A 114,308-nucleotide genomic window follows, 5' to 3' on the forward strand; every position below is an offset into this window, starting at 1 on the left:
AGCCTGTCCAGCAACCCAGTGCCTGAAGTGCCTTGCGATCGAGCAATTCTGCCTCCTGACCTCCATAAAGTCAGGCATCAGGTTACGCAATCGCTCTCCAAGGCTCCACGGTTTCCTGCGATGAACCTTTTTTTTGACGGGTGTGAACGGGCATGAAATGCATCCGGTCGGTGCCGACCGCCTGGCCGCCGTCCCGGGGCCATCGCCGGCAACGGCAATGCAATGGTATTGACCATTGCCGTCTATAGACGCTAGCATCGTCCCCATGCTTGATCGCGCTAATTCCCTCTCCTCGCTGCTCCGTGCATGTTGTCAGAACGTGCCAGGGGGAATTTGCGTCTAGCGAACTCGCTAAACATTCAAGCAATCGCCTTCCGGCCGCCTGTGATGCAAAACAGGCGGCCTTTTTGTTTTTGGGCCGACACCTTCGGGACGGAGAAACTCGATGCCGCTTGCGCTGTATGACACCTGGTCGCGTACCGTGCGCCCGTTCACGCCAATCCATGCCGGACAGGTCGGCCTGTACTGCTGCGGCCCGACGGTCTACGACGATGCCCACATCGGCAACCTGAGAACCTACGTGTTCGAGGATATCCTGCGCCGCATACTGATGCGCAACGGATACGAGGTCCGGCACGTCGTCAATATCACCGATGTCGGCCACCTGACTTCGGATGCGGACGAAGGCGAAGACAAGATGGAAAAGGGCAGTCGCCGGACCGGCGAATCGGCGTGGGCCATCGCCCGGCGCTACACCGAGGCGTTCGTCCGGGACTGGCGCGCGCTTCACCTGCTCGAGCCGACGGTGTGGTGCCGCGCGACGGATCACATCGCCGAGCAGATCGCGTTCATCGATACGCTCGACCGGGCCGGCTACGTCTATCGGACGGACGACGGCCTCTACTTCGACACCAGTCGGCAGGACGACTACGGTTATCTCGCGCGGCTCGACCGCGCGGGGTTGCAGGCGGGCAAGCGGGTTGCGCTGGGCGAGAAACGGAACATTACGGATTTTGCGTTGTGGAAGTTCAGCCCGGCCGGCGTCAAGCGGCAGATGGAATGGGACAGCCCGTGGGGTCGCGGCTTTCCGGGCTGGCATATCGAATGCTCGGCGATGTCGGCGAAGTATCTCGGGACGTTGTTCGATATCCATTGCGGCGGCGAGGATCATATCGCCGTGCATCACAGCAACGAGATCGCGCAGACTCGCGCGGCCCACGGCACGCAACTCGCGAATTACTGGATGCACGGGCACTTTCTGACGCTCGACGCCGATACGAAGATGTCGAAGTCGAGCGGCGATTTCGTTCGTCTGCAGACCTTGCAGAGCCGGAATGTCGATCCGCTCGCGTACCGTTACCTGTGCCTGACGGCCCATTACCGGAGCAAGCTGCATTTCACGTGGGCGTCGCTCGATGCGGCACACACCGCGCTGAATCGGCTTCGGCATCTCTATGCCGGCTGGCCGGACGGAGGGCGCGTCGATACGGAGTTCGCCGCGCGTTTCGACGCCGAAGTGAACGAGGACCTGAATCTGCCCAGGGCGCTCGCGGTGCTCTGGGATCTGGTCAGGAGCGACCTGCCACCCGCGACGCTGAAAGCGACCGTGGACAGCTTCGACGCGGTGCTTGGCCTCGGTTTGCGCGAATGGAGGCCGGTTGCGTTCGACATTCCGGAACACGTTAGCGTGTTGCTCGGCGATCGCGAGCGCGCGAGGGCGGCCAGGGACTGGGCGCAGGCCGACCGGATTCGGGAAGCGTTGAGCGTCGAGGGCTGGCGAGTCGAGGACACCCCGGAAGGTCAACGCGTGTTCGGCATCGCCGGCGACTCGACCGAAGCGGGCGTCCCGCCGCGGTGAAGTCCATGGCCGCCTGCATCAGAAGATCCGGTGCCCGAGCCACCATCCGCCGGCCGCGAACAGCGCGGAGGCCGGCAGCGTGAGCACCCACGCCCACACGATGTTGCCGGCCACACCCCAGCGCACGGCCGACAGCTTCTGCGTCGCGCCGACGCCGACGATCGCGCCGGTGATCGTGTGCGTGGTCGACACCGGAATGCCGAGGAACGACGCGAGGAACAGCGTCATCGCGCCGCCGGTTTCCGCACAGAAACCACCGACCGGCTTGAGCTTCGTGATCTTCTGGCCCATCGTGCGCACGATGCGCCAGCCGCCGAACAGCGTGCCGAGGCCCATCGACAGGTAGCACGCGCCGATCACCCATGCCGGCGGCGCATCGGCGGTCGCCGACGCATAGCCCGACGCGATCAGCAGCATCCAGATGATGCCGATCGTCTTCTGCGCGTCGTTGCCGCCGTGGCCGAGGCTGTACAGCCCGGCCGACAGCAGCTGCAGCCGGCGGAAGCGCCGGTCGACCTTGCTGGGCGCGGTGCGGAAATACAGCCACGACACGCCGAGCATGAACAGCGAACCGAGGATGAAGCCGAGCAGCGGCGAAATGAAGATGAACGCGACGGTCTTCAGCAGCCCGTCGATGTTCAGCGAACCCCAGCCCGACTTGGCGAGCGCTGCGCCGACGAGGCCGCCGATCAGCGCATGCGACGAGCTCGACGGAATCCCGTAGTACCACGTGATCACGTTCCAGCCGATCGCACCGACCAGCGCGCCGAACACGACGTAGTGGTCGACGATCTCGGGATCGATCGTGCCTTTACCGACGGTCTGCGCGACTTTCAGGTGGAAGATGAAATACGCGATGACGTTGAACGCCGCCGCGAACACCACGGCTTGCTGGGGCTTCAGCACCCCGGTGGACACGACGGTGGCGATCGAGTTCGCCGCGTCGTGAAAGCCGTTCATGAAATCGAATACGAGCGCGACGAGTACCAGCGTCGCGACCATCCAGAGGGCGAGTTGTATCGAATGCATCTTGTTGATTCGCTCAGGCGTTTTCCAGCACGATGCCTTCGATGATGTTCGCGACATCCTCGAACTTGTCGGTAATGCGTTCGAGCAGGTCGTAGACGCCCTTCAGCTTGATGAGCGTCTTCACGTCGATGTCGTCGCGAAAGAGTTTCGATATCGCCGATCGCAGCACGCGGTCGGCGCGGGTTTCGAGCGCGTCGATCTCTTCGCATGCCTCGAGGATCTGCAAGGACTGCTTCATGTCGGACAGCCGGTTGACCGCGATTTGCGTCTGCAGCGCCGACTGCACGACGATGTCCGCGAGTTCGCTGGCCTCCCCGGTTACCGACTTCAGGCCGTAGACCACGACGGTGGTCACGACGTCCTCCATCAGGTCGAGGATGTCGTCCATCGTCGTGATCAGTTTGTGGATTTCGTCGCGATCGAGCGGCGTGATGAAAGTCTTGTGCAGCAGGTCGATCGCCTCGTGCGCGAGCTTGTCGCCGGTTCGTTCGGTGGTCTGGACGTTGGCCATGGCCAGCTCGGCGTCGTCGAGATTGTCGAGGAGCATCTGAAGCTCGCATGCGGCCAGGACGATGTGCTGCGCATGCGTATCGAAGAGGTCGAAAAACCGGGTTTCGACGGGGAGGAAGCGTCCAAGCATGGATTCTCCGGGGAAAAGGTGGGCGGGATGAGCCGGGTCAGGCTGCGCACGGGCCGCACAGCGTGCGGTTGCCGAACGCGACGTGCCGGCGCTGGGCGAGCGAGCGCAAGTCGAGCGGCCGCCGGTTGACGATCGTGCTGGCGTGCCCGGCCGACAGGTCGGGATTGACGAAGTACATCAGGGACGTGCGCCGTGCGCGCGTGCGCGGGCGTTCGACGGCGTGCTGCATCGCCGCCACTTCGCCGTCGGTGAGCGCCTCGAGGAGCGAGCCGGCCAGCACGATCATTTCGTCGGGCCGAGGCCGAGCGGAAACCGGCGATGCGTCGGGCAGCAGGACCAGGCCGGGTGCGCTCGGCCGGATGAACGACAGCAGGTGGCCGTCTTCGTGCGGATCCTGCAGGTACGCGCGGTCGTGGCTGTCGTGATGCGGCTCGTACGCGCAGAACTGCAGGTAGGAGCTGTGCCGGACCGGCGGCTGCGGCGAGCCGCCGAGGTTGTCGCATACCGCATCGAGCAGGTCCTGCGCGATTGCGTTGATGCAGGCTTCGTAGGCTGCCATCTCGCGATAGAACGTGGACCTGGCCAGCGGGAAGCCGTGATGTACGTCGCGCCGTGCGACCCAGTAGCAGAATCGGTCGCACAGATCCGGCTGCTCGGGCGTATGCGAGTATTCGAGCCCGAACGGCAGGAAACCGTCGGTCTGGTCCGGAAACGAGAACGCGTGCTTTTGCTTGCGATCGAGCTGGTCATAGGCGGCCGCGAGCCGGTCGAAATGCATGAGCAGTGCGTACGGCATCTTGAAGTAGACGTAGCTGTCGCGGATCAGCCGGCTGGCATGGAGTTTCATGAGGTTTTGCATGGTGTTCTCCCGGTACATCGGTCATGGCGTGGTGCCGAACGGCGGGTATTGCCGCGTTGCCGGCGCATGAGAAGGCGGGGCGCGGAGTGCGCGATCCAGGTGGCGTCACCGCGCAGCGCGTGACGCAGCCGCGGCGGCTCGACGCAAATGACGTGTGCAGTGGCGACGCGGGGGAGCGTCCTTGCGGCTGTCGTGGACGAGCCGGTGTGGCCGGTGCGGCCGAATGGAAATATCGAGTCGTGTCATGGGTGCTCCAGGCGCCGGACTGCACACGGCGGGAGCGTCATGACGTCAACGACGGACGAGCGCTTCCCGCCGCGCCGCGTCGGGCGCGATCGGCTGATAAGAGGCTGGGAATCGGGTATTCGCCGGCATGGCGTGCGAACGCGCGCCGGCGCAGCTTAATCGGCTACTGTCGTCGTCCATTCGAACTCCTGTCTATTTGAACGGCACGTGCGTGCACACGGGCTGCACACGCGCGGGCATGCGGCCGGACACACGCACGCGACGCGGGTCACGTACGGACGCCGCCCGGGTGTCGAGCGGCCACTGAATTGTCGAGTACGGGAACTTCGGATCGACGGTACGCCGATCCTGAAAGACACCGCATCCTGCTATCCCGGGATGCGGCAGAAGACAAGGCTCTGCGAAGCTTCCTCAGGCGGCAGTCAGGTTGGTACAGGACCAACTACAACTCGCATCGGTAGGCACAGAAGCCTCCATGAATGAAAACGAGTGCGATGTTAAGAGGGAACCGCGCGGCGCGTCAATCGAAAACTTCGCACGTGTTTCGCACGTGTATCGCGCGGGTTCGCCGGCATGTCGGGCGGGTGCGCCCCGGTGCTGCCGGCGCCGTGCGGGAACCATTCCGGGACAGTGGGCGGAACGGCTCCACGCGGCTTGCCGGCATCGGGCATCATGCTGGTTTGACGATGACGGCCGTGCCGTAGCAAATGACTTCGGTCACACCCGAACCGATCTCGGTCGAGTCGTAGCGCATCGCGACGATCGCATTCGCGCCGAGCTTGCGCGCATCGGCGAGCATCTTGTCGAAGGCTTGCTGGCGCGCTTTTTCGCACAGCGATGTATAGAGCGTGATGTTGCCGCCGAAGATCGTCTGCAGCGATGCGCCGAACGAGCCGACGATCGAGCGCGAGCGCACGATGATGCCTTGCGCGACGCCGAGCGAGCGGACGGTCGTGTGGCCGGGCAGGTCGAAAGCTGTCGTGACGCGAGTGGGCGACAGGTCGTCGAGGGAGCGGGGGGTATCGGTCATGGCGGGACGTGGGTAGCGGAGTGGTCGAACGACGATTCTATCCGGACGCGTGCAAGCAGTCGGCGCTGAGCGTTGCGCCGCTTTGCGATGCTGTCGGTCACACAATCGAGAGGTGGGTATTGTTTAACGAATGTATCAGCGAGTTCTGGCATCAGAAGTTTTCGGGCGACCGGTGCCTTTACGACGGCGACGATCTGCAGATCGCCGTCAGTTCCGCGCTGGGCGACGAGCACGGCATGATCCTCGTGCCGACCGACGGAAGAAGCCGGATCGTCGTGCAGGAGAAGGTTGCGCGCACGTTGCGCCTGAACGAAGCGGGTGCGTGGACGATGGGCGCGTTCATCGATCGCCTGTCGGCCTCCGGTGGCGACCTGTGCGGCGCGGACAATCTTTTTTACTATTCCGCGCCGGCGCTGGCCGATCTGCCGAATCACGCGATTCCCGCGACGGTCAGGGCGCTGAGCCCGGCGGATCGACCGGCATTCGACGCATTCGCCGCCGCGATGCCGGCCGAGGATTTCGATACGGCCAGCGTCGAGCTGGACCATTGGCGCGTCTTCGGCGCATTCGAGCAGGATCGTCTGGTCTGCGCGGGCAGCGTGTACGCGTGGTGGGATTCGTGCCTGGCCGACATGGGGGTGCTGACGCTGCCTGAAGCCAGAGGCGCCGGCCACGCGCGTGGCGTCGTGCGCGCGATGAGTATGGCGGCCTGCCGCGAGGGGCTGGCGCCGCAGTACCGGTGCCAGCTCGACAATCCGGCTTCCGCGGCGGTCGCGCGGGCGGTGGGTATGCGCCTTTACGGGACGCTGGACGAGATCGTCTGATCGAGGCGGCCGGGAAGGCAGCCCTTGCCGCCGCCTTCCCGGCCGTACGCCGTCAGGGCTTCGCCGCCGCCCCGCCGTTGCCGCCGAGATCGACCGCGTAGGCCAGCGCCAGCTTGCCGAACTTCAGCGCATGATTCGCCTGGCGATCCGAATTCTCCAGCGTGTCGTTCACGGTATGGATATACGGACTGTCGTTCTGGTCGGCCTCGAACGGGAACGACGCCGGATACCCTTGCGCATTCCAGGATGCGTGATCCGAGCACGCATACCCGCACTGCGACGTGCCGATCGCGAGTTCCGGCAGGTAGGTCTTCGCCAGATTCGTCAGGTAGGTGTTCTGCGACGCGTTCGTGTAGTCGGTGATCAGGTAGATGTCCTTCGGATCGCCCTTGTAGTTCGTCATGTCGAGCTGCAGCACGCCGACCACGTTCGCATTCTGCGCACGGAACTGCTTAGCGATCGCTTTCGAGCCGAGCAGGCCGGCTTCCTCTGCTGCGTATCCGACGAACTTGATCGTCCGCTTCGGCCGGTAATTGTTCGCCAGCAGCACGCGCAGCGCTTCGGTCAGGCTCGCGATACCCGATGCATCGTCGTCCGCGCCGGGCGAGCGCGTGTTCTCCGTCGTGCGGCCGACCGTCGAATCGAGGTGGCCGCCCAGCACGATGGTGCCCGCGGCCGGATCGCTGCCGTTGATCGTCAGGATCACGGATTTCTGCGGAAAGCCCGTGTGCGCAAACTGCTCGACGGTGATGTCGGCGCGCGAACCGGCCAGCTGCTTCCATTGCAACGCGAGCCAGTCCGACGCCGCGACGCCGTGCGACGTCGTGTAGTAGCGGTTCGTGAAGCCGGACAGCGACGTGATCGTGCCGACGATGTTGCTGGCCTGCAGCTGCTGGATCCACGTGCCGATCTGCGGCGCGTTCGATACCTGGTACGTGGAAGCGGCGGCCTGCTTCGCCAGCGTCGGCGGCAACGGTTGCAGTGCCTGGCGCGCTTCGTCGAACGAGTCGTGCACGACATAGCCGGGCCCGTGGCCGCGCGTATGGTGGACGGCGTGGGCCAGCTCGCCGAGCCGTGAATCGTCGATCTCGACGACGTGGACGGTTTCGCGGCGCGACGCGCCGTCGGCCGTCTTGCCGGCGTCGAGCGTCGTACTGTATTGCGCGGTGGCGCTTGCGTCGATCCGTTGCAACTGGCGGAACGCCGCGTCGCCGAGTGTGATCCACACCGGCGTCGCGTGCGCGGCGGCGGTCAGCAGCATACCGCCCAGCGCGGCGCTCAGGCGGGTGAGTGTCAGAGTAGGCATGTTCGATCTCGTGAGGATGGCGATGTCGAGGAAGAGGGCGTGCCGCAGGTCGTGCGGTACGCCCCCGCCTGCTGCGGAATTACGACTTCTTCGGTACGGTCACGCCGTACGTGCAACTCTGGTTGTACGCATTGCCGATCGCGGTGAGCTGCGCGTTGCTGTAGCCGAGCGCGGACGCGGCCGTCAGCACGGCCTGCGCGGCGGCCTTCTGGTTGGTCGAGCTGTTGGTCATCGACAAGCCCTTCAGGAACGCCTTGTCCATTGCCTGCGCACCGATCGCGTCGCGCGCGACGAGGTTGCACGAGGCCCAGTACTGGCCGGCCGTATGGATCTCCGCGCCGCGTGCCTGCGCATAGGTGCGCCCGACGTTCCAGTTGGTCACGCGGCCGCCCCAGAACTCGTTGTGGCCGTCCCAGTTGTAGACCCAGTGGTACTGCGCATCCGACGGGCTCCACTGGTTGAAGTCGCGGCTGTACGCGGCGGCGAGATAGTCGCCGGTGCCTTCCGACAACCCTTCCTGCTGAGACAGGCCGCCGTTCGTCACCCAGTCGTGGATGCCATGGCCGAGCTCGTGGATCACGACGTCCGCATCCTCCGCGTCGTCGACGCCGCCTTGCCCGAAGGTCAGCCGGCCGCTGCTCGACGAGTACGACGAGTTGTCGTCGCCCGATTCGCCGTGCGGGTCGTACTGCACGCCGCCGGTGTACTGGTACGGCAGCGCCTTGATGCCGAGCGTCTGGTTCACGTAACGCAGGAACGTGTCGATGTGGTAGTACGCGTTCACGGCCTCGAAGTACAGGTTGCCGCGCGTGAACTCGAACGCGGGCGTCGACTGCACGGGGCACGCCTTGTCGAGCGGCGCATCGAAATCGATGCATACCGCATACGGACCCGACAGCGAATAACGCCCGCCCGACTGCGCGAGATCCTTCAGCGTCACGCGCACGCGCGCGGCGGTCAGTTGCGACGAATCGGCGTCGTTGTTGTCCTTGTAGCCCGTGCTGCCGTAGCTGCTTTTGGTCGGCGACAGCGGGTCGGGCCGGAACACGAAGCCCGTGCCGTCCGTTGCATAGAACGCCTTGTCCTCGGCGCGCAGCACTTCGCCGCTGCCCGAGTCGATCAGCAGTTCCCAGTCGCCTTTCGGGCCGTCGTTCGGGCGGCCGCGCACTTTCCACGCGGCATGCGTGCCGGCCTTGTCGACGAACGCGACGAGCTGCGCATCCAGGTTCGTGAAGCCGCTCACGCCGAGATACGCGCGCGCACGGTCGAGTGCCTGCTGCTGGTCGACGGCCTGCGCCTTGCTCGACTTCGCGACCACGCCGTTGATCGTGTTGCTCGCGACGTACAGGATGCGGCCGTCCTTCGCGACCGTCACCGCGATATCGCTGCCGTACACAGGCAATCCGGCCGCCTGCTGCTGCAGGCGCACGACGGTGAAGTCGGCGTCGCTGCGCTCCGACGTGACGACGAGGCTTGCGAGTGCGCTCGCGTCGAGCCCGAGCTGCGTGGCCTGCGACGCGACGAAGTCGCGCGCGCTGGCGGCGGGCGTGGTGGCGGCCTTCTTCGCGCGATACGCGGGGTTGTACAGCGTGACGGCGATGCCGTCCGCGCGGAACTGCCCGGCGGCCGTATCGGCCTTGGCGGCCGGCGGCGCGACGCCGCGTGTCAGGCTTTCGCGCAGGCTCGTTGCTTGCGGATTCGAGACTTTCGTATCGGCCGCGGTGCCGCCGACGATGCCGAAACCGAGCGCGAGACCCAGGGCGAGCGGTAGTGCTTTGCGTGATGTCTGCATACGTGATCCTCATCTCAACGGTTGGACACGCCCGCGCGCTCGTGGCGTGCAGGCACGACACGGCCCGCGCGCCGGCTCGATGGAGCCGGTGCGGCGAAGCGGTGTTGGGGGTGTCGACTGACTAAGGAACCCTAAATGTCAGGTCGAAAAGAAACAGGCGGGAATAGAGGGGGAGAAGCAGGGTGAAAAGCAGGGGGAGGAGCGCGCGAAGAAGCGAACGGCAGGCAGGTGCGGCGACGGCGAATCGAGCATCGTCATGTCATACCCCTCGGATCGAATCGATATCGGTTGGCAGCCTGCATGGCCAGACATGTGTCGAGCCGACGTGTGCATCTCGTTAGGCTGCCTATCTAATTTCGAGGTATGTTACAGAATATTTTCAACGACATTCCAATTTATTTTCGATGACCGCTTCGGTTCGTCGATCAATCGTCGGCATTGTTCAGCGAACGGCGGGAACCGCTGCCGGAACGCGCAATACCGTGCCGTATTGTGCGTGTAAATCGCGATGATCAGCGCGTCGCGCGCCGGTCGCTGCGCGGGCTGAGACCGAATCGCGCGCGATACGTGCGCGAGAAATGCGATGGCGATTCGAACCCGCATGCGACGCATACGGACGTGATGCTCATGTCGGTCTGCTGCAGCAGTTCACGCGCCCGATCGAGCCGCAGGTTCAGGTAGAAATGCGTCGGCGTGTCGTTCAGCGTCGCGCTGAACAGCCGTTCGAGCTGGCGCCGCGTGATCGAGACCTCCTGCGCGAGCGCATCGGAGCCGAGCGGGTTTTCCATGTGCCGCTGCATCGTGCCGATCACCTGGATCAGCTTGCGGTTGTGCACGCCGTAGCGCGCGGCGATCTCGAGCCGCTGGCTGTCCGAGCGCTGCCGGATCCGGCTGACGACGAACTGCTCGGAGATTGCCGCCGCGAGATCCGCGCCGTGCCGCCGCCCGATCAGGTCGAGCATCATGTCGATCGACGCGGTGCCGCCCGCACACGTGATGCGCCGGTCGTCGATCTCGAACAGCTCCTGCGTCGCGTTCAGGCCGGGATAGCGTTCACGGAACGCGGCAAGCGCTTCCCAGTGCAGCGTGAGCGGCTGCGACGCGTCGAACAGCCCGGCTTCCGCGAGCACGAAGCTGCCCGTGTCGATGCCGCCGAGCGTTGCACCATGACGGTGCTGGCGACGCAGCCAGTCGCCGATCGCGCGCGTGTAGCACACGAGCGGATCGAAGCCGGCGACGACGAACACCGTGTCGACCTTGTCGACATCCGCGCACGCGGCTTCGGCGGCGACCGGAATGCCGTTGCTCGCGGCGACGGGCGCGCCGTCGGCGCTGATCACGTGCCAGCGATAGAGCTCGGTGCGAAAGCGGTTCGCGACGCGCAGCGGTTCGACCGCGGACATGAAGCCGAGCGCGGAGAAGCCGGGCAGCAGCAGGAAGTGGAAATCCTCGGGCATCGGGGCAGGGGATGGAATCCGGTGGTCGTCGCGCGTCGCACGGGGCGTCGCGCGCACGGGCATGTGCCGCGGCCGGCTCGCGCGCGCCGAACGGTCAGCGGGAGATTATCGCGGGTTTTGCGCGGCTTCAGCGCGTTTTTGCGCCGCGCGCGGAACGGCGCGCGGTGGTCGACGGCAACTCGCCGAATTGCGCCTTGTAGGCGTTCGCGAAATGCCCGAGATGGATGAAGCCCCAGCGCGCGGCCGCGTCGCTGATCGGCAGGTCGGCGTGCCGCGTGTCGAGCAGCATCCGCCGCACTTGCGACAGGCGCAGCGAGCGCACGTAATGCAACGGGCTGGTCTGTACGACCGACTGGAAACTGTTCTGCATCGTGCGCCGGCTCACGCGCAATTGCGCGCACAGGCTCAGCACGTCGACCGGTGCTTCGGGATGACCGATCACGTAGTCGTGCACGCGACGCACGATGTCGGCGCGGCAGGCGTGCGTGAGACGGTTCGACGGTTCGGGAATCCGGTACGTGAGGAGATCGACGAGCACGTTGCCGATCTCGCCGCGCAGTTCGCGCTGCGCGCGAGCGTCGTGGAATGGATCGGGTGCCGACAGGACACGTTCGAGTTGCGTGGCGATCTGCAAGCTCGCGCGCATCAGCACGGCGGTGGGCATGTCGACGACACCGCGCCGCAACGTGGCTTCGTCGAGGTGGACATCGGCCGCATCCTCGACCTGCTGCATCAGTTCGCCATTGGCGACGACACCGATCAGCGACATGTCGTCGGGCGAATGCAGCTCGAACGGGGCGCCGCCGCGCGCGATCACCATCGTGCCGCGTTCGATGCGCGCACCACCGAATGCGAATGCACCCGAGCCGGTGAGCGGCATGCCGAACACCGTATGGTCGTGCGGCAATTTTCCGCGCTGGATGATCCGGACGTTGGCGGCTTCCTGGAACAGCTGCACGCCGTCCAGCACCGCATGCTTGACCGCGCTGCGATACGTGCCGGAGCCGATCTGGTCGTAGCGCTGGTTCCAGCCGCGCAGCGCCTCGGCATGCCGGTCCGCGTTGTCGAACCTCTCGTGAAACACGAACACAGCGCCTCCAGGTGTGTCGATCAGGACCGCGCAAGATTAAACCGACCGCGCGGTCGGCGCAATAAGGGGGAGCGCTATTCCGGGCGCATTTGTCAGAGGGTCGGAAGCCTCCGGCCGACGCGCCTTTCAGGCGGTTTTCCAATATCCCGAATCGGCACGCACGCGGTGCCGGTCCGGGTGCTGACCGGATTTATTGTCGAACTACAGTCGCCCCACATTACGTGAATCCCCAACTGGAGGCGACATGAGGACAAGGCGACGAACCGCGGTGCTCGCGGCGACGCTGGCGTTCGCGGCGGCGTGGGCCGGCAACGCGAACGCGACGGAAAAGCCGGAGGAACTGGTCGTGCAGAAGATGCCGCCGTGGCATCCGCACGAGGTCTATATCGTCGACATCTCGATGCCGTCGATGACCGACGGACGCATCTACGTGTACGACGCCGATGCGAAGAAGCTGCTCGGCCAGATCGACGGCGGCTTTGGCCCGGGCCTCGCGATTTCGCCGGACCACAAGACTAGCTTCGTCGCGACGACGTACTTCTCGCGCGGCTCGCACGGCACGCGCACCGACGTCGTCGAGATGACCGACAACACGACACTCGATCACGCGGGCGAAATCGCGATTCCGGCGAAGCATGCGCAGCACGTGCCGTCGCCGTACAACACCGCGTTCAGCGCGGACGGCACGCGGCTGTACGTCGCGAACATCACGCCGGCCGCGTCGGTGACGGTGATCGACGCGGTCTCGAAGAAGGTGCTGTCGGAGATCGACACGGCGGCCTGCGTGCTCGCGTATCCGTCGGGCAACGACCGCTTCACGGCGCTGTGCGAGAGCGGCAAGGCGCTGACCGTCACGCTCGACGCGAACGGCAAGGAAACGAAGCGCACGATGTCGGATGCGTTCATCGACGTCGACAAGGATCCGGCGTTCGTGAACGCGTCGCGCTACAAGGGCGACTATCTGTTCACGACGTACGGCGGCAACGTGCGCAGCGCGGATTTCAGCGGCGACAAGCCGGTGTTCGGCAAGTCGTGGCCGCTGCTGACGGACGCCGAGCGCGCCGAAGGCTGGCGTCCGGGCGGCATGCAGCAGACAGCCGTGCAGGCACGGCAGAACCGCTACTACGTGCTGATGCACAAGGGCGGCGACGGCTCGCACAAGGATCCCGGCACGCAGGTGTGGGTGTTCGACCTGAAATCGAAGCAGCGTGTCGCGCGCTGGGATCTCGCGCAGCAGAAGGTCGATCCGCTCGTGTCGATCCAGGTCAGCGAGGACGACAAGCCGCTGTTCTACGGGCTGACGGCGACGTCCGACCTCGTCGTGATGGATGCGCGCACGGGCAAGCTGCAGAACGTCGAAAAGCAGATCGGCAATACGTCGTCGCTGCTCGTCAACCCGTGAGGCCGCGATGACGCTCGATCCCGTACTTGCCACCAGCGCGCAGGCCGGCGCTGCCGTCGTCGTGCTGCTCGGCGCCTTCGCGAAGATGCGCCGGCCCACCGCGTTCGGCCAGGCGCTCGCCGGCTACCGGCTGCTGCCCGATGCGTTGACCGCGCCCGTTGCGTTCGCGATTCCGCTCGCGGAAGCCGTCGGCGCTGCGGCGCTGCTGTTTCCCGATACGCGCACGGCCGGCGCGATCGGCCTGATCGCGCTGCTCCTGGCCTTTGCAGCGGCGATTGCGATCAATCTCGTGCGCGGCCATACCGACATCGACTGCGGCTGTTCCGGCTTCGCGGCGGCGCGCGCGGATGCGCCGCGCGGCATCGGCTGGCTGCACGTCGGGCGCGCGCTGCTGCTCGCCGCGCTGGCCGCGACCGCGTTCGTCGAGCCGGGCGCACGCGCGGTCGTGTGGTTCGACTACCTGACGCTGTTCTTCTCCGTGCTGCTGATCGTCTGCGCGCTGCTCACCGTCGACGTGCTGCTCGCCAACGTACCGCGCCTTTCCCATCTGAGGAATTCATGATGCAAACCGCTCTCACCGTTTCCACCGCCCTGCTGTGGGTGGCCGTCCTCGCGCTCGGCGCGATCTGCCTCGCGCTGGTGCGCCAGATCGGCATCCTGTACGAACGCATCATGCCGGCCGGCGCGTTGATGATCGACAAGGGGCCGGCGGTCGGCGCGATCGCGCCGGCGTTCGAACTGACCGACATTCGCGGCTCGCAGGTGAAGGTCGGCGGCATCGATGCATCGGGCAAGGCCACGCTGCTGTTCTTCCTGTCGCCGACCTGCCCCGTCTGCAAGAAGCTGCTGCCGCTGCTGCCTTCGCTGCAGGCGAGCGAAGCGACGCCGGTGAACATCGTGCTCGCGAGCGACGGCGAGATCGACGAACACACGCGCTTCGCGCGCAAGCACGACCTCGGGCGCTTTCCGTACGTGCTGTCGCAGGAGCTCGGCCTCGCATACCAGATCGGCAAGCTGCCGTACGCGGTGCTGCTCGACGAAACCGGCACGGTGCGTGCGAAGGGGCTCGTCAATACGCGCGAGCATCTCGAGAGCCTGTTCGAAGCGAAGGAGCGCGGCGTCGCATCGCTGCAGCAGTTCGTGCACGGCGATCACAGCCACGACGCGCACGCGCAGCACGCATGACCGGCCGACCCTCTTTCAACGTCAAGGGAGAACAACGACATGGGCCTGTTTGATTCATGGTTCGAGCGGTCGGCGCGCGGCGTCGCGCAGCACAGTTCGCGGCGCAGCGCGATGGCGAAGCTCGGCAAGGTGCTGGTGGGATCGGCGATGCTGCCGCTGCTGCCCGTCGATCGCACCGCCTATGCGGCCGATGCGGCATCGGGCGCATCCGGTGCCGCCGCCTCGGGGGCGAGCGACGACCCGATGAGCTGCGACTACTGGAAATACTGTGCGATCGACGGCTGGCTGTGCAGTTGCTGCGGCGGCACGTCGAGCAGTTGCCCGCCGGGCACCACGCCTTCGCCGATCACGTGGATCGGCACCTGCCGCAATCCACACGACGGTTCGGACTACATCGTGTCGTACAACGATTGCTGCGGCAAGACGTCATGCGGCAAGTGCTTCTGCAACCGCAACGAGCGCGAGAAGCCGTTGTACAAGCTGTCGTTGAACAACGACATCAACTGGTGCATGGCGAACGGCAATTCGAATTACCACTGTTCGGTTTCGGTTCTGTTGGGAGCAGCGAAGCAATGAAAGTGAAGCAGGCAGGAAGGATTGGAATCGCGTGCATGACGGCCGTGGCAGCCTTCGCGCTGGCGGGCGCCGCCGGCGCGCAGGAAGCCGTGCATTACCCGGCCGGCAAGAGCCTGTTCGACGCGCAGTGCGCGGTGTGCCACCAGGCGGGCGGAAAAGGGCAGGACGGCCTCGCGCCGCCGCTGACCGAGTATCCGGGCAAGTACGCGGCGGCCGAGCCGGGGCGTGCGCAACTGGTCGCGACGCTGCTGCACGGGATGTTCGGCGAGATCACGGTGCACGACAAGAGTTATAACTTCAAGATGCCGTCATTCGCGAGCGCGAGCGACGACGACATCGCGCACGTGCTCAACTACGTCGTGTTCGATCTCAACGCGCAGCACGGCGATGCGAAGCCGTTCACGGCGGCCGATATCCGCGCGGCGCGCGCGAAGGAGATGGACGGCACGGCCGTGCATGCGCAACGCGCGGTGGTGATCAAGGGGCTCGGCCTGTGAACGGGGCTTGCGCGTCCGCGCGGGGCATGCGGTGCGCGTCGTCGTCCTGGCTCGGCGGCCTGTCGCGCCGCCTGTCGTTGCTGTTGCTGGCGGCGGGCGCGGCGGCATGCATGGCCGCGACGCCCGCGCATGCCGAAGGCACGGCCGACGCGGCGCTCGCGCGACAGCACTGGGTGCTCAACTGCATGGGCTGCCATACGGCGACGGGCGGCGGCATTCCCGGCAAGGTGCCGCCGCTCGCGAATTCGCTCGGCTATTTCACGCATCTGCCGGCCGGGCGCGAGTATGTGATGCGCGTGCCCGGTGCGTCGAACTCGGCGCTGTCTGACCAGGATCTGGCCGACGTGCTCAACTGGGTACTCACGACGATGAACCGCGATGCGCTGCCGCGCGACTTCAAGCCTTATACGGCCGCCGAAGTCGCCGCGCACCGCCGTCCTGCTTTTGCCGACGTCGCGACCGTGCGCGCCGGGCTGGTCCGCGCGTTGCAGGCGCGCGGGATCGACGGCGTCACGGATCGCTACTGACCGACTCATTCAACGAACCAAGGAAACGTGGACATGGAGACGAACGAAACCTTTCCGTTGCTCGACGCAACGCGCGCGTTTCTCGCGAAGCCGAAGAAGATGCTGATCGGCGCCGAGTGGAGCGACGCCGCGTCGGGCCGCCGGCTCGACGTCGTGAATCCGGCCGACGGCACTGTGCTCACGCGTGTGCCCGAAGCGGACGAGCACGACGTGCAGCAGGCCGTTGCCGCCGCGCGGCGCGCATTCGACGCGGGGCCATGGCGCACCGCGAAGACCACCGACCGCGAGCGTCTGCTGCTCGCGCTCGCCGACCTGATCGAAGCGAATGCACGCGAGCTGGCCGAAATCGAGTCGCTCGACAACGGCAAGCCCGTGATGGTGGCGCAGGGGCTCGATGTCGCGATGGCCGCGCAGTGCTTCCGCTACATGGCCGGCTGGGCGACGAAGATCGAAGGCAGCGTGATCGAAGCGGGCATGCCGTACATGCCGGACAGCGAGATCTTCACCTACACGCGCAAGGAGCCCGTCGGCGTGGTCGGCGCGATCATTCCGTGGAATTTCCCGCTGCTGATGGCGGCCTGGAAGCTTGCGCCCGCGCTGGCAACGGGGTGCACCGTGGTGTTGAAACCCGCGGAAGATACGCCGCTGAGTGCGTTGCGACTGGGCGAACTGATCCAGGCGGCCGGTTTCCCGGACGGCGTCGTCAATATCGTCACCGGCTACGGTCACACGGCCGGCGCCGCGCTGTCTCGCGACCCGCGCATCGACAAGATCGCGTTCACGGGCTCGACGCAGACGGGCAAGACGATCGGCCACGCGGCGCTCGACAACATGACGCGGATGTCGCTCGAACTCGGCGGCAAGTCGCCGGTGATCGTGCTGCCCGACGTCGATCCGGACAAGGCCGCACTGGGTGTGGCGAACGCGATCTTCTTCAACCAGGGGCAGGTGTGCACGGCCGGGTCGCGCGCGTACATCCATGCGAAGGTGTTCGACGACGTAATCGCGCGCGTCGCGAAGATCGCCGCGGGCCTGAAGATCGGCCCGGGGATGGACCCGTCGACGCAGATCGGCCCGCTCGTGTCGGCAAAGCAGCGCGAGCGCGTGTGCGGCTATATCGACTCGGGATTCGGAGAGGGCGCGCGCGCTGCCGCTGGCGGCCGCGCGATCGACGGCCCCGGTTTCTTCGTCGAGCCGACCGTGTTGGTCGATACGACGCAGGCGATGCGCGTCGTGCGTGAGGAGATCTTCGGGCCGGTGCTCGTCGCGATGCCGTTCGACGACGTCGACACGGCCGTGCAGCTCGCCAACGACACGCCGTACGGCCTCGGCGCAAGCATCTGGTCGAACGACCTTGCCGCGATTCACAAGCTGATCCCGCGTATCGCGGCCGGCACGGTGTGGGTCAACTGCCACTCGCTGCTCGACAACGCGATACCGTTCGGCGGGATGAAGCAGTCGGGTTTCGGTCGCGAACTCGGTCGCGCGGTGATCGATCAGTACACGGAAAGCAAGTCGGTGATGATGAACTACGCATGAGCGTAGCGGCGGGTGCGTGCGTTGCCGCTACGTCGGCCGCGCACGCATGCCGCGGGTCGGCACGTTCGGGTCGCGGCAACGCGGCTGAGCGCTGACGGCGAGCTGCAACCACGCGCCGTTCTCGTTCGGCGTCGGCGTGCTCGACCTGCATCCTCCGCTCGATGCGGCGCCGGGCGGTGCGCAAGGCCGGCCGTCGGCAACTGGCGATGGCGCACAACCTCAGATCGCACGCGCGGCCGCCGCAAACACCACGAACGCATCACGCGCGAACCAGCACCACCCCGAGAATGAGGCACGCCGCACCGGCCATGCGGATCGGGCTGGCCGAATGCTGCTGGATGCCGAGCACACCGAAGTGGTCGAACACGAGCGCACCGGTCATCTGCCCGACGACGATCAGCGCGAGCGTCGTCGCCGCGCCCAGTCGCGGCACCATCAGGATCGCGATGGCGATGAACACCGCGCCGAAGAACCCGCCGGTCCAGCTGAACCACGACCCGACGCCGGCGACAGTGCCGCTCAGGCGCGGATGCGGGGCTAGCAGCGCGACGGCGAGCATCGCGGCCAGGCCGACGAGGTAGCTGACCGACCCGGCCCACCACGGCGAGCCGAGCTGCGCACGGAGGTTGGCGTTGAGCACCTGTTGCAACGCCACGCTGATGCCGGCGGCGACGGTGAGCAGATACGACAGGAGAGTAGTCACGAAGAGGGATGCTCCGGCGATGTGCCCGTGACGGCGATTCCGGCACGGCAGGCTTCCATTCTGGGAAGCGCGGCGGTATAACACAAATATCAAATCTGGCGCGTATCCATCTCTTTTCAGCATGCCATCCCTGAGGCAAATCCAGTATTTCCTGACCGTGGCCGATCTCGGCGGCTTCACGCCGGCCGCGAGCGCGCTCCACGTCGCGCAGTCGGCGCTCAGCCGGCAGATCGGTCAACTGGAAGACGAGCTGGGGTTCCTGCTGTTCGACCGGGAGCCGAGGGGCGTGCGGCTCACGCCGGCCGGCGCGATCTATCGCGATCGCGTGGCGTCGATTCCGGCGACCCTGACTGCCGCGGCGGAGGAGGGTGCACGGTTGTCGCGCGGTGAAGCGGGCGTATTGCGGCTCCTGCATTCGAGTACCGTTCCCGTCGGCAGCCTGATGCCGGTGCTCGAGCGCTTCATGAGCGCGTGTCCGGGCGCGCGGATCGATCTCGACCGCGCCTCGTCCGAGGATCAGGTCCTGGAGATCGCGAACGGCAACGCCGATATCGGGATCGTTCGTGTGCCGGTGCTGCGCCGCGATCCGCGCGTTCGCTTCGTCGAGCTCGCGGCCGAGCGCTTGTGCGTGGCGGTGCCGGCCGATCATCCGCTGGCGCCCGCCAGGCGTACGGCGATCTCGCGGCTGCGGCACGAGCCGTTCGTATCGGCCGTGCATCGGGAGCGGGGCGGGCTGGCGCGCGTCGTGATCGATCTTTGCCTGAAGCGGGGATTCGTGCCCGCTACCGCCCGGATCGTGTCGCCGAAGACGTCGATGCTGAATCTTGTCGCGGCCGGGCAAGGTATTGCGATCGTGCCGGAACGGATGGCGAGCCTCGGTATCGACGGGGTCGTCTTCGTGCCGATTTCGGATGAAGACGCAAAATCGGTTTGCGCGCTGGTGTTGCCGATCGAGCCGACGATGCTGGCGGACGCGTTCGTACGGGTGATCGCAGCGGGAAGCGCACGGGACAATGCCTGACAGGCACCGCGCGAGTCATCCCGCCGGATAAAAAAAACGCCAACCCGTCGAAACGGGTTGGCGTCGTGCTTCGGGTATGACGATGATCAGAACTGGTTCATCGTGTTGTCCTTGCCTGCCGCCTTCAGCGCTGCGTCGCCGCTGAAGTATTCCTTGTGGTCGTCGCCGATGTCCGAGCCGGACATGTTCTGGTGCTTCACGCAGGCGATGCCCTGACGGATTTCCTTGCGCTGCACGCCGGCCACGTAGCCCAGCATGCCCTGGTCGCCGAAGTATTCCTTGGCCAGGTTGTCGGTCGACAGTGCGGCGGTGTGGTACGTCGGCAGCGTGATCAGGTGGTGGAAGATACCTGCTTCGCGCGATGCATCAGCCTGGAACGTGCGGATCTTCTCGTCGGCCAGCGCGGCCAGTTCCGTCTCGTCGTATTCCACGCTCATCAGCTGCGCACGGTCGTATGCCGACACGTCCTTGCCTGCTGCCTTCAGCGCGTCGTACGCCTGCTGACGGAAGTTCAGCGTCCAGTTGAACGACGGGCTGTTGTTGTACACCAGCTTCGCGTTCGGGATGACCTTGCGGATCTCGTTGACCATGCCGCCGATCTGCGCGATATGCGGTTTTTCGGTTTCGATCCACAGCAGGTCGGCGCCGTTTTGCAGCGACGTGATGCAGTCGAGCACGCAGCGCGCTTCGCCCGTGCCGGCGCGGAACTGGAACAGGTTGCTCGGCAGGCGCTTCGGACGCAGCAGCTTGCCGTCGCGCTTGATCACCACGTCACCGTTGCCCAGCTGGTCGGCCGACAGTTCTTCGCAATCGAGGAACGCGTTGTACTGGTCGCCCAGGTCGCCCGGCGTCGCCGTCACGGCGATCTGCTTGGTCAGGCCGGCGCCCAGCGAGTCGGTACGGGCGACGATGATGCCGTCGTCCACGCCCAGTTCCAGGAACGCGTAGCGGATCGCGCGGATCTTGGCCAGGAAGTCCTCGTGCGGCACGGTGACCTTGCCGTCCTGGTGGCCGCACTGCTTCTCGTCGGACACCTGGTTTTCGATCTGGATACAGCATGCGCCCGCTTCGATGAACTGCTTGGCCAGCAGGTACGTCGCTTCCGCGTTGCCGAAGCCGGCGTCGATGTCGGCGATGATCGGCACGACGTGCGTGACGTGGTTGTCGATCTTGTCCTGGATCGCGGCCTTCGCAGCAGCGTCCTTGGCGGCATCGAGCTCGCGGAACAGGCCGCCCAGTTCACGGGCGTCGGCCTGGCGCAGGAACGTGTACAGCTCGCGAATCAGCGCGCTGACCGAGGTCTTTTCGTGCATCGACTGGTCCGGCAGCGGGCCGAACTCGGAGCGCAGCGCGGCGACCATCCAGCCGGACAGGTACAGGTAGCGGCGTTCGGTGCTGTTGAAGTGCTTCTTGATCGAGATCATCTTCTGCTGGCCGATGAAGCCGTGCCAGCAACCCAGCGACTGCGTGTACTTGGACGGGTCGGCGTCGTAGGCGGCCATGTCGGCACGCATGATCTTCGCGGTGTACTTGGCGATGTCCAGGCCCGTCTTGAACTTGTTCTGGGCACGCATGCGGGCGGCGTACTCGGGGCTGATCGCATTCCACGCGCTGCCGTGGTTTTCCTTCAAACCGGCAACTGCCTTGATGTCGTCTTGATACTGGGCCATGTCAATCTCCTGGGAGCAAAGCGCGTTTGAGTAACTGGTTGAGCGTGCCCGCTACGTCTGTCGCAGCGAACGGCATGGACAAATAGTAACGCCGCCCGTCGGGCTTTTGTCGATGTCTTATATAAGACATAAGACAATATTTTTTCTTGTTTTTCAATGGGTTACGTTGCCGTTTTTGCGATGCAAAACAAGTTTTCAAGCGGCGAAAACGCGACGGCGCGGGAATTCGACGTAGATTCCGCAATACGAAACGCTCTTTCGGCTGCTGGAGGCACGGCCAGCTTCACACGTGCCCATGACACCCGTTCGTCGGTGCGGTGCGAGCGCCCCGGGCCCGAAGCCGCACCGGCGCTCCGCTTCGTCCCGACAGACTCCTCAGCATCGCGCCGCATGCGGACAAGCCGAATTCGCCTGGAATACGCGCAAGAACCCCGCCCAACAAGCCTCTCAAGAAACCTAGTGGTTTCCACTCATAGTCGCAAATAGTCAAGAACAGGTCGCCGCCGGTCTTCTCGCGGCCAATATGGCTCGTTACTTTTACTCCCACGATGCAGGCCGGGCACACCCCGCGCACCGGCTGCCGCGAGTCCCCCCGGGAGGAACCGAACCATGAAGTCGACGAAGATCGCCGCGCTTGCCGCGGCCGTGCTGGCGACCGGCGCGTTCACGCATGCGGCATTGGCCGAAACGGATGCCGCGACCTGCCGCACCGTGCGTTTCGCGGATATCGGCTGGACCGACATCACGTCGACCACGGCGCTCGCGTCGACCGTGTTCGAGGCGCTCGGCTACAAGCCGACCACGACGATCGCGTCGGTGCCGATCTCGTTCGCCGGCCTGAAGAGCAAGCAGCTCGACGTGTCGCTCGGCTACTGGTGGCCCGTGCAGCAGAAGCAGCTCCAGCCGTTCCTCGACAGCAAGTCGATCAACGTCGTCGAAACGCCGAACCTGTCCGGCGCGAAGGCGACGCTCGCGGTGCCGAGCTACGAATACCAGGCCGGCCTGAAGACTTTCGAGGACATCGCGAAGCACCGCGCGGAACTCGACGGCAAGATCTACGGGATCGAGCCGGGCAGCAGCGCGAACGCGACGATCCAGAAGATGATCGACACGAACCAGTACGGGCTCGGCGGCTTCAAGCTCGTCGAATCGAGCGAGGCCGGGATGCTGGTGACGGTCGAGCGCGCGGTCCGCGAGAAGAAGTGGGTCGTGTTCCTCGGCTGGGAGCCGCATCCGATGAACATCCAGCTGAGCATGAACTACCTGTCCGGCGGCGACGCGTCGTTCGGGCCGAATTACGGCGAAGCGCGCGTGTACACGCTGACCGCGCCCGACTTCATCGCGCGCTGCCCGAACGCGGGCAAGCTCGTCACGAACCTGCGCTTCTCGACCCAGCTCGAGAACCAGCTGATGCAGTCGGTGATGAACAAGACGAAGCCGGCAGACGCCGCGAAGGCGTACCTGAAGAAGAACCCGCAAGTGCTCGATCCGTGGCTCGCGGGCGTCAAGACGTTCGACGGCAAGGACGGGCTGCCGGCCGTGAAGGCATATCTCGGCCTGTGACGGCTTGCGCGCCACACGCGGCGCGCCCCGACGAAACATCCGCATTGCGACACAACCTGATTCAAGCGAGGCAACCAGCATGAACCATGAAGTCATCATCACCTGCGCCGTCACCGGCGCGGGCGATACGGTCGGCAAGCATCCGGCGATTCCGGTCACGCCGAAGGAGATCGCGGCCGCCGCGATCGAGGCCGCGAAGGCCGGCGCGACGGTGGCGCACTGCCACGTACGCGATCCGCAGACGGGGCGCGGCAGCCGCGACCCGAACCTGTACCGCGAAGTGGTCGACCGCATCCGCTCGGCCGACGTCGACGTGATCATCAACCTGACGGCCGGCATGGGCGGCGATCTCGAGATCGGCCCGGGCGAGGACCCGATGCGTTTCGGCAAAGGCACCGACCTGGTCGGCGGCCTCACGCGCCTCGCGCACGTCGAGGAACTGCTGCCTGAAATCTGCACGCTCGACTGCGGCACGCTGAATTTCGGCGACGGCGACTACATCTACGTGTCGACGCCCGCGCAACTGCGTGCCGGCGCGAAGCGCATCCAGGAGCTCGGCGTGAAGCCGGAGCTGGAAATCTTCGACACGGGCCATCTGTGGTTCGCGAAGCAGTTGCTGAAGGAAGGGCTGCTCGACGATCCGCCGCTGTTCCAGCTGTGCCTCGGCATTCCGTGGGGCGCACCGGCCGATACGGGCACGATGAAGGCGATGGTCGACAACCTGCCGCCGGGTGCGCACTGGGCCGGCTTCGGGATCGGCCGCATGCAGATGCCGATGGTCGCGCAGGCGATGCTGCTCGGCGGCCACGTGCGCGTCGGCCTCGAAGACAACATCTGGCTCGATCGCGGCGTGCACGCGACCAACGGCACGCTTGTCGAGCGCGCGAGAGAGATCGTCGAACGGCTCGGCGGCCGCGTGCTGACGCCGGCCGAAGGCCGCCGCAAGCTCGGCTTGCCCGCACGTGGCGAGCGTCCGCTCGAACGACGTGCGGTTGCCGAGTTCGCGTGAGCGGTTGCGCTGACCGACCGATATGACGGGGCGGCACGCACAGGCGCCGCCGCCCATCGATTTCCCCTGATTTGAAGGATGCGTTGACATGGCTGTGAAGACCGACATCAAGACGTTCGCCGCCATCGGCACCGGCGTGATCGGCAGCGGATGGATTTCCCGCGCGCTCGCGCACGGTCTCGACGTGGTCGTATGGGACCCCGCGCCGGGCGCGGAAGCGCGGCTGCGCGCGAACGTCGCGAACGCGTGGCCCGCGCTCGAACGCGTCGGCCTCGCGCCGGGCGCCGATCCCGCGCGGCTGCGTTTCGTGGCGACGATCGAAGCGTGCGTCGCCGATGCCGATTTCATCCAGGAAAGCGCGCCCGAGCGCGAGGCGCTGAAGCTCGAACTGCACGAGCAGATCAGCCGCGCGGCGAAACCCGACGCGATCATCGCGTCGTCGACTTCCGGGCTGCTGCCGACCGACTTCTATGCACGCGCGACGCATCCGGAGCGCTGCGTGGTCGGCCATCCGTTCAATCCGGTCTACCTGCTGCCGCTCGTCGAGGTGCTCGGCGGCGCGCGCACGTCGCCGGAAGCGGTCGAAGGCGCGATGGAGATCTATCGCAAGCTCGGCATGCGGCCGCTGCACGTGCGCAAGGAGGTACCGGGCTTCATCGCCGATCGCCTGCTCGAAGCGTTGTGGCGCGAGGCGCTGCACCTCGTCAACGAAGGCGTCGCGACGACCGGCGAGATCGACGATGCGATCCGCTTCGGCGCGGGCATCCGCTGGTCGTTCATGGGCACGTTCCTGACCTACACGCTGGCCGGTGGCGACGCGGGCATGCGACACTTCATGCAGCAGTTCGGCCCTGCGCTCGAACTGCCGTGGACGAAGCTGGTCGCGCCCACGTTGACCGATGCATTGATCGACAGCGTCGTCGAAGGCACGACCGAACAGCAGGGCACGCGCAGCATCAAGGAACTCGAGCGTTATCGCGACGAGTGCATCACCGAGGTGCTGAAGTCGATCGCCGCGGTGAAGGCGCGGCACGGGATGCGATTCGAGGACTAAAGGACTGAAGGCGATGACCGGCGATACCCCGCTGACGATATACCGCGACGTGGTGCGGCCCGAATGGGTCGACTATAACGGCCACTTGCGCGATGCGTTCTACCTGCTGATCTTCAGCTTCGCGACCGATGCGCTGCTGGATCGTATCGGCCTCGACGACGCCGCGCGTCGCGAGCGGGGCCGCTCGGTCTACACGCTCGAAGCACACGTGAACTACCTGCACGAGATCAAGGAAGGTACGCAGGTGCGCGTCGATGCGCGCGTGCTGGCGCATGACGCGAAGCGGCTGCACCTGTATCTCGAGCTGTTCGCCGACGGGCATGACGATGCGGTATCGGCGAGCGAGCAGATGCTGCTGCACGTCGATACGCGCGACGGCGTGAAATCGGCGCCGTTCGACGATGACGTCGCCGCACGCGTGGCCGGGTTGCATGCATTGCAGCGCGATTGCGCAGCGCCTGCGTATGCGGGCCGCGTGATCGGCCTGCCGCCGCGTCGCTAGCAGGCGCGAACCTTCAAACCACGGAGCGCACACGATGCTCGAACCGGAAATCGCGGCATTCGTCGCAGCCGTCGACGCGTGGTATCCGGCCGACGCGGCTGCACGCTCGCCCGCCGAGCAGCGCCGCCTCTACGACCGCTTCGCGGCCGAGTGGACGCCGGCCGCGCTGCCGCCCGGCATCGTGCAGCAGGACGCCGTCTGGCATGCGCCCGACGGCCGCGCGATCGCGCTGCGGCGCTACACGTCCGCGCAGGGTACGCCGCGCGGCACGGTGCTGTTCTTTCATGGCGGCGGCTTCGTCGTCGGCTCGCTCGACAGTCATGCGCTGATCACCGCGCAACTGGCGGCCGATACAGGGCTCGACGTGATCGCGGCGGACTACCGGCTGGCGCCCGAGCATCGTGCGCCGGCCGCGCTTGAAGATTGCCTGGCCGTCACGCGCGCTGCGCGCGATGCGCGCTGGCCGTTCGGGCCGTGCGCGCGTCCGCTGACGCTCGCGGGCGACAGCGCGGGCGGCATGCTCGCGGCGGCCGTGGCCACCGCGTTGCGCGATGCGGGCGAAGGCGGTGTCGACGGCATCGCGCTCGTCTATCCGATGCTCGGGTTCGAACCGCAATCGCCCGCGCGCGAAACGGAAGCGCACGCGCCGATGCTGACGCTCGACGACGTCCATCGCTATCGCGCGCTGTACTGGGACGGTGGCTTGTCCGAAGCGCTGGGAGACGGCAATCCGCTGTTGCGCGCGTCGGTGCCGCTCGCGGCTGCGCGTTTCGACGGCCTCCCGCCCGTCCTCGCGATCGGCGCGGAACACGATCCGCTGCGCGACGATGCGCGCGTGTACGTCGAACGGATTCACGCGGCCGGCGGAGCCGCGCACTACTGGATGGGAGAGGGGCTGGTGCACGGCTGCTGGCGCGCGCTCGGAACGAGCCCGCAGGCGGCGCGGATGCACCGGACGGTCGGCGGGTTTCTGCTCGCACCACACGCGTAGCGGGCGTTTCCGGGAGGCAACGATGCAGGCAGCAGTGCAACACCGTATCGAGGACTGGCGGACGTTTTCGGCTGACGCAGCCATCGCGGCGGCGACGATCGGCAATGGAGCGGTGGACGTCGAGTGGAGTGACGCGCGACGATCTCCGTTCCATTTCGACTGGCTGCGCGACAACTGCTCGTGTTCCGCATGCGTGCATGCGGTCACGCGAGAGCAAGTGTTCGAGATTGCCGATGCGCGCGAGGATCTGTCGGCGCTCACCGTGCATGTCGAAACCGACGGTGCGCTGCATGTCGAGTGGAACGACGGACATCGCAGCGCGTGGTCGCCGGGCTGGTTGCGCGCGCATGCATACGACGACGCGTCGCGCGCCGAGCGTCTGGCCGCGCACGGGCGGCACGTATGGGCCGGCGACGATGTGACGGCCATCGGCGTGTTCGCGTGGCGCGACGTGATGGAGGACGACGGCGCATTGCTCGCGTGGCTCGCCGCGTTGCAGCGCACGGGGCTGACGCTCGTCGAAGGCGTACCGACCGAGCGCGGCAGCGTCGACGAGATCGCGCGGCGCATCGGCCTGATCCGCGAGAGCAATTTCGGCGTGCTGTTCGACGTCGAATCGAAGCCGCGCCCGGACAGCAATGCGTATACGTCGCTGAACCTGCCGCCGCATACCGATCTGCCGACCCGCGAGCTGCAGCCGGGCGTGCAGTTCCTGCACTGCCTCGCGAACGACGCGACCGGCGGCGACAGCGTATTCCTCGACGGCTTCGCGCTGGCGGATGCGCTGCGGCGCGAGCACCCCGCCGATTTTGAACAACTCGCGTCGACGCCGTTCGAGTTCTGGAACAAGAGTGCGAACAGCGACTACCGCTGCTCGGCGCCGGTGATCGGGCTCGATGCGCGCGGCAATGTTACCGAGGTGCGCGTCGCGAACTTTCTGCGCGGGCCGCTCGATGCGCCGGCCGGCTCGGTCGCGGCCGTTTATCGTGCGTACCGGCGGTTCCTCACGCTTGCGCGCGAGCCGCGCCTTCGTGTGCAGCGCCGGCTGCGGGCGGGCGACATGTGGGCGTTCGACAACCGGCGCGTGCTGCATGCACGCACCGAATTCGACCCGTCCACCGGCCGCCGGCACCTGCAGGGCTGCTACGTCGATCGCGACGAATTGCTGTCGCGGTGGCGGGTGTTGTCGCGCTCGGCGCCTGCCGCGGCGGTGCGGCGCTGAAGGCCGCGCCCGCTTTCATCATGCCCGCACACCTCCCTCGCTGATGAAAAAGCGCCCGGACGCACAGCGCCCGGGCGAAGCCACCCGCTGCCGGGCGGCGGAGGTATGGGTTTCATAAAAAAGGACGAGCCCGCAAAGGGGCTCGTCCTGATGTTTCTTCATCGCGCGACGCGCGGCGCCCGCCGAGGGCGCATCGGCTTACTGGCCGAAGAAGATCGAGTCGCGAGCGTTCGACGACGCTGCAGCCGGGGCGCCCGAGTGGACGAGCGGAGCCGGTTGCGCGCCGTAGCCGCTGGTGTCGGCACCATGAACACGCGCTTCGGCGCTCTGGATGTCGTTCGGGTAGTACGGGCTCGACAGGCCCGGCTTGTAGCCGGCCTTTTCGAGCTGAACCAGTTCGTTCTTCACTTGTGCGCGGGTCACGGTGCTTTGGGCGAATGCGCCAAACGAAGCGGACAGGGCGGCAGCGGCAACGACTGCGGAAATAAGCGATTTCATGATGACCTCCGGTGTTTTATTGAGTTCGCTCTCGACACCATGTCTTAAGCGATTGATCAAATCTTAGTCATCGGAAGGTTCAGGGTAAACGCTGATTTTGACGATAGATTGTTTCCTGGGCGGTAACAGTAGCGCGTCGACTCTGGCTTTCAACCGGCTTTCTTGTCGGTTAATGCAACAAGCATGAAGAATATTGCGGAGGGCGACATGCGTTTCAACGTACCTCGGCCGTCGTGTCGAACGGCCGGCCCGGCGAGCGTCCGGCCGGCGCGCCCGAGCTGAGGAAGCGCACGCCCGTCGCGGCTTCCGACGCCTCCCATAGCAACGCTGCCGATGCCACGTCGCGGGCCGCCCGTGGCACGCTCGCGGGCGCCGGCAGCCCGCGCGATTCGAACCAGCCTGACGGCCCGATATACGCGCCGCCTGCGAGATCAGGCGCGGTCGCCGCATGAATCGCGGGCAGCGCCCCCTGGTCGGCCGGCTGTGCGAGATAACGGTTCGCGGCGCGCATCAGCGCGGCACGGGCGGGCGAGCTGTCCATCGCCGGGCCGGCGAACTGCAGGTTGGTCGCCGCGTAGCCCGGGTGCGCGGCCACGCTGATCCCGGCGAACGCCGCGCGCTCGAAACGGCGCTGCAGTTCGATCGCGAACACGAGGTTCGCGAGCTTGCTGTCGCAGTAGGCGAGATAACGGTTGTAGCGGTGCTCGGCGCGCAGGTCGTCGACGCGGATCCGGCCGCCGCGGTTGAAGCCACTCGACATCGTCACGACCCGCGCACGCCGCGCGGCGCGCAGCGCGGGCAGCAGTTGGCCGGTCAGCGCGAAATGGCCGAGGTGGTTGGTGCCGAACTGCATCTCGAAGCCGTCGTGCGTATGGCGCAGCGGCAGGAACATCACGCCGGCGTTGTTGCAGAGGATGTCGACGCGGCCATGGCGTTCGGCCACATCGGCCGCGAAGCGTGCGATCGACGCGAGATCGGCGAGGTCGAGCGCGTCGACTTCGACGCGGGCATCGGGGTGGAGCCGGCGAATCGCGTCGGCCGCCTGCGCGGCGCGGGCCGCGTCGCGGCAGCCCATCACGACCGTCGCGCCTTTCGCAGCCAGCGTTTCCGCGAGCTGCCAGCCGAGCCCGCTGTTGGCGCCGGTCACAACCGCGACCTTGCCGCCCTGCGCCGGGACGTGGCGCGCGCTCCATGCGTGCATGTCTGCCTCCATCGGCGCGACCGACCGGCCGCGGCACGTAATCATTACATTGAGTGGTGTAACGATAGTGCGCGCGGGCGTGGCAGACAAGCGGGGGAATTAGACCGGCGCTTCTAGGGCCGGCGCAGCGTGTGGCGCCGCGTGCCGTGACGTGTGGCCGGCAGGATTTACCTGCCGCCGGCCAGCGCGAGCACTTCGGCGGCGGAGATCATCGCGGCCGCGTTCGCGGGCGCGGGGCGTTCGGCCGGGCGGAACACTTCGTCGCCGCGCTGGATGACCTGGCGCGACAGCGCGCAGGTGCCGGTGCGTTGCGCGAAGCGGCGGCGCCAGCGCTGCTCACCGTAGTGACAGCGGCCGGGTTCGACCCAGCGGACGACGAGCAGCGTATCGGAACGTTCGAGGATTTCGACGTGGACGTCGGCGGGATCGAGCGCAGGCAGGGATTTGGAGGCCTTCATTTTGCCGTTTCCTAAAGCTCGTGCGGTTCGGCCGTGGCAGTGGATGTCACTACCCGATGGCGAATCCGTAGCGGTTTCCATGAGTGGTGCGCTAAATGTAAGCGTCTGTGACCGGAAAAAACATCCTGTCTGGCTCAAATTACCTTTTGCCGATTTAGAAACAATCCATGCTTACTTTCTTGGAATCCACAGACAAAAACGCCCCGGACACGAAGTCCGGGGCGGGAAATCGGCCCGCGCGCCGTGTCTGCTCGCCCAGTCACGGAGTCCATCGCCGGGGGACGGAGGTGCCCGCAGGGATCGAACGCGGGCGGGGAGGCGATGGTTGAAAAGCGCGGTCCGGCGACGCCATGATGGCGCACCCATCCCGTTGAGACCCTGACGCGAACATGACTTTTTCGTCAGTTTGGCGTGGAAGCGGCGTCGGGCGAATGCACCAAATCGGCCGGGAGGCCCGCCGGTATTGGGTTTGTGCGGCCCGCGGGCATTCTTCCAGCGCCCATCGAGCACCGGATTTTTCTTCGCCAGCCCGATTTCCCTGCCCGGGTAAATACTGAATCCCGATTTCGTGACAAACGAGAAATCACTTCCTATGATTGGTTGGACCTTTGGTCCTTTGTGCCAATCGGCCGACGGGTGGCCGGCTTTTTCGGGAGACGTGCTCATGAGATTGCAGGGCAAACGCGCGCTGGTGACGGCGGCCGGGCAGGGCATCGGCCGCGCGACCGCGCTGCGGTTCGCGAGCGAGGGCGCCGACGTGCTGGCGACCGATATCAACGAAGCCGCGCTCGTGCGGCTCGAGGCCGACACCGAACGCGCGGGCGGCCGGCTGGCCACGCGGCGGCTCGACGTCACCGATGCGCAGGACGTTGCGGCGCTTGCCGCGGACGGGCGCGCGTTCGACGTGCTGTTCAACTGCGCGGGTTATGTCCACCACGGTTCGATCCTCGATTGCGACGATGAAGCATGGGCGTTCTCGCTGAACCTGAACGTCACGTCGATGTACCGGCTGATTCGCGCGCTGCTGCCCGCGATGCTCGAAGCAGGCGGCGCGTCGATCATCAACATGGCGTCGGCTGCATCGAGCGTGAAGGGCGTGCCGAACCGCTTCGTCTACGGCACGACCAAGGCAGCCGTGATCGGCCTGACCAAGGCGGTGGCCGCCGATTTCGTCGAGCGCGGCATTCGCTGCAACGCGATCTGTCCGGGCACGATCGAATCGCCGTCGCTGGAGCAGCGGATCGCGGACCAGGCGCGCATGCGCCACGTGTCGACCGACGAGGTGCGCCAGGCGTTCGTCGCGCGCCAGCCGATCGGCCGCATCGGCAGCGCGGACGAAGTGGCCGCGCTCGCGCTGTACCTCGCGTCCGACGAAGCGTCGTTCACGACCGGCGCGATCCACCTGATCGACGGCGGCTGGTCAAACTGACCGCGCCTTTCCCTCCACTTTCCGTTTCCGCTCAAGACGACATGAAACTGCTGAGATTTGGCGACAAGCACCATGAAAAGCCGGGCCTGCTCGATGCGCAGGGCCACATCCGCGACCTGTCGGGCGTGATCGACGATATCGCCGGCGATGTGCTGGCACCGGCCTCGCTCGCGCGGTTGCGCGACCTTGCGCCGTCGTCGCTGCCGCTGGTCGAAGGCTCGCCGCGGCTCGGCGCGTGCGTCGGCCGCGTCGGCAAGTTCATCTGCATCGGGCTCAACTATTCCGACCACGCGGCCGAATCGGGGATGGACGTGCCGAAGGAGCCCGTCGTGTTCGGCAAGTGGACGAGCGCGATCTCGGGGCCGAACGACGACGTCGAGATTCCGCGCGGCTCTGAGAAGACCGACTGGGAGGTCGAGCTCGGCGTGGTGATCGGCCAGGGCGGTCGTTATATCGCGGAAGCCGATGCGCTGTCGCACGTGGCGGGCTACTGCGTCGTGAACGACGTGTCGGAGCGTGAATTCCAGCTCGAACGCGGCGGCACGTGGGACAAAGGCAAGGGCAACGACACGTTCGGGCCGCTCGGCCCGTGGCTCGTGACGGCCGATGAAGTGCCCGATCCGCATGCGCTGCGGCTGTGGCTCGACGTCGATGGCCATCGCTACCAGAACGGCACGACCGCGACGATGGTGTTCCGTGTGCCGCACCTGATCAGCTACCTGAGCCGCTTCATGAGCCTGCAGCCGGGCGACGTGATCTCGACCGGCACGCCGCCGGGTGTCGGCCTCGGGCAGAAGCCGCCTGTCTATCTGCGCGCCGGGCAGGTGATCACGCTCGGCATCGACGGGCTCGGCGAGCAACGCCAGCGCACCGTGCAGGCCTGATTTCCTTTCGCGGACGATTCGTCATGCCTATCATTCGATCGATGCGCGTCCTCGACGTGCGCTTCCCGACCTCGCGCCAGCTCGACGGCTCCGATGCGATGAACCCGGACCCCGATTATTCGGCCGCGTACGTCGTGCTCGAAACCGACCGCGACGGGCTCGAAGGTCACGGGCTCACGTTCACCATCGGGCGCGGCAACGAGATCTGCTGCGCGGCGATCGACGCGATGCGTCACCTCGTCGTCGGCCTCGACCTCGACTGGATTCGCGCGGACATGGGCCGCTTCTGGCGGCACGTGACGTCGGACAGCCAGCTGCGCTGGATCGGCCCCGACAAGGGGGCGATTCATCTGGCGACGGGGGCCGTCGTCAACGCGGTATGGGATCTGTGGGCGAAAGCCGAACGCAAGCCGTTATGGCGGCTCGTTGCCGACCTGAGCCCCGAAGAACTGGTGCGCGCGATCGACTTCCGCTACCTGACCGATTGCCTGAGCCCGGACGAAGCGCTCGACCTGCTGCGCCGGCAGGCGTCCGGCAAGGCCGAACGGATCGCGACGCTGGAGCGCGACGGCTACCCGTGCTACACGACGTCGGCCGGCTGGCTTGGCTACAGCGACGACAAGCTGCGGCGGCTGTGCCGCGAGGCTGTCGACGCCGGGTTCGAGCACGTGAAGCTGAAAGTCGGCGCGAACCTGGAAGACGATATCCGCCGCGTGACGATCGCGCGCGAAGTGATCGGTCCCGACCGTAAGCTGATGATCGACGCGAACCAGGTGTGGGAAGTGGACGAGGCGATCGACTGGGTGCGCGAGCTGGCGTTCGCGCGGCCGTGGTTCATCGAGGAGCCGACGAGCCCCGACGATGTCGAAGGGCATCGCAAGATTCGCGACGCGATCGCGCCCGTGCAGGTCGCGACCGGCGAGATGTGCCAGAACCGCGTACTGTTCAAGCAGTTCATCGCGCGCGGCGCGATCGACGTCGTGCAGATCGATGCGTGCCGCCTCGGCGGCGTGAACGAGATTCTCGCGGTGATGCTGATGGCCGCGAAGTACGGGCTGCCCGTATGCCCGCATGCGGGCGGCGTCGGGTTGTGCGAGTACGTGCAGCATTTGTCGATGATCGACTACGTCTGCATTTCCGGCACGATGGACGGGCGCGTGACGGAGTACGTCGATCACCTGCACGAGCATTTCGTCGAACCGTGCGTCGTGCGCGGCGCAGCGTACATGCCGCCGACGGCGCCCGGCTTCTCGATCGAGATGAAGCCCGAATCGCTGGAGCAATACCGGTTCCGAGGCTGAAGCACGGCCGCGCGCGACGCGCGGCGTGCGCGCCGACAACATGAACGACGGAGACGCGAAGTGGATTTGAATCTGCAACACAAGGTCGTGATCGTGACCGGCGGCGCATCGGGCATCGGTGCCGCGATCTCGATGCGGCTGGCCGAAGAAGGCGCGATTCCGGTGGTGTTCGCGCGCCACGCGCCCGACGATGCATTCTGGCGCGCACTCGTGCAGAAACAGTCGCAGGCCACGTGCGTGTCCGTCGAGTTGCAGGACGATGCACAGTGCCGCGATGCGGTTGCGCAGACCGTCGCGCGCTTCGGTCGTCTCGACGGCCTCGTCAACAACGCGGGCGTCAACGACAGCATCGGGCTCGATGCCGGCCGCGATGCGTTCGTCGCGTCGCTCGAACGCAACCTGATCCACTACTACGTGATGGCGCACTACTGCGTGCCGCACCTGAAGGCGACGCGCGGCGCGATCGTCAACGTCTCGTCGAAGACGGCCGTGACCGGGCAGGGCAACACGAGCGGCTATTGCGCATCGAAGGGCGCGCAGCTCGCATTGACGCGCGAATGGGCCGTCGCGTTGCGCGACGACGGCGTGCGTGTGAATGCGGTGATTCCCGCGGAGGTCATGACGCCGCTTTACCGGAAATGGCTCGACAGCTTCGACGATCCCGATACGAGGCTCGCCGCGATCGCCGACAAGGTGCCGCTCGGCAAGCGCTTCACGACGGCCGACGAGATTGCCGACACGGCCGTCTTCCTGCTGTCGGCACGCGCCTCGCACACGACGGGCCAGTGGCTGTTCGTCGACGGCGGCTATACGCATCTCGACCGTGCGATCAGCTAAGGGCAGCGATTCATGCAACCGGAACCGAACCTGAATGCCGCGCCGCCGCTGATTGCAATGACCGGCATCGGCAAGCGCTTTCCGGGCGTGCAGGCGCTCGACGATTGCCGTTTCGACCTGCGCGCCGGCGAAGTGCATGCGCTGATGGGCGAGAACGGCGCCGGCAAGTCGACGCTGATGAAGATCCTGGCGGGCGTCTACCCGCGCGACGACGGCGAGATCCGGATGGACGGCCGCGCGGTGGAGATCGCCGATCCACGCGCCGCGCAGGCGCTCGGGATCGGCATCATCCATCAGGAGCTGAACCTGATGAACCACCTGAGCGTCGCGCAGAACATCTTCATCGGCCGCGAGCCGCGCGGCCGCTTCGGCGTGTTCGTCGACGAAGAGACACTCAACCGCGACACGGCCGCGATCTTCGCGCGGATGCGGCTCGATCTCGACCCGCGCACGCCGGTCGGCCGGCTCACGGTCGCGAAGCAGCAGATGGTCGAGATCGCGAAGGCGCTGTCATTCGACTCGCGCGTGCTGATCATGGACGAACCGACCGCCGCGCTCAACAACGCGGAGATCGCCGAGCTGTTCCGCATCATCGGCGACCTGCGCACACATGGTGTCGGCATCGTCTACATCTCGCACAAGATGGACGAGCTGCGCCAGATCGCCGATCGCGTGACCGTGATGCGCGACGGCAAGTACGTCGCGACCGTGCCGATGGCCGGCACGTCGATGGATACGATCATTTCGATGATGGTCGGCCGCCAGCTCGCGACGGAATCCCGCACGCCGCCCGATACGTCCGCGAACGACGTCGCGCTCGAAGTGCGCGGGCTGTCGCGCGGCCGCGCGATCCGCGATGTCGGCTTCACGCTGCGGCGCGGCGAGATACTCGGCTTCGCGGGGCTGATGGGCGCGGGACGCACCGAGGTCGCGCGCGCGGTGTTCGGCGCGGACCCGGTCGATGCGGGCGAGATCCGCGTGCATGGCAGGACCGTGACGATCCGCACGCCGGCCGACGCGGTGAAGCACGGCATCGGCTACCTGTCCGAGGATCGCAAGCACTTCGGGCTCGCGGTCGGGATGGATGTGCAGAACAACATCGCACTGTCGAGCATGCGCCGCTTCATTCGGCGCGGCGTGTTCCTCGATGCGCGCGCGATGCGCGACACCGCGCAGGGCTACGTGCGGCAGCTCGCGATCCGCACGCCATCGGTCGCGCAGCCCGCGCGGCTCCTGTCGGGCGGCAACCAGCAGAAGATCGTGATCGCGAAGTGGTTGCTGCGCGACTGCGACATCCTGTTCTTCGACGAGCCGACGCGCGGCATCGACGTCGGCGCGAAAAGCGAGATCTACAAGCTGCTCGATGCGCTCGCGGCCGACGGCAAGGCGATCGTGATGATCTCGTCGGAACTGCCCGAAGTGTTGCGCATGAGCCACCGGATTCTCGTGATGTGCGAAGGGCGCGTCACCGGCGAATTGCGCGCGGCCGACGCCACGCAGGAAAAGATCATGCAGCTCGCGACGCAGCGCGAGTCGACCGTGTTGTCCTGATTTCCTGATACAGACGCTGATCCGATCATGTCCAACGATACGCATCCCGTTCCGCCCCTCGCTTCCGGCGATACGCCGGCCGGCGCGTCGAGCCTGAAGTCGCGCTTCTTCAACCCGGCCGCGCGGCAGAAACTGCTCGCGTTCGCGAGCCTTGTGCTGCTGATCGTGTTCTTCAGCATCGCGTCGCCGAACTTCCTCGAAGTCGACAACCTCGTCACGATCCTGCAGGCCACCGCCGTGAACGGCGTGCTGGCGGTCGCGTGTACGTACGTGATCATCACGTCGGGCATCGACCTGTCGGTCGGCACGCTGATGACGTTCTGCGCGGTGATGGCCGGCGTCGTGCTGACGAAGTGGGGCATGCCGCTGCCACTCGGGATCCTGGCCGCGCTGTTTTTCGGCGCGCTGTCGGGCTGCGTGTCGGGCTTTGTGATCGCGAAGATGAAGGTGCCGCCGTTCATCGCGACGCTCGGCATGATGATGCTGCTCAAGGGGCTGTCGCTCGTGATCTCGGGCACGCGGCCGATCTACTTCAACGACACGCCGGGCTTCACGTCGATCGCGCAGGATTCGCTGATCGGCAACCTGATTCCCGCGCTGCCGATCCCGAACGCGGTGCTGATCCTGTTCCTCGTCGCGATCGGTGCGTCGATCGTGCTGAACCGCACGATCTTCGGCCGCTACACGTTCGCGCTCGGCAGCAACGAGGAAGCGCTGCGGCTGTCCGGCGTGAACGTCGACGCGTGGAAGATCGCGGTCTATACGTTCAGCGGCGCGGTGTGCGGGATCGCCGGGCTGTTGATCGCATCGCGGCTGAATTCCGCGCAGCCCGCGCTCGGGCAGGGCTACGAGCTCGATGCGATCGCGGCCGTCGTGATCGGCGGCACGTCGCTGTCGGGCGGCGCGGGCAGCATCGTCGGCACCATCATCGGCGCGTTCATCATGAGCGTGCTGACGAACGGCCTGCGCATCATGTCGGTCGCGCAGGAATGGCAGACGGTCGTGACGGGCGTGATCATCATCCTGGCCGTCTACGTCGACATCCTGCGCCGGCGGCGCCGCTGACGCACGCATCTACGCACGCATGTGCTTCACCGCCGGCTCCGGCCGGCGTTCCAGTCGTTCCAGTCGATACGAAAAAAGGAGACGCGAAGTGATCAGGAGCAAGGTGTTGAACGCGATCGTCGGGCTGACGTTCGCCGTCGGCGTCACGGCCGGCGCGCACGCGCAGGAAACCTATATCCCGCTGATCTCGAAGGGCTTCCAGCATCAGTTCTGGCAGGCCGTGAAATCGGGCGCGATGCAGGCCGCGAAGGACTACAAGGTGAAGGTGACGTTCGAAGGCCCCGAAACCGAGGCGATGGTCGACAAGCAGATCGACATGCTGTCCGCCGCGATCGCGAAGAAGCCGGCCGCGCTCGGCTTCGCGGCGCTCGACAGCAAGGCCGCGCTGCCGCTGCTGAAGAAGGCGCAGGCCGAGAAAATCCCCGTGATCGCGTTCGACTCGGGCGTCGACAGCGACATCCCGGTGACGACGGCCGCGACCAACAACAAGGCGGCCGCGTCGCTCGCCGCCGACAAGCTCGCCGCGCTGATCGGCGACGAAGGCGAAGTGGCCGTGGTTGCGCACGACCAGACGAGCCGCACCGGCATCGACCGCCGCGACGGTTTTCTCGAACGGATGAAAGCGGCGCACCCGAAGGTGCAGGTCGTGACCGTGCAGTACGGCGAAGGCGATCAGCTGAAGTCGACCGAGGTGACGAAGTCGATCCTGCAGGCGTATCCGAAGCTCAAGGGGCTGTTCGGCACCAACGAAGGCTCGGCGATCGGCGTGGTCAACGGCGTGAGAGAAATGAAGCGCAAGGTCGTGATCGTCGGCTACGATTCGGGCAAGCAGCAGAAGGACGCGATCCGCAGCGGGCTGATGGCCGGCGCGATCACGCAGAACCCGATCGGGATCGGCTACAAGACGGTCGAGGCGGCCGTGAAGGCGATCAAGGGCGAGAAGCTGCCGAAGGTCATCGATACCGGTTTCTATTGGTACGACAAGACCAATATCGACGATCCGAAGATCGCGGCCGTGTTGTACGACTGACCGCCGTGGCGCAGCGCCGCTGCGCGCGGCGTGTGCGGCGGCGCGGGCGGTTGGCGGAAGCGGAACACGAGGACACCATGGGCGCAGTGCGTATCGATTCCCATCAGCACTTCTGGCGCTATCGCGCGGCCGACTATCCGTGGATCGGCCCCGGCATGGACGTGCTCGCGCGCGACTATCTGCCCGACGCGTTGTGGCCGCTGATGCATGCGCAGGCGCTCGGCGCATCGATCGCGGTGCAGGCGCGCGCCGGGCGCGACGAGACGGCGTTCCTGCTCGATCTTGCCCGTGACGATGCGCACATCGCGGCAGTGGTCGGCTGGGAGGATCTCGGTGCGCCGCAGCTCGCCGAGCGGGTCGCCGAATGGCGCAGCCCGAAGCTGCGCGGCTTCCGTCACCAGGTGCAGGACGAAGCCGACGCCGGCGCGTTCGTTGCCGATCTCGGCTTCAACCGCGGTGTCGCGTGGCTGCAGGCGAACGGTTACGTGTACGACGTGCTCGTGTTCGAGCGCCAGTTGCCGGACGTGCAGGCGTTCTGCGCACGGCACGACGCGCACTGGCTCGTGCTCGATCACGTCGGCAAGCCCGCGCTGGCCGAATTCGAGCGCGACGAATCGGCGCTCGCGCGCTGGCGCGCCGCGTTGCACGAGCTGGGCGCGCTGCCGCATGTCGCGTGCAAGCTGTCGGGGCTCGTGACCGAGGCGGACTGGAAGCGCGGCCTGCGCGGGAAGGACGTCCGGCAGATCGAACAGTGTCTCGACGTGGCGCTCGACGCGTTCGGCCCGCAGCGGCTGATGTTCGGATCGGACTGGCCCGTGTGCCTGCTGGCCGCGTCATATGACGAAGTCGCATCGATCGTCGAGCGCTGGGCCGAATCGCGGCTGTCGGCGGCCGAGCGCAACGCGCTGTGGGGCGGCACGGCCGCGCGGTGTTATGCGGTGCCGGGCGACGTGAAGCGCGGCATATAAAATAGGCGCGAACGGCCCGTGCGTTTCGCCGGGCCGTCCGCAATGCAACCGATTACCAGCATCAACGTATGTCCATCCAGCCGATCCAGAACCGCCGCCTGTACCAGCAGATCGCCGACAAGCTCAGTGCGATGATCGAGTCCGGCGATTTTCCGCCGGGCAGCTATCTGCCGCCCGAGCGTGAACTCGCCGAACGGTTCGGCGTGTCGCGCACGTCGGTGCGCGAGGCGCTGATCGCGCTCGAAGTGAGCGGGCTCGTCAGCGTGCGCGTCGGCGACGGCGTGAAGGTGCGCCACCCCGAAACGGCCGCCGCACCCGAACCCACGCCTGTCCTTGCAGAAAAGGCCACGCCGTTCACGATCATCGAGATCGATCCCGAACTCGGCATCGCGCTCGATCTCGATACCGAAATCCCGCCGTTCGCGCTGTTGCAGGCGCGTCGGCTGATCGAGCCGGAAGCCGCGGCGCTTGCCGCGAAGCACGGCTCGGACGAGCAGATCGAAGGCATCCACGCGGCGTTCCTGCGCAACCAGGAAGACAATCGCAGCGGCTCGCTCACCCATCCGGGCGACCGGCTGTTTCATATCCGCATCGCGGAAGCGAGCGACAACGCCGCGTATGCGCTGATGATCAAGCAGTTGCTCGCGCACAAGTACGACCTGATGTTCCAGCGACTGCAGTCGCTGTACATGCCGAACGACATGCCGCACCGCTCGGAACTGGAACACCGCGCGATCCTCGATGCGATCCGCGCACGCGACCCGGAGGCCGCGCGCCGCGCGATGGCCGAGCATCTCGACGAAGTGATCCGCATCTTCGGCCGCGCGCTCGACTGAGCGCGCCTTGATGCGCTACTTGGTCAGAAACGATCCGCGCGATACGGCGCCGGATCGGTGAACGGCGCTTCGCCCGTCATCATCTCGGCCAGCAGGCGGCCCGTGACGGGGCCGAGCGTCAGCCCGTGATGGTTGTGCCCGAAGGCGAACCACAGCCCGCGATGCGCGGGCGCGGGGCCGATCACCGGGCGCATGTCGGGTGTGCACGGCCGGAAGCCGAGCCACGGCTGCGGGTCGAGCCGCTCGCCGAAACCGAACATGGGGCGCGCGACGCGTTCCGCCCGTTCGAGCTGCACGCCGGTCGGCGGCACGCGGCGGCGCGCGATCTCGACGCCGGTCGTCAGCCGCAGCCCGCGCTTCATCGGTGCGATCACGTAACCGTATTCGCGATCGACGATCGGCGCCGACGGCACGCCGCGCGCGGACGGCGCGTAGTGCATGTGATAACCGCGCTTCTCGCGCAGCGGGATCTTGTAGCCGAACTTGCCGAACACCGTGTCGGACCACGGGCCGAGCGCGACGACGACAGCCGGCGCGGCGGCCGGGCCGTCCTGTGTGTTCACTTGCCAGCCGGGCGACAGCGCGTCGAGGCTCGCGGCGTCGCCGGTCAGCAGCGTGCCGCCGCCTTGCACGAACAGATGCGCATACGCTTTGACGAGCGCGGCCGGATCGACGACGCTTTTCGGATCGAGCCAGTGCAGCGCGCCGCAGAAGCCGGGGGCGAGGCTCGGTTCGTGCGCGAGCAGCGCGGCGGCATCGAGCGGCGTGATGCCGAGCCCGTGGCGGCGCGCGGTGAGCCCGGCCTCGGCCACGCCGCGTTCGAACGCGGCGGGCGTGCGGAATGCTTCCAGCCAGCCGTTCGCGCGAATCAGTTCGCCGGCACCGGCCCGCGCGATCAGCGCGTCGTGTTCGACGAGGCAGCGCTCGATCAGCGGCAGCATGTCGCGCGAAGCCGCCGCGTGGCGCAGCGGCGCCGATTCCCACCAGAAGCGCGCGAGCCACGGCGCGAACGCGGGCAGCGACGCACTGTGCCAGTAGAGATCGGTCGAGCGGTTCAGCGCGTAGCGCATCAGCGTGAACGGGCTGCGCGGGAACGGATACGGCTCGACCGACGAGCGCTCGATCAGCCCTGCATTGCCGAAGCTCGTGCCTTCGCCGGGCGCGCCGCGATCGACGAGGGCGACCTTGCGGCCGCGATCCTGCAGGTGCAGCGCGACGGAGACGCCGACGATGCCGGCGCCGAGAACGATGACGTCGAAGTCCATCTGGGGTGGTGAGTGACGGTTAGCCGGGCCAGCGCGAGATCGTGGCTGTTGCTTCGCCCGAATGGGAAGTCGTTCGAACTGCAAGCATACTCGCGACGGCGCGGGGCGTGTTGCGGGCTGTCAGTTGCCAGCCGTTCACGCATCAGATCTCGATGCCGTGTTCCAGAAGCCGGCTGCGCAGTTCGTCGCGATGATCGCGTGCAACTGTCGCCAGCAGGCGTGTGGCTTCCGGCGTGTCGAGCATCGCGCGCTGTGCTGCGCCGGGGCGCGTCCACATCGCGACGGGATTGCGCAGCCATGTTTGCACGTCGCGCGTCAGCGCGTCGTCCGGAACGTCCGGTTGCTCATTGCGCGCGGCAATCAGCACGATGCACACGAGACTGTCCCACTGATCCCGTGAGCAGATCGCACGTGCGGCATGGCGATCGCCGTGCCGCTCGAGCACCTGTTCGATCTGCGCGAGCGAGACGAATGCGCCTTGCTCGCACAGGCGCACTGCGGTTTTGCGAATCCTGCGGGCGGGGTCCAGCAATGCGCGTGCGGCAACCTCGTCCCGGATGGATGGCGACAGCCGTGCCAGCAGCACGAGTGCGTGCGCGCGGACGGGGCTGCGGACATCCGTCGAGAACCGCTCCATCGTTGCTATTGCGGCAGGCGCACGCAGTTCGGCGAGCAACGACAACGCCGCGCGAACCCGAGTGGCAGGCAACGTGCCTGCATCGAGCAGCGCAACGCAGCGGTCCGCGACATCTCGGCCGAGTTCGGCGAGCAACCGGGCCGCAGTAGCGCGCACGCTGCCTTGCGGATCGAGCGTTGCCCGCCACAGGAATTGCTCGGTGCCGTCGTCGATGCCTTCGTCGATCATATGAACGAGCGCCGCGTGGCGAACCGGGCCGAATGGAGAGTCGGCCGCGAGATCGATACAGCGCAGGCGATCGCTTGCCGGTACGTCGTCGAGCATCGCCGCTGCCCGCCGCGCGAGCACGATGTCGCCGGAGGTCAGGCCGTGCGTGACCAGTTCGGCAGCCGGCAGGATCCGATGGTCGAATGCGACGAGGCAGGCGATGCGCCGGAGCCGGAAGTCCGGGGCGTGCATCGCGTCGACGATCGAATCGACGCCGCCTGCCTGCACCAGCCGCTGTTCGAATGCGTGCAGCCATGGGCCGTGATCTTCGCGCGTGGCCGACGTGAGCTGGCGCAACGAGGGAAGCAGGGCGGCGAAGTACGCGGGCGGCACGGTCGCGAGCAGTGTGACGAGTGCGTTCGTCGCGGCGCGCCGGACTTCGGGCACCCAGTCGTTGATGCGTGCGGCAATCGGTTCGAGCAGGGCGCTGTCGCCAAGCTCGACCGCGCGGGCGATCCCCGCTTCGCGAACATAGCCCGAGTAATGATCGATCGCCTGCGCGAGCAGCGTGACGTCACGGCTCGACGCGACCATTTGCAGCGCGGCGGCGAGCGGCATCGGTTGGCCTTGCGGCAAGTAGACCGTATGCGCGGGCGCCGTGGACGGCGACCGTGCTCCGAAAATCTTGGCGATCAGGTTCATCGGAATCAGCGAGACGAAATGGCGTGCAGTTTCATCGGAAGAATCATGGGTGCCGGCCATTCTACGCGAGCGGATTTCTCGGCAGTGGTCGCTTCACCGGATGCGACGGTCCGCGTTCAAGGGAATGCTCAGCCGCGTGCGTCGAGTGGTTGCGATGCTATTGCCAACGGCACGCCGACTGCGATCCCGTTGCGGCCAATCCAATCCTACCCAGGCAGACCACGATGCAACCGGCGCGCCAATCCGCCGATCAATGCTTCGACGTCGACGCTGAACCGAAGACGATGATCGAATTCACACGCAGCGTCGCGAGCAAACTGGATTCAGCCTGCTTTTTCGCGCTTCCCAGCGGGTGTTTCCCACTGGTGGATCACGCGGATTTTTACCTAAGATGAAGCAATCGTGCGCGTGATACGGTGCCTGCTCGCGCACGGAGGGAGGCGGGAGGCAGCGCCGGAGCAACGCCAGCGGATGTTGCCATCATGGATGCGAAAGTGTGCGCGGCGGCTGCCGGTTTTACGACGGCAACGACGCCAATGTGCGCGGCGGCAATCGCCGCGCGGAAGACGGGCCGGCCCGGCCGTACCGCTTCGCTGCGCCACGCGTTTCTCGCAATCGTTTGCGTTCTGGGTGCGGCGCCGGCCGTGCTCGCGGGGGTACCTGCCGACGCGGACGATCCCGTCGACACCACGCGTATCGTCGCCGCCGCAAACCCTGCCGATCCCGCGGCGTCTCCCGATTCCGCCGTTTCGTCACACGACTCCGCCGTGCGTCAGGTCGTGCTCGGCATCGTCAGCTTCACGCGCTGGCCGACCACGCCCGTTCGCCTGCACCTGTGCGTCACGGGCCGGCCCGACTACGCGCGCGGCCTGACCGATACGCTGCAGGCGGGCTCCACGCTGCTCGACGTGCAGCGTGTCCGCTTCGACGATCCGTCGCTCGGCATCGCGTGCGACGTCGTGTATCTCGGCACCTTGAACAACGACGAGAGAACGCGCGTGAGAACCGCACTGGCCGGCCATCCGGTCCTGACGATCGCGGAACACGATCCGTCCTGCACCGCGGGCGGCATGTTCTGTCTCAATGTCGATGGCGATCGCGTGTCGTTCGACATCAATCTCGACGCGGTGGCGCGCAGCGGCGTGCGCGTGCATCCGAACGTGCTCAATCTCGCGCGACGGCCGGGGGCACCATGATGCGGCCCTTGCTCCACGTGCCTCCTTCGCGCATGTCGCGCCCCACGCTGCAAAGCGTGCTGCGCCGTGCGCACCTGCGCCTCGCGTTCGTCGCCGTTGCGATGGCCGCCGTGTCGTTGATCGTGGTCGCCGTGATCGCGTTGCGTGCGTATGCGGGCAACAACCTGAACCTGCTGGCCCGCTCGCTCGGTTATACGGTCGAGGCGGCGCTCGTGTTCGGCGATCGCGTCGCGGCGAGCGAGGCGATCGGCATGATCGCGAGCGAGGAAGACGTCGCGCAGGTCGTGGTGACCGACAGCAAGGGCCAGCCGTTCGCGACGTGGCAGCTGCCTGCCGGAAACGGGATCGCGCGGCTCGAGCGCGTCGTTGCCGATCTCGCGCTGCCCGGGCCCGTGACGGTGCCGGTCGTGCACGACGGCATCGTCGTCGGGCAGGTCGTCGTGCGCGGCCGCGGACACCAGTTCTTCGGGTTCCTGCTCGGCGGCGTCGGCGGCATTCTCGGCTGCCTGGCCGTCAGCGTGTTCGGCGCGTATGTGAGCTCGAAGCGCCTGCTGCGCAACATCGTCGCGCCGTTGCGCGCGCTCGCCGGCGTCGCGCATGCGGTGCGGCGCGAACGGGTATTCGCACGGCGCGTCGAGCCGGCGGCGATCGCGGAACTGAACGAGCTCGGCGACGACTTCAATGCGCTGCTCGACGAATTCGAAGACTGGCAAAACACGCTGCGCGACGAAAACGCGTCGCTCGAACACAAGGCGACGCACGATGCGCTCACCGGGCTGCCCAATCGCGTGCAGTTCGAGTCGCGTCTCGCGCGTGCGCTCGTCGATGCCGACGGGACGGGCCAGCGGGTCGCGATCCTGTATCTGGACTGCGACCGCTTCAAGGAGATCAACGATTGTCTGGGTCACGATGCCGGCGACGCGGTGCTGGTCGGCATCGCGTCGCGGCTGCGCACGCAGGTGCGCGAGACCGATCTGGTCGCGCGCCTCGGCGGCGACGAATTTGCGGTGATGCTGGCGACGGTGCGCGAAGCGGGCAGCGTGTTCCGGATCGCCGACGAGATATTGTCCGGCATGGCGCCGTCGATCGAGCTGTCCGACGGCCGCATGGTGGCCACCATGATGAGTGCCGGCGTTGCGCTGTATCCCGACCACGCATCGGACGCGAGCGGTTTGCTGCGCGCGGCGGATGCAGCGATGTACCGGGCCAAGCGCGCCCGGCCAGGCTCGTGGCAGCTGGCCGAAAGCGTTGCGGGACCGGTTTGATCGATTGTTTCGCGCTGCGGGCGAGGCCGCAGCCGCGGATGACAACAAGCGCGCCCGGCGCGGGCGCACTCGAAGGGGATGCGAAATGAACCACTCGTTTCCTGTGGGCATCGGGCGGACGTGCGTCTGGAGCGCGCTGCTGCTGTGCATGCTGCTGGGCGGCTGCAAGACACCGCCGCTTCATCGCGGGCTGACGCAGACGCAGGTCACGGCGCTCAAGTCGGCCGGTTTCCAGGAAACCGAACAGGGTTTCGAATTCGGCTCGACCGGACCGATCCTGTTCGATTTCGACCGCTACAACCTCAAGCCCGACGTGCGGCGGATCGTCGAGCGGATCGGGCGCACGCTCCACTCGGCCGGGATCAACGGGGTGCGGGTCTATGGCTACTCGGACGAAGAGGGCGTGGACGACTACGACGTCGAGTTGTCGCGGCGGCGCGCCGAGGTGGTGGCGATCGAGCTCGTCGATCTCGGGCTGGATGCGAAGCGCATCGCGGTCGTCGGGAAAGGGAAGCTCGACCCGGTGGGTGACAACCGGACACCGGCGGGTCGCGCGCAGAACCGGCGGGCGGCGATCGTGGTGTCGCCGCGGTGAGGTTTTGTTTCCGCGGGGCAGCGGCGCCCGCCGATGCGCATCGTGCATGGGCGCGTGGCGTTGGATGCAGCCTGAAGGAGACGCAACGGAACGCGTTTGCCGTACCGATCTGATGTTTCCGGCCGCGGCGCCATAGGCGGCGCGGCGCGTGCCGCGGACTTCCGGGTGTTCGCCCGGCGCAAGCAGCCGATCGTCATGCCCTTGTCATGTCGACGTGGCGCATTACCGGGTGAAGCAGTCTTCGACGACCGGATGGTGTCGTTCGACGCATTCGAGCCGGTGCTGTCACTTGCCCGGACGAAATCGCTCCGCCGGCTCTTTGAATACTTCCTCTCCATTTGTTTGCCGAGGGCGATCCTGCCCCGGAATCCCGCTGCCAGCCTGGGTTCCCGGTTTTCAGGGCTCGAATGGAAACGTTTGCGAGTGACTTTCGCGCTGTCGGAATTTGTCCTACATTATCGGGGCTTTGGGGCCGGCCCGCCGGCCTACGGAACCTGAGATCATACGCAAGGAACAAGAATGAGTTTCGCTCCGAACGGGGGTATTCCCAATGGTTTGGGCGGCGGCGGGCTGGGCTCTTTGAGCGCGCTCGGCGGCCTGGCTGGCCCGGTTGCGTCGAGTGTCGCCGGCAGCCTCGGGCCGCTCGCGGGCCTGGCCGGGCACGTCGACACCGTCCAGCGCGCGATGCAGCTCGCGCAGACCGGCTTCTCGCTGATGGACAAGACGCCCGGCGCGATCGCCGAGGCGATCAACGGCGCCGCCAACCCCGCGCGCCTGACCCAGCTCAACCGCTACGTGACGCTCGATACGCCGCTCGGCCCGGACGTGCTGCTGGTCAGCGCCGCCGTCGTCGACGAGTACGTGAACCGGTTGCCCGAGATCCACCTCGACCTGCTGTCCCATCGCCACGATCTTCGCCCCGAGGACCTGATCGGCCAGCAGGTCAAGATCCGGTTCGACCAGCAGGCGCGCCTCTCGACGCTCGAGCGCGTCGTCGCATCGGGTGCCGCCGACAACGACCGTTACTTCGACGGCTACGTGGCGTCGTTCGACCGGGCCGGCAATCCCGGCAACGTCACGCAGTATCACCTGACGGCGGTGCCGTGGTTCTGGTTCCTGACGCGCTCGACCGACTGCCGGATCTTCCAGAACAAGACCGCGCAGGACATCCTCACCGAGATTTTCCAGGAGCACGGGTTTTCCGACTTCGTGTTCGATATCCGGACGAGCCAGAAGCCGCTCGAGTATGTCGTGATGTACCAGGAGAGCTACTACAACTTCTGCGCGCGGCTGATGGAGCAGGAGGGGCTCGTGTGGACGCACCGCTACGAGAAGGACAAGCACATTCTGGTGATCGGCGATTCGAACCTGCTGTTCCGCCCGATCGACGGGCTCGCAACGGTGCCGTTCGCGGCCACCGAGGCAAGTGAGGACAGCGGGATCGACCAACTGCACGAAGGCCGGCGCTTTGGCGTCGGCAAGGTCACGTTCCGCGACTTCAACCACCAGAACCCGTCGTCGCCGCTGATGCTGGTGGAGGCCGGGCCGCAGAACCTCAAGCACGCGCGGCTCGACGCGACCGAGCGGTTCGAGCACCAGTCGCTGTACGACCACGGCGACGACGGCAACCGCTACGCCCGTTTCGCGATGGAGGCCGAGGAGGCGCAGGCCCACCGCTATACCGGCGGCGGCTACGCGTGGCGCATGACCACGGCGGGCGCCGTCACCGTGGCGAATCACCCGGTGCTCGAGAACAACCAGGAATACGTGATCCTGCAGGTGCGTCACGAGGCGGTGAACGACTACACGCAGCACAGCGCGAAGCTGCCGTACCGCAACAGCTTCGCGCTGCTGCCGAAGAAGGTGCCGTATCGCGCGACGCGCGGCACGCCGAAGCCGGTGATTCATGGCACGCAGTCGGCGATCGTCGTCGGGCCGAAGGGCGAGGAAATCTATACCAACGGCAGCGCGGTGAAGGTGCACTTTCCTTGGGACCGGCGCGGCAAGAAGGACGGATCCGACTCGATGTGGGTGCGCGTGTCGCAACCGTGGGCGGGCGACGGCTGGGGCGCGGCCGCGATTCCGCGGATCAAGCAGGAAGTGCTCGTCGCGTTCAACCAGGGCGATCCGGACAACCCGGTGATCGTCGGCCGCGTGTTCAACGGCGAGCAAGGCAACCCGTATCATGGTGCGGCCGGCCAGACGATGGGGATCAAGAGCCAGACGCACAAGGGGCAGGGGTCGAACGAGATCCGCATGACCGACACGAACGGCATGCAGGAATTCTTCATGCACGCGCAGAAGGACATGAACACCGTCGTCGAGAACAACGAGACGCACAAGGTGCTGGGGCCGATGCGTACCGTGCTGGTGGCCACCGGCAGCGAAGAGAAGCAGATTCCGCAGGGCAACCTGACCGAGACGATTTCCGAGAAGCGCAGTACGACCGCGACCACCGTCGAGGTGATGACGCCGGCCAAGGATGGGGGCGGCGGCACGCAGGTGCACATCGCCGAGCGCGGCATCCTGCTGAAGGTGATGGACAGCTCGATTTCGCTTGCGCCGGAAGGCATTCGCCTCGAGCACAAGGGCTCCGTGATCCTGATGACCGACGACGGCGTGATGGTCAACGGCCAGCGCATCGATCTCAACAAATAATACGAACGAAACCAGCCATGCACTACGCAATCCACGAAGGCACCTTCGAACTGCCGGACGCGGCGCTCGACCGTACGGTCAACATTCTCGTGATGAACGCCGGCCCCGGCGGCCTCAATCTCGTGATCGCCCGCGGGCGGTTGCGCGACGGGGAGAATCTCGACGCGTTCGTCGCGCGCGAATGGGATGTGGCGTCGCGCGATGCCAGGATGCTCACCGAGAAGGCGCGCCGGCCCGTGACCGTCGCCGGGCGCGCGGGCGTCCAGATCGACTCCACGCACGAGCGGGACGGCCGGCTCTGGCATCAGATGCAGACCATGTTTCCGTCGGACGACGCCGGCCGCGTGCTGGTGATGACGTTGACCAGCGCGGCGCCGCTGACCGACGAGCAGCAGGCGATCGCCGACCGCATGCTGGCCAGCTTCCAGCCGCGCGTGGCGCGACCGACCCTGCTCGGGCCGGGTGACGCGTCGTGAGCGCGGAGAACTTCGCGGCCGCTCGCTTCAAAGATCCGATCCAGCACACGTCGTTATTGGGTGAGCTGGTCGGCACGGTCGGGTCGGTGGTCGGTGGCGCCGTCGTGGGCATGTTGGTGGCGGAGGCCATGGAGGGGCTGGTGTTCGCCGGCCTGGCATTGCTCGAGATCGGCACGGCCGGGTTGGCGACGCCGCTCGTCATTGCGATCGGTGTCGGCGTGGCCGTTGGCTCGGGCGCGCTGATGGAAGCGAGCGGGATGAACGACGCCATCGACGACGGCGCGAAGGCACTGGCCAATTCGATGGTGCCGCCCGTGATCAAAGGCAAGATCGCGAGCGGATCGGGGAACGTTTACGTCAACAACGAGCCGGCGGCGCGGGCGGCGAAGCCGGGCGATCTCGATACCGTTGCGTGTACCGATCATCCCGGGCCGCAGATGATTGCCGATGGGTCGGGGAGCGTTTATATCAACGATCAGCCGGCTGCGCGGGTCGGGGACAAGACGACTTGCGACGGGACGATTGCCGAGGGTTCGGATAACGTTTTTATCGGCGGCGGGACGCAGCGGGTGCGGGACGTGAAGTCGGCTACCCGGCTCGGGTGGCTGGGGGCGGCGCTCGGCATTGCGCTCGCGGTTTGCGGGCGCGGGAAGATGAGTTGGGGGCAGTTCCTGAAGAGCAAGGTGCCGTGTCTTGCGGTGAATTTTGCGGCGAGTGTGTTCGGTACCTGGCTGGGTAGTCTGGCGAAGCCGTCGGCAGGGCATCCGGTCAACGTCATTACCGGCAGCAAGGTTCTCGACGGCACGGACGACACCGATTTTGCGTTGCCCGGGCCGCTGCCGATCGTGTGGCAGCGTTTCTATAGCAGCCTCGATGATCGTGCCGACAGCCTGTTCGGGACGGGATGGAGCGTGCCGATCAGCGTTGAGCTGTGGCTTGCGCGTGAACGCGGCGAGGTTGAGTCGATCACTTACTGGGACGAGCAGGGACGCGATATCGTGTTCCCGGCTGTGTCGCCGGGTGAGAGCCATTTCAGCGTGCCTGAAGGCATTTACCTGATCTGCACCGCGGGTGGCCACTATGTGGTCGAGACGGTCGATGGTGTGTATCGCGATTTCGGTCGTGCTCGTAGCGATGCGGACAGCGAGGCGCTCAAGCTGTGGCGTATCGAGGATCGCAACGGTAACTGGATCGAGGTGGAGCAGGAAGCGGCCGGTGAGGTTGTGCGGCCTGCTCGGCTGCATGACAGCGCTGGTCGCATGCTGACGCTCGTCTACGATAAATCGCACGCTCGACGCATTGCCGCGATCGAGCTGACCCGTGGTGTGGACGGTGAGCAACCCGATACGCTGGTGCGTTACGCGTACAACGATGCTGGCGAGCTGGTTGCTGTTACCGACCGCAGCGGCCACACCGCGCGGCGCTTTGCGTACGAGCGTGGATTGATGGTTCAGCACACGTTGCGCGGCGGCTTGCAGTGTTTTTATGCGTGGGATGGCGTTGGTCGCAACGCGCGTGTCGTGCGCCACTGGACCAACGACGGCGAAGCGTACACGTTCAATGCGGACCTCGCCGGGCGCACGGTGACGATTACCGACCAGATCGGTCGCGTGACGCAGTGGACGTGGAACGAGGATCAGCAGCCGACGAGTCATACGGATGCCGAAGGCCACGTGTGGCAGCTCGAATGGAACGCGATGCGGCAGTTGGTCAGTACGACCGACCCGGCAGGGAACACGACCCGCTTCGAATATGACGAGCGCGGGCGGCAGACGCAGCGTATCGATGCATTGGGCCAGGTCGAGCGCACCGAGTGGAACGGGCACTACGATCTGCCTGTCGCGGAAACCGATCCGGCCAACTCGCGCTGGATCTACCGCTACGACGATCGCGGCAACCTCACGATGACGCGCGATCCTGCGGGCTTTGCGACCGAGTATTACCGGGATGAGCGCGGGTTGGTGCATACGATCCGCGATGCGCGGGGCGGTTACAAGTTCCTCGAATGGAATGGCCGTGCGCAACTGACCTCGTACACGGATTGTTCAGGCAAGGTCACGCGGTTTGCATACGATGCGCGAGGTACGCTTGCGCGCGTGACCGACGCGATGGGCCAGTCTACCGTCTATGAAACGGATGCGATGGGGCGCGTCACGGGGATCGGAACGGCTGATGGCGCGCGTCAGATGTTTCGATACGATGCGGCCGGACGGCTCGTCGAAGTTGTCGATGCGAATCAGCGCAGCACGCGCTATGAACTCAATCCGCGTGGATTGCTGGTATCACGGACGGATGCGGCTGATCGAGTTGTGCGGTTCGGGTACGACGATGCGTTCCGGTTGGCGAGTTTGACCAACGAGAATCGCGAGACTTATCGCTTTCAGTATGACCGTCGCGATCTGGTTGCTGCGCAGATCGGCCTCGATGGTCACAAGCGTACGTACGAATATGACGTGTGCGGCCAAGGCACGAGCGTCCGGGATGGACAGATCGAGACACGATACGAGCGCGACGCGATCGGTCGACTGACGGCGAAGCAAGCTACGCACGAGCGTTGTGAATACCTGTACGACAAGGCGAGCCGAATCGCATCTGCCGAGTTGTACACGCTGGCTGCTCGTGGCCCGTCGCTGAAGAATCGGGTCAGTTTGAAATACGACGCTCGTGGGGCGGTTCTCGAGGAATACACGCCGACCGGCTGGCTCGCGCATACCTACGATGAACTCGGCAATCGCGTCAGCACCACGATCTCCGGCGAGCGCACGATCGACTGGCTGCATTACGGGTCGGGACATGTGCACCAGATTCGCGTTGACGGTGCTGCGGTCGCCGACATGGAACGCGATGATTTGCATCGGGAGGTGCTGCGAACGCAGGGCAAGCTGACCAGTCATTTTGGATACGACGCGGTAGGCCGTCGCGCGCGGCACGCTGCGCAGCGTGGCCATGCGGCTGATGATCTGCTTGCGAAGCAGTGGCAATACGATGCAGCGGGCGATGTGATCCAGAAGCGCGATCAGCGTTATGGCACGACGAACTATCGGTATGACCCGACTGGTCGGATTGAACAGGCGGTGGGGCCGGGATTGCCGTCGGAGGTGTTTCGCTGGGATGCGGCAGCTAACCTGGTGTCGAGCGATCACCCGGGCGGGTACGTCGAACACAACCGGCTCAAGATGTTCGAGGACAAGCGCTTCGAGTATGACGCGTATGGGCGGCTTGTTCGCAAGCTGAGTGGGCACGGGCCTGCCAAAGAACTGGTTCTTGGATACGACGATTGGAGTCAACTGAAGACCGTCGTGACTAAGGATCGTCTTGGCATCGCGACGACACATTTCGAATACGACGCGTTTGGTCGGCGGATTCGCAAGCTCAATGGCAGTTACGCGAGTACGGACTTCCTGTGGGACGGTATGCGGCTCGTGCAGGAGACGTATCACGACCGTCAGGGTGAGGAAGCGCTGACGTACTTGTACGAGGCCAACAGCTATGTGCCGCTTGCGCGGATCGACCAAGGCCTGCCGGCTGCTAACGATGCCAATGCACGTGATGCGGTCTACTATTTCCACAACGACGTTTCGGGGCTGCCGGAGGAACTGACCGACGCCGACGGCGAATTGATATGGCAGGCCCGCTACAAGGTTTGGGGCAACGCCGTGCAAGAGGAGTGGATCGCGCGGGCTCCGCAGCGCTCCATACCGGCTTGGGGCGCGGTGCAGGAAGCAACGCCGACGTCTGCCCATGTGCCAAAACCACAGAACCTGCGTTTCCAGGGCGAGTATCTGGACCGGGAGACAGGGCTGCACTACAACCTGTTTCGGTACTACGATCCCGATATCGGACGGTTCATTAGTCCAGACCCGATTGGTTTGGTCGGCGGGATCAATCTCTATCAATACGCACCGAATCCCATCTCATGGGTCGATCCTTGGGGATTGTCATGCGGACCCACAAAGGCTGCGCGTCCGCAGAAAGTCGTCAACGATTTGAAAGATTTCCGAGGCCGTAATTTCCGTTTTGGCTCCGAGACTTTCAAGTTGGAGAAGAGCGGAATGAAACACATACTGGAGCGTCATCACCCAGAGTATTGGGATGGATCGGTTAAAGCCAAGCAAAGTTTCTTCGATTCGAAGATGTCTATTGATGATGTCAGTGATGCTATTGGCAGTGTCATGAAGCAAAATAGCGGCGTGCTAGAGGCGAAGGGTGCTCAGGGCATGTATCAGATAAAAGGCACATACGATGGTGCTGATTATGTGCTTGGCTTGAATAACGGCAGAGTTGGCCAATTCTATAAAGAGTAGATGGAATGATAGTTGCAAAGACTTATCTCAGGGTTAAGAAGAAATTTGTAAATTTTTACGATTTCAATGGAAAAATTCCAGATCCTGATTACATTGAGGGGGCTATTGAGCTTTCTATAAATGGGGTTGAGATTCTTAATAAGGAAATGTGGGATTATGTGGATCAATTGTGGGCGTATTTGGCAGAAGGTGTAATGTGTGTTGCTAGAGGGGAGGGGTTTAAAACTTACTTTCCAGATCAGCCTATTGAAATAAGCTTTGGTGTTCAGGGGAGTAAGGTGGTTGTTGCCGTGACCGTTTATGAAACTGTGAAGGTGGTTGTGGATCGGTCAGAGTTTGTCTCTGAAATGAGGCGGCTTGCAGTTGAATTTTTTGAAGGTATGAAGGGTAAGGGTGATAGGTATAAGGATAATTCGGATATTTATTTGAATAAGTTGAATTTAATATAAATTAATGGATGAAAAGTGTGGTCTGCCATTCCCAGTTCCCTTGTCGGATCACAATTCAAGGCATCGTGAATATCACGCGAAGGGGTGCGGCGGGCGAAAAGCGGGGGGTGTTGCTGCTGTAGATGGCCAAGGTGGAGGAGGTTGTGAAAATTTATAATTCTCTCGTTGAGTTGCTTGAACACATTCCATCGTTTCCGGGAAAAGACTGGATTTATGCAAACCTGGATTCTTGGAAAGACAGTCCGGAAGAGACAAAATTTTTCTACATTCCATGGAATTACATCCAAGATCTGGATGATGATGAAATTTATCTCGATGCCGAGGATGTGGAGATGCCGAAGTCGGTTGAACAGTACGGCTTGAGATGCTGGATGTTGGTGAATCAATTGGACTGCATTTTAAAGAATAAGGTCGATAGGGGTGAGGGTGTAAAGTGGTTTGTTGATGAAATAAATTATTATCGTGAAAATGATGAATTTAGGAATTGAATTTTAAACCTTTAATCTTTTTTGCAATGCTCGCCGATTCTATGACTCGGATGCTATGTGTCGCTCGCACAGATTGACCAGGGTGTGGCGGCGGCGAACTATGCTGATGCACGAGACGTTGTCTACTATTTCCGTAACGGCGCTCGGGCTTGCCACTGGTACTGACGGCGAACTGGTCTGGCTGGCCCGCTATAAAGTATGAGGCAATGCAGTACAGGAGGAGTGGATCGCATGGGCACCGCAAAGGTGGACCCAGTCTTGGGGCGAAGTGATGGTGGTTGCGCCAACGCCGACCCACGAACCGCAGCCACAGGGTCTGCGCTTCCAGGGGGGGGCGGTATCTAGATCGCGAGACCGGGCTCCACTACAACACTTTCCGGTTTTACAATTCTGATATTGGGCGCTTCATCAATCAAGATCCGATCGGATTGATACCGGTTCATCGGCAAACACATCAAGAAATTTTCAATTCATTCTGGAGAGATATTGGCGGACTATGAGAAATTTAGATGCCGTTATCGAGGAAATGAAGGTGGATTGGTCTGCTGCGCGAAAGGCCATCCATTTCTCGCGGGAATGTCCGTTTCTATTGAGGTCTTGTTTTTCTGACGGAGTTGCTAGTGATGTGGTGATTGACGGCATTCCGGATTCTGCGCATGAACTTATGCAGTTTTGGATAGTCTCTGAGCGGGCAGATTTGTTCAAGGATGATGAGTGCGCGCAATGGGGAGTTGAAATATTTTCGCCTCAGAAAGCAGTTGACGAGACTGGAAAGAAAAGAAAAATAAGGGGTCGAGAATTTGTAGATGGTGATATTGTCTTTGCTCGATTTTATGGGGATTCGGATCTGTTGTTGATGGATTTCACGGGTTCCGTCTACGTAAGTTTGCCTCTGGATAATAGATGTGATTGGCCACGAGTAGCGGATTCGTTGGGAGATTTTTTGGAGAGGCTAACGAGTGCTCAGGGGGCGAAATATTGGGAACCGCCAAAGAGTAGCCGCTAATAAAGAGATGATTCGCCGCGGCGAGTGCCGTGGTCAAGCGGCGAGATCGGCATTACGGAACGGTGAGCAGTATGACTCGATCGATCTCATTGACCATCGAGCGGGCGGAGTTTTATGTCGCCTCGACTACCTCGCAAAGAGTGTTGACAGTTGGAATGCCTGCACGGTGAAACGGGTTGTCGTTGATTTGAGAGATTTTCACGAAAACTTATAATTTAATCCGGGGCTTGATTAATGAGCTGGATGGTCTAAATTGGAATTCGGCTGTGTTTATTAATTAAAATGCTTGGGCGGCTGATCCTCGGCATGCGGAAATTCTCTTTCTGGAAGGAAGTGATGAACTCGAAGATGTCGTTCCGGGGACATATTTGCCAAAGATCGCAAGAAATAGGGATGTGCGGCAGCTATTTGATATGGAAACGTTTTGAGATATAGTTAATTCCGATCGGAAGCGAAATCCGGTGACGACTGTTTCGGATGTTTTCTTTGCTATTAATTGCTATCGCGAAAAAGATGATTTCTGCGACCCTCGGCGATAACTTGCGATCGAGATTTAAGATTATTTGTTGATGGTCGATACTCAAAGAAGCCAGGTTCTCCGATCCGGGTATCCGATGCAACGCCAATCCGAACCGGGATAATGAGTGGAGGGGGGTATCAATGCGGAGTAAACCAGATTTCGTGGATCGATTCGTGAGGCTGACGTTCGAGTCGACCGCAGTGTAGGTGATTTTTGGTCGCTTGATATTTTGGATGCTACAAAAATAAGTGAATGGAATTGCTCATGAAAAAAGAGTATTTTCACTCTGTGACAGAGTTTCCGTGCGGCTCCGGAGAGATTTTTACGGAATTTATCGACGGTGTCGCTACGCGTCAGATTAATTGTCCTGCTAATGGAGTGGCGCGCGCATCTTCATCTATACAGGATTGGAGTGCTGATATAGGATTTTTGCTTTTTGATGGGGTGAGGGGTGATCTTGAGATTTCGTTAAAAGACGAAATTAAACAAGAAGATTTTGAGCGGGCCTGGAACGCTGTCATAGGCAACCAGTAGGTTATGTTTGAGGTAGGCGACGGTGGTGCATTGGGATTTCATGTGGCTTGAAATGTAACTGTAGGAGAGTGCTCGTCGAATACTCAAGGAGCGAGCATGCCGACTGTTGACTCACTGACTTCCCGTAGCCAAACGTTGGTTTGGTCTAGGTCGTACGATGAAGGGGTGAGTCAATGACGAGCCGAAAACGTCGATCGGGGTGCCGTGCCGTATACAAATTACCTCATTTTTGATCCGCTTCCAGACGATGCCTTCGGCGCAAGGGTCTACTTGCAGGTGGTGGACAAATTTGAGATGAACGAACTTGCCACACGGTGTGCCGGCAAGCGATGTATCTTCGAGATGATCCTTGGGGATGTGCGAAAGACAAACCGCTCGTAGCGGGGAAGTACGACAGCTAATTCGGATTCGATTCTTCCTCGGAACTACTGGGCCAGATGCATCAGAGCCTCAAGAGCCGGAATTTTCCAACTAAGACCTGGACGAAAATTGTTCTAGCCTCAGTATCAGGAGTCTGAGAAGAGATGAGCACTGGAATCGCAATTTACGGAACCGATCCGACTCAGGCGGCGTCCGCTCTGTCAACGGCTGAAAACCTCTTTCTTCAATTTGGTGGAGAGGCGAATAAGGCATCTTTATTGGAATTCGTTGTCCGGAACGGAGAGAGATTTGTCGATGATCGTGAGGTGTCTCTCGCTGACTTAAGAGGCAGGATTTCGACTGGAGAGGTCGCTGCATTCCAGGTATATAACGACGAGGAAAAAGGTGGCGTCCCAGTTATTTCATTTGGTCACAATGTTCCGGAATTTGAGGGGCTATCATTTGTGGATGTCCAGATAGGGAAGTCAATTGACGAGGTAAGTGGGGAGGTAGAGGAGTTTATAAAAAATATTGCGACTCATGTGAGCTTTAAATACGCGATCGCTTACGGTGCGGAAAATTCGTCGATTGCATACAAATATTCGACTGGTGTTAATCTGGTTAGAATTTTTCCTTTTGAAAATACGTCTCTATTCACCAGGGAGCTTCCTAATAGGTTTCCCGGTTCGGCGAGCTACGAAGGAGCAAAACTCAGGATGGTTTATCCCCTGAATGTTCTCAATGGGGAGCACCTGGAGATTCGTATCAATGATCTTTCGTTGAAGGAATGGATCGGATCTAATTCTTCTCGCGGATCGTTGGGAAGTATTTCAAATGGCATGTGGCTTTGGTCGGTCGATGCGACGGCTTTGCCCGAAGTCAACAACGCTTGCGGAGAGGCGGGAATATTGCTCGCCTGGCAAAAAGCGTCCACGAATAAGCCGGCGCGAAAACTACCGTGAGCGCGTTTCTGGATTGGCGCGGATCGTAATCGATTCGACTGATTCGGAATCGCACACGCGAAGGATGCGGTGGACGACTACACGCGGTACAGCGGCCATCTGCTTACCGCAACAATTGCGCGCTGTTGCCGAAGAAGATTCCGTACCGCGCGGCGACTGGCACACCGAGTATGGAGCTTTCTTACCGCTACGATACGGGTGGACGACTGGTATCGACGCAGATCCAAGACATCGAGAGCAACTACACATGCACTCACATGCGGGAGGCTGAGCCAGCCAGAATTGCGATGGTGGAGTGCCGTGCCGCCGGCGCGTGATCTCGAGGATGACGATCTAATCTCTTTTGGGGGTGCTCTGTTGATTCGGCTCGAACAGCACTATGCTGGCGATGATGTCTGGAAAAAATTCTCCGATCTCTTCGCGAAATACAAGGATTTGCCGGAGATCCGAGATCTCGCCAAGGATCTAAATGAGCAGCTTGATCTTGCTTATACGATCTACTGGGTTGCCGGTCCGAAGTCGGCCCAGAAGTGGATAAGTTCGAACGTCCCGGCACTCGACAACACCCGGCCTATCGATTGCACCGACAACCCGGAGTTGATTAAGCGTCTGCACGAATGTCTAATGCGGATGCCATCGTAATGACCACGGCAACCGCTAGGCGCGTTCGCGTTAGAGGAAGCGCAGGCTCACCGCCATACCGGTAGCGGCTATACGCCGCGTGTGGCCAAGGTCGAACCGTTTCAAATCGTCACGTTCTGATCAGTCGTGTCAGGGCCGGATCGCGCTAGCGTCGATTCGCTCCCCATTGGCATCGAAGCGCGCAATAAACCGAGAACTGACCAAGTCGCTTGCCTATACCCAATGGCTAACGTGCAGCCCAATATGCGTCGGTAATGGTCTAATAGGCAATGTCCAACTGATGATGATTGCGTGCACGCCGTGCGCGCGAATGGATGTGCCACACGCGCCGATTCTCTATCGAGGCATCGTATCCACCGATTGTCATAAAAGGAGGAATCCGAACCATCAAAACGCCGCAGTAAACAAGCGCGGGCCGCAAGTGCTACCAACACTCACGACCCGCTAACCACAGCCAACTTTCAAGGAGTTGCCCATGGCTAAGCCGAATCATAAAGCACGACCACCGAAGACGGAACGTTTCGTCGCGATCCAGGAAATGTGGGGTTCCCCGAAAAGGATGGAACCCAGGCCGGAAAAGTTCTTTCCGTACATGAAGATTGGTGGAATGTGGCTGGTCACCGATGCGTGTTTCGTACCGGGCCGCAAGGCACAGATCCTGATTGAGCCCGGCAGGCTGATCATCACGCAGTTGTAAAAGGCAACGCAGCAAGACGCGGCCGCGCTGCGCGAACTCGCGCAGCGCGTTGGGCAGGGCTGCCGCTACCACCCGCCCCGACGCATCACCACGCGATATTGCAGGACGACCGCGACGTCCCCGCACCGCCAGTAGCCGTGCAATGCGTGCCCGCGCCGTTGTCATAGAACGTCCGCGTCTCCGGCTGCGGCACGGACGGATCGAACGGATTCGGCGCACCGTGCGGACCGCGCGGCGCATCGTACGGTCGCTGCGCCGCATACGATCCGCCACTACCCGCCGGCCGCGAGCCGTTAGCCCGCAGGTATTCATTCCAGTTCTGCTCGCGTTGCTCATATCCGGGCAACGCACGGCCAAAACTATCGCTACCACCCGCGCCGAGCGCGACGCGATTCGCGGGCAATACCAATTCGGGTTCGTGCTCCGACGAAGGCGGCGGTGCCACAAGCGTATCGCCTGCCACACGCAATGGCCGCGTATCCGGCGTATCGAACGGACTACGCTCCACGGGCGCGGCGTACTGCATGCGGCGGCGGTTCATACGTGCCGTGTGCCCATCATCGCGAGTGGCAGCACGCCGCTCGGAACGAAAGACATTCGCACCAGCCGACCGATCGGTCAGCGTATCGCGGCCGGACGCATTGGCGGTGGAAACAGAAAGCGCGCACGCGATCGCGGCGGCGGAAGAAAAGCGAAACGGATGATTCATCAGCGATCCCAATCAGGTGATGTGCAATGAAAAAAACGGCAGATCACTGGCTGGCGACTAGGCGACGAGCGGGCGTTGAACTGACCCTGAAGCGACTGCGAAGCGCGGCGAACGCGACTCACAGGAAGGCTGGCTGGATTGCAGAGGCGAATTCGTATTATTTCATATTAATAACGACCACCTTTCCGAGTGACGAAAACCGTCGGCGAACAGAAGGCTTGAGCGACTCCACCCAACGCACTGCAATGGTGCCCACCAAATCAATCATCAACTGATTGAAGAGCGGCGATGCGACCCTTTGCCGATCCGCCACAGGCCGCGCAAGATCGCCTATCACCCAATTCCAACCCCGGCAAGGCACAGCACCCCCAAACCCCCACCAATAGCAACCAGATTGCACTCCCGGCAAGCACCCCACAGCCCCCAAGGTTGCGCCGTCATTGCTACCGACTGTCACCCCATCCCTACGTGTTTTCCCTCAGTCGACCGGCATTTTTGACAGACGATTTAAAAACGCCCATATAATTTCGACTGCCTTGCCAACGGCTGTCGGACCATCCCTCCGATCAAGCGGTTTGGCAAGCGGGGCAGGCGAAACGCTTGCGCAATGCAAGACGCATCACGATGTCTTTCCGAACCAGACGTCCCCTTCGGGGACTGCAAGAGCCGGGCCCCGCTACGCAACATTCCGCCGGAGTTCCGTCTTCTATGTGTCTCGGGCGTGTCCCATGTCCTCGCCCCGGGTGCTGTTCGATTGCGCAAGTCATGCCGCCTTTGCCCGTATGACTAAACAACATCGAGGAGCTCCCAGATGACGCTGTCCCGTCTTACGTCCATTTCCGTCGCCGCCGTGCTGTTCGCCGCCGGCGCCGCCACCGCGCAAGCGGAAACCGTGAAGATCGCCATCGCTGGTCCGATGAGCGGCTCGGTCGCCCAATACGGCGACATGGTGAAGGCCGGCGCGCTGACCGCGATCGAGCAGGTCAACGCAGCAGGCGGTGCGGGCGGCAACAAGTTCGAAGTCGTGATGATGGACGACGCATGCGAACCGAAGCAGGCCGTCGCCGTCGCCAACAAGATCGTCAGCCAGAAGATCAAGTACGTGATCGGCCACGTGTGCTCGGGTTCGACGATTCCCGCCTCCGACATCTACGAGAACGAAGGCATCGTGATGGTCACGCCGTCGGCCACCGCGCCGCAGCTGACGGAAGGCAAGAAGCGTCACTTCATCTTCCGCACGATCGGCCGTGACGACCAGCAAGGCCCGGCTGCCGCACACTTCATCATCAACAACGTGAAGCCGAAGAAGGTCGCGGTGCTGCACGACAAGCAGTCGTACGGCCAGGGCATCGCGTCGTCGGTGAAGAAGGACCTCGAAGCCGCGAAGATCCCGGTCGTGCTGTTCGAAGGCATCAACGCCGGCGATTCGGACTACTCGGCGATCATCACGAAGCTGAAGTCGCAAGGCGTCGATTTCGTCTACTTCGGCGGCTACCACCCGGAAATGGGCCTGCTGCTGCGCCAGGCGCGCGAGCAGGGCGTGAAGGCCACGTTCATGGGGCCTGAAGGCGTGGGCAACAAGGACGTGACGGCGATCGCCGGCCCGGCCTCGGAAGGCATGCTCGTCACGCTGCCGGCCGACTTCTCGGCCGATCCGGCCAACGCGGCGCTCGTGAAGGCATTCGCGGACAAGAAGCGCGATCCGAACGGCCCGTTCCAGATGCCGTCGTACGCCGCGGTGAAGATCATCGCCGACGCGATCGCCGGCGCGAAGTCGACCGACCCGACCAAGGTCGCCGCGTACATGCACAAGACGACGTTCGACACGCCGATCGGCAAGGTCGCGTATGACGCCCAGGGCGACCTGAAGGCGTTCAAGTTCGTCGTCTACACGTGGCACAAGGACGCGACGAAGACCGCCGCCAAGTAATACGGAGTACCCGCCCACGCATCCGCCCTGTCCGAGACCCGGACGGGGCGGGTGTGCATTCGCGCCGCGCATGTCCCCAGTGCGCGGCCGGCAGGCGGCCCGAGACGACACCGTGCGTTGCGCGCGGCCGAATGCCGTGATCCGGCGCGGTACGTGACACAGCGCCAACGGGAGCTTCCCGCACATGACTGACTTCTTTCCTCAATTCGCCCAGCAGCTGGTCAACGGCCTGACGCTGGGTGCGATCTATGCGCTGATCGCCATCGGCTATTCGATGGTCTACGGCATCATCGGCATGATCAACTTCGCCCACGGCGAGATCTACATGATCGGCGCGTACGTGGGCCTCGTGACCCTCACGGCCATCGGCATCTCCGCCGGCTATCCGCTGCCGCTCGTGCTCGGCGCCGCACTGATCGTGTCGGTGATCGTCACCGGGCTGTACGGCTTCGCGGTCGAGCGGGTCGCGTATCGGCCGCTGCGCGGCGGCCCGCGCCTCGTGCCGCTGATCTCCGCGATCGGCATGTCGATCTTCCTGCAGAACTACGTGCAGATCGGCCAGGGCGCGCGCGACGTGTCGGTGCCGGTGCTGATCTCCGGCGCGTTCGACATCCATCTCGGCGGCGACTTCGACGTGACCATCCCGTATTCGCGGCTGATGATCGTCTGCGTGACGGTCGTGCTGATGATCGCGCTCACGCTGTTCATCGGGCATTCGCGGATGGGCCGTGCGTGCCGCGCATGCGCCGAGGACATGAAGATGGCGAACCTGCTCGGCATCGACACGAACCGCGTGATCTCGTTCACGTTCGTGCTCGGCGCGATGCTGGCCGCCGTCGGCGGCGTGCTGATCGGGCTGACGATCGGCAAGCTGAACCCGTATATCGGCTTCGTCGCGGGCATCAAGGCGTTTACCGCCGCGGTGCTCGGCGGGATCGGCAGCATCCCGGGCGCGATGCTCGGCGGTGTGCTGCTCGGCCTCGCGGAAACCTTCGCCGCAGGCTACATGCCGGCCGAGTACAAGGACGTCGTCGCGTTCGGCCTGCTCGTGCTGATCCTGCTCTTCCGCCCGACCGGCCTGCTCGGCAAGTCGGACATCGAAAAGGTTTGAGGGAGACGCAGATGAGTACAGTCATTTCCGTTCGCCGCCCGGCCGCCGACGCATCGATCGGCCAGGCGCTGAAAAATGCCGTGGCCGCCGCGTTCCTGACGGCGATTCTCACGATCCCCGTGCTCGGCCTGCAGCTGCAGCTCGACGGCTATCAGGTGGTGCTTACGCCGCACTGGCGGCCGGTGTGGATCGCGGTCGCGGCCGTGTTCCTGTTCCAGCTGTTCAAGCCGTGGCTCGTGCGCGCGAAATCGGCGGTGAAGCTGCCGGCGATGCCCGCGATGGGCGCGCAGCAGCAGCGCGTGATCGTATGGGTGCTGCTCGCGGTCGGGCTCGTGTGGCCGTTCTTCGGCTCGCGCGGCGCGGTGGACATCGCGACGCTAGCGCTGATCTACGTGATCCTTGGCCTCGGGCTGAACATCGTGGTCGGTTTCGCGGGGTTGCTGGATCTCGGCTATGTCGGGTTCTACGCGGTCGGCGGCTATACGTATGCGATGCTGAACCAGTACTTCGGGCTGTCGTTCTGGGAATGTCTGCCGCTCGCCGCGATCGCGGCCGCGACGTTCGGCTTCCTGCTCGGCTTCCCGGTGCTGCGGCTGCGCGGCGACTATCTCGCGATCGTCACGCTCGGCTTCGGCGAAATCATCCGCCTGCTCGCGAACAACCTGACGAGCCTCACGGGCGGCCCGGACGGCATCTCGGGCATCCCGAAGCCGACCGTGTTCGGCTACGAGATGGCGCGCAGCGCGAGCGTCGAAGGGGCGAAGACGTTCCACGAACTGATCGGGCTGGAATACAGCGGCGACCACGTGGTGATCTTCCTGTACCTGCTCGCGCTCGTGCTGGTCGGCTTCACGCTGTTCGTCACGAGCCGCCTGATCCGCATGCCGATGGGCCGTGCGTGGGAAGCGCTGCGCGACGACGAGATCGCGTGCCGGTCGCTGGGCCTGAACCCGACGCGCATCAAGCTGTCGGCGTTCACGCTCGGCGCGGCGTTCGCGGGCATCGGCGGCGCGTTCTTCGCGGCGCGCCAGGGCCTCGTGAATCCTGAATCGTTCACCTTCATCGAATCGGCGCTGATCCTCGCGATCGTCGTGCTCGGCGGGATGGGTTCGCAGCTCGGCGTGATCCTCGCGGCGATCCTGCTGACCGTGCTGCCGGAAGTCGCGCGCGGCTTCGCCGAATACCGGATGCTGATCTTCGGTCTGGTGATGGTGTTGATGATGATGTGGCGTCCGCAGGGCCTGTTGCCCGCGAGCCGTCCCCACGTGGAGCTCCCCCAATGAGTGCGAATGCAGAACTGTTGAAGGTCGCCGGGCTGCAGATGCGCTTCGGCGGGTTGCTCGCGGTGGACGGGATCGATTTCGACGTGCGCCGCGATGAAGTGTTCGCGATCATCGGGCCGAACGGCGCGGGCAAGACCACGGTGTTCAACTGCGTCGGCGGCTTCTACAAGCCGACCGGCGGCGACGTCGTGCTCGACGGCCACGCGATCGGCGGGCTGCCGAGCCACAAGATCGCGTTGAAGGGCCTCGTGCGGACGTTCCAGAACATCCGCCTGTTCAAGTCGCTGACGGTCGTCGAGAACCTGCTGGTCGCGCAGCACCGCAAGGTGAAGGCGGGGTTGCTGCCGGGCCTGTTCTCGACGCCCGCGTATCGCCGTGCCGAGCAGGAAGCGCTCGAACGCGCGGCCGTGTGGCTCGACCGGATGGGGCTGACGTCGGTCGCCAACCGGCCGGCGGGCACGCTGTCGTACGGGCACCAGCGGCGTCTGGAAATCGCGCGCTGCATGATCACCGAGCCGCGTCTGCTGATGCTCGACGAGCCGGCGGCCGGCCTCAACCCGCAGGAGAAGGTCGAACTGCAGCACCTGATCGACAAGCTGCGTCGCGAGTTCGGCGTATCGGTGCTGCTGATCGAACACGACATGAGCCTCGTGATGGGCGTGTCCGACCGCATCCTCGTGATGGAGCACGGTCGGCCGATCGTGATCGGCACGCCGGAAGCGGTCCGTAACGACCCGCGCGTGATCAAGGCGTATCTGGGGGAAGAGTGATGCTGAAGCTGGAACAGGTCCATACGCACTACGGCGCGGTCGAGGCGCTCGCGGGCGTGTCGATCGAGGTGAACAAGGGCGAGATCGTCACGCTGATCGGCAGCAACGGCGCCGGCAAGACGACGCTGATGATGACCGTGTGCGGCACGCCGCGCGCCTCGTCGGGCCGCGTGCTGTTCGAGGGCAAGGACATCACCGCGATGTCGACGCACCAGATCATGCGGCAGGGGATGGCGATCTCGCCGGAAGGGCGGCGCGTGTTCCCGAGCCTGACGGTGCTCGAGAACCTGAAGATGGGCGGCTTCTTCGCGAGCCGTCACGAGATCGACGACGGGATCGAACACGTGTTCAAGCTGTTTCCGCGCCTGAAGGAGCGCGCGACGCAGCGGGCCGGCACGATGTCGGGCGGCGAGCAGCAGATGCTGGCGATCGGCCGCGCGCTGATGAGCAAGCCGCGTTTGCTGCTGCTCGACGAGCCGACGCTCGGCCTCGCGCCGCTCGTGATCGCGCAGATCTTCGACATCATCCGCACGATCCGCGAAGAAGGCGTCACGGTGTTCCTGGTCGAGCAGAACGCGAACAAGGCGCTCGGTGTGGCCGATCGCGGCTACGTGCTCGAAACGGGGCGCGTGGTGCTCGCCGATACGGGCGCGAACCTGCTCGCGAACGACCGGATCAAGCAGGCGTACCTCGGCGGTTGATGCCGAAAGCCGCCGGCCTGCAACGGGCCGGCGGCGTCTTGATCTTCGTTTTCTCATGCAAGGCCGGTTCCGGCCTTGTCTTCACAGGCCGATCCTGAACGTGCTTTTCAGTACGTCGCGCAGATGCAGCGCGGCGCGATTGCTGTCGTCCGTCAGGATTGTGATCAGGTGCGGCGGGAGATCGGGCAGCACGATCCCGGCGACGTGGCTCGTCAGGTTGCCGGACACGCGATCGTGTTCGATGAGGCCGACCGCGAGGCCGTTGGCGATACACGCTTCGACCGCGGGCGAGCTGGCGCTCTCGAGCAGCATCCGGTGCGGGATCTTCGCCTTCTTCAGCGCGTTCAGCGCGGTGTCGCGGTACGGGCAGCCCTGCAATTGCACGGCGATCGGCAGCGGCGCGTCGGGATTGAACTTGAAGGTCCGCGCGGCCACCCATACCGGATGCGTCTTGCTGAGCAGCTCGCCGTGCGGCGGCGTTTTCGGCACGACGGCGATCGTGATGTCCAGTTGGCCGCGGGAGAACAGCGATTGCAGCTCTTCGCTGGAGCGCGCTTCGACCGTCAGTTCGAGCAACGGCCGATCGGCGGCGAAGCGCGGCAGGAATTCCGCCATAAAGTGCGCGGCGTACGAATCGGGGATGCCGAGCCGCAACTTGCCGGTCAGCATCTGCGGCGACAGCGATTCGACGAGCCGGTCGTGGCTCAGCAGAAACTCGGTGGTATCGCTCAGCAGCTTGTGGCCGAACTGCGTGAGTTCGACGGCCTGGTTGTTTCGCGTAAACAGGCGCTGCGCGACCATTTCCTCGAGCTTTTGAATCTGCGCCGTGACCGACGACGGGCTGCGATTCACATGAGCGGCCGCATCCTTGAAGCGGCCGAGCTTCGCGACGGCGTGGAAGGTTCGCAGCAGGTCGACGTCCAGGGTGCGCGGCATGATTTGGTTTTTCCGAATCAGTGATTCAGGTAATGTCGATTGACGGAATTATTGGGCACCCCATATTCTCGGTCAACAGGCAGACAACGGCAGGCAGCCGATCAGGCGCCGCACCTATCCGGGGAATGATTCATGTCGATCAATGATTTCGTTGTAGATGTATTGGTGCGGGACAAAAAGTTGAAGGCCGAGTCGGTATGGACGGTCGAGAATCACGAAAAATATTCGACGCTCAAGCGCAGCGACGATGACGCGAGGAGGAAGGACGCAGGGCGCGAGGTGTTTTCGCTGAAAAGCCATTCATCTCCGCCTTGTTCGTGGCACCGCCCTTCCATGGCGCGGGCATCGGCCGCGAGCTGCTTGCCCGTGCGCTGACGTGGATGAAGGACAAGGGCGTGGATCAGGTCACGCTCGTGACCGGTCCCGGCTCGCGCGCCGATGGCTTTTACCAGCGTCTGGGCTGGAAGCGTGGCGATCTGGACGAGTACGGGTGTCAGGTCGTGTTTACGAAGTTGCTGGGGAACTAGGAATCCAAGGGATCGAATGAAGCCGGTAGCCGACGCGGTTCGCCGCACTGCTGCACAATGTCCAGCGCCACTGCACACCATCTTCATCACGCTCGACTTGATGAAGCGCATGGGCGTTTCGGTCGACGTCCTGCTGAAAGGCACCGGCATTTCTCCGTCAGACATCGAACGACCCGGCGCGATGGTGACGCATGCACAGGAAATGGTTCTGTTTGCGAATGCGCTCGAGGCGACCGGCAACAGCGCGATCGGACTGCATATCGGCCATGCGATCCCGGTGACGTCGTACGGCCTGCGTGGCCACGCGATGCTGGTGAGCCCGACGTTGGGCGCCGCGCTGCGCCTGGGCTTCGAGCACCCGCTGCTCGGTATCAGCTATTTCAGGATACGGGTGACCACGGCAGGCGAGACCGCGAGAATCACGGTGGGCGGCTATACCTATCGCACCGATCTGCTCGTCGTCAATACCGACATGGTATTTACGGCGGTACGCCGACAGATACGCGACCTGATCGGATGCAATCCCGATTTCTCGAAAATCGGGTTTGTCTATCCCGAGCCGCCACACGCGGAGTCTTACTCGGAATATTTCGACTGCCCGATCGAGTTCGACGCCGACGAGAACTACCTCGAATTGAGTGCATTGACGCTGGAAATCCCGCTTCCGCTCGCACATCCACTCGAACTCGAAACGGCGAAAACAGCGTGCTCCAAGCGTGAATTCGAACTGGCGCACTGGGTTCCCTCAGACCTCATCGGGAGGTTGCTCGGCCTGATGTATGAGGACCCCACGTGCCAGGACGTCGCGGAACTGTCTCAGAAACTCGGCATTTCGATGCGGAGCCTGCAGCGAAAGCTTCAGGAAATGGGCACGTCGTTCAGTGCCTTGTACGATATCGTCCGCCAGGACCTGACGTCGCGATATCTGTCGGAAAAGGAATACACGGTGAAGGAGATAGCCGCGAGACTGGGGTACAAGAATACCTCCGCGTTCAGCCGGGCGATGAAGCGCTGGTCGAAATGAACCGGCTCGCGTTCAACGCGGTGGGCGGTGGGCGGACGGTCCGGTGCCGGCATGCGCTCGCCTGCCGGCACCGGCGCTACGCGCAATTACCGTTGTCCGGCCGGCGACTTCATGTCGAAGGTCGGTTCGCCGTCGCCCGCATATTTCGACCACGCATTGATTGCGGAGACGCGTCGCGTCAGGCGCGGATGCGTTCTGCAAATCTCGACGATAAACCCGGAAATCTCGGGCACGCTGCGCTCTTGCGCGGCGAACGCCTCGGGGTTCATGGAGTCGCTCAGCCGCTGACAGCCACACCCAAGCATCTGCAATGCGGTTCGAGATGCGCGGGCATCTTTCGACAGATACGCGCCGATAGGAACAGCTGGGCATGTGGCACACCGATGGCACCAGTTTCGTGCTGAACATCGTGCTGTCGGATCGATCCGACTACGAGGGCGGAAACTTTCTGTTCTACGAATCGACTGCGGAGACGTTCGATCGCCACGATCGCGAACGCCGGCATGTGAAGACCGCGAATCTGGACAACGCGGGCGACGCGCTGCTCATCTACGGCAGCAAGCTGTTTCATGGCGTCGAACCGGTCGAGTCGGGGCGCCGCATGTCGCTGGTGCTGTCGTTTCATTGCCCGTACACGCGGGAGGATGACAACGGGTTCTGGCATCTCGCGTCGGACGACGGCATCCCGCGCACGATCTTCAACTGGCTGGCGCTGCAGCGCGCCCTCAGGGAAGACGCCGAACTGCAGTACCGGCGCCTCGGGCTCGAACCGATTCGCCCGGAGGATCTGGAAGACCAGCGCCTGTCCCCTGCACCTTTCTGAGAGCCGTCGCCCCATGCAGCTATTCCTGCTCCAGCTCGTATTCGTGTTGTCGTGGAGTTCCGGTTTCATCGGCGCCAAGCTCGGCGCGGAGACGGCCGGCGCGTTCAACCTGCTGTTCTGGCGGTTCCTGCTCGTCACGCTGTGCCTGGCGATCGTCCTCAACCGGCAGCTCGGGCGCCTGACGTGGGAGAAGCTCCGCTATCACGCGGTGATCGGCTTCCTGTCGCAGTTTCTCTATCTGGCCTGCGTCTATGTCGCGATTCAGCACGGCCTGCCGCCCGGCATCGCCGCGATCGTCGCCGCGTTGCAGCCGCTCATTACGGCCGCGATGACGGCGCTGGAAGGCAGCGAGCGCAGCGGGGCGCGCCAGTGGGCCGGGCTCATCGTCGGGTTCGTCGGCGTCGGGATCGTGATCGGCGGGCAATATGCGCTGCCGGCCGGGTCGGTCGGGCTCGTCATGTACCTGCTGCCGCTGGTGTCCGCGCTGGGGCTGTCGATCGCGACGATCTATCAGCGGCGGCGCGCGCTGACGGCCGCGCGCAGCAACGAGGACGGGCTGTTCCTGCCGCTGTTCGTGCAGGGCTGCGTGAGCCTGATCCTGTTCGCGGTGTGCGGGGTCGCCACCGGCAGCCTGCACGTGCCGACCCAGCCGAATGTCTGGGTGTCCGTCGTGTGGCTGACGGTGTTCTCGACCTTCATTGCCTACCTATCGTTGTGGGCGCTGCTCAAGCGCATGCCCGCGACGCGCGTGGCGACGCTCGTGTATCTCGAACCGCCGGTGACGCTGACCTGGGCCGCGTGGATGTTCGGCGACAGCATCGCGGTGTCGACTTATCTCGGCATCGTCGTCGTCGCGATCGGCGTGTGGCTGGCCAGCAGGCCGGGCGAGCGGGCCACCCGGGCCCGGCGTGCGGAGATGGAGGCGGCCGGGCGCTGATGCGCTGGTTGCGCGCGGGATTCCGGTGTAGCGTCGCGGTACTGTCCGACCTGCGAAGGAAACCGATGAAAGTCAAACGGATCGTCGCCAATATCGACACACGATCAGTCGACGACGCAAAGCGCTTCTACCAACGGATCTTCGGCCTCGACTTGTTGATGGACCATGGCTGGATCGCAACCTACGGCAATGCCGAGCAGATGGACGTGCAGATCAGCTTCGCGTCCCAGGGCGGGGCGGGTACGCCGACGCCCGATCTGTCGATCGAGGTCGACGACGTCGATGAAGCGCTTGCACGCGTGCATGCCGCCGGGATTCCCGTCGAATACGGCCCGGCCGACGAGCCTTGGGGCGTGCGGCGGTTTTACGTGCGCGATCCGTTCGGCAAGCTCGTCAACGTGCTGGCGCATCGCTGATCCGGCAGGCGGGGCCGGCTGTGGCGTTTAGGTATGCAACGCCAGTTCCTTTGCTGCCTTTTCCACCGTTTTTTTCGGCCCATGCATCGCTGGGCCGACGAGGTCGGGATTCTCCGCATCGCCGGTACGAAAGACGTCGCGGTTGGCCGCGTCGTGCCCGGTAGCGCTTTGACGTGGCGGGCTGCGTGCTGATCGCAGTATGGATGTAGCCAAGTCTGCTTCGATCGTAGTCAAATTGGCTACATCCGGATAATCGGGCCGAATCGATACAAAGTTGGCGACTCGGACTATGCCTTGTAGCCAATTGAGCTACAATCGTAGCCAATCATGCTACGATCCATTGCCTCGACCCTGTTTAGCGACTATCGGCGCCGCGCGCTGGGCCTGCTCCTGTTGCGGCCCGATCAGGCGTTGCATGTCCGCGAAATCGCCCGTTTGACGGGCACGACGCCCGGCACGCTGCACAAGGAGCTGAGCAAGCTGGCCGAAGCCGGCATCCTGAGCCGGGATCGGCAAGGTAATCAGGTGCTCTATCGCGCCAATCGAAGTTGTCCGATCTACGAGGAACTGGCTTCGATCATGCGAAAGACATCGGGTATGGCGGACGTGCTGTCCGAAGCGCTGTTGCCTTGCGCCGAGGAAATCAGTGTGGCGTTCGTGTTCGGTTCCGTCGCGCGCGGCCACGAGACGGCGGACAGTGATATCGACGTGATGGTGATCGGCTCGGTTGGCTTTGCGACGGTGGTTCGGCTGCTTTACGACGCACAGGCTACATTGGGGCGGGACATCAATCCGAAGGTGCTGTCGCCGGACGAGTTTCGTGATGGCGTTGCCGGGCAGGACGCATTTTTGCGGGACGTGCTTGGAAAACCCAAGATTTTCTTGATTGGTAGCGACCATGACCTTGCAGAACTTGCTCGGCGTTAGTCTCGATGCGGTCCAGCCGGACCGAGAACAAGTGACGCGCCTGCTGGCCGCGGCGGAACGAAATCTGGCGGATGCGCAAATCGCGGCATTGAGCAACGAAAACCGCTTTGATGCGGCATACAAGGCGGTCATGCAACTTGCCATGCTGGCGCTGCACGCGAACGGCTTTCGCACCCTGACGAGTCGGCCGGGGCACCACCAGACGGCGATCCAGACGCTTCCACAGACAATCGGGTTGCCGGTCGAGCGCATGATCGTACTGGACGCGCTGCGCAAGCAGCGCAATCTGTCCGATTACTCCGGGGATGTGGTTCACGCGTCTGCGGTTCGGGAGTGTTTCGATAGTGCGGCGGCGCTCCTGATTGACGTAAAGGCGTGGATGGGCGCGAACAAGCCGGAGTTGTTGGGCGCGCAGTAGCCGTTACCGTGTCGAATCGCCGACTCGAAACACCGGTGCGTCACGCATGCAACGCCAGCCCCTTCACAGCTTTGTCGACCGCCTTCTTCGGCCCGCGTAACGCGAGCCCGACGAAGTCGAGATTCTCCGCATCGCCGGCGCGAAACACTTCACGGTTGGCCGCGTCGTGCCCGGTCGAAAACATCGCGTGCACGTAGGGCACGATCGTGAGTTCGCGTGACAGCGCCTGCCGATGCGCGGCCTGCAGGCCGTCGAGGTCGGACGCGAACACCAGCATCGGCTGGCCCAGCATGCGGCCGTAGCGGCGCCCCGCCGCATCCTCGTAAGGCTCGCCGAGCGCTTCCGGCGCTTCAGCCGCGACGCCCGTCGCGAGAAACGCGACGACATTGAGTTTCTGCCACGCCGCGAGATCGTCGCGCACGATCAGCGCCACCTTCGTATCGAACATGCTTGCTCCTCGTTGAAGCGCACATGATCGAATCCCGCGTGCGATCAGTCTGGAACGTTTGTGCACATTTGCCGGTACACGGCCGGCGTGATCCGGTATGCGCGGCGAAACCAGCGGCCCAGGTGGCTCTGGTCGGCGAAGCCAACGTCGGCCGCGACCTGCGCGGGCGTGCGGCCGGCGGCCAGCAGGCGGCGCGCGGCACGCAGCCGCAAGCGCACCAGGTACGCGTGCGGCGACGTGCCGAACGCACGCTGGAACAGCCGCGTCAGCCGGAACCGGTCGATCCCGGTGAGATCGACGAGTGCGTCGAGGCCGATATCGTCGCTCATGCGTGCATGCAGCAGATCGCGTGCGCGGGCAATCGCGGGCGCGACGGCATTGCCGTGCGTCGCGGGCGGGGCGCGCAACTCGCCGCCGAGCCGCATCAGCAGGCGGTCGAGCGCCTGGTCGCGTGCGAGCTTGCCCTCGTTGCCGTACAGCGCGACGAACGCGTGCCGGATCGTGTCGACGAGGCCGCGATCGTCGACGAGCGTATGCCCGAACGCGGCTTCGACGCCACCGAGGCCCGGCAGATCCAGCCGGCGCGCCGCGCGCTCGACCCATGCCTGCGGCAGGTACAGCATTCCGTACGTGAAGCCGCCCGCTTCGGGCGCGTGGCCGTCGTGCAACGCGCCCGGCTCGATCAGGATCGCGCGGCCCGGCACGCTCGTATGCACCGACCGGTGGCACTGGAATTGCTGCACGCCCTGTTCGGTGAAGCCGACCAGCATGTCGTCGTGATCGTGCGAGTCGTATGCATGGCCCTTGAAATGTGCGTGCAGGCTTTCGATGCCGGTGTCCGCATCGCGCCGCGCGACGAGCCAGTGGTCGGGTGCGTCGCTGCGGTTCGTCGCTGTGTCCATCTCCATCGCTCGTTTCGTGCCGCGTCGTGACGTGTCCGGCAGTGTACGCCGATGCCGCGCGCTCACGCGCCGCCGGACGCGGCCACGTTACGGATCGCCGCGACGAGCGCATCGGTCGACAGGATCTCGTGCGCGAAGGTCGGCCCGTTGATCTCGTGCGCGGCATGCAGCGCGTCGTGCGTGATGTCCGACGACGAACTGCTCGTCGCATTCGCGGCGATGGTCGGCGCGAACCTGCTCGCGCGCGACCGGCGACAGGACATGGGCGACCGAAGTCGAACGCGCGTTGGTCGACAGGCTGCGCGACGCGTGATCCGGCAGCACGGGCTGCCGGGCTCAGCCGTTCACGCGTCGTTCGCCGCGATCCGTTCGTCGCGCGCGTATTGCGCCGGCGGCCGCCCGACGTGGCGCGTGAAGGCGACGCTGAACGTGCTCGCTGAACTGTAGCCGACGCGCCCGGCGATCTCGGCGATGCGGCCTTCGTTGCGACGGAGCAGGTTCTTCGCGAGCGCCATGCGCCACGTGAGCAGGTATTCCATCGGCGCGACGCCGACCGCACGGCTGAAGCGCTCGAAAAACGTCGAGCGCGACAGTGCCGCTTCCTTGGCGAGTTCGGCGACCGTCCACGGGTGCGCGGGGCGTGCGTGCATCCCGCGGATCGCGGCCGCGAGCCGGTTGTCGGCAAGCCCGCGCATGAGGCCGGGCGACGCGTTCGTGTCGGTCGTGAACCGCAATGCCTCGATCAGCAGCACCTCCAGCAACCGCGCCAGCACGATCTCGCGCGCGGGCCGTTGCGCGCGCGTTTCGTCACGCACCAGTTGCACGAGCGTGGTCAGCCGCGGTTCGCCGCGCACGTGCACGAACTGCGGCAGCAGCGACACCAGCAGCGCCGCGTCGGGCGAACCGAAGCTGCAGTTGCCGGCCATCATCCGCATGTCGACCGGGCGGCCCGGATCGCCGATCCGGTATTCGCCGTTGTCGAGCGCGACCGGCGGCGCGGTGTCGACGCCCGGCGGCGGCGGTGCGAGGCTCGACATCGCGACGCCGTAGGCGGCCGGAATCAGCACGAAATCGCCGGGCAGCAGTTCGATCGGCGCATGCCCGTCGATCGCGATCCGGCACCCGCCGTCGAGGATCGCGCAATAGAACGGCTCGCCGGCGACCGTGCGGTGGATCGCCCACGGGCTCGCGCCCTGAATGGACTTGGAAAACTGCGCGCCCGGTTGCAGCAGCGTCACGACTTCGGTGAGCGGGTCGATCATCGCCGGACTCTCGCAAAAGAAAATCGGATCTTTGATTGTAGCGAATACGGATCCGGCCATCTATCGTACGGACACATGCCCACCACACGTCAGGAGTTCGCATGAAGACCGTACTGATCACCGGCTGTTCCTCCGGCTTCGGCCTCGAGATTGCCCGCCATTTCCTCGCACGCGACTGGCAGGTCGTCGCGACGATGCGCACGCCGAACGCGGAGGTGCTGCCGCCGTCGGCGCACCTGCGCGTGCTGGCGCTCGACGTGACGAACGCGGACAGCATCCGCGCCGCGATCGACGCGGCGGGCCCGATCGACGTGCTCGTCAACAACGCGGGTTTCGGCGCGGCCGCGCCGGCCGAACTCACGCCGCCCGATACGGTGCGGGCACTGTTCGAGACCAACACGATCGGCACGATCGCGGTCACGCAGGCTGTGCTGCCGCAGTTTCGCGAGCGTGGGGCCGGCGTGGTCGTGAACGTCACGTCGAGCGTCACGCTGAAGGTGTTGCCGTTGCTCAGCGCGTATCGCGCGAGCAAGGCGGCAGTCAATGCGTACACCGAATCAATGGCTGTGGAACTCGAACCGTTCGGCGTGCGCGCGCATCTCGTGCTGCCGGGCCGGGCGCCCGATACGCGGTTCAGCGAGAACGCGCGCGCGAACATCCACGGCTTCGAGCACGTGGCCTATGCGGCGTTTGTCGAAAAGACCATCGCGCGGATGCTCGATGCATCGGGGCCGATCACCCATGCGCAGGACGTCGCCGAAGCCGTGTGGCGCGCGGCGACCGATCCGTCGAGCCCGACGCGCATCCCGGCCGGCGCCGATGCCTTGGCGTGGGCGGCCGAAGCGCGCTGATCGGCCGGGAAACCGTCGCGCCGGCCGGTCGGACCGGCGCGACGGATCGCGAGAGGCAGAGCAGGGCGCAGCCCCCCACCGTTACAACGCGCGCTCGATCGCCTGCCCCAGCAGCGACACGCCGAGGTCGATCTCTTCCTCGCTGACGGTCAGCGGCGGCGCGATCCGGAACACGCCGCCCATGCCGGGCAATTGCACGATGTTCATGCTGAGCCCGAGATTCATGCATTCGCGCGTGATCTTCGCGCCGAGCCCGTCCGCCGGTTCCTTCGTCCGGCGATCCTTGACGATCTCGACACCGAGCAGCAGCCCGCGTCCGCGCACGTCGCCGATGCAGTCGAAGCGTTCCATCAGGTCGAGCAGGCCGCGCCGGAGCCGGTCGCCCATCACGTTCGCCCGCTCGACGAGCCCGTCGCGCTGAACGACGTCCAGCACGCGCAGGCCGACGGCCGCCGGCAGCGGGTCCGACACGTGCGTCGTGTAGAACAGGTAGCCCAGTTCATGCGCGCGTTCCTCGATCCGTGCGGACGTCACGATCGCCGCGAGCGGCAGCCCGGCGCCGAGCGTCTTCGACAACGTCAGGATGTCGGGCGTCACGCCGTCGCGCTGGCACGCGAACATCGTGCCGGTGCGCCCGACGCCCGTTTGCGCCTCATCGAGGATCAGCAGCATCCCGCGCTCCTCGCACTTGCGCTTGAGCGCCGCCATATAGCCTTCCGGCAGCTCGATGATCCCGCCCGAACTGAGGATCGGCTCCGCGATGAACGCGGCAAGGTTGCCGCTCGACTGGCGATCGATCAGGTCGAACGCGTAGTCGAGTTCGGCGAGGAAGTCGTAGGTGCCGTTGCGCTCGAAGCGCGGCCGGTACGTGAACGGTGCCGGAATCGCGAACGAGCCGACGGCGGCCGGGCCGACGCCCTTGCGGCCGGCGCTGTACGTGGCCGATGCGGCCGCGCCCGTCATCCCGTGCCACGACTGCGCGAAGCCGACAATCTCGTACTTGCCGGTGACGAGCTTCGCCATCCGGATCGCCGCTTCGTTCGATTCCGCGCCGGTGCTGAGCAGCAGCGCGCGATCGAGCCCGTCGGGCGTGATGTCGGCGAGGCGCGTCGCGAGGTCGACGACCGGCCGCGACAGCATCCCGCTGAACAGGTGGTCGAGCTTGCCCGCGTATTCGCCGATCACGGAGACGATCTCCGGATGGCTGTGGCCGAGCACTGCGCTCATCTGGCCTGACGTGAAATCGAGGATCGCGCGGCCGTCGGCGTCGTACACGAAGCAGCCTTTCGCGCGCTCGATGATCATCGGCTCGAACGTGCCGCCGTAGCGGACCAGGTGCTGCCTGGCGTTGCGCCAGAAGGTCGGGTCGTCGTTCAGGGACATCGGGCGTCTCCAGACAAGGGGGCAGGGGTCGCTTGCAGTCTAGGCGCGGGTCTGGTTTGATGGAAACGAATAGTTCTTATGCAAGGTAGAAAAGGAGCTAATACCTTGGGACTTTCACTTGAAATCGACCTGCTGCGCTCGTTCGTCGTGATCGCGGAGGTGCGCGCGCTCAGCCGCGCGGCTGCGCGTGTCGGCCGCACCCAGTCCGCCCTCAGCCAGCAGATGAAGCGGCTCGAAGAGGTGGTCGACCAGCCGCTGTTCCAGCGCACCGGGCGCGGCGTGGTGCTGACCCATCCGGGCGAGCGGCTGCTCGTGCATGCGCAGCGCATCCTGCGGCTGCACGACGAGGCGATGGCCGACCTGTGCGGCACGGGGCTGTCGGGGACGATCCGCTTCGGGTGCCCGGACGATTACGCGGAGGTCTGGCTGCCTTCGCTGCTGCGGCAGTTTTCGAGCCAGCATCCGCAGGCGATCGTCGAAGTGGTGTGCGGGCCGACGCCGCGGCTCATCGAACAGCTGGAGAAGCGGGCGGTCGATCTGGCGATGATTTCATTGCCGGACGACGGCGCGAACGACGACGTCATTCGCCGCGAGCAACTGGTCTGGATCGGTTATCCGGGGCTGGAACCCGGGCATTTCGATCCGTTGCCGCTGGCACTGTCCGATCGCGACACGCTCGATCACATCGCGGCCTGCGAGGCGCTGGATCGCGCCGGTCGCGACTACCGCGTCGCGTATGCGAGCAGCAGTCTCGCGGGGCTGATCGCACTGGTGCGTTCGGGGCAGGCGTTCGCGGTGATGACGCAGACGGCGGTACCGGCCGACCTGACGATCGTCACCGGCGATCCGCGCTTGCCGCCATTGCCGGCCGTGGGCATTGCGCTGAAGTTCGACCGCAAGCGGCCGTCGCACCTGACGGCGGCGTTCGCCGAGCACATCCGGCTCACGCTGCCGTTGTTGTGATGCGCGCGGCCGCCGTGCCTCAGCATCACTCGACCGTCGACGAAGCCGACACCCGTGCCGGGCCATGCGCTTCCGCGGCAGCCTCCGTCACATCACGCACGCGGATGGCCGCCTGCATGCCCGACAACTTGAGTTCGGTCTCCTGATATTCGTTGACCGGCTCCGAATCGGCGACGATGCCGCAGCCCGCGAACAGCCGGCAGGCCCCGCCGTCGACCAGCGCGGAGCGCAGCGCGACGATGAAGTCGCCGTTGCCGTGTGCGTCGATCCAGCCGACGGGCGCTGCATACCAGCCGCGATCGAATCCTTCATGCGCGCGGATGTGGTCGAGCGCCGCATCGCGTGGATGTCCGGCCACCGCCGGCGTCGGGTGCAGCGCCGCGATGACCTGCAGCAGCGTCGCGTCCGCCTTCAGCGTCGCGCGGATCGGTGTGCTCAGGTGCTGCAGCCTCGGCAGCCGGTGCAGCGAGGGTTCCGAGGGCACGTCGAGCGCGCGCGACAGCGGTGTCAAGGCGGCACGGATCGCGTCGACGACGAGCGCGTGTTCGAGCCGTTCCTTCGCGGAATCCATCAAGGCCGCGCCGAGTGCGCGATCGTCGTCGGGCGTGGCGCCGCGCCGGATCGTCCCGGCCAGCGCATGCGTGCGCACGTCGCCGGCCGCGACACGCGCGAGCCGTTCCGGCGTGGCGCCGACGAAGCAGGCCCCTTCACGGCGGACCGCGAACAGGTGCGCATGCGCGTCGCGTTTGCGCAGCCGGCGCAGCAGCGACGCGACGCCAACGGGCCGCGCGTACTGTTCGAGCACGTCGCGCGCGAGCACGACCTTGCCGAACGCGCCGCCGTGGATCGCGTCCACCGCGCGCCGGACTTCGTGCTGCCATTCGCTCGCCTGCAGCGCCTGCGTGTGCAGCAGATGCGGTGCAGCGTCGTCGTGCGCGGCGGCGAGCGTGCCGAGCGATTCGATGCGCGCGAGGCACGCATGCGCGAGCGCGGCCGGATCGTCGTGCGCGGCGACGATGTGCTGGCAGACAGCCCAGTGTGCATCGCCTTCGCGCACGATCAGCAGTTTCGCCACTGTCATGCTCGCGTCGGGAAACGGTGCCCAGTGTGCGCTGCGCGCACCATGCGAATCGAACCGGAAGCCGCCGACAAGGCGCGGCGGTTGCGGGCCGGCCGTCACGGCATCGCGAACGAGCGTGCGCCAGCGCGCATCGATCTGCGCGAAGCGCGTGTCACCGGTGGCGGTCAGTTCGAGCGCGCAGTCCCAGCCGAACAGCGTGACGGATGCATCGCCGGCTTCGTGGAAGAACCACGGCGTGGCGCCGTCGTCCCACGCGGCGATCAGGTCGAAGAAATCGAGCGCGCGCAGCGGCACCGACACCGACGCGAGTGTCGGCGTGCCGGTGTCGGCGGCGCGGCGGGCCGCACGGGCGAACGTGTCGTGCAGCAGCGGGAGGCCGGCGTTCATGCGCGCCCCCGTTGCAGGCGCCAGTGCTGCGTCTGTTGCGCGATGTACCACGCGATCAGGCCCGAGAACAGCGTCTCGACGTAGTCGGCATCGAGGCCGGCCTGTTCGGCCCAGCGGCGCCGATCGGGCAGCATCGCGGCCACCCGTTCCGGCGCGGCGATGCTCGCTTCGTCGGGTTTGAAACGCGCGGCAGCCTTCACGTATTGCATGCGCAGGCCGAGCGCCTCGATGATGTCGGCGTCCAGGCGATCGATGGCTTCGCGAATGTCGGGCAGCCCCGTGCAGGCGTCCGGTGTCTTCATGTGTACTCCTTTCCGTAACGAAGGGAATGGTCGATCCGTTCGACCAGATGCGCGATCACCGCCGGGTATTGGTGGCGCAGGTAGAAGTGGTCGCCGCTGAACGTCTCGATGCGGATCGGGCGCGACGCGACGTCCTGCCATGCCTGTGCTTCGTCGTTGTCGAGTTCGGAATCGGCAAGCGGCAGCATCACGCCGAGCGGCGTGTCGAGCCGTGGCGGCCGGTCGCGGCGATACGTCTCGATCGCGCGGTAGTCGCTGCGGATCATCGGCAGGTAGATCGCGCGCATTTCCGGATCGGCGAGCAGCGCGGCGTGCTCGCCGGACAGCCGCGCGACATCGGCCACGAGCGCATCGTCGGATTGCAGGTGCAGATCCGACAGGCGCTGACGATGCGGCGGCGGCAACGCGGACACGGCCAGGTAAAGCGGTGCCGTGCCGCGCGCCTCGAGCCGCGCCGCCACCTCGTACGCGAGCGCCGCGCCGAGGCTGTGCCCGAACAGCACGAGCGGCGCATGGGCATAGCGTTGCAGCGCGGCGGCGGCGGGGCCGGCGAGTGCGTCGATCGACGCCAGGCACGCCTCGCCGAAGCGTTCCTCGCGGCCCGGATACTGCAGCGCGAGCAGGTCGACGTCCCACGGCAGCGCGCGGCTCCAGCCGCGAAAGAAATTCGCGGTGCCGCCGGCGTGCGGGAAGCAGACGAGCTGCGCGCGCGGGCAGGGCGACAGGCGCAGTTCGCGGATCCAGTTCGAATCGGCCGGTCGCGCGGTCATGCGGCCGCCGCCTGCAACTGGCGGCGCAGCAGGTCGCGCAGCGATTTCTTGCTGGTCTTGCCGATGCCGGTTTCCGGGAAGCGCGGCATGAACTCGATGCGATCGGGAATCTTGAAGGCGGCGAGCCCGCAGTCGCGCAGGTAGCGTTTCAGCACCAGCCTGGACGGCGCGGGCGCGCGGGCGACGACGAACGCGCACGTGCGCTCGCCGAGCAGCGGGTCGGGCATCGCGACCACCGCCGCGTCGTGCACCTGCGGATGCGCGAGCAACAGGTTTTCCACTTCCTCAGCGGAGACTTTCTCGCCGCCGCGATTGATCTGGTCCTTGTCGCGGCCTTCGACGACGAGGTCGCCGTCCGCGGTGCGCCGCACGCGGTCGCCGCTGCGATAGAAGCCGTCGGCCGTGAACGCGGTCGCGTTGTGCTCGGCGAGCCGGTAGTAGCCGCGTATCGTGTACGGGCCGCGCACCTGCAACTCGCCGATTTCACCGGGCGCGACCGGTTCGCCGGCATCGTCGACGATGCGCACTTCGTCGCCGTCCGACACGGGGCGGCCCTGCGTATGCGCGATCCGTTCGGGCGAATCGTCGAGCCGTGTACAGCAGATGAGTCCTTCCGCCATCCCGAACACCTGTTGCAGCCGGCATCCGAGCACGGGCGTCACGCGCGCTGCCGCGTGGTCCATCAATCGGGCGCCACCGACCTGCAGCACGCGCAGGCTCGACAGGTCGGCCTGCCGTTGCGGCTGTTCGTCGAGCCACAGCAGCGCGAGCGGCGGCACGAGCGCGGTATGCGTGACGCGTTCCTGCGCGATCAGCGCGAAGCTCTGTTCGGGCTCGGGCCGCCCGGTCGTGACCACGCGGCCGCCCGCGAGCAGCGCACCGATTGTGCCGGGGCAGCACAGCGTGAAGTTGTGCGCCATCGGCAGCGCGGCGAGATACACGGTGCCGGCGTCGAATCCGCTTGCGGCGCTGCACGCGCGCACGTTGTACAGGTATTCGCGATGGCGGCGTGGAATCAGCTTCGGCGTGCCGGTCGTGCCGCCCGACAGCTGGAAGCATGCGATGTCGTCGGCGCGTGCCGCGCATTCGCGCAGCGGCGGCGCGTCGTATAGCGCGTCGAACGGGGTGAACGCGTGATCGTCGCCGGTCATCACGACATGCTCGAGCGTCGGGCAGTCGGCTTGCAGCACGGCCGCAAGCGGCCGGCAGTCGAATTCGCCGAGTTGTGCCGCGCCCAGATACGCGCGCGCGCCGGCGAAGCGGCAGAACGCGCCGATCTCGTAGTGGCGGTGAGCGGGCAACGCGAGCACCGGCCGCACGCCGAGCTGGAACAGCGCGAAGCAGGTCTCGACGAAGTGCGCGCCGTTCGGCAGATGGACGACGACCGCGTCGCCGCGCGTCAGGCCGAGACGCGCGAAGCCGCCCGCAAGCTGGCGGATGCGCGCCAGCAGGTCGCGATAGCTGAGCCGGCAGGCGCCGTCGACGATGGCGAGCGCATCGGGATCGCGCTGCGCTTGTGCGTCAAGCGCGTCGAAGAAAGTCGTGTCTTGCCAATAGCCGGCATCGCGATAGCGGCGCGCGAAGTCGCCGGGCCAGTCGGGCGCATCGGCCGGAATGGCCGGCGCCACGGAGGGAAGGGTGGTTTGCATGCGCTGACCTTGGGTTCCGGCAAGTTGTCAAAAAATGTAAATGAGAGGTATTATCATTTGTAACAAGTGCCGCGATAACGCCGTTTCTTTCGATATCGCGGCAATTTCATTCGATCGGGCGCCTGTCGCGCGGCGCCCGCCCGGCCCGGCCGGACAATCGGCCGGTTGCCGCCGGCGCGCGCCGGGCCGCGCGTGCCGCCTAACCAACGGACCTCCGATGAGCTCGACCTCCTTCGCTTCGTCACGACGTCACCCGCCGGTGCTCGTGCCCGGCAATCATCCGGGCGTGGTGCACATCGACGCGGGCATGAAACTCATGAGCGGCACGCTGTGCTCGGACAGCCGCGACTGGTACGAGGAGCCGCTCGAAAAAGGGCTGAAGCTCGTCCTCGTGCAGAGCGGGCAGCTGCGCTGCCGCGTGCCGGGCCAGCCCGAGCAGTGCATCAAGGGGCCGGGCCTGTGCGTGATCGCCAACGACGGCGAATTCACGACGCACCAGATCTACGACCGCGACACGCCGCTGCGCTACACGATCGTGCAGCTCGGCCTCGACGCGCTCGACCGCAACCTGAGCCTGTTGCCGGAGAAGATGCTCGCGCCGACGGGCGGCGATCCGCGCATCGTCAGTTGCCCGGCGTCGAAGGCGCTGCAGGCGCTCGCGGTGCAGATCGCGACGTGCCCGTTCGAGGGCGCGGTGCGCGAGTACTACCTGAAGGCCAAGGCGTTCGAGCTGACCGCGCTGAGCGCGCAGTTGCTGGCGACGCAGCGGCAGTTCGCGCCGGCCGACGTGCGCGTCACGTCGTCGGACGTCGAGCGCGTGTATGCGGCGAGCGACATCCTGACGCGCGAGCTTCAGCAGCCGCCGACGCTCGACGCGCTCGCGGGCCGGGTGGGGATGAATTCGCGCAAGCTGACGGCTGGTTTCCGCAAGGTGTTCGGCACGAGCGTGTATGCGTACCTGCAGGAATACCGGTTGCGGACCGCGCACGCGATGCTGTGCGCGGAGGACGCGAACGTGTCGACCGTGGCGTACCGCGTCGGCTACAGCCCCGCGCATTTCTCGATTGCGTTCCGCAAGCGCTACGGCATTTCGCCGAGCGATATTCGCGCGTCGTCGAACGCGATCGACGACGTCGAACTGGAGCGCGCGGCAATCTAAAACAACTGACCGGCCGCCTAAAGCAATCGACCGGGCTCATGGGTGTAAATGAGATAGATTCTCATTAACGGGTGGCCGCCGCCGCGCGGATCCGCCATCGAACGACCCATACAAGGCGTGCCCATGAGCCAGACCGCTGTCGATTCAACCATCGATCATTCCGATCCTTCCCGTTTTTCTCCCATTGCCTTTCGCTCGCAGCTCGTCGCGATGATCGCGACGCTGCTCGACGAGCCCGTCGACGAAATCGCGTCGCTCGACGATGACGAGGACCTGCTGAGCTGCGGCCTCGATTCGATCCGGCTGATGTACCTGCAGACGCGCGTGAACCGGCTCGGCTATGCGCTGACGTTCGATGCGCTCGCGCGTACGCCGACGCTCGGCGCGTGGGCCGAGCTGCTCGCGAATGCGCCGCGTGTTGCACCCACGGCGCCTGACATCGAGCCTGCCGAGGTCGTCGAGGTCGACGTGCAGGCGCCGTTCGACTTGTCCGCTGTGCAGCAGGCGTACTGGCTCGGCCGCGGCGACGGCGAAGTGCTCGGCAACGTGAGCTGTCACGCGTTCCTCGAGTTTCGCAGCCGCGCGATCGATCCCGTTCGTCTCGACGCGGCGTGCCGGCACGTGCGCGAGCGCCATCCGATGCTGCGTGCGCGCTTCACCGGCGGCCGCCAGCAGATCGTCGCGGCACCGGACGCGCCGGTGTTCGCGCATGCGGACTGGCGTGACAGGGTCGCCGTCGATGCGGAAACCGAATGGGTGTCGCTGCGCGCGTTCCGGTCGCACGAATGTCTCGACGTCGAGCATGCGCAGGTTTTCATGATGGGGCTCGTGCAGATGCCCGGCGGCGAGGATCGCGTGTGGCTGAGCGTCGACCTGCTCGCGGCCGACGTGGACAGCGTGCGGCTGCTGATGCAGGAGATCGGCGCCGCGTATGCCGAACCGTCGGCATTGCCCGACGCGCCGTCGACGTGGTTCCCGGCCTGGCTCGCGCGTCGCGCGGCCGATACGCGCGATGCGCGGGCCGCGGCGCGCGACGCCTGGCATGCGCGGCTCGCGACGCTGCCGGAAGGGCCGGCGCTGCCGCTCGCCCGTGCGCCGGAAACGATTCGCGCGCCGCGTTTCAGCCGCGTTGCGCATACGCTGAGCACGGCCGAACTCGCGCGTCTGCAGGCGCGGGCCGCGCAGCATGGCGTCACGCTGTCGTCGGTGTTCGGTGCGGCGTTCGCCGCGGTGCTCGCGCGCTGGAGCGGCCGGCAGGCGTTCCTGCTCAACGTGCCGCTGTTCGACCGGCACGGCGATGCGCCCGATCTCGGCCGCGTGATCGCCGATTTCACGACGCTGCTGCTCGTCGAATGCGACGTGCGCGCCGACGCGAGCGCGGCCGACACGGTGCGCGCGTTCCAGCAGCGGCTGCACGGCGCGATCGCACAGGCTGCCTATCCGGCGCTCGACGTGCTGCGCGATGCGCGCCGGCAGGGCGCGCCGCGTGCGGCGCCCGTCGTGTTCTCGTGCAATCTCGGCGACGCGCCGTTCGTGCCCGACGCATTCGCGCGCGTGTTCGGCGATCTGCACGACATGATTTCGCAGACGCCGCAGGTGTGGCTCGATCACCAGCTCTATCGCGTACCGGACGGCGCGCTGCTCGCATGGGACAGTGTCGACGGCCTGTTTCCCGACGGGATGATCGATGCGATGTTCGGCGCGTATGTCGCGCTCGTGCAGGCGCTGTGCGATCGCGACTGGCGGCTGCCGATCGCAGTCGAGCTGCCGTCCTCGCAGCGACGCGTGCGCGATGCGCTCAACGCGGTGCCCGCGCCCGCGCGGCCGCGCACGCTGCATGCCGACTTCTTCGCATTGGCCGCGCGCGAGCCGGCGGCCGTCGCATTGCGCTGCGGCGAGCGTGTCGTGACGAGCGGCGAACTGGCCGCGCAGGCGCTGGCGATCGCGGGTGGCTTGCGTGCGGCCGGCATCGGTCACGGCGATGCCGTCGAGATCAGCCTGCCGCGCGGGCCGGAACAGGTGGCCGCGGTGTTCGGCGTACTGGCCGCCGGCGCGTGCTACGTGCCGCTCGACATCGCGCAGCCAGCCGCGCGCAAGGCGCTGATCGAACGCGCCTCCGGCGTGAAGGCCGTGATCGGCGACACGGCGCGCGCGGATGCGCCGCTGCCGCATTTCGACGTCGCGGCGCTGACGCGGCATGCGCCGCTGGCCGCGCCGCTCGCGGTAGCGCCGCAGGCCACCGCGTACGTGATCTACACGTCCGGTTCGACGGGTGTACCGAAGGGTGTCGAGATGACGCACGCGGCGGCGCTCAACACGATCGACGCGATCGACGCGCTGCTCGGCGTGCGTGCGCAAGACCGCTTGCTCGCGGTATCGGCACTCGATTTCGACCTGTCGGTGTACGACCTGTTCGGCGTGCTCGGTGCTGGCGCCGAGCTCGTGCTGCCGACCCAGGACGATGCGCGTGACGCGGCGCGCTGGATCGAGCTGATCGCGCAGCATCGCGTGACGCTGTGGAATTCGGCCCCCGCGCTGCTGGAAATGGCGCTGGCGGTGCCCGCTGCGGGCGACGCGTGCCGCAGCGTGCGCGCGGCGCTGCTGTCCGGCGACTGGATCGCGCTCGACCTGCCGGCGCGCCTGCGCGAACGGTGCGGCGACGCCTGTGCGTTCCATGCGCTCGGCGGCGCGACCGAGGCCGGCATCTGGTCGAACGTGCAGACGGTGCGCGACGTGCCGCCGCACTGGCGTTCGATTCCGTATGGCCGGCCGTTGCCGGGGCAGGCCTATCGTGTCGTCGACGCCGACGGCCGCGATGTACCGGACTACGTGCCGGGCGAACTGCTGATCGGGGGCGACAGTCTCGCGCGCGGCTACCGGAACGATCCCGAGCTGACTGCGCAGCGCTTCGTGCAGCAGGCGTCGGGCCGCTGGTATCGCACGGGCGACCGTGGCCGCTACTGGCCCGACGGCACGCTCGAATTCCTGGGGCGCGAGGATCGCCAGGTGAAGGTACGCGGGCACCGGATCGAACTGGGCGAGATCGAGGCCGCGCTGGCCGCGCATCCGCAGATCGACGGTGCGTGCGCGAGCGTCGTCGGCGGCGAAGCCGCGCGCATCGTTGCAGCGTTCGTGCCGGCCGATCGCGCATCGGATGTCATGCTGTCATCGCCCGCGCTCGCGGAAGCGGACGTTGCCGATACCGCGCATGCGGAAGCGGCCGTCGCGCGTGCGGTGGCCGATCGGCTGCTCGATGGCGATACGGGCTTGCCGCAGTCGCTGCGTATGCATGTGCATGCAAAGGATGACGATTCGATTTCCATCGACGGCGCGCTCGATCTGCTCGGCTGGTATGCCGCCGATCTCGACGACCTGACCGGATCGCTGCGTGCGCTCGCTGCGGATCCTGACGGCGCCGCGCGGCGTGTGCCGCTCGATCCGCGGATAGCGCCGCTGGCATTCGCGACGCGTCTGCCGGATGGCGCCCGCGCGCTGCGCGAGTTTGGCGATGCACTGCAGGCTCAGGCCGCCACGCGCACCGAGCCGTTGCGGGTCGCGGTGCTCGACGCACGCGCCGGGCAATGGTTCGATGCGGGGCTCGGCGTGCTCGACGATCCGCGCTTCGACGTGACGCTGTTCGACGCGTCGCCAGGTCTGCTGCACAACGCGCAGGCGTACTTCGCACAAACGATGCCGATGTTGCAGGCGATGCAGGACGGCCTGCTGCCCGCACGTCATCTCGGCCGGTTCGATTGCGTGATCAGCTTCGCGGCGGCACACCTGCGCGACGATCCACGCGATACGTTCCGGATCGCGGCAGCGTTGCTTGCGGAGAATGGCCGCCTGCTGCTCGCCGACGTGCTGCGCGATTCGCCGCTGCGCGAACTCGTCGCGGGCGTGACGGGCGATGCGTCGCTGCCGCGGCCGTTTGCACACGAAGCGCTGGCGTCGGCGGCACACGCGTGCGGCTTTGCGCTGGAAGATTCCCGGAGCTGGCGCTCGACCGCGTTCGCCTGCATCGACGCGCGCCGTGTCGGCGAACCAGCCGCGCAAGCGGCGCTGGCCGACTGGCTGCGCGACCGGTTGCCCGACGCGATGCGTCCCGACGCGCTGTGGTGGATCGCGCGCTGGCCGCTCAACGTGAACGGCAAGATCGATCGGCGGGCGGTGGGCGAGGCGCTCGCGCGTGCGATCGGTGACGCACCGGCCGTACACGATGCATTCGTGCCGGCTGATGAACGGCAGGCGACGCTGCTCGCCTGCTGGGAGCACGCGCTTGGCCGCCCGGCGAACGCGCGCGACGCGACGTTCTTCGCGCTCGGCGGCGACAGCCTGCTCGCCACGCGCCTGCTCGCGCAACTGCGCGAGCGGCTCGGCGTGCGGGTCGGGATGGCTGCGTTCTACCGGCAGCCGACGCTCGCGGGTCTCGCCGCGCAGCTCGACGAGGCCGCGCAGGCCGCATCGTCCATGCCGGGCTTGCAAGCGTCGCAGACCTCGCAGGCCGAAAGCGACACGCCGGTTGCGGCGATCGAGGAGGGCGTGCTGTGAGCTTCGATGACGTGCTCGATCTTTGCCGCGAACGCCAGATCGAACTGTGGTGCGACGACGGCGGCCAGTTGCGCTATCGCGCGCCGGCCGGCGCGCTCGATGCGGACCTGGCCGCGCGCATCAAGGCCGAACGCGACGCGTTCGTCCGCTTCCTGCAGGACGGCGCTTGGCGCTGCGATCCGGCGCGCCGGCACGAGCGGTTCGCGCTGACGCCGGTACAAGCCGCATACGTGCTCGGCCGGCACGAATCGTTCGAGTTCGGCGGCAATGCGTGCCATCTGTACGTCGAATATGGCGAGCCCGCGAATCTCGACTGCGTGCGCTTCGAGGCGGCGTGGAATGCGTGCGTCGCACGGCATCCGATGCTGCGTGCGATCGTCGAGGACAACGCATGGCAACGCGTGCTTCCCGACGTGCCGTGGCAGCCGCTCGCGGTGCACGACCTGCGCGATGCCGAGGCGAACGCATTCGATGCGCACATGAAGCGCGTGCGCGAGCGCCTCGACCATGCGGTGCACGCGCTCGACCGCTGGCCGGTGCTGCAGCCGGAAGTGAGCCTCGGGCCGGACGGCGCGGTGCTGCACCTGTCCGTCGATTTCACGCTGATCGACTACGCGAGCCTGCAATTGCTGCTCGCCGAATGGCGGCGCCGTTACGATGACCCGCAATGGCAGCCCGAGCCGCTCGACGCGACGTTCCGCGATTACGTCGTCAATGAAGCCCATGCCGGCACGCGCGCCGATCATGCGCGCGACAAGGCGTGGTGGCTTGCGCGCCTCGACGATCTGCCCGCGCGCCCCGATCTGCCGGTGGTGCCCACGATGCCGTCCGACGCGCGGCCGCGCTTCACGCACCGCCATGCGCGGCTCGATCGTGCGCAATGGGCCGCGCTGAGCGGCCACGCGAGCCGCTTCGGGCTGAGCGCGGCGAGCGTCGCGCTGGCCGCGTTCGCCGAAGTCGTCGGCCGCTGGAGCCAGTCGCCCGCGTTCTGCCTGAACCTGACGGTGCTGAACCGGCCGCCCGTGCATCCGCGCATCGACGCGGTGCTCGGCGATTTCACCGCACTGAGCCTGCTCGCGGTCGACGCGACGCACGGGCGCGATTTCGTCGAGCGTGCGCGCACGATCGGTGCGCGGATGTTCGACGACCTCGACCATCGCGCGTTTACCGGCGTCGACGTGATGCGCGAACTCGCGCGGCGGCGCGGCAAGGATGCGGCGCTGATGCCGGTGGTGTTCACGAGCGGCATCGGCAGTGTCGGCCGACTGCTCGGCGAGCACGCGGCCCGCGCCGAGCCGCCGCGCTACATGATCAGCCAGACGCCGCAGGTGTGGCTCGACTGCCAGGTGACCGACCAGTTCGGCGGGCTGGAAATCGGCTGGGACGTGCGCGACGACCTGTTTCCGGACGGGATGCCCGCGGCGATGTTCGACGCGTACGTCGCGCTGCTGGGCCGGCTCGCTGCTGAAGCGGCGTGGTGGTCGCGCGCGGGCGACATCGTGCTGCCGTCCGACGCGCCCGCCGCCGAGGTTCATCCGGATGCGGATACGCATATCGCGGCCGGCTTCGCCGCGCAGGCGTTGCGGTCGCCCGATGCACCGGTGGTGATCGATGCGCAGGGGGCGCGCACGTATCGCGACGTCGCGCAGCATGCGGCGGCGCTGCGGTCGGCGCTCGAACAGGCCGGCGTCGGCGTGGGTGATACGGTCGCCGTGCTGATGCCGAAGTGCGCGCACCAGCTCGCGGCCGTGCTCGCGATCGTCCAGGCGGGCGCCGCGTACGTGCCGGTCGACAGCCGCCAGCCGGCGCTGCGGCAACAGGCGATCCTGCGCAATGCGCGGGTGCGTGCGGTCGTCAGCGTGCAGGCGCTCGACTTCGAGCATGATGGTTGCGTGCGCATCGATCTCGATGCATTGCCGATCGATCCGCAATGGCCGCCGCGCGCCGCGCGCGAGATTGCCGGCGATGCACTCGCGTACGTGATCTATACGTCGGGCTCCACCGGCGAACCCAAGGGCGTTATGCTGAGCCACGCGGCCGTGTGCAACACGCTGGCCGACATCAGCGCGCGCCATGAAGTCGGTGACGGCGACGTGGTGCTCGGCCTGGCCGAGTTGAGCTTCGACCTGTCCGTCTACGACTTCTTCGGCGCGACCGCGCGCGGCGCGTGCATCGTGCTGCCCGATCCGGCGCGCGGCAACGATCCGTCGCATTGGGCCGAGCTGATGGTGCGCCATCGCGTGACGCTGTGGAATTCGGTGCCCGCGCAAGGGCAGATGTTGATCGACTACCTCGAAGGCGAACCGGCGCTCGACGTGCCGGGCCCGCGCCGCGTGCTGTGGTCGGGAGACTGGATTCCGGTGACGCTGCCCACGCGCTGGTGGCGGCGCTGGCCCGACAGCGCGCTGTTCAGCCTGGGCGGCGCGACCGAGGCGTCGATCTGGTCGATCGAGCATCCGATCCGTCCGGCGGATACGCAGCTGGCCAGCATTCCGTACGGCCGCGCGCTGACCGGGCAGACGATGGAAGTGCTCGACGCACTCGGCCGGCCTTGCCCGCCCGGCGTGCGCGGCGAGATCCATATCGGCGGCGTGGGGCTGGCAACGGGTTACGCGAACGATCCTGTGCGAACGGCCGAACGCTTCGTCCGTCATGGCGACGGGCGGCGACTCTACCGCACCGGCGATCTTGGCCGCGTGCGCACCGACGGCTCGCTCGAATTCCTCGGCAGGCAGGACGATCAGGTAAAAATCCGTGGCTACCGGATCGAGCTGGCCGAGATCGATGCGGCGCTGACCGCGCATCCGCTCGTCGGCGCGGCCGCGACGATCGTGCTCGGCGAAGGCGCGGAGCGCCGGCTCGCGAGCTTCGCGTCGCTGCACGGCGCGGAGCCGTCGGCGCATGACGACGCGCTGCACGAGATTGCGAAGCACGTGCGCACGGCGTTCGACGCCGCGCGCTGGCCCGCGCATACGGACGTGGCGCGCTCGGTCGCCCAGCTGGAAGCGGCCTGCGTTGCGTCGCTGGCCGCGTGGATCGTGCCGGCGGGTGCGCTGACCGATGACGCGGCGACGGATTTCGCAACGTTGTGCGAGCGGTTGCGCGTGCCGGCGGCGCGACAGCATCTGCTGCGCCACTGGCTCGCGCTGCTCGACAAGCACGGCGTGCTGCACGCGGATGCCGAAGCAGGCGGCTGGCGTCTGCGGCCCGATGCTGGCCACGCCGACGCACACGCATGCTGGGACGCGTTTGCGCAGGATGCGTCGCCCGATCTGTGGCCGGCCGTCCTCGTCGACTACTTCCGCGACAGCGCGGGATGCATCGACGTGCAGGTGGACGGCAGCGTGTCGCCGGCCGGCCTGATGTTTCCGGAAGGCGCATCGCATATCGCCGATGCGATGTACAGCGACGGCGAACATGCACGTGCCCTGCATCACGGGATGGCGGAAGCCGTGCGTGCGATCGTCGCGCGCGAGCCGCAGCGCCCGTGGCGCATCCTCGAGATCGGCGCGGGCACGGCCGCGGCGACGCGGGCGATCGTCGACGCACTCGCACCGCTGGTCGAAGCGGGCGCGCGGATCGACTACCTGTTCAGCGACGTGTCGAGCTATTTCCTCGCGGCGGCACGCGAGCGTTTTGCCGCGTATCCGTGGATGCGGTTCGTGCGGTTCGACATGAACGCGGCGCTCGACGCGCAGGGTATTGCGCCGCATTCGATCGACGTCGCGATCAGCTCCGGTGCGCTGAACAATGCGCGCGACACGGTCGCGCTGGTCGCCGGATTGCGTGCGCTGTCGGCGGCCGATGCATGGTGGGTGATCCAGGAACTGACGACCGAGCATCCGGAGATCAGCATCAGCCAGGGGTTGATGATGGAAACGCCGAACGACGCGCGCGCCGAGACGGCGCGCCTGTTCGTGCCGCGCGCGCAGTGGCTCGAATGGCTGCAAGTGGAAGGCGGCGATCGCGCGCTCGGCTGCGTGGCACCCGGCACGCCTCTCGACGCACTCGGCTACGACATCCTGCTCGCGCACGTGAAGCGTGGCGCGGCGCGCATCGCGCCGGACGCACTGCTGGCGTTCGTCGGAGAGCGCGTGCCGGGCTACATGGTGCCGTCGCAATTGCGCGTGCTCGACCGTCTGCCCGTGACCGCGAACGGCAAGATCGACCGTCGTACGCTGGCCGGCATCGCCGACATCCGCGAACCGGAGCCGGCGGCCGCTCGTCCGGCTCACGCGCAGGCTGCGGCCGATCCGCTGCTGGCGCGGCTGATTGGCTTGTGGGAGGCCGTGCTCGATACGCGCAACGTCACACCGGATCAGGACTTCTTCGCCGCGGGCGGCGATTCGCTGCTGATCGCGCAGCTCGTGTCGAGGCTGCGTGGCGAGGAACCGCTCGCGCACGCGCATCCGTTCGACCGGTTGCTGCGCTGGGTGCTCGCACAACCGACGCCCGCTGCGTTCGCGCAATGCCTGCGCGATGCGGCTGCACAGCCGTCGGGCAGCGCACCGCCGGCTGCGCCGGCCACCCCGCGCATCGCGCACGCGTCGGCGGTCATCCATGCGCCTGCACCACGCGTGCGTGCCGGCGTGCGGCCGATTCCGCTCGCACCGGGCGAGGGTGTGCCGCGCGTGATCGTGCACGAAGGTCTCGGCACCGTGCATGCGTATCGACCGGTCATGCCGGCGCTCGCGCGGCTCGGCCCGGTGCTCGGCTTCGCGGTGCGCGACGCGCAGGACTATCTCGACCTGCCGGCGCGCCACCTGAACGCAACGCTTGGCCGGCGCTATGCGGATGCGTTGTGGCGCACCGGCGTGCGCGAGGTCGACGTGCTCGGCTATTGCTCGGGCGGGCTGGTCGCGCTCGAAATGGCCAAGTCGCTGGTGCAGCTCGGCGTCGAAGTGCGCACGCTCGACATCGTGTCGAGCTACCGGATTCCGTACCTGATCGAAGACGAACGGCTCGTGCTGTTCAACTTCGCGGCCACGCTCGGGCTGCCGCTCGACGCGCTCGGGTTTCCGGAGACGTACGTGCTGGCCGACGCGCTCGCCGATGCATTGAAGGCCGACCCTGCGCGTGTCGCGCCCGGCAGCCTGCAGGCGCAGCTGGAAATTTTCGGCGATCGCTGCGAGCCGCTCGACACGGTGCGCCGCCGCGTGCTGCGTGCAGCCGCCGGATTGTCGATGCAGGACGAGGTCGCGCATCCGCTGCTCGACGAGCGCGAACGGCTGTACCGGCTCTTCATGCACTCGGTGCAGGCGAGCCACTGGGCGGGCGACGCGCCGTATGCGGGTGCGCTGCGGCTGTTCGTGCCGGAGCGCTGCAACCCGCTGATTCCGCAGCAGCGCGCGGCGCTCACCGACTACTGGACGGCACAGGCGCTCGGCGGCATCACGTCCGTCGATATCCCCGGCGGTCATTTCGACTGCCTGAATGCCGCGTTCGTCGACACCCGCCTGAAGGAGGCGCAATGAAGGCTCATCCGCTGCCGGTCGTCGTGGCCGGCTCCCGCTTTGGCCAGTTCTATGCGGCGGGCCTCGCTGCGTCCAGCGCGTATCGTGTCGCGGGCATCCTGGGGCAGGGCAGCGCGCGGACCACCGCGTTGGCTGCACGTGTCGACGCGCCCGTGTTCGACGCGCCTGAATCGCTTCCCGATGACGTGCGCGTCGCGTGCGTCGCGGTCGGCGGCGCGGCGCGCGGCGCCGACGGGGCTGCGCTCGCGTGCCGGCTGCTTGAGCGCGGGATCGATGTCGTGATCGAGCATCCGCTGCTGCCCGACGAATGGGACCGCGTGCTGCGCACCGCGTCTCGTCATGGCCGGCGCTGCCTGCTCAACAGCTTCTATCCGAACCTGCCGGTCGTTTCGCGCTTCATCGCCGTTGCGCGACGGCTGCGTGAAACGAGCGCGCCCGTGCATGCGGATGTCGTGTGCTCGGTGCAGGCCAGTTACGCGGCGCTCGACGTGCTCGCCGCCGCGCTGCAGGGCGTGGGCCCGTGGTCGGTCGAGCCGGTCGGGCCGGCACTGTCGTCGATGCGCGAATGCGCGATGGTGCTCGCCGAAACGCCGGTCTCGCTGCGCGTGCACAACGAGATGGCGGCGGCCGACGACGGCCGGATGAGCATGCTGTTCAGCATCACGCTGACGACGGACGCCGGCACGTGGACGCTCGCGTCGCCGCATGGCCCGCTGTGGTGGGCGCCCGCGCTGCGCGAACCGGCGACGGACGAGGACGGGCTGTTCCCGATCTTCGGCGATGCGACGGGGGACGACATGCCGAGCATCCAGATCTGCGACGATGCGCGCGACACGTGGGGCGCGATTCATGCACGCAGCTGGCCGCAAGCGGCCGTGCGCGCGGTCGATCGGCTCGTGTCGGGCGACGGGCTGCACGCGTGCAACCAGCGCAGCGTCGACGTGGCGCGCGTCTGGCAGCAACTGACCACGCAGCTCGGCTTTCCGGAGCAGCCGCCGGGCGATGCGTGTGCGGCCACGCTCGGCACGCTGCTGGAGCGCGCCGCATGAAGGGGCCGTTGCTTTCGATGTTGCGGCCGTTCGCGGTGCCGCTTGCGGCGGCGGTCGTGCTGCAGGCGCTGGCGGGTGTCGCCTCGCTTGTGCCGTGGCTCGCGCTCGGCCGTGTCGCCGACGCATGGCGCGCGACGGCGCAGCTCGACGCGACGGCGCGCGGCTGGCTCGTCGCGGCCGTGGTGGCCGGCGTGTGCTGGCTGGGCGGCCAGACGGTCGCGCTGCACCTGACGCACCGTGTCGACGCCGATCTCGCCGACCGCTTGCGCAGGCGCCTCGCCGATCATCTGCAACGCCTGCCGCTCGGCTGGTTCGCGCGCGCGGGCAGCGATCGCGTCGCGCGCCACGTCGACCAGGACGTGCGTGCGCTGCACCAGCTCGTCGGACACGCGCCGGCCGACGTCACGCAACTCGTCGTCGTGCCGTGCGCGGCGCTCGCGTGCCTGCTGTACCTGAATCCGGTGCTGCTCGCCTTTGCGCTGGTCCCGCTCGTCGCGGGCGCCGCGCTGTTCCGCTGGATGCGTTCGGCGCGGTTCGCGCCGGCCGTCGCGGCGCGCAATGCGGCACTTGAACAGCTGATGGGCGATTACGCGCAGCTCGCGCAGAACCCGGCGCTCGTGCGGCAGTATCCGGGCGCCGGCATCGAGGCGGCCGCGCTGGCGTCGACCGGGCGCTTCGAACAGGCGTTTTCAGCGTGGGTCGGCCGCGTCGGCGGGCCCGGTGCCTGCACGCAGGTGCTGCTCGGCACGCCGTTCCTGCTCGCGTGGGTCGTGTTCGGCGCGATGTGGCTTACGGCCGGCCGTTTGCCGGTCGGCGAACTGTGTGCGTTCGCGCTGCTGATCTGGGCGGTCGCCGCGCCGGTGCGCGCGCTCGGCCACGGGGCCGACGCCTTGCGCGAAGCGCGCGCGGCCGCTGCGCGCCTCGATGCGCTGCTCGCCCAGCCGGGCCTGCCCGAGCCGGTCGATGGCGCTGCACAGGTGCCGCGCGACGCGTCGATCGAGCTGCGCGGCGTGAGCGTCGACATCGACGGCACGCCGATCCTGCGCGACATCGACGCGACGATCGCGGCCGGCACGACCACCGCGATCGTCGGGCCGTCGGGTGCGGGCAAGAGCACGCTGCTGATGCTGCTCGCGCGCTTCATGGATCCGGACCGCGGCGCGGTGCGGCTCGGCGGCGCCGATCTGCGGCTGCTCGCGCCCGATACGCGGCGCGAGCAGGTGGCGATGGTGTTCCAGCAGGCCGCCGCGCTCGACGTGTCGATTGCCGCGAACATCGCGCTTTACCGGCCCGATGCCGATCGTGACGCGATTCGCGCGGCCGCGCGCGCGGCCTGTCTCGACGAGCGTATCGACGCGTTGCCGGGCGGCTACGACTGCGTGTGCGGGCGCGACGTGCGGCTGTCGGGCGGCGAACTGCAGCGGCTGGCGCTTGCGCGTGCGCTGCTGTCGACGGCGCCGCTGTTGCTGCTCGACGAACCGGCATCGGCACTCGATCCGCAAACCGGGCGGGCGTTGCGCAATGCGCTGCGCGGCGACCTGCGCACGCGCGTGATCGTCAGCCACGATCTCGACGCGATCCGGCATGCGGACCAGATTCTCGTGATGGATCGCGGTCGCATCGTCGAGCGCGGCACGCATGTGGCGCTGCTGGCCGCACGCGGGCTGTATGCGCGGCTATGGAGCGAACGCGGCGTCGAAGGCGGGGAGGCCGCATGATGATGAAGTCGCTCAAACGTTTGCAGTGCCTGCCATCCGAAACACGCCGCGCGCTGTGGCGCGGGGTCGGCTGGGCAGTGGCGGCCGCGTTGCTCGACGGCGCCTGCGGGTTGCTGCTCGTGCCGTTGATCCGCGCGTGGTTTGCCGGCGCGCATGCGGCCGTGCTGCACTGGACGATTGCGCTCGGCGCGCTGACGCTGTGCCACGCATGCGTGCTGTACGCCGCGCAACGCGGCGGCTATCGCGCGGGCGGCGCGCTCGCGGCCGGTCTCGTCGAACGCCTCGTGCGCCACCTGCCGCGCATCGCGTCGTGGCAGGCCGTGCGCGACAGTCATCCGGCCGGGCTGTTGCGCGGGCCGGTCATGCAGGCGATGGGGATTCCGGCGCACCTGCTCGGGCCGCTGATCGGCGCGGTCGTGACGCCGCTTGCGGTCGTCGCCGGGCTCGCGTGGATCGACTGGCGCATCGCGCTGTGCCTCGCGGCAGCCGCCGTGTTGCTGTTCGCGCTGCTCGAGCGCGGCGGCACACGCACACTCGTGTTCGAGCAATCGCGCGCGTCCGGCGATCGCGAGATGGCCGTGCAGCTTCAGACCTTCGCCGCGCATCAGGGGCTGTTGCGCTTCGCGGGCCGGGAAGGCGACGCGCGCGCGGCGCTGCAGCACGCGTTCGACGAGCAGCATCGCCGCACGCGCGAGCTGATGCGGCGCTCGCTGCCGATCGAGCTCGGCTTCGCGGGCGCGGTGCAGGGCGTGTTCGTCGCGATGCTGGTCGGCGGCGCGTGGGCCGTTTCGGCCGGCCGGCTCGATGCGGCGACGGCCGTTGCGGTGCTTGTGCTGCTCGTGCGCTTCATCGAGCCGCTCGCGCAGCTCACGCAGCTCGACCAGGCGCTGCGCGGCGGCTGGCGCGCGCTCGATACCGTGCTCGCGGTGCTGCATGCGCCGCGTTTCGACAGCCCCGAGCGCGGCACGCCGGTACACGATGCGAGCGTCGACGCGGTGCGCATCGGCTACCGCTCGGCCGCCGGCGCAACGCTGCTCGACGGCGTCGACCTGCATTGCCCGGCGGGCGGCTTCGTCGCGATCGTCGGCCCCACCGGTGCCGGCAAGAGCACGCTGCTCGGCGTGCTCGCGCGGCTCGACGATCCGTGCGCCGGACGCGTGCTGCTCGGCCGCTCCGATGTGCGGCACCTGAGCGAGGCGACGCTCGCCGCGACGCGCAATCTCGTGTTCCAGGACAACGGGCTGTTTCGCGGCAGCCTCGCGTGGAACGTGCGGATGGGCCGCCCGGACGCGACCGATGCCGAACTGCGCGACGCGCTCGACGCGGTCGGCCTGCTGCGCGATGCCGAGCGCTTGCCGGACGGGCTCGAGTCCGACGTGGGGCCGGGCGGCCAGTTGCTGTCGGGCGGGCAGCGCCAGCGGGCGTGCCTCGCGCGCGCGCTGCTGGCGCGTGCACCGGTGCTGATGTTCGACGAGCCGACCGCGAGCCTCGACGAATTGAGTGCACGGCGCGTGCGCGACACCCTCGTCGCGCTGCGCGGGCAGCGCACGCGTATCGTCGTCACGCACCAGCCGGCGCTCGCGGCGGCCGCCGACACGATCGTCGTGCTCGACGCGGGCCGCGTGCGGGCGACCGGCACGCACGCGCAGCTCGTCGAAACCGATGCGTGGTACGCGACGTTCGCCCATGCCGGGCAGGGGCCCGACGGGCCGCCGCCGGCCGATACGGACGCGCAAGCCTGGCCGGCCGAGTCCGAACACTGACGTGAACAATGCGGGCCGGCGTGCCCGGAATCGATAGGAAAAGCCCCTCGATCGAAAAATGGCCTGCCGGTTCTAATTGATAATGAGAATGATTATCAAATACGGGGGCGTGAATGCGGTACGAGGTGCTGGAACCTGGGAGATCAAAGACGAAGGGCGCACGCGTCGCCCGTTTCGGGCGAGGGCGCTGGCGTCCGTCGCTGTATCTCGGCCTGCTGATCGCCGCGCATCCGACGGCGGCGTTCGCCGATGCGGTGCCGGTGCCGGCGGCCGGCGCGGAAGTCCGGAAGGAAGAGGCGATTGCCGTGAAGCCTGCCGCGGGCGAACTGAAGGCGATTTCGGTGAACGCGTCGCGCGGCGTGGCCGACGATCCGGCCGTGGCGACGGTCGGCAAGATGCCGCTCGCGTTGCGGGAGATTCCGCAGTCGGTCAGCGTGACGACGCGTGAACGGATCGACCAGCAGAACCTGTATTCGCTCGACGAGGTGATGCAGCAATCGGCGGGCGTGACCGTGCAGCCCTACGTGCTGCTCACCACCGCGTATTTCGTGCGCGGCTTCAAGGTCGATTCGTTCGAATTCGACGGCGTGCCGGTGGTGATCGGCGACATGGCGAGCGCGCCGCAGGACATCTCCGTCTACGAGCGCGTGGAGATCCTGCGCGGCGCGAACGGCCTGCTGCACGGCTCGGGCAACCCGGCCGCGACGGTCAACCTCGTGCGCAAGCGGCCGCAGTACCAGTTCTCGGCGAACGCGAGCGTGAGCGTCGGCAGCTGGGACCGCTATCGCGCGGAAGCCGACATCGGCGGGCCGCTCAATGCGGCCGGCACCGTGCGCAGCCGGCTCGTCGCCGCGTACGAGGATCGCCATTTCTTCTACGACCACGCGAAGCAGGACACGCGCTCGATCTACGGGATCACGGAAGTCGACGTGACGCGCGACACGCTGCTCACGTTCGGCGCGCAGTACCAGACGACGCGCTCGGTGCCCGACATGTCCGGCGTGCCGATGGCACGCGACGGGTCGAGCCTCGGCCTGTCGCGCTCGACGTTCCTCGACACCGCGTGGGGCCACTTCGACTGGGACACGACGCGCGCGTTCGCGTCGGTCGAGCAGAAGCTCGGCGCCGGCTGGAAAGCGAAGGTCAGCGGCGAATACCAGAGCGTGCGTTCGGACCTGAAGTACGCGGGCTCCTACGGCGCGATCGATCCGGCGACCGGTGCGGGCGGCGCGCTGACGGGCGGCGCGTACCAGTTCAGCAGCTACAGCCGCAGCATCGATGCGAACGTGCAGGGCCCGGTGCATGCGTTCGGGCTGACGCACGACCTGCTGTTCGGTGTGACCTACGCAAACAGCAGCAGCGGGCAGATGTCGGCGCAGTTGCTCGGCAACGTGGCCGGCACGCCGGTGAACGTCTACCGCTGGAACCCGAGCAGCGTGCCCGAGCCGGGTGTCGGTCCGTACCAGCAGTCGCAGCAGAACGACGTGTCGCGGAAGGGCGTGTACGGGCTCGGCCGCATCAAGCTCGCGGAACCCGTCACGCTCGTGCTCGGCGGCCGCGTGAGCTGGTGGAACCAGGACAGCCTCGGCGCGCACTACAACACCGGCCACCAGTTCACGCCGTACGGCGGGCTGATCTGGGATTTCGCGCGCGACTGGTCGTGGTACGCGAGCTATGCGGAAGTCTTTCAGCCGCAAACCAAGTCGATGTGGGGCGGCGGCATCCTGACGCCGGTGAAGGGGCGCACCTACGAGACGGGGGTGAAGGGCGAACTGATGGGCGGCAAGCTGAACGTGTCGCTCGCCGCGTTCCGCATCGATCTCGACAACAATCCGCAGGTCGATCTCGCGCATCCGTGCGCGGGGCCGAACTGCTACTACGTGAACGGCGGCAGCGTACGCAGCCAGGGCTTCGAATTCGAGGCGAACGGCCGCATCACGCCGTGGTGGAGCGTGTGGGCGAGCTACACGTACGACACGATGCGCTATGCGGACAACCTCGCGAACGCGGGCACGTTCGCGCCGCTGCTGAACCCGCGCCACCTGTTCCGGCTGTGGACCAACTACGACCTGCCGTGGCAGGAGCGGCGCTGGAGCGTCGGCGGCGGCGTGCAGGTGCAGAGCAATTACTCGGCGCAGGCGAACGGCGTCTCGATGAGCCAGGGCGGCTACGCGCTCGCCAGCGTGCGGCTCGGCTACCGCTACGACAAGCACTGGAGCGCGGCGGTCAACGTCAACAACCTGTTCGACCGCAAGTACTACCTGAGCCTGAGCCAGCCCGGCTGGAACAACCGTTACGGGGAACCGCGCAACGTGATGCTGACCGTGCGCGGGCAGTTCTGATGGCGGGCGGCTGGGGGGCGCGGGCGGCGCTCGCGATCGCAGGCGTGCTGCCGGGCGCGGTCGCTCTGGCGGTCACGCTGGCCCGTCATTACCCGGTCGACGGCCTGAACCGGCTCTACGCGGCCGTGCTGTTGTCGCTGGTCGCGGGTGTCGCCGCGCTGCTGTGGGTGCTCGTCGCGCCCGGGCGGCGGCAGGCCGCGTGGCGCGCGTGCCTGTGGCTCGCGGTGCTCGTGCCGTGCGCGATGTTCTGGGGAGGGCGCTGACATGGACGCTTCATCGCGTTCGCGCTGGCGCGCGCTGCATCGCGGTGCCGGTGCGCTGTTCGGCGTGGTGCTGTTCGTCGTGCTGTTCAGCGGCACGTGGAGCCTCGCGACCGATTCGATGCAGGGCTGGTGGCGGTCGCCGCCGGTTGCCGTCGCGCGGCCGTCGCTGTCGCTGAATGAACTCGTCGCGCGCGCGGCGGCGCTCGGCGTGCCGTTGCGCGACGCGCGCATCGTGCTGCCGCAACCGGACGATCCGGCGATCCGTTTCTGCGACGCGCGCCAGGCGTGCACGCTGGCGCTCGACCCGGCGACGGGCGAGCGGCTGGCCGACGGCGGACGCGCGGCGTTGCTCGTCACGCTGCACAAGACGCTGTTCGCGGGCTTTCCCGGGCGGATCTTCGTCAGCCTGTGGGGGATCGTGCTGCTCGTGCTCATCGTCGCGGGGTTGATCGTGCATCACCGGCGCTGGCCCGCTGCCGCGCGCATCCGGCGCAGCAACGGGTTGCGCGCCGCGCTGTTCGACCTGCACGCGTGGATCGGCCTGTGGGGCTCGCCGTGGCTCGTGCTGTTCGCGTTCACCGGTGCGTTGTCGGGGCTGGGCGCGCTCGGCACGGTGTCGCTCGCGGGTGTCGCGTATCCGGGGCAGCCGCAGCGCGCGTTTGCCGAACTGCTCGGCGGGCCGCCACCTGCCTCAGCCGGAGGCGCGTGGCAACGCGCGCCCGATCTCGATGCGCTGCTGCGGCGCGACGCGGCACGTACGCCGGATTTCCGACGCGAAGCGGTCGTGCTGCATGGCTGGGGCGATGCGAACGCGCGCGTCGAGATTGCCGGGACGACGGCCGGCCTGCCGAGTACGGCGGTGTTCGAGCGTCACCTGTATCGCGCGGCGGACGGCCAATGGCTCGCGGATGCCACGTCGCGCGGCCGGGGTTTCTGGTTGCGCGCATTCATCGCGGTGCAGCCGCTGCATTTCGCGCAATACGGCTGGGTCGGTGCGATGGGCGGCGTGCTGCGCGTGCTGCATTTCCTGATGGGACTCGCCGCGTGCGCGCTCTGCGCGACGGGGCTGCATCTGTGGATCGAGCGGCGGCGGGCGCAGCACGATCGCTCGGCGAACGTGCTGGCCGCGGTCGCCGTCGGCACCTGCGGCGGGCTGGTGCTCGCGGGCGGCGTCCTGCTGTTCGCGGGGCGTGCGTTGCCCGCTGGCGTGCACGTCGACCATGGGCTCGCGATGCTGTTCTGGGCCGTGTGGGGCGGCGCGGTCGCGCTCGCGGCCTGTGCTGCCGATCGCGCGGCGTGGCTGCGCGGGCTGATGCGTGCGGCCGGCGCCGCATACGGGCTCGCAGGTGCGACGCACTGCGCGATCGCGCTGCTCGGCGCGGGCGAACCCGTGTACTGGCCGATCGACGCGGCACTCGTCGCGTTCGGCGCATTGCTGCTGCGTGCCGCGCGCCGTCCGCGACGCGATGCGATGCGGACGGCGCGTGTGCCGGCCGGCGCCGAACCTTTTTAATTTCATGCAACTGGAGACTTCGATGCGCGATCTGCTCGAACATCGCCGCCTGGTCATCACGATCACGCTGCTTTACCTGTCACAGGGAATCCCGATCGGCATCGCGATGGATGCGATGCCGACCCTGCTGCGCCACGACGGCGCGCCGCTTCACGCACTGGCGTTCCTGCCGCTCGTCGGCTTGCCGTGGGTCGTCAAATTCCTGTGGGCGCCCGTCGTCGACAACCGCTGGTCGCCGCGCATCGGCCGGCGGCGCAGCTGGATGCTGCCGATGCAGACGCTCGTCGTGCTGTGCCTCGGCAGCCTCGCGCAGATCGGGATGACGGTCGCGACGGCCGGGTGGGCGGTCGGCCTGCTGGCTGTCGCGTCGCTCGCGAGCGCGACGCAGGACATCGCGAACGACGGGATGGCCGCCGAGCACTTCAGCGGCGACACGCTCGCGAAGATCAACGCGATCCAGATCGCGGGCGTGATGATCGGCTTCTTCTTCGGCGGCGCCGGCACGTTGACGCTGATCGGCCTGTTCGGCCAGCGCGCCGCGTTTCTCGCGCTGGCCGCCGTGCCGCTCGCGAGCCTGATTTGCGTGCTGTGGGTGCTGCCGCGCGATGCGGATCGTGCGCGCGTGAAGCCCGAGCACGACGCGAGCCTCGTGCGTTTCGCGAAGCGGCCGCGTTCGTGGTCGCTGCTGTCGCTCGCGTTGCTGTCGGCGATGACGGCCGTATCGGGCTTCGGCCTGTCGAAACTGTTCCTCAACGACGCCGGCTGGACGCTCGACGCGATCGGCAAGCTCGGGATGGCCGGCGGCATCGTGACGGTCGTGCTCGGATGCGGTGGCGGCGCGTGGCTCGTGAGGCGGCTCGGGTTGTGGCGGGCGTTTACGGCCGGCGTGAGCTGTGCGGGCGCGGCGGCGCTGCTGTGGTTCGCGCAGGCGAGCGGGTGGCTGCCGGTGTCGCCGTCGTGGGCGTGGCTGTGCACGGTACTCGGTTCGCTGGCGACCGGGATCACGTCGGTGTCGATCATGACGGCCGGCATGCGCTTCGCGGGTGGCAGCGACCAGGCCGGCACCGACGTGACGGCCGTGCAGAGCACGCGCGACCTCGGCGAGCTGATCGCGTCGTCGACGATTTTGTCGCTCACCGCGAAGGTCGGCTATACGGGCGGGTTTCTCACGGGCGCCGCGCTGGCGGTGCTCGCGGCGCTGATCGCGATGCGGCTGAAGCGGCGCGAGTCGGCGTATGCGGTGAAGGGGGACGATGCGCTGGCGTGACGCCGCGAGAGCGGGGTGGTGTCCGGCGCACGCGTGACCGGGGTCACCGGTCAGGGGTAAACACATCTTTTGCACGGCGTTTTCGGCTTGATATAAAGAGGCCTTGTCTCGATCGCGAGAAGCCCGCGCCGCGTGCGGACGCGGGCAGGCCACCGGAGCCCTGCGCCGATGTTGCAGAACCTGTATTCGCCGTACCTCGACTACGATTCGCTGAGCCGCGACCTGGCCGTGCCGCCGGGCGACCTTTCCGTGCCCGATTTCCCGTCCGCGACGGTCCGGCAGATCGGTAACGGGCACCACTATCGCGTCGAATACGCGAACGCGTATGCGAACGGTCACACCGAATTCCATGCGCAGTCGCCGGCCTTCTGGATGACCGACGTGGATGTCAGCTTCGAGGGCGTCGTGCGGCGGCGCACGCGCGGCGAGAACGCGTTGCGTATCCGCATCGGCCGCAGCGGGGCGGCGTCGTATTCGGTGGCCGGGCGCGAGGTCAATCTCGACGGCCCGACGATGGTGCTGGTCGCGGAACCCGACGGCATGCCCTCGGGCGATGTGATCGAGCGCGGCCATCATCAGGTGACCGGCATCTACATGCATCGCAGCATGCTGGGCGCGCTTTACGCCGGCGCCGAGGATGCGTTGCCGGCGCCGCTGCGGCATTTCGTCGAAGGCACGCTGCGCGAATCGTTCATCCATGCGACGCCGATCCCGCCGGCGCTGGTCGAGTGCCTGCGCGACATCGGCAATTGCCCGCTCGACGGCCGCAGCCGCTCGATCTATCTGCATGCCCGCAGCCTCGAGATCGTCGCGCGCGCGGTCGATTCCGTATCCGAAGGCATGCGCCACACCGATGCCGACGCGCTCAACGGCAGCGTGAGCCGCATGACGCGGCGCGCGGTGTCGAAAGCGCAGGTCGTATTGCAGGAGCACTTCGTGTCGCCGCCGTCGCTCGACGTGCTGTCGCAGCAGGTCGGCCTGAGCCGCAGCAGCCTGTGCGCGGGTTTTCGCGCGCTGCTCGGCAAGAGCGTGCACGAGTATGCGCACGAACTGCGCATGCAGCAGGCGCTGCGGTTGTTGAGCGAGCCGGGCGTGCCGGTCACGGACGTCGCCTACGCGGTGGGCTACAACCATCCGAGCAGCTTCTCCGTCGCGATCCAGAAGCGTTTCGGCATGTCGCCGCGCGCATTGCGCGCGCGCAGCGGCGTGCCGGGAGCCGGCCGCGCGACGGGCGACGATTGAGCGTCGCGGTACCCGTCAGTCCGCGTACGCGCGCACGCGCTCGCGCAGCATCCGCGTCACGACCTCAACCACGAACACCGGCGATTCGTACGGGAAGTTGTGCCCGTCGCCGGCCGGCGCATGGATCAGCTCGCTTTGCGACGACGTTGCGAGGTAGCGCTGGCGGAATGCGGTCATCAGCGCGAGGTGGCGCTCGAAGCCGGCTGCGTCCACGCCCATTCTCCGGTACAGCTTGCGTGCGTCTGCCTCCTGCGCGGGCCGCATTTCCGACGCATCGCGCGGCGTGACGACGAACACCGGCAGGTAGCCCAGCTCGCCGTCGTGAACCAGCATGTCGAAACCGGCGCGCGCACCGCCCGCGACACTCAGCTCGGCAAGGCTCGACGCGGCGCTGAAGCCGGCGCGCGCATGCATCTCGATGCGCTCGACACCCATCTCGATCGCATCGGCAAGCCGCTGCTGCACGAGATCGAGCAGCCGCCTGAGTGCCGGCTGCCGCCGCCCCAGCACGCTGACGAGATCGATGTGGATGCCGAACAGGTGCAGCAGCCCGACGAGATTGCCGGCGACGATCATTGCGGTGGGGCGCATGCCGCGCGGCGCGTAGTTGAAGAAGTCGGGATGCGTCGCGTCGAGCAGCACGATCCCGCGCACGAGATGCGGATGGCGGCGCGCGAGGTTCGCGACGAGCAGGCCGCCGAACGAATGTCCGACGAACACGAACGGCCCGCGTTCGCCCGCGCGTGCCAGCGCCTCCACGACTTCCTCCACTTCCAGCGCGGTCGAACGCGGATACGGGCCGGGATCGCTCCAGCCGCTTCCGGGCCGGTCGATCAGGATCGATCGTGTCTCGCCGCGCAGCGCCTGATGCAGGTGATGGAGGACGAGGCCGCCCATATGCGCGCCCGGCATCCAGACGACCGGCGGCAGGCCGCCTGCGTGCCCTTCCGCGAGTACGTGGATGCGGTGGCCGTTCACCTTCACGCGTATTCCCGGCGGCGGGCAGGCCGCGCGCACGCGGGCGAGAAACGCGAGGTGGTAGAGCGAGCCGGCTGCGAGCACGATGGCCGTGCCGAGCAGCGTGTAGCCCGTCGGATCGTGACCGGCGTGGACGAGGCCGCTACCCGCAAGCGCGATCGCAAACGCGATGGGCAGGCCCGCCCAGTCTCGGCTCAGGAAGGTCGGAAGCCATGTGCGCATTGGAATTCCCTGGTTCGGCATGTCGAGAAGGGCGGCCGCGCGCGTCGCATGTCAGGCGACGGGCGTGCGTGCCCGTGGACCCCGTACGATAGCGGACGCGGTGCCGGCCTGCTTTCGCTTTCCGCCGCGGGATTGTCGCGCGCGTCCGTGCCGGTTTTGCGCGCCGCGGGTGTCGGCCGGGAACGGCATGTGTGATGGCGGACACGAAACGGCAGACGCGCGCAAAAGCATCCCGGCCGATCGCAAAAGGCTGCCCGGCGAAACGCCACTACATTGACGGCATGCGTTCACGCCGCCGGTTTCGCTCCGGCGCGCGGCAACGCCCACTTTCTCATCATGGAGTGCGGTCATGCAAATCCTGAAGGACCAGCTCGGCGACTTGCTGTCGAAGGCGGTGGACGGCCCGGCAACGGCCGGTTATGTCGCCGGCGTCTGGCACCGTGGCGAACAGATCGAACTGGCGAGCGGTATCGCGAACCTGAACACCGGCGCGCCGATGACGGTCGATACACGCTTCCAGATCGGTTCGATCACCAAGGTGCTGACGACGCACCTGCTGATGCGCCATGTCGAAGCCGGCCGGATCGGTCTTGACGATCCTGTCGTCAAGCATCTGCCGTCGTTCACGCTGGCCGAGCCGGCGCACGCGCAGCGTATCCGCGTGCGCCACCTGCTCAATCACACGAACGGCATCGACGCCGACTCCTTCAGCCCGACGACCGATTCCGGCCCGGATGCGACACGCGAATACGTGGCGCGCCTGTCCGGCTTCGGCACGCTGTTCGCGCCCGGCGAGACGATCCATTATTCGAACCCGGGCTTCGTCGTGGCCGCGCGGCTGATCGAAGTGCTGTCCGGCAAGCCGTACAACCAGGTGCTCGAGGAGGAACTGTTCCGCCCGTGCAGGATGAACGCGTCGTGCACGTCGGCCGAGCAGGCGATCCTGCACCATCACGCGGTCGGCGTGTTCGCGAACGCGACGAGCGGTGCACTGCAGGCCACGCATGCATACCTTCTGCCGCCGTCGCTGGCCGGTGCCGGCTCGACGCCCATTTCGACGGTGAAGGACATGCTGGCCTACGGGCGCATGCACCTGGCGGGCGGCGTGGTCAACGGCAGGCAGATACTCGCGCCGGAGACGATCGCCGCGATGCAGACGGTGACGTTCGACGCGCAACGGCCCTGCGTTCCGCCGATCTGCCTCGGCTGGTGGAAGGTGCCGGTGAGCGGCGTCACGGTGTTCTGGCACGGCGGCACGACCTACGGCACGACGTCGAGCTTCGCGGTGTGCCCGGAACTCGATCTCGTCGTCGTCACCGGCGGCACCGGGCCGGGCGCCAGCGCGTTGCACGACCAGGTGTTGCTGACGACGCTCGCGCATCTCGGCCACGACCCGGTGATGCCGTTCGAGCGCGCGACGCCGGGCCGGCCGCTGTCGCGTTACGCGGGCGGCTACCGGCACTACCCGATGCGCATCGCGTCGGTCGCGGGGCCGGAGCGGCTGACGGTCGAGGCGTACTGGACGGAGATGGATGCCGACAGCCGGCGCGCGATCCTGTGGCCGAGCAGCGGCGAAGAGGTAGGCAACGGCGAGATCCGCTTCGCATTCGACGGCGCATCGACCTACGTGCTCGACCTCGTGCCGCTGGCCGAGGGGCTGTTCGCGCCGCCGGGCACGACCGATGCGCAGCTGTGCGGCATCAACGGACGGCTCGCGCTCGTGTCGTTCCGCGGCGATGACGATCGCCCCGACGGCGTTCACACGCGCCTGCGTTATCTGCGCCGCGAGGACTGAGCGGCGCGGGCACGCGTTTTTCGACGTCATTCTCGTGCCCGGCGGATTCCGATCGCATGCCGGTTGTTTCGTCATGCTGATTTTTTGGAGGCTGTGCCAGGTCACGGCCCTGACCGGCTGCACCTGACGCGCCCGCAAGCGGGCGGCGCAGCCACGTCTTTCGATACTTCAACGCCATTCAGGAACGATCATGCGAATCTTCGTAGCCGCGCTTGCGCACGAAACCAATACGTTTTCTCCGATCCCGACGAGCCTGCATTCGTTCGAGGAGCGCGCGCTGTACCGGCCGGCGAACGGCGAACCCGACGGGAAGGCGGACGACCTCGTCGGCTACGGCACCTTCGTGCGCGAAGCCCGGGCGCGCGGCCACGAAGTGCGCGCGTCGATCTTCGCGTTCGCCGAGCCCGGCGCGCCGTGCGCGCAGCGCGACTACGAGACGTTGCGCGACGAGATCCTCGACGACCTGCGGGCCGCGCAGCCGGTCGACATGGTGCTCTATCTGCTGCATGGCGCGCAGATGGCGCAGGGCTATGACGACTGCGAGGGCGACCTGCTCGCGAAGACGCGCGCGCTCGTCGGGCCGGAGATCGTGATCGGCGCCGAGCTCGACCTGCATGCGAACGTCACGACGGCGATGCTCGACAACTGCGACATCCTGCTCGCCTGCAAGCACTATCCGCACATCGATTTCGACGAGCGTGCGGTCGACCTGATCGATCTCGCCGAACGCACCGTGCGCGGCGAAATCCGGCCGACGATGCACTTCGAACGCGTGCCGATGCTCGGCATGTTCTTCACGACCGAGCCGCGTATGGCGCGCCTCAACCAGGACGCGATGGACCGCGAAGGGCGCAACGGCATCCTGTCGGTGTCGCTGATCCACGGCTTCCCGTGGTCCGACTTTCCGGATACCGGGGCGGGCGTGCTGGTGGTGAGCGACGGCGATCACGGTGCCGCGCGTGCGAACGCACGCGAGCTTGCGCGCGGTTTCGTGGCCGTGCGCGACGAGACGATCGCGCTGCGCCGGCCGATCGAGCGCATCCTCGACGAGATCGCGGCGGCGCCGGCCGATGCGGCCGGGCGCCCGTTCGTGATCGCGGACACGGCCGACAACCCCGGTGGCGGGGCCGGCTCCGATTCGACGTTCATCCTCGACGCGATCCTGAAGCGCGGCCTGCGCGGCGTGGCGCTCGGCATGATCTGGGACCCCGTCGCGGCGACGTTCGCGCGCGATGCGGGTGTGGGCGCAACGATCTGCGTGCGCCTGGGCGGCAAGACGGGCACGCGGGCCGGCCGCCCGCTCGATGTGGTCGCGACGGTGCTGGCCGTCGACGCCGGGCTCGCGCAGCACGACGACGCGTTCAAGTTTCCGGGCCCCGGCCTCGGGCTCACCGCCCTGCTGGAGATCGACGGCGTGCGCGTGGTCGTCAACTCGGCCCGCCAGCAGACCTACAGCCCGAGCTGCTTCACCGACCTCGGCATCGACCTGCCGCGTTGCAACATCGTCGTCGTGAAGTCGACGCAGCATTTTCAGGCGCTGTTCGGCCCGCTTGCGCGCGCGATCTATTACTGCGACACGCCCGGTTCGCTGAGCCTCGATTTCAACGCGGCCGACTACGCGCGCCTGACGCGCCCAATGTGGCCTTTCGACGAAATCGCGGTCTGACCTGCGTGCGTCCGGCATGCGGATGCGCGGACGATGCCGAAACTTTCCCGGCCGTCCGCGAAAGTCTTGCCGGCGCCGGGCGGCTACCCTCGACAGGCTGGCTGCACGGGCCGGCCACGGAAGTTTTCAATGAAGGAGACGCAGCGTGGGTAGCGGAATAACCGGTCGGTCCCCGTCGTTGTCGCGCGCATGGTTCGCGCTCGTCGTGCTCGCGCTGGCCGCGATACTCGGCATCACCGACCGTCAGATGCTGACGCTCGCGATCGAGCCGCTCAAGCGCGACCTCCGCCTCGACGATACGGGCCTCGGCGTGATCGTCGGGTTCGGCCCGATCCTGTTCAGCGCGCTGGCGTCGCCGCTGCTCGGCTGGCTCGCGGATCGGGTCGACCGGCGCTGGCTGCTCGTCGTCTGCGTGCTGGTGTGGAGCGCGGGCACGGCGCTGTGCGGCCTCGTCACGCATGGCTGGATGCTGTTTCTCTGCACGTTGACGCTCGCGGTGGGCGAGGCGGGTCTCGGGCCGGTCGTCTACAGTTTGCTGCCCGACCTGTTTCCGCCCAGGCTGCGTACGGCGGCGAACACGCTGTTCTTCGCGGTCGCGCTGTTCGGTGCGGGGCTCGGCATCGCGGGCGCCGGCGCGATCTTCCATCTCGCCGCGCCGCTCGCGCAGTCGCTGGCGGTCGCGCCGTGGCGGCTGGCGTTCGTGCTCGTCGCGCTGCCGGGCCTGGCCGTCGCGGGCCTGCTCGCGTGCGTCGGCCATCCGCCGCGCGGCGGCACGCAGGCCGGGCACGCGCACGAAGCGTCGCGGGAAACGCTCGCGCACTATTGGCGGCGCTCGGGCGCGATGCTCACGTGCCTGATCCTCGGCTATGCGATGGCCGCGTTCTACGTGGGCGCGATCCTCGGCTGGGCGCCGGTTGCGCTGATTCGCGATTTCCATGTCGATGTCGCGAAATCGGGGCTCTACAGCGGCATCGCGGTGGGCGGCGGCTCGGCGCTCGGCTTGCTCGCGAGCGTGCTCATGGTGCGATGCCTGCGCGCGCGCAGCGGGGCGGGGTTGCCCGTCGCGGTTGGCTGCGCGATGGCGTTCGTCGCGGCGATCCTGCTGTTCGGCCTGTCGTTTGCGACCAGCGCGACGATGCTGCTCGTTTGCATGACCGGCATCATCGCCGCCTATATCGCGGGCGCGTCGCTGACGCCGACGCTGCTGCAGGACATCGCGCCGCCGCATCTGCGCGGGCGCGTGATCGGTACCTCGTCGCTCGTCACGTATATGTTTCAGGCGGTGTCGGTGCCGGCCGTCGGCGCGATATCCGACGCGTTGCACGGCACGTCCGGCGCGCTGCTCAAGGGCATCGCGTGGCTCGGCATGCCGGCCGCGATGTTCAGCATGATCCTGCTCGGTGTCGTGCTGCGCATGTTTCGCGGGCGCTTCGAGCCGCACGGCAACGTGAGCGCGCAGGTGCTCTGACTTGCCGGTATGCGCGCAGCCTGACCGGCTGCCGCGCTTTATCGCACGTCGCGCTTCGCGGGCGCTTCGAATCGCGTTGCGACGTGAATGCGCAGATGCTCCGACTCGTCGCTACGCACGCAGCCTGACCGGCTGCCACGTCTCCCTGGCGCATCGCGCCAGCCCGCCATTTCTCCCGCGCTCCCTCCGTTTCCCGTCCTCGCCGCCGCATGTCGCGACGCGCATCGGCGCGCGTGCCGAACCGCGCTGCGCGACCCGCCGGCCGCACACCGGCACGCAGGACGGCAGCCAATGTTTTTCGGCGTTTCGCAAAAGCGCCGGCCAATTTGGATGCTTACCTTGAAGTCATTCGGACGGACGGTTCGCATGCGGGACCGCTTCAGAAGACGAACACGTCGATCCACGTTCAGACAGGGGGAGTCAAAGATGGGAAGCAACAAGGACGGATTCGCAGCGGCGCCGACGCTGTTCAGACGCACGCTGGTTGCCGTCTCGGTCATGCGGATGTTTGTCGCGGCGGCCGGCGCTCACGCGCAGGACGTGCCCGCCCAAACCGGCACGCAGCCGCCCGCGGCGGTTGCCGCGCCGCAGGGCGCCGCGCCCGAAGCGGCGCGCGACAAGGCGGTCAATGCAAAAGGCACAAAGGGCGGTGCGGCGGTGACGCTCAATTCCGTCGAGGTGACGGCGAACCGGCGCCGCGAACCCGCGCGCGAGGTGCCGATGAAGGTCGAGACGCTGTCGAGCGACGCGCTGCAGAAATCGGGCGCCACGAAGCTGAGCGACTACCTGTCGACGCAACCGGGCGTCGGCTTCGACAGCGGCGGCGGCCCCGGCCAGGAAACGATCTCGATGCGCGGCGTGACGGCGGGCAAGGATGTCGGGCCGACCGTCGGCGTGTATGTAGACGATACGCCGATCGGCTCGAACACCGTCTCGGGCGGCGGCGCCGCGCTGGCGCTGGACATGGGCCTGCTCGACCTGAATCACATCGAGATCCTGTTCGGGCCGCAGGGGACGCTGTACGGCGCGGGCGCGATGGGCGGCCTGCTGAAATACGTGACCAACCAGCCCGACACCGAGAGCTTTTTCGGCAGCGCGGCCACGACGTTTTCGACGACCTGGCACGGCGGGCTCAACAACACGACCAACGTCGTGCTGAACCTGCCGCTGAAGCAGGACGTCGCCGCCTTGCGCATCGCCGCGTTCAACAATCGCGACGGCGGCTACATCGACGGGAAGGGCGCGGCCGCCGGCACGCGCATCAACGCGAACGACACCACCGGCGTGCGCGCATCGCTGCTCGTGACACCCACGCGCAAGCTCACGTTCCGCTTCACCGCCACGCTGCAGAACATCAACAGCGACGGGCAGAACTACGTCGACTACGGGACGAACGGCCAGCCGGCCTATGGCGCGCTGACCAAGCTTCAGGACGCGCAGGAGCCGTATCACCAGAGCAACCAGTTCTATACCGCGAATGCGGAATACGACTTCGGCTGGGCGCGCCTCAATGCGATTTCCGCGTACCAGTCGCTGCGCACCACGACGACGCTCGACTTCACGCCGTTCTATGCGCCGATCCTCGCGGCGCGCGGGCTCGACGTCGGCACGCTCACGCCGAACTCCAATGTCGGCACCAACAAGGTGACGCAGGAACTGCGGCTCACCTCGCCGGGCAACCGGACGCTGGAGTGGGTCGCCGGCCTTTACTACGATCACGAGCACAGCAATACCGTGCAGGCCTACCGCGCGACCGGTGCGGGTGGCGCGTCGCTCGGCGATCTGGAAAAACTCGCTTACGGGGGCAGCTACAAGGAGTTCGCCGCGTACGGCGACATCACGTACAACCTCACGTCGCGCGTCGCGCTGACGGCCGGCATGCGCATCGCGCACAACAGCCAGGACTACCGGCAGGAGACGTCGGGCCTGCTCGTGCCGACGCCGCTTTTCGCGCCGGGCGCGTCGTCGGATACGAGCAAGACGTACATGTTCACGGTCAGCTACAAGCTCACGCCGACCAGCAACGTCTACGCACGCGCCGCGAGCGGCTATCGTCCGGGCGGCCCCAACGGCATGGCGGTCAGCGCGGTGACGGGGCAGCTCATCTCGGGCAATCCGGTCTACAAGCCCGATACGTTGTGGAACTACGAGATCGGCTACAAGGCGGACCTGCTCGACAACCGCCTGTCGGTGGCGCTGTCCGCGTACGACATCGAATGGCACGACATCCAGCAATACGGCGCGGTCGACGGCGTCGCGCAGCTCATCAATGCGGGCAACGCGCGCATCCGCGGCTTCGAAGCGTCGGGCGTGGTGCGGCCGACGTCGGCGCTGTCGTTCAACGCGTCGCTGTCGGCGATCGATGCGTACCTGACCGAAGGCGCGCCGAGCGTCGGCTCGCACGCGGGCGACCGGCTGCCGAACACGGCGAAGTTCGCGGCGTCGCTGGGGGCTGCGTGGCGGTTCCAGCTCGGCCCGTGGCCGGCCGTCGCGAGCGCCAACGAGCGTTTCGTGGGCGAGCGTCATTCGAGTTTCGCGGGCTCGGCGGGTTCGCCCGATTTCATCCTGCCGTCCTATGCGGTGACCGACTTGCAGTTCGGCGTGGACCTGCGCCGCGCGAACCTGTCGTTCTTCGTCAGGAACCTGTTCAACCGCGCGGGTCTGCTGTCCGCCAACACGAGCTATGTGCCGCTCGGCGGCAACGTGTGGGCGTCGGTCATCCAGCCGCGCACGATCGGCGTGCAGCTGAGCGCGCCGTTCTGAGTCGCGGACGATTCGAGGAGCTTCCATGCTTGCACACACCGTACCGGAACACCGGCCTGCCGGCCGCCCGCGCCAGTTCCGGCAGACCAGCCACCGTCCCGCGCGCCGCCTGGGCGGTATCGCGGCCGTGCTCGCGCTGCATGCCGTGCTGATTTACGCGTTGCTGAACGGCCTTGCGAACCGGGTGGTGGAGATCATCCAGCATCCCGTCAGCGTGCGGATCATCGAGCCGGTCAAGCCGCCGCCGCCACCGCCCGCGCCGCCGAAGCCGATCGTGAAAGCGGCGCCGCCAAAGAGCGCGCCGCCTCCGCCCGTCTTCGTGCCGCCGCCCGAGGTGCCGGTGCAGGCGCCGCCGCAGGCGACGCTGACGCATACGGCGACGCCCGTCGTCTCCGCGCCCGCAGTGCCCGCGCCGCCGGCCCCGACGACGGTCAAGGCGCCGAGTCACGAGGTGGGCGTCGTCTGCCCGAACTCGGACCAGGTGCGTGCGTCGTTGCGCTATCCGCGCGAGGCGCTGGAAAACAACATCACCGGCAACGTGCTGGTGGAGTTCGTCGTCGACACGGACGGCCGCGTGTCGGACGAGCACGTCGCGCGGTCGGCCGACCCGATCCTCGATCGTGCGGCGCTCGCGGCGGTGCGGCGATTCAGCTGTATTTCGCAGGGGCAGTCGGTGCGCGTGCAGGTGCCGTTCTCGTTCAACCTGAACTGACCGGCGTGTGTCGCGACATTCCACAACCCGTGCATTGAACACTCATTCAGATCGACCCATGGAGCAGACATGAAGAAGCCTTTTCTCGCCGCGTTCGCGGCCAGCATGATCGTTGCCGCCGGCGCGGCGGGTGTGCTCGTCGCGCCGTGCGCCGCGCTGGCGCAGGCGAGCGCCGTGCCGGCGTCGACATCGACATCGGCATCGGCATCGGCATCGACCGTCGTCGCGTCGCAACCGGCCGCTGTCGCGCATCCCGCGCCGCCGCCCGCGCCGGCCACGTCGGAAACCGTCGAGAATCCTTACGGACTCGGCGCGCTGTGGCACGGCGGCGATTTCGTCGCGCGGTTCGTGCTGATCCTGCTCGTCGTGATGTCGATGGGGAGCTGGTACATCATGGTCACCAAGTTCTTCGAGCAGACCCGCGCGAACCGGCGCGCGAAACGCGCCGACGCGCAGCTCTGGAGCGCGCCGTCGCTCGAGCAGGGCGCGCAGCAGCTCGACGCATCGTCGCCGTTCCGCTTCATCGCGGAGACGGCGATCGAGGCCGGCGAGCATCACGACGACGTGCTGCTCGAAGCGGTCGACCGCAATACCTGGATCGACGTGTCGGTCGAGCGGGCCGTCACCAACGTGTCGAACCGGCTGCAGGACGGGCTCGCGTTCCTCGGCACGGTGGGCTCGACCGCGCCGTTCGTGGGCCTGTTCGGCACGGTGTGGGGCATCTATCACGCGCTGACCGCGATCGGCGTGGCCGGCCAGGCGTCGATCGACAAGGTCGCGGGGCCGGTGGGCGAGGCGCTGATCATGACGGCGATCGGTCTTGCCGTGGCGGTGCCCGCCGTGCTCGGCTACAACTTCCTCGTGCGCCGTAACAAGGCCGTGATGGAGCGCGTGCGCGCGTTCGCCGCACAACTGCATACCGTGGTGCTGGCGGGCGGCAAACGTCCGGTGCGCAACGAGACGCGCGCCGCGTCGCTCGTCGACTGAACGGAGCGAGCCATGGCCATGAGCGTCAGGCAGGACGATGACGACGAAGTCATCGCGCAGATCAACACGACGCCGCTCGTCGACGTGATGCTGGTGCTGCTCATCATTTTCCTGATCACGATTCCGGTGGTGACGCACACGATTCCGCTGGATCTGCCGAAGGAAACCGTGAAGCCGCTGCAGAGCCAGCCGAAAAGCATCGAGATCGCGGTGAACCGCGACGGCGACGTCTTCTGGAACGAGTCGCAGGTGGATG

The 114,308-nt window shown here is 66.3% G+C and carries 99 protein-coding genes and 3 pseudogenes (1 of these 102 running past the window's edge); 73 read left to right on the forward strand and 29 right to left on the reverse strand.

The window, feature by feature from the left end; genetic code table 11:
* Positions 1 to 445: 445 nt before the first annotated feature.
* Positions 446 to 1,858, forward strand: a complete 1,413-nt coding sequence (gene cysS, locus HAV18_RS25380; RefSeq protein WP_166961419.1) for a cysteine--tRNA ligase — start codon at positions 446 to 448, stop codon at positions 1,856 to 1,858.
* An 18-nt stretch (positions 1,859 to 1,876) separates the two neighbouring features.
* Here cysS and HAV18_RS25385 read toward each other — a convergent pair whose 3' ends face one another.
* The 4 genes from HAV18_RS25385 to HAV18_RS25400 all read right to left on the reverse strand — a co-directional run bounded on the left by HAV18_RS25385 (position 1,877) and on the right by HAV18_RS25400 (position 5,662).
* Positions 1,877 to 2,887, reverse strand: coding sequence for an inorganic phosphate transporter (locus HAV18_RS25385; RefSeq protein WP_166961422.1), 1,011 nt, complete (start codon positions 2,885 to 2,887; stop codon positions 1,877 to 1,879).
* Positions 2,888 to 2,900: 13 nt separating this feature from the next.
* Positions 2,901 to 3,527, reverse strand: coding sequence for a DUF47 domain-containing protein (locus HAV18_RS25390; protein ID WP_166961425.1), 627 nt, complete (start codon positions 3,525 to 3,527; stop codon positions 2,901 to 2,903).
* 37 nt (positions 3,528 to 3,564) lie between these two features.
* Complete coding sequence (locus HAV18_RS25395) at positions 3,565 to 4,374, reverse strand: 2OG-Fe(II) oxygenase family protein (protein WP_166961428.1); 810 nt, start codon at positions 4,372 to 4,374, stop codon at positions 3,565 to 3,567.
* 928 nt (positions 4,375 to 5,302) lie between these two features.
* On the reverse strand, positions 5,303 to 5,662 hold the full coding sequence (locus tag HAV18_RS25400) for a YbjQ family protein (protein WP_166961431.1): 360 nt from the start codon (positions 5,660 to 5,662) through the stop codon (positions 5,303 to 5,305).
* A 119-nt stretch (positions 5,663 to 5,781) separates the two neighbouring features.
* On the opposite strand from HAV18_RS25400, the gene HAV18_RS25405 reads away from it, so the two are divergent.
* On the forward strand, positions 5,782 to 6,486 hold the full coding sequence (locus tag HAV18_RS25405) for a GNAT family N-acetyltransferase (RefSeq protein ID WP_166961434.1): 705 nt from the start codon (positions 5,782 to 5,784) through the stop codon (positions 6,484 to 6,486).
* Positions 6,487 to 6,538: 52 nt separating this feature from the next.
* Here the strand turns inward: HAV18_RS25405 and HAV18_RS25410 are convergent, their stop codons facing one another.
* The 4 genes from HAV18_RS25410 to HAV18_RS25425 form a co-directional block, all read right to left on the reverse strand.
* The gene (locus HAV18_RS25410) at positions 6,539 to 7,792 is read right to left on the reverse strand and encodes a M20/M25/M40 family metallo-hydrolase (RefSeq protein ID WP_166961437.1); all 1,254 of its coding nucleotides are present in this window, start codon (positions 7,790 to 7,792) and stop codon (positions 6,539 to 6,541) included.
* 79 nt (positions 7,793 to 7,871) lie between these two features.
* Positions 7,872 to 9,584: a M36 family metallopeptidase gene (locus tag HAV18_RS25415; protein WP_166961440.1), complete on the reverse strand. Its 1,713-nt coding sequence runs from the start codon at positions 9,582 to 9,584 to the stop codon at positions 7,872 to 7,874.
* A 512-nt stretch (positions 9,585 to 10,096) separates the two neighbouring features.
* On the reverse strand, positions 10,097 to 11,041 hold the full coding sequence (locus HAV18_RS25420; RefSeq protein ID WP_166962216.1) for a GlxA family transcriptional regulator: 945 nt from the start codon (positions 11,039 to 11,041) through the stop codon (positions 10,097 to 10,099).
* A 127-nt stretch (positions 11,042 to 11,168) separates the two neighbouring features.
* On the reverse strand, positions 11,169 to 12,131 hold the full coding sequence (locus HAV18_RS25425) for a helix-turn-helix domain-containing protein (RefSeq protein WP_166961443.1): 963 nt from the start codon (positions 12,129 to 12,131) through the stop codon (positions 11,169 to 11,171).
* A gap of 244 nt (positions 12,132 to 12,375) precedes the next feature.
* Here HAV18_RS25425 and HAV18_RS25430 point away from each other — a divergent pair, with 244 nt between their 5' ends.
* From HAV18_RS25430 to HAV18_RS25460, 7 genes are read left to right on the forward strand one after another with little or no spacing between them, the layout of a single operon-like run.
* Positions 12,376 to 13,533 (forward strand): amine dehydrogenase large subunit, encoded by a 1,158-nt coding sequence (locus HAV18_RS25430; RefSeq protein ID WP_166961446.1) that lies wholly within the window; start codon positions 12,376 to 12,378, stop codon positions 13,531 to 13,533.
* Positions 13,534 to 13,540: 7 nt separating this feature from the next.
* A complete protein-coding gene (locus HAV18_RS25435; RefSeq protein ID WP_166961449.1) occupies positions 13,541 to 14,095 on the forward strand; it encodes a MauE/DoxX family redox-associated membrane protein in 555 nt (184 codons plus the stop codon).
* Entirely contained in the window at positions 14,092 to 14,718 is a 627-nt protein-coding gene (gene mauD, locus HAV18_RS25440; protein ID WP_166961452.1) for a methylamine dehydrogenase accessory protein MauD, read from the forward strand. The genes HAV18_RS25435 and mauD overlap by 4 nt, the downstream gene beginning before the upstream one ends.
* 39 nt (positions 14,719 to 14,757) lie before the next feature.
* Positions 14,758 to 15,294: a methylamine dehydrogenase light chain gene (locus tag HAV18_RS25445; protein ID WP_021161464.1), complete on the forward strand. Its 537-nt coding sequence runs from the start codon at positions 14,758 to 14,760 to the stop codon at positions 15,292 to 15,294.
* Positions 15,291 to 15,791, forward strand: coding sequence for a cytochrome c (locus HAV18_RS25450; RefSeq protein ID WP_166961454.1), 501 nt, complete (start codon positions 15,291 to 15,293; stop codon positions 15,789 to 15,791). Before HAV18_RS25445 ends, HAV18_RS25450 begins: the two co-directional genes overlap by 4 nt.
* A gap of 26 nt (positions 15,792 to 15,817) precedes the next feature.
* Complete coding sequence (locus HAV18_RS25455; protein ID WP_208102125.1) at positions 15,818 to 16,318, forward strand: cytochrome c; 501 nt, start codon at positions 15,818 to 15,820, stop codon at positions 16,316 to 16,318.
* Positions 16,319 to 16,351: 33 nt separating this feature from the next.
* Positions 16,352 to 17,857, forward strand: a complete 1,506-nt coding sequence (locus tag HAV18_RS25460; protein ID WP_166961460.1) for an aldehyde dehydrogenase family protein — start codon at positions 16,352 to 16,354, stop codon at positions 17,855 to 17,857.
* Between the two features lie 259 nt (positions 17,858 to 18,116).
* On the opposite strand, the gene HAV18_RS25465 is transcribed toward HAV18_RS25460, so the two are convergent.
* Positions 18,117 to 18,560: a DMT family transporter gene (locus tag HAV18_RS25465; protein WP_166961463.1), complete on the reverse strand. Its 444-nt coding sequence runs from the start codon at positions 18,558 to 18,560 to the stop codon at positions 18,117 to 18,119.
* A 121-nt stretch (positions 18,561 to 18,681) separates the two neighbouring features.
* On the opposite strand from HAV18_RS25465, the gene HAV18_RS25470 reads away from it, so the two are divergent.
* On the forward strand, positions 18,682 to 19,581 hold the full coding sequence (locus HAV18_RS25470) for a LysR family transcriptional regulator (RefSeq protein WP_166961466.1): 900 nt from the start codon (positions 18,682 to 18,684) through the stop codon (positions 19,579 to 19,581).
* 86 nt (positions 19,582 to 19,667) lie between these two features.
* Here the strand turns inward: HAV18_RS25470 and HAV18_RS25475 are convergent, their stop codons facing one another.
* Positions 19,668 to 21,251: an isocitrate lyase gene (locus HAV18_RS25475; RefSeq protein WP_166961469.1), complete on the reverse strand. Its 1,584-nt coding sequence runs from the start codon at positions 21,249 to 21,251 to the stop codon at positions 19,668 to 19,670.
* 609 nt (positions 21,252 to 21,860) lie between these two features.
* Between HAV18_RS25475 and HAV18_RS25480 the strand changes: the two genes are divergently transcribed.
* The 6 genes from HAV18_RS25480 (at position 21,861) to HAV18_RS25505 (ending at position 27,592) form a co-directional block, all read left to right on the forward strand.
* Positions 21,861 to 22,814 carry a choline ABC transporter substrate-binding protein gene (locus HAV18_RS25480; protein ID WP_166961472.1) on the forward strand — a complete coding sequence of 318 codons (954 nt, stop codon included), beginning with the start codon at positions 21,861 to 21,863 and terminating at the stop codon, positions 22,812 to 22,814.
* A gap of 79 nt (positions 22,815 to 22,893) precedes the next feature.
* Positions 22,894 to 23,823 carry a 3-keto-5-aminohexanoate cleavage protein gene (locus HAV18_RS25485; RefSeq protein WP_059525285.1) on the forward strand — a complete coding sequence of 310 codons (930 nt, stop codon included), beginning with the start codon at positions 22,894 to 22,896 and terminating at the stop codon, positions 23,821 to 23,823.
* 88 nt (positions 23,824 to 23,911) lie between these two features.
* On the forward strand, positions 23,912 to 24,877 hold the full coding sequence (locus HAV18_RS25490) for an L-carnitine dehydrogenase (protein ID WP_166961475.1): 966 nt from the start codon (positions 23,912 to 23,914) through the stop codon (positions 24,875 to 24,877).
* Between the two features lie 13 nt (positions 24,878 to 24,890).
* The gene (locus HAV18_RS25495) at positions 24,891 to 25,379 is read left to right on the forward strand and encodes a thioesterase family protein (protein ID WP_166961478.1); all 489 of its coding nucleotides are present in this window, start codon (positions 24,891 to 24,893) and stop codon (positions 25,377 to 25,379) included.
* A 34-nt stretch (positions 25,380 to 25,413) separates the two neighbouring features.
* On the forward strand, positions 25,414 to 26,370 hold the full coding sequence (locus tag HAV18_RS25500) for an alpha/beta hydrolase (protein WP_166961481.1): 957 nt from the start codon (positions 25,414 to 25,416) through the stop codon (positions 26,368 to 26,370).
* A 22-nt stretch (positions 26,371 to 26,392) separates the two neighbouring features.
* A complete protein-coding gene (locus tag HAV18_RS25505) occupies positions 26,393 to 27,592 on the forward strand; it encodes a TauD/TfdA family dioxygenase (RefSeq protein WP_166961484.1) in 1,200 nt (399 codons plus the stop codon).
* Positions 27,593 to 27,790: 198 nt separating this feature from the next.
* Here HAV18_RS25505 and HAV18_RS25510 read toward each other — a convergent pair whose 3' ends face one another.
* The 3 genes from HAV18_RS25510 to HAV18_RS25520 all read right to left on the reverse strand — a co-directional run bounded on the left by HAV18_RS25510 (position 27,791) and on the right by HAV18_RS25520 (position 29,749).
* A complete protein-coding gene (locus HAV18_RS25510; protein WP_166961487.1) occupies positions 27,791 to 28,090 on the reverse strand; it encodes a DUF4148 domain-containing protein in 300 nt (99 codons plus the stop codon).
* A 214-nt stretch (positions 28,091 to 28,304) separates the two neighbouring features.
* Positions 28,305 to 29,291, reverse strand: coding sequence for an oxidoreductase (locus HAV18_RS25515; RefSeq protein ID WP_166961490.1), 987 nt, complete (start codon positions 29,289 to 29,291; stop codon positions 28,305 to 28,307).
* 167 nt (positions 29,292 to 29,458) lie between these two features.
* Positions 29,459 to 29,749 carry a DUF3331 domain-containing protein gene (locus tag HAV18_RS25520; RefSeq protein ID WP_043180367.1) on the reverse strand — a complete coding sequence of 97 codons (291 nt, stop codon included), beginning with the start codon at positions 29,747 to 29,749 and terminating at the stop codon, positions 29,459 to 29,461.
* A gap of 664 nt (positions 29,750 to 30,413) precedes the next feature.
* Between HAV18_RS25520 and HAV18_RS25525 the strand changes: the two genes are divergently transcribed.
* The 9 genes from HAV18_RS25525 to HAV18_RS25565 all read left to right on the forward strand — a co-directional run bounded on the left by HAV18_RS25525 (position 30,414) and on the right by HAV18_RS25565 (position 39,650).
* Positions 30,414 to 31,178, forward strand: coding sequence for an SDR family oxidoreductase (locus tag HAV18_RS25525; protein ID WP_166961493.1), 765 nt, complete (start codon positions 30,414 to 30,416; stop codon positions 31,176 to 31,178).
* Between the two features lie 41 nt (positions 31,179 to 31,219).
* Entirely contained in the window at positions 31,220 to 32,062 is an 843-nt protein-coding gene (locus HAV18_RS25530) for an ureidoglycolate lyase (RefSeq protein WP_166961496.1), read from the forward strand.
* 23 nt (positions 32,063 to 32,085) lie between these two features.
* Complete coding sequence (locus HAV18_RS25535; protein ID WP_166961499.1) at positions 32,086 to 33,363, forward strand: L-fuconate dehydratase; 1,278 nt, start codon at positions 32,086 to 32,088, stop codon at positions 33,361 to 33,363.
* Between the two features lie 60 nt (positions 33,364 to 33,423).
* Complete coding sequence (locus tag HAV18_RS25540; protein WP_166961502.1) at positions 33,424 to 34,200, forward strand: SDR family oxidoreductase; 777 nt, start codon at positions 33,424 to 33,426, stop codon at positions 34,198 to 34,200.
* Positions 34,201 to 34,212: 12 nt separating this feature from the next.
* On the forward strand, positions 34,213 to 35,751 hold the full coding sequence (locus HAV18_RS25545) for a sugar ABC transporter ATP-binding protein (protein WP_166961505.1): 1,539 nt from the start codon (positions 34,213 to 34,215) through the stop codon (positions 35,749 to 35,751).
* 27 nt (positions 35,752 to 35,778) lie between these two features.
* Positions 35,779 to 36,816: an ABC transporter permease gene (locus tag HAV18_RS25550; protein WP_166961508.1), complete on the forward strand. Its 1,038-nt coding sequence runs from the start codon at positions 35,779 to 35,781 to the stop codon at positions 36,814 to 36,816.
* 88 nt (positions 36,817 to 36,904) lie between these two features.
* A complete protein-coding gene (locus HAV18_RS25555; RefSeq protein WP_166961511.1) occupies positions 36,905 to 37,846 on the forward strand; it encodes an ABC transporter substrate-binding protein in 942 nt (313 codons plus the stop codon).
* A 77-nt stretch (positions 37,847 to 37,923) separates the two neighbouring features.
* Positions 37,924 to 38,814, forward strand: a complete 891-nt coding sequence (locus HAV18_RS25560; protein ID WP_166961514.1) for an amidohydrolase — start codon at positions 37,924 to 37,926, stop codon at positions 38,812 to 38,814.
* A 68-nt stretch (positions 38,815 to 38,882) separates the two neighbouring features.
* A complete protein-coding gene (locus HAV18_RS25565) occupies positions 38,883 to 39,650 on the forward strand; it encodes a FadR/GntR family transcriptional regulator (protein ID WP_166961517.1) in 768 nt (255 codons plus the stop codon).
* Positions 39,651 to 39,673: 23 nt separating this feature from the next.
* Here the strand turns inward: HAV18_RS25565 and HAV18_RS25570 are convergent, their stop codons facing one another.
* Both HAV18_RS25570 and HAV18_RS25575 read right to left on the reverse strand, forming a co-directional pair.
* Entirely contained in the window at positions 39,674 to 40,915 is a 1,242-nt protein-coding gene (locus tag HAV18_RS25570; protein WP_166961520.1) for an FAD-binding oxidoreductase, read from the reverse strand.
* A gap of 142 nt (positions 40,916 to 41,057) precedes the next feature.
* A complete protein-coding gene (locus HAV18_RS25575; protein WP_166961523.1) occupies positions 41,058 to 42,461 on the reverse strand; it encodes a hypothetical protein in 1,404 nt (467 codons plus the stop codon).
* Between the two features lie 482 nt (positions 42,462 to 42,943).
* On the opposite strand from HAV18_RS25575, the gene HAV18_RS25580 reads away from it, so the two are divergent.
* The 15 genes and pseudogenes from HAV18_RS25580 (at position 42,944) to HAV18_RS25650 (ending at position 58,613) form a co-directional block, all read left to right on the forward strand.
* The gene (locus HAV18_RS25580) at positions 42,944 to 43,657 is read left to right on the forward strand and encodes a YfiR family protein (RefSeq protein WP_166961526.1); all 714 of its coding nucleotides are present in this window, start codon (positions 42,944 to 42,946) and stop codon (positions 43,655 to 43,657) included.
* Complete coding sequence (locus HAV18_RS25585; RefSeq protein WP_166961543.1) at positions 43,654 to 44,922, forward strand: diguanylate cyclase domain-containing protein; 1,269 nt, start codon at positions 43,654 to 43,656, stop codon at positions 44,920 to 44,922. The genes HAV18_RS25580 and HAV18_RS25585 overlap by 4 nt, the downstream gene beginning before the upstream one ends.
* 85 nt (positions 44,923 to 45,007) lie before the next feature.
* A complete protein-coding gene (locus HAV18_RS25590) occupies positions 45,008 to 45,517 on the forward strand; it encodes an OmpA family protein (protein WP_166961547.1) in 510 nt (169 codons plus the stop codon).
* A 96-nt stretch (positions 45,518 to 45,613) separates the two neighbouring features.
* The gene (locus HAV18_RS25595) at positions 45,614 to 46,015 is read left to right on the forward strand and encodes a hypothetical protein (RefSeq protein ID WP_166961550.1); all 402 of its coding nucleotides are present in this window, start codon (positions 45,614 to 45,616) and stop codon (positions 46,013 to 46,015) included.
* A gap of 21 nt (positions 46,016 to 46,036) precedes the next feature.
* Positions 46,037 to 48,175, forward strand: coding sequence for a type VI secretion system Vgr family protein (locus HAV18_RS25600; protein ID WP_166961553.1), 2,139 nt, complete (start codon positions 46,037 to 46,039; stop codon positions 48,173 to 48,175).
* A gap of 17 nt (positions 48,176 to 48,192) precedes the next feature.
* Complete coding sequence (locus HAV18_RS25605) at positions 48,193 to 48,651, forward strand: DcrB-related protein (protein WP_166961556.1); 459 nt, start codon at positions 48,193 to 48,195, stop codon at positions 48,649 to 48,651.
* Complete coding sequence (locus tag HAV18_RS25610; RefSeq protein WP_347814784.1) at positions 48,648 to 52,955, forward strand: RHS repeat-associated core domain-containing protein; 4,308 nt, start codon at positions 48,648 to 48,650, stop codon at positions 52,953 to 52,955. The genes HAV18_RS25605 and HAV18_RS25610 overlap by 4 nt, the downstream gene beginning before the upstream one ends.
* 5 nt (positions 52,956 to 52,960) lie before the next feature.
* Positions 52,961 to 53,404 (forward strand): hypothetical protein, encoded by a 444-nt coding sequence (locus HAV18_RS25615; protein WP_166961559.1) that lies wholly within the window; start codon positions 52,961 to 52,963, stop codon positions 53,402 to 53,404.
* A gap of 143 nt (positions 53,405 to 53,547) precedes the next feature.
* Positions 53,548 to 53,892 carry a hypothetical protein gene (locus tag HAV18_RS25620; protein ID WP_166961562.1) on the forward strand — a complete coding sequence of 115 codons (345 nt, stop codon included), beginning with the start codon at positions 53,548 to 53,550 and terminating at the stop codon, positions 53,890 to 53,892.
* 332 nt (positions 53,893 to 54,224) lie between these two features.
* Positions 54,225 to 54,323 (forward strand): annotated as a pseudogene (locus tag HAV18_RS40410) (RHS repeat-associated core domain-containing protein); the annotation flags it as partial.
* A 65-nt stretch (positions 54,324 to 54,388) separates the two neighbouring features.
* On the forward strand, positions 54,389 to 54,898 hold the full coding sequence (locus HAV18_RS25630) for a hypothetical protein (protein ID WP_166961565.1): 510 nt from the start codon (positions 54,389 to 54,391) through the stop codon (positions 54,896 to 54,898).
* A gap of 784 nt (positions 54,899 to 55,682) precedes the next feature.
* Positions 55,683 to 55,952, forward strand: a complete 270-nt coding sequence (locus tag HAV18_RS25635; RefSeq protein ID WP_166961568.1) for a hypothetical protein — start codon at positions 55,683 to 55,685, stop codon at positions 55,950 to 55,952.
* Between the two features lie 524 nt (positions 55,953 to 56,476).
* Positions 56,477 to 57,274, forward strand: coding sequence for a hypothetical protein (locus HAV18_RS25640; protein ID WP_166961571.1), 798 nt, complete (start codon positions 56,477 to 56,479; stop codon positions 57,272 to 57,274).
* Positions 57,275 to 57,574: 300 nt separating this feature from the next.
* The gene (locus tag HAV18_RS25645; RefSeq protein WP_166961574.1) at positions 57,575 to 57,916 is read left to right on the forward strand and encodes a hypothetical protein; all 342 of its coding nucleotides are present in this window, start codon (positions 57,575 to 57,577) and stop codon (positions 57,914 to 57,916) included.
* Positions 57,917 to 58,391: 475 nt separating this feature from the next.
* Positions 58,392 to 58,613 carry a type I toxin-antitoxin system SymE family toxin gene (locus HAV18_RS25650; RefSeq protein ID WP_166961577.1) on the forward strand — a complete coding sequence of 74 codons (222 nt, stop codon included), beginning with the start codon at positions 58,392 to 58,394 and terminating at the stop codon, positions 58,611 to 58,613.
* Positions 58,614 to 58,698: 85 nt separating this feature from the next.
* Here HAV18_RS25650 and HAV18_RS25655 read toward each other — a convergent pair whose 3' ends face one another.
* On the reverse strand, positions 58,699 to 59,322 hold the full coding sequence (locus HAV18_RS25655; protein ID WP_166961580.1) for a hypothetical protein: 624 nt from the start codon (positions 59,320 to 59,322) through the stop codon (positions 58,699 to 58,701).
* Between the two features lie 811 nt (positions 59,323 to 60,133).
* Here HAV18_RS25655 and HAV18_RS25660 point away from each other — a divergent pair.
* From HAV18_RS25660 to HAV18_RS25680, 5 genes are all read left to right on the forward strand, one after another.
* Entirely contained in the window at positions 60,134 to 61,252 is a 1,119-nt protein-coding gene (locus tag HAV18_RS25660) for a branched-chain amino acid ABC transporter substrate-binding protein (protein WP_166961583.1), read from the forward strand.
* A gap of 184 nt (positions 61,253 to 61,436) precedes the next feature.
* The gene (gene livH / locus HAV18_RS25665; RefSeq protein WP_069748923.1) at positions 61,437 to 62,363 is read left to right on the forward strand and encodes a high-affinity branched-chain amino acid ABC transporter permease LivH; all 927 of its coding nucleotides are present in this window, start codon (positions 61,437 to 61,439) and stop codon (positions 62,361 to 62,363) included.
* Between the two features lie 11 nt (positions 62,364 to 62,374).
* The gene (locus HAV18_RS25670) at positions 62,375 to 63,646 is read left to right on the forward strand and encodes a high-affinity branched-chain amino acid ABC transporter permease LivM (RefSeq protein WP_166961586.1); all 1,272 of its coding nucleotides are present in this window, start codon (positions 62,375 to 62,377) and stop codon (positions 63,644 to 63,646) included.
* Positions 63,643 to 64,416 carry a high-affinity branched-chain amino acid ABC transporter ATP-binding protein LivG gene (livG, locus tag HAV18_RS25675; protein WP_166961589.1) on the forward strand — a complete coding sequence of 258 codons (774 nt, stop codon included), beginning with the start codon at positions 63,643 to 63,645 and terminating at the stop codon, positions 64,414 to 64,416. Before HAV18_RS25670 ends, livG begins: the two co-directional genes overlap by 4 nt.
* Positions 64,416 to 65,117: an ABC transporter ATP-binding protein gene (locus tag HAV18_RS25680; protein ID WP_166961592.1), complete on the forward strand. Its 702-nt coding sequence runs from the start codon at positions 64,416 to 64,418 to the stop codon at positions 65,115 to 65,117. Before livG ends, HAV18_RS25680 begins: the two co-directional genes overlap by 1 nt.
* Before the next feature lie 81 nt (positions 65,118 to 65,198).
* On the opposite strand, the gene HAV18_RS25685 is transcribed toward HAV18_RS25680, so the two are convergent.
* Positions 65,199 to 66,053 carry a LysR substrate-binding domain-containing protein gene (locus HAV18_RS25685; protein ID WP_166961595.1) on the reverse strand — a complete coding sequence of 285 codons (855 nt, stop codon included), beginning with the start codon at positions 66,051 to 66,053 and terminating at the stop codon, positions 65,199 to 65,201.
* Positions 66,054 to 66,185: 132 nt separating this feature from the next.
* On the opposite strand from HAV18_RS25685, the gene HAV18_RS39715 reads away from it, so the two are divergent.
* The 3 genes and pseudogenes from HAV18_RS39715 (at position 66,186) to HAV18_RS25695 (ending at position 67,604) form a co-directional block, all read left to right on the forward strand.
* Positions 66,186 to 66,428, forward strand: a complete 243-nt coding sequence (locus HAV18_RS39715) for a hypothetical protein (RefSeq protein WP_208102148.1) — start codon at positions 66,186 to 66,188, stop codon at positions 66,426 to 66,428.
* Positions 66,335 to 66,580 (forward strand): annotated as a pseudogene (locus HAV18_RS25690) (GNAT family N-acetyltransferase); the annotation flags it as partial. The gene HAV18_RS39715 and the pseudogene HAV18_RS25690, both read left to right, overlap by 94 nt.
* A 16-nt stretch (positions 66,581 to 66,596) precedes the next feature.
* Positions 66,597 to 67,604: an AraC family transcriptional regulator gene (locus HAV18_RS25695; RefSeq protein ID WP_166961598.1), complete on the forward strand. Its 1,008-nt coding sequence runs from the start codon at positions 66,597 to 66,599 to the stop codon at positions 67,602 to 67,604.
* Positions 67,605 to 67,690: 86 nt separating this feature from the next.
* On the opposite strand, the gene HAV18_RS25700 is transcribed toward HAV18_RS25695, so the two are convergent.
* Positions 67,691 to 67,873, reverse strand: coding sequence for a hypothetical protein (locus tag HAV18_RS25700; RefSeq protein WP_166961601.1), 183 nt, complete (start codon positions 67,871 to 67,873; stop codon positions 67,691 to 67,693).
* 92 nt (positions 67,874 to 67,965) lie between these two features.
* Between HAV18_RS25700 and HAV18_RS25705 the strand changes: the two are divergent.
* The 3 genes and pseudogenes from HAV18_RS25705 to HAV18_RS25715 form a co-directional block, all read left to right on the forward strand.
* A pseudogene (locus HAV18_RS25705) lies at positions 67,966 to 68,427 on the forward strand (2OG-Fe(II) oxygenase); the annotation flags it as partial.
* 13 nt (positions 68,428 to 68,440) lie between these two features.
* A complete protein-coding gene (locus tag HAV18_RS25710; RefSeq protein ID WP_166961604.1) occupies positions 68,441 to 69,364 on the forward strand; it encodes a DMT family transporter in 924 nt (307 codons plus the stop codon).
* A gap of 65 nt (positions 69,365 to 69,429) precedes the next feature.
* Positions 69,430 to 69,780: a VOC family protein gene (locus HAV18_RS25715; RefSeq protein ID WP_059698361.1), complete on the forward strand. Its 351-nt coding sequence runs from the start codon at positions 69,430 to 69,432 to the stop codon at positions 69,778 to 69,780.
* Positions 69,781 to 69,807: 27 nt separating this feature from the next.
* Here the strand turns inward: HAV18_RS25715 and HAV18_RS25720 are convergent, their stop codons facing one another.
* Entirely contained in the window at positions 69,808 to 70,014 is a 207-nt protein-coding gene (locus HAV18_RS25720; RefSeq protein ID WP_208102127.1) for a DUF2000 family protein, read from the reverse strand.
* Positions 70,015 to 70,107: 93 nt separating this feature from the next.
* Between HAV18_RS25720 and HAV18_RS25725 the strand changes: the two genes are divergently transcribed.
* Positions 70,108 to 70,707 carry a nucleotidyltransferase domain-containing protein gene (locus HAV18_RS25725; RefSeq protein ID WP_166961607.1) on the forward strand — a complete coding sequence of 200 codons (600 nt, stop codon included), beginning with the start codon at positions 70,108 to 70,110 and terminating at the stop codon, positions 70,705 to 70,707.
* A complete protein-coding gene (locus HAV18_RS25730; protein WP_166961610.1) occupies positions 70,679 to 71,125 on the forward strand; it encodes a DNA-binding protein in 447 nt (148 codons plus the stop codon). Before HAV18_RS25725 ends, HAV18_RS25730 begins: the two co-directional genes overlap by 29 nt.
* A gap of 40 nt (positions 71,126 to 71,165) precedes the next feature.
* Here the strand turns inward: HAV18_RS25730 and HAV18_RS25735 are convergent, their stop codons facing one another.
* From HAV18_RS25735 to HAV18_RS25750, 4 genes are all read right to left on the reverse strand, one after another.
* A complete protein-coding gene (locus HAV18_RS25735) occupies positions 71,166 to 71,573 on the reverse strand; it encodes a DUF2000 family protein (protein ID WP_166961612.1) in 408 nt (135 codons plus the stop codon).
* Positions 71,574 to 71,617: 44 nt separating this feature from the next.
* Positions 71,618 to 72,475, reverse strand: coding sequence for an AraC family transcriptional regulator (locus HAV18_RS25740; RefSeq protein WP_166962223.1), 858 nt, complete (start codon positions 72,473 to 72,475; stop codon positions 71,618 to 71,620).
* Between the two features lie 62 nt (positions 72,476 to 72,537).
* Positions 72,538 to 72,738 (reverse strand): hypothetical protein, encoded by a 201-nt coding sequence (locus HAV18_RS39720; RefSeq protein ID WP_208102128.1) that lies wholly within the window; start codon positions 72,736 to 72,738, stop codon positions 72,538 to 72,540.
* An 81-nt stretch (positions 72,739 to 72,819) separates the two neighbouring features.
* Positions 72,820 to 73,797, reverse strand: coding sequence for an AraC family transcriptional regulator (locus tag HAV18_RS25750; protein ID WP_166961615.1), 978 nt, complete (start codon positions 73,795 to 73,797; stop codon positions 72,820 to 72,822).
* Positions 73,798 to 73,838: 41 nt separating this feature from the next.
* Between HAV18_RS25750 and HAV18_RS25755 the strand changes: the two genes are divergently transcribed.
* Positions 73,839 to 74,588, forward strand: coding sequence for an SDR family oxidoreductase (locus HAV18_RS25755; RefSeq protein WP_166961618.1), 750 nt, complete (start codon positions 73,839 to 73,841; stop codon positions 74,586 to 74,588).
* 81 nt (positions 74,589 to 74,669) lie between these two features.
* Here the strand turns inward: HAV18_RS25755 and HAV18_RS25760 are convergent, their stop codons facing one another.
* Positions 74,670 to 75,971: an aspartate aminotransferase family protein gene (locus HAV18_RS25760; RefSeq protein ID WP_166961621.1), complete on the reverse strand. Its 1,302-nt coding sequence runs from the start codon at positions 75,969 to 75,971 to the stop codon at positions 74,670 to 74,672.
* A 78-nt stretch (positions 75,972 to 76,049) separates the two neighbouring features.
* Here HAV18_RS25760 and HAV18_RS25765 point away from each other — a divergent pair, with 78 nt between their 5' ends.
* Positions 76,050 to 76,934 (forward strand): LysR family transcriptional regulator, encoded by an 885-nt coding sequence (locus HAV18_RS25765; protein ID WP_208102129.1) that lies wholly within the window; start codon positions 76,050 to 76,052, stop codon positions 76,932 to 76,934.
* A gap of 25 nt (positions 76,935 to 76,959) precedes the next feature.
* On the opposite strand, the gene HAV18_RS25770 is transcribed toward HAV18_RS25765, so the two are convergent.
* The 4 genes from HAV18_RS25770 to HAV18_RS25785 are packed head-to-tail and all read right to left on the reverse strand — an operon-like array spanning position 76,960 to position 81,123.
* Positions 76,960 to 78,402, reverse strand: a complete 1,443-nt coding sequence (locus HAV18_RS25770) for an isochorismate synthase (RefSeq protein ID WP_166961628.1) — start codon at positions 78,400 to 78,402, stop codon at positions 76,960 to 76,962.
* Complete coding sequence (locus HAV18_RS25775) at positions 78,399 to 78,704, reverse strand: isochorismate lyase (protein ID WP_166961631.1); 306 nt, start codon at positions 78,702 to 78,704, stop codon at positions 78,399 to 78,401. Before HAV18_RS25775 ends, HAV18_RS25770 begins: the two co-directional genes overlap by 4 nt.
* Complete coding sequence (locus tag HAV18_RS25780; protein ID WP_166961633.1) at positions 78,701 to 79,474, reverse strand: thioesterase II family protein; 774 nt, start codon at positions 79,472 to 79,474, stop codon at positions 78,701 to 78,703. Before HAV18_RS25780 ends, HAV18_RS25775 begins: the two co-directional genes overlap by 4 nt.
* Positions 79,471 to 81,123: a (2,3-dihydroxybenzoyl)adenylate synthase gene (locus HAV18_RS25785; protein ID WP_166961636.1), complete on the reverse strand. Its 1,653-nt coding sequence runs from the start codon at positions 81,121 to 81,123 to the stop codon at positions 79,471 to 79,473. Before HAV18_RS25785 ends, HAV18_RS25780 begins: the two co-directional genes overlap by 4 nt.
* A 217-nt stretch (positions 81,124 to 81,340) precedes the next feature.
* Here HAV18_RS25785 and HAV18_RS25790 point away from each other — a divergent pair, with 217 nt between their 5' ends.
* From HAV18_RS25790 to HAV18_RS25840, 11 genes are all read left to right on the forward strand, one after another.
* Positions 81,341 to 82,282 carry a helix-turn-helix transcriptional regulator gene (locus tag HAV18_RS25790; RefSeq protein ID WP_166961639.1) on the forward strand — a complete coding sequence of 314 codons (942 nt, stop codon included), beginning with the start codon at positions 81,341 to 81,343 and terminating at the stop codon, positions 82,280 to 82,282.
* A gap of 123 nt (positions 82,283 to 82,405) precedes the next feature.
* Positions 82,406 to 86,830: a non-ribosomal peptide synthetase gene (locus tag HAV18_RS25795; RefSeq protein ID WP_166961642.1), complete on the forward strand. Its 4,425-nt coding sequence runs from the start codon at positions 82,406 to 82,408 to the stop codon at positions 86,828 to 86,830.
* Complete coding sequence (locus HAV18_RS25800; protein ID WP_166961645.1) at positions 86,827 to 92,304, forward strand: non-ribosomal peptide synthetase; 5,478 nt, start codon at positions 86,827 to 86,829, stop codon at positions 92,302 to 92,304. The genes HAV18_RS25795 and HAV18_RS25800 overlap by 4 nt, the downstream gene beginning before the upstream one ends.
* Positions 92,301 to 93,353: a Gfo/Idh/MocA family oxidoreductase gene (locus HAV18_RS25805; RefSeq protein WP_166961648.1), complete on the forward strand. Its 1,053-nt coding sequence runs from the start codon at positions 92,301 to 92,303 to the stop codon at positions 93,351 to 93,353. The genes HAV18_RS25800 and HAV18_RS25805 overlap by 4 nt, the downstream gene beginning before the upstream one ends.
* Positions 93,350 to 95,071: an ABC transporter ATP-binding protein gene (locus HAV18_RS25810; RefSeq protein ID WP_166961651.1), complete on the forward strand. Its 1,722-nt coding sequence runs from the start codon at positions 93,350 to 93,352 to the stop codon at positions 95,069 to 95,071. Before HAV18_RS25805 ends, HAV18_RS25810 begins: the two co-directional genes overlap by 4 nt.
* Positions 95,068 to 96,834, forward strand: coding sequence for an ABC transporter ATP-binding protein (locus tag HAV18_RS25815; RefSeq protein WP_166961654.1), 1,767 nt, complete (start codon positions 95,068 to 95,070; stop codon positions 96,832 to 96,834). The genes HAV18_RS25810 and HAV18_RS25815 overlap by 4 nt, the downstream gene beginning before the upstream one ends.
* 113 nt (positions 96,835 to 96,947) lie before the next feature.
* Positions 96,948 to 99,176 (forward strand): TonB-dependent siderophore receptor, encoded by a 2,229-nt coding sequence (locus HAV18_RS25820; protein ID WP_166961657.1) that lies wholly within the window; start codon positions 96,948 to 96,950, stop codon positions 99,174 to 99,176.
* Positions 99,176 to 99,439 carry a hypothetical protein gene (locus tag HAV18_RS25825; RefSeq protein WP_166961660.1) on the forward strand — a complete coding sequence of 88 codons (264 nt, stop codon included), beginning with the start codon at positions 99,176 to 99,178 and terminating at the stop codon, positions 99,437 to 99,439. The genes HAV18_RS25820 and HAV18_RS25825 overlap by 1 nt, the downstream gene beginning before the upstream one ends.
* 1 nt (position 99,440) lies before the next feature.
* Complete coding sequence (locus tag HAV18_RS25830; protein WP_166961663.1) at positions 99,441 to 100,952, forward strand: PepSY domain-containing protein; 1,512 nt, start codon at positions 99,441 to 99,443, stop codon at positions 100,950 to 100,952.
* A gap of 22 nt (positions 100,953 to 100,974) precedes the next feature.
* Positions 100,975 to 102,219, forward strand: a complete 1,245-nt coding sequence (locus HAV18_RS25835; RefSeq protein WP_166961666.1) for an MFS transporter — start codon at positions 100,975 to 100,977, stop codon at positions 102,217 to 102,219.
* 168 nt (positions 102,220 to 102,387) lie between these two features.
* On the forward strand, positions 102,388 to 103,461 hold the full coding sequence (locus tag HAV18_RS25840) for an AraC family transcriptional regulator (RefSeq protein ID WP_166961669.1): 1,074 nt from the start codon (positions 102,388 to 102,390) through the stop codon (positions 103,459 to 103,461).
* Between the two features lie 15 nt (positions 103,462 to 103,476).
* Here the strand turns inward: HAV18_RS25840 and HAV18_RS25845 are convergent, their stop codons facing one another.
* Complete coding sequence (locus HAV18_RS25845; protein WP_166961672.1) at positions 103,477 to 104,661, reverse strand: alpha/beta fold hydrolase; 1,185 nt, start codon at positions 104,659 to 104,661, stop codon at positions 103,477 to 103,479.
* Between the two features lie 349 nt (positions 104,662 to 105,010).
* Between HAV18_RS25845 and HAV18_RS25850 the strand changes: the two genes are divergently transcribed.
* From HAV18_RS25850 to HAV18_RS25880, 7 genes are all read left to right on the forward strand, one after another.
* A complete protein-coding gene (locus HAV18_RS25850; protein ID WP_166961675.1) occupies positions 105,011 to 106,456 on the forward strand; it encodes a serine hydrolase in 1,446 nt (481 codons plus the stop codon).
* A gap of 190 nt (positions 106,457 to 106,646) precedes the next feature.
* Entirely contained in the window at positions 106,647 to 108,122 is a 1,476-nt protein-coding gene (locus HAV18_RS25855) for a M81 family metallopeptidase (protein ID WP_166961678.1), read from the forward strand.
* 145 nt (positions 108,123 to 108,267) lie between these two features.
* The gene (locus HAV18_RS25860) at positions 108,268 to 109,590 is read left to right on the forward strand and encodes an MFS transporter (protein ID WP_166961681.1); all 1,323 of its coding nucleotides are present in this window, start codon (positions 108,268 to 108,270) and stop codon (positions 109,588 to 109,590) included.
* Between the two features lie 426 nt (positions 109,591 to 110,016).
* The gene (locus tag HAV18_RS25865) at positions 110,017 to 112,353 is read left to right on the forward strand and encodes a TonB-dependent receptor (RefSeq protein ID WP_166961684.1); all 2,337 of its coding nucleotides are present in this window, start codon (positions 110,017 to 110,019) and stop codon (positions 112,351 to 112,353) included.
* Positions 112,354 to 112,378: 25 nt separating this feature from the next.
* The gene (locus tag HAV18_RS25870; RefSeq protein ID WP_166961687.1) at positions 112,379 to 113,065 is read left to right on the forward strand and encodes an energy transducer TonB; all 687 of its coding nucleotides are present in this window, start codon (positions 112,379 to 112,381) and stop codon (positions 113,063 to 113,065) included.
* Positions 113,066 to 113,134: 69 nt separating this feature from the next.
* Positions 113,135 to 114,052 (forward strand): MotA/TolQ/ExbB proton channel family protein, encoded by a 918-nt coding sequence (locus HAV18_RS25875; protein WP_166961690.1) that lies wholly within the window; start codon positions 113,135 to 113,137, stop codon positions 114,050 to 114,052.
* 12 nt (positions 114,053 to 114,064) lie between these two features.
* Positions 114,065 to 114,308, forward strand: partial view of a biopolymer transporter ExbD gene (locus tag HAV18_RS25880; protein ID WP_166961693.1) — the 5' portion only. It continues 179 nt past the right edge of the window; only the first 244 of its 423 coding nucleotides appear in the window; the start codon lies at positions 114,065 to 114,067; its stop codon lies beyond the right edge, outside the window.

This window comes from Burkholderia sp. D-99, from assembly GCF_011605345.1.
Lineage (GTDB): Bacteria > Pseudomonadota > Gammaproteobacteria > Burkholderiales > Burkholderiaceae > Burkholderia.

Excerpts from the sequence above, each read along its gene's own strand:
- cysS (WP_166961419.1), top strand. The coding sequence starts at position 446 with ATGCCGCTTGCGCTGTATGACACCTGGTCGCGTACCGTGCGCCCGTTC.
- HAV18_RS25385 (WP_166961422.1), bottom strand. The coding sequence starts at position 2,887 with ATGCATTCGATACAACTCGCCCTCTGGATGGTCGCGACGCTGGTACTC.
- HAV18_RS25390 (WP_166961425.1), bottom strand. The coding sequence starts at position 3,527 with ATGCTTGGACGCTTCCTCCCCGTCGAAACCCGGTTTTTCGACCTCTTC.
- HAV18_RS25395 (WP_166961428.1), bottom strand. The coding sequence starts at position 4,374 with ATGAAACTCCATGCCAGCCGGCTGATCCGCGACAGCTACGTCTACTTC.
- HAV18_RS25400 (WP_166961431.1), bottom strand. The coding sequence starts at position 5,662 with ATGACCGATACCCCCCGCTCCCTCGACGACCTGTCGCCCACTCGCGTC.
- HAV18_RS25410 (WP_166961437.1), bottom strand. The coding sequence starts at position 7,792 with ATGCCTACTCTGACACTCACCCGCCTGAGCGCCGCGCTGGGCGGTATG.
- HAV18_RS25415 (WP_166961440.1), bottom strand. The coding sequence starts at position 9,584 with ATGCAGACATCACGCAAAGCACTACCGCTCGCCCTGGGTCTCGCGCTC.
- HAV18_RS25420 (WP_166962216.1), bottom strand. The coding sequence starts at position 11,041 with ATGCCCGAGGATTTCCACTTCCTGCTGCTGCCCGGCTTCTCCGCGCTC.
- HAV18_RS25430 (WP_166961446.1), top strand. The coding sequence starts at position 12,376 with ATGAGGACAAGGCGACGAACCGCGGTGCTCGCGGCGACGCTGGCGTTC.
- HAV18_RS25435 (WP_166961449.1), top strand. The coding sequence starts at position 13,541 with ATGACGCTCGATCCCGTACTTGCCACCAGCGCGCAGGCCGGCGCTGCC.
- mauD (WP_166961452.1), top strand. The coding sequence starts at position 14,092 with ATGATGCAAACCGCTCTCACCGTTTCCACCGCCCTGCTGTGGGTGGCC.
- HAV18_RS25445 (WP_021161464.1), top strand. The coding sequence starts at position 14,758 with ATGGGCCTGTTTGATTCATGGTTCGAGCGGTCGGCGCGCGGCGTCGCG.
- HAV18_RS25450 (WP_166961454.1), top strand. The coding sequence starts at position 15,291 with ATGAAAGTGAAGCAGGCAGGAAGGATTGGAATCGCGTGCATGACGGCC.
- HAV18_RS25455 (WP_208102125.1), top strand. The coding sequence starts at position 15,818 with ATGCGGTGCGCGTCGTCGTCCTGGCTCGGCGGCCTGTCGCGCCGCCTG.
- HAV18_RS25460 (WP_166961460.1), top strand. The coding sequence starts at position 16,352 with ATGGAGACGAACGAAACCTTTCCGTTGCTCGACGCAACGCGCGCGTTT.
- HAV18_RS25470 (WP_166961466.1), top strand. The coding sequence starts at position 18,682 with ATGCCATCCCTGAGGCAAATCCAGTATTTCCTGACCGTGGCCGATCTC.
- HAV18_RS25475 (WP_166961469.1), bottom strand. The coding sequence starts at position 21,251 with ATGGCCCAGTATCAAGACGACATCAAGGCAGTTGCCGGTTTGAAGGAA.
- HAV18_RS25480 (WP_166961472.1), top strand. The coding sequence starts at position 21,861 with ATGAAGTCGACGAAGATCGCCGCGCTTGCCGCGGCCGTGCTGGCGACC.
- HAV18_RS25485 (WP_059525285.1), top strand. The coding sequence starts at position 22,894 with ATGAACCATGAAGTCATCATCACCTGCGCCGTCACCGGCGCGGGCGAT.
- HAV18_RS25490 (WP_166961475.1), top strand. The coding sequence starts at position 23,912 with ATGGCTGTGAAGACCGACATCAAGACGTTCGCCGCCATCGGCACCGGC.
- HAV18_RS25495 (WP_166961478.1), top strand. The coding sequence starts at position 24,891 with ATGACCGGCGATACCCCGCTGACGATATACCGCGACGTGGTGCGGCCC.
- HAV18_RS25500 (WP_166961481.1), top strand. The coding sequence starts at position 25,414 with ATGCTCGAACCGGAAATCGCGGCATTCGTCGCAGCCGTCGACGCGTGG.
- HAV18_RS25505 (WP_166961484.1), top strand. The coding sequence starts at position 26,393 with ATGCAGGCAGCAGTGCAACACCGTATCGAGGACTGGCGGACGTTTTCG.
- HAV18_RS25510 (WP_166961487.1), bottom strand. The coding sequence starts at position 28,090 with ATGAAATCGCTTATTTCCGCAGTCGTTGCCGCTGCCGCCCTGTCCGCT.
- HAV18_RS25515 (WP_166961490.1), bottom strand. The coding sequence starts at position 29,291 with ATGCACGCATGGAGCGCGCGCCACGTCCCGGCGCAGGGCGGCAAGGTC.
- HAV18_RS25520 (WP_043180367.1), bottom strand. The coding sequence starts at position 29,749 with ATGAAGGCCTCCAAATCCCTGCCTGCGCTCGATCCCGCCGACGTCCAC.
- HAV18_RS25525 (WP_166961493.1), top strand. The coding sequence starts at position 30,414 with ATGAGATTGCAGGGCAAACGCGCGCTGGTGACGGCGGCCGGGCAGGGC.
- HAV18_RS25530 (WP_166961496.1), top strand. The coding sequence starts at position 31,220 with ATGAAACTGCTGAGATTTGGCGACAAGCACCATGAAAAGCCGGGCCTG.
- HAV18_RS25535 (WP_166961499.1), top strand. The coding sequence starts at position 32,086 with ATGCCTATCATTCGATCGATGCGCGTCCTCGACGTGCGCTTCCCGACC.
- HAV18_RS25545 (WP_166961505.1), top strand. The coding sequence starts at position 34,213 with ATGCAACCGGAACCGAACCTGAATGCCGCGCCGCCGCTGATTGCAATG.
- HAV18_RS25550 (WP_166961508.1), top strand. The coding sequence starts at position 35,779 with ATGTCCAACGATACGCATCCCGTTCCGCCCCTCGCTTCCGGCGATACG.
- HAV18_RS25560 (WP_166961514.1), top strand. The coding sequence starts at position 37,924 with ATGGGCGCAGTGCGTATCGATTCCCATCAGCACTTCTGGCGCTATCGC.
- HAV18_RS25565 (WP_166961517.1), top strand. The coding sequence starts at position 38,883 with ATGTCCATCCAGCCGATCCAGAACCGCCGCCTGTACCAGCAGATCGCC.
- HAV18_RS25570 (WP_166961520.1), bottom strand. The coding sequence starts at position 40,915 with ATGGACTTCGACGTCATCGTTCTCGGCGCCGGCATCGTCGGCGTCTCC.
- HAV18_RS25575 (WP_166961523.1), bottom strand. The coding sequence starts at position 42,461 with ATGAACCTGATCGCCAAGATTTTCGGAGCACGGTCGCCGTCCACGGCG.
- HAV18_RS25580 (WP_166961526.1), top strand. The coding sequence starts at position 42,944 with ATGGATGCGAAAGTGTGCGCGGCGGCTGCCGGTTTTACGACGGCAACG.
- HAV18_RS25585 (WP_166961543.1), top strand. The coding sequence starts at position 43,654 with ATGATGCGGCCCTTGCTCCACGTGCCTCCTTCGCGCATGTCGCGCCCC.
- HAV18_RS25590 (WP_166961547.1), top strand. The coding sequence starts at position 45,008 with ATGAACCACTCGTTTCCTGTGGGCATCGGGCGGACGTGCGTCTGGAGC.
- HAV18_RS25600 (WP_166961553.1), top strand. The coding sequence starts at position 46,037 with ATGAGTTTCGCTCCGAACGGGGGTATTCCCAATGGTTTGGGCGGCGGC.
- HAV18_RS25605 (WP_166961556.1), top strand. The coding sequence starts at position 48,193 with ATGCACTACGCAATCCACGAAGGCACCTTCGAACTGCCGGACGCGGCG.
- HAV18_RS25615 (WP_166961559.1), top strand. The coding sequence starts at position 52,961 with ATGATAGTTGCAAAGACTTATCTCAGGGTTAAGAAGAAATTTGTAAAT.
- HAV18_RS25630 (WP_166961565.1), top strand. The coding sequence starts at position 54,389 with ATGAGAAATTTAGATGCCGTTATCGAGGAAATGAAGGTGGATTGGTCT.
- HAV18_RS25635 (WP_166961568.1), top strand. The coding sequence starts at position 55,683 with ATGAAAAAAGAGTATTTTCACTCTGTGACAGAGTTTCCGTGCGGCTCC.
- HAV18_RS25640 (WP_166961571.1), top strand. The coding sequence starts at position 56,477 with ATGAGCACTGGAATCGCAATTTACGGAACCGATCCGACTCAGGCGGCG.
- HAV18_RS25650 (WP_166961577.1), top strand. The coding sequence starts at position 58,392 with ATGGCTAAGCCGAATCATAAAGCACGACCACCGAAGACGGAACGTTTC.
- HAV18_RS25655 (WP_166961580.1), bottom strand. The coding sequence starts at position 59,322 with ATGAATCATCCGTTTCGCTTTTCTTCCGCCGCCGCGATCGCGTGCGCG.
- HAV18_RS25660 (WP_166961583.1), top strand. The coding sequence starts at position 60,134 with ATGACGCTGTCCCGTCTTACGTCCATTTCCGTCGCCGCCGTGCTGTTC.
- livH (WP_069748923.1), top strand. The coding sequence starts at position 61,437 with ATGACTGACTTCTTTCCTCAATTCGCCCAGCAGCTGGTCAACGGCCTG.
- HAV18_RS25670 (WP_166961586.1), top strand. The coding sequence starts at position 62,375 with ATGAGTACAGTCATTTCCGTTCGCCGCCCGGCCGCCGACGCATCGATC.
- livG (WP_166961589.1), top strand. The coding sequence starts at position 63,643 with ATGAGTGCGAATGCAGAACTGTTGAAGGTCGCCGGGCTGCAGATGCGC.
- HAV18_RS25680 (WP_166961592.1), top strand. The coding sequence starts at position 64,416 with ATGCTGAAGCTGGAACAGGTCCATACGCACTACGGCGCGGTCGAGGCG.
- HAV18_RS25685 (WP_166961595.1), bottom strand. The coding sequence starts at position 66,053 with ATGCCGCGCACCCTGGACGTCGACCTGCTGCGAACCTTCCACGCCGTC.
- HAV18_RS39715 (WP_208102148.1), top strand. The coding sequence starts at position 66,186 with ATGTCGATCAATGATTTCGTTGTAGATGTATTGGTGCGGGACAAAAAG.
- HAV18_RS25695 (WP_166961598.1), top strand. The coding sequence starts at position 66,597 with ATGAAGCCGGTAGCCGACGCGGTTCGCCGCACTGCTGCACAATGTCCA.
- HAV18_RS25700 (WP_166961601.1), bottom strand. The coding sequence starts at position 67,873 with ATGAACCCCGAGGCGTTCGCCGCGCAAGAGCGCAGCGTGCCCGAGATT.
- HAV18_RS25710 (WP_166961604.1), top strand. The coding sequence starts at position 68,441 with ATGCAGCTATTCCTGCTCCAGCTCGTATTCGTGTTGTCGTGGAGTTCC.
- HAV18_RS25715 (WP_059698361.1), top strand. The coding sequence starts at position 69,430 with ATGAAAGTCAAACGGATCGTCGCCAATATCGACACACGATCAGTCGAC.
- HAV18_RS25725 (WP_166961607.1), top strand. The coding sequence starts at position 70,108 with ATGCTACGATCCATTGCCTCGACCCTGTTTAGCGACTATCGGCGCCGC.
- HAV18_RS25730 (WP_166961610.1), top strand. The coding sequence starts at position 70,679 with ATGACCTTGCAGAACTTGCTCGGCGTTAGTCTCGATGCGGTCCAGCCG.
- HAV18_RS25735 (WP_166961612.1), bottom strand. The coding sequence starts at position 71,573 with ATGTTCGATACGAAGGTGGCGCTGATCGTGCGCGACGATCTCGCGGCG.
- HAV18_RS25740 (WP_166962223.1), bottom strand. The coding sequence starts at position 72,475 with ATGGACACAGCGACGAACCGCAGCGACGCACCCGACCACTGGCTCGTC.
- HAV18_RS39720 (WP_208102128.1), bottom strand. The coding sequence starts at position 72,738 with ATGTCCTGTCGCCGGTCGCGCGCGAGCAGGTTCGCGCCGACCATCGCC.
- HAV18_RS25750 (WP_166961615.1), bottom strand. The coding sequence starts at position 73,797 with ATGGCCGGATCCGTATTCGCTACAATCAAAGATCCGATTTTCTTTTGC.
- HAV18_RS25755 (WP_166961618.1), top strand. The coding sequence starts at position 73,839 with ATGAAGACCGTACTGATCACCGGCTGTTCCTCCGGCTTCGGCCTCGAG.
- HAV18_RS25760 (WP_166961621.1), bottom strand. The coding sequence starts at position 75,971 with ATGTCCCTGAACGACGACCCGACCTTCTGGCGCAACGCCAGGCAGCAC.
- HAV18_RS25765 (WP_208102129.1), top strand. The coding sequence starts at position 76,050 with ATGCAAGGTAGAAAAGGAGCTAATACCTTGGGACTTTCACTTGAAATC.
- HAV18_RS25770 (WP_166961628.1), bottom strand. The coding sequence starts at position 78,402 with ATGAACGCCGGCCTCCCGCTGCTGCACGACACGTTCGCCCGTGCGGCC.
- HAV18_RS25775 (WP_166961631.1), bottom strand. The coding sequence starts at position 78,704 with ATGAAGACACCGGACGCCTGCACGGGGCTGCCCGACATTCGCGAAGCC.
- HAV18_RS25780 (WP_166961633.1), bottom strand. The coding sequence starts at position 79,474 with ATGACCGCGCGACCGGCCGATTCGAACTGGATCCGCGAACTGCGCCTG.
- HAV18_RS25785 (WP_166961636.1), bottom strand. The coding sequence starts at position 81,123 with ATGCAAACCACCCTTCCCTCCGTGGCGCCGGCCATTCCGGCCGATGCG.
- HAV18_RS25790 (WP_166961639.1), top strand. The coding sequence starts at position 81,341 with ATGAGCTCGACCTCCTTCGCTTCGTCACGACGTCACCCGCCGGTGCTC.
- HAV18_RS25795 (WP_166961642.1), top strand. The coding sequence starts at position 82,406 with ATGAGCCAGACCGCTGTCGATTCAACCATCGATCATTCCGATCCTTCC.
- HAV18_RS25805 (WP_166961648.1), top strand. The coding sequence starts at position 92,301 with ATGAAGGCTCATCCGCTGCCGGTCGTCGTGGCCGGCTCCCGCTTTGGC.
- HAV18_RS25810 (WP_166961651.1), top strand. The coding sequence starts at position 93,350 with ATGAAGGGGCCGTTGCTTTCGATGTTGCGGCCGTTCGCGGTGCCGCTT.
- HAV18_RS25815 (WP_166961654.1), top strand. The coding sequence starts at position 95,068 with ATGATGATGAAGTCGCTCAAACGTTTGCAGTGCCTGCCATCCGAAACA.
- HAV18_RS25820 (WP_166961657.1), top strand. The coding sequence starts at position 96,948 with ATGCGGTACGAGGTGCTGGAACCTGGGAGATCAAAGACGAAGGGCGCA.
- HAV18_RS25825 (WP_166961660.1), top strand. The coding sequence starts at position 99,176 with ATGGCGGGCGGCTGGGGGGCGCGGGCGGCGCTCGCGATCGCAGGCGTG.
- HAV18_RS25830 (WP_166961663.1), top strand. The coding sequence starts at position 99,441 with ATGGACGCTTCATCGCGTTCGCGCTGGCGCGCGCTGCATCGCGGTGCC.
- HAV18_RS25835 (WP_166961666.1), top strand. The coding sequence starts at position 100,975 with ATGCGCGATCTGCTCGAACATCGCCGCCTGGTCATCACGATCACGCTG.
- HAV18_RS25840 (WP_166961669.1), top strand. The coding sequence starts at position 102,388 with ATGTTGCAGAACCTGTATTCGCCGTACCTCGACTACGATTCGCTGAGC.
- HAV18_RS25845 (WP_166961672.1), bottom strand. The coding sequence starts at position 104,661 with ATGCGCACATGGCTTCCGACCTTCCTGAGCCGAGACTGGGCGGGCCTG.
- HAV18_RS25850 (WP_166961675.1), top strand. The coding sequence starts at position 105,011 with ATGCAAATCCTGAAGGACCAGCTCGGCGACTTGCTGTCGAAGGCGGTG.
- HAV18_RS25855 (WP_166961678.1), top strand. The coding sequence starts at position 106,647 with ATGCGAATCTTCGTAGCCGCGCTTGCGCACGAAACCAATACGTTTTCT.
- HAV18_RS25865 (WP_166961684.1), top strand. The coding sequence starts at position 110,017 with ATGGGAAGCAACAAGGACGGATTCGCAGCGGCGCCGACGCTGTTCAGA.
- HAV18_RS25870 (WP_166961687.1), top strand. The coding sequence starts at position 112,379 with ATGCTTGCACACACCGTACCGGAACACCGGCCTGCCGGCCGCCCGCGC.
- HAV18_RS25875 (WP_166961690.1), top strand. The coding sequence starts at position 113,135 with ATGAAGAAGCCTTTTCTCGCCGCGTTCGCGGCCAGCATGATCGTTGCC.